Annotated in this window: 106 protein-coding genes, 4 tRNA genes and 1 pseudogene (1 of these 111 cut by a window edge); 61 read left to right on the top strand and 50 right to left on the bottom strand. The window is 70.3% G+C overall.

Annotation, left to right across the window (positions count from 1 at the left end; genetic code table 11):
• Positions 1-721: 721 nt before the first annotated feature.
• Positions 722-1,834: a LacI family DNA-binding transcriptional regulator gene (locus OO69_RS37900; protein ID WP_078622773.1), complete on the bottom strand. Its 1,113-nt coding sequence runs from the start codon at positions 1,832-1,834 to the stop codon at positions 722-724.
• Between the two features lie 473 nt (positions 1,835-2,307).
• Between OO69_RS37900 and hisC the strand changes: the two genes are divergently transcribed.
• The 6 genes from hisC (at position 2,308) to OO69_RS37930 (ending at position 13,033) form a co-directional block, all read left to right on the top strand.
• Entirely contained in the window at positions 2,308-3,387 is a 1,080-nt protein-coding gene (gene hisC / locus OO69_RS37905) for a histidinol-phosphate transaminase (protein ID WP_033285475.1), read from the top strand.
• Positions 3,388-3,645: 258 nt separating this feature from the next.
• Complete coding sequence (locus OO69_RS37910) at positions 3,646-5,154, top strand: cytochrome ubiquinol oxidase subunit I (protein WP_033285476.1); 1,509 nt, start codon at positions 3,646-3,648, stop codon at positions 5,152-5,154.
• A gap of 20 nt (positions 5,155-5,174) precedes the next feature.
• Complete coding sequence (gene cydB / locus OO69_RS37915) at positions 5,175-6,179, top strand: cytochrome d ubiquinol oxidase subunit II (protein WP_033285477.1); 1,005 nt, start codon at positions 5,175-5,177, stop codon at positions 6,177-6,179.
• An 83-nt stretch (positions 6,180-6,262) separates the two neighbouring features.
• A complete protein-coding gene (cydD, locus tag OO69_RS37920) occupies positions 6,263-9,757 on the top strand; it encodes a thiol reductant ABC exporter subunit CydD (protein ID WP_033285478.1) in 3,495 nt (1,164 codons plus the stop codon).
• Between the two features lie 61 nt (positions 9,758-9,818).
• The gene (locus tag OO69_RS37925) at positions 9,819-11,504 is read left to right on the top strand and encodes a GAF domain-containing sensor histidine kinase (RefSeq protein WP_033285479.1); all 1,686 of its coding nucleotides are present in this window, start codon (positions 9,819-9,821) and stop codon (positions 11,502-11,504) included.
• A 485-nt stretch (positions 11,505-11,989) separates the two neighbouring features.
• On the top strand, positions 11,990-13,033 hold the full coding sequence (locus OO69_RS37930) for a M23 family metallopeptidase (protein WP_033285480.1): 1,044 nt from the start codon (positions 11,990-11,992) through the stop codon (positions 13,031-13,033).
• Between the two features lie 37 nt (positions 13,034-13,070).
• Here OO69_RS37930 and OO69_RS37935 read toward each other — a convergent pair whose 3' ends face one another.
• The 8 genes from OO69_RS37935 to OO69_RS37970 form a co-directional block, all read right to left on the bottom strand.
• On the bottom strand, positions 13,071-13,958 hold the full coding sequence (locus OO69_RS37935; protein ID WP_199811106.1) for a Cof-type HAD-IIB family hydrolase: 888 nt from the start codon (positions 13,956-13,958) through the stop codon (positions 13,071-13,073).
• 98 nt (positions 13,959-14,056) lie between these two features.
• Positions 14,057-14,959, bottom strand: coding sequence for an LLM class flavin-dependent oxidoreductase (locus OO69_RS37940; RefSeq protein WP_033285482.1), 903 nt, complete (start codon positions 14,957-14,959; stop codon positions 14,057-14,059).
• Between the two features lie 42 nt (positions 14,960-15,001).
• On the bottom strand, positions 15,002-15,460 hold the full coding sequence (locus OO69_RS37945; RefSeq protein WP_234444636.1) for a hypothetical protein: 459 nt from the start codon (positions 15,458-15,460) through the stop codon (positions 15,002-15,004).
• A gap of 58 nt (positions 15,461-15,518) precedes the next feature.
• Positions 15,519-16,067 (bottom strand): RNA 2'-phosphotransferase, encoded by a 549-nt coding sequence (locus tag OO69_RS37950; RefSeq protein ID WP_033285484.1) that lies wholly within the window; start codon positions 16,065-16,067, stop codon positions 15,519-15,521.
• A gap of 122 nt (positions 16,068-16,189) precedes the next feature.
• On the bottom strand, positions 16,190-17,170 hold the full coding sequence (locus OO69_RS37955) for a MerR family transcriptional regulator (RefSeq protein WP_051801511.1): 981 nt from the start codon (positions 17,168-17,170) through the stop codon (positions 16,190-16,192).
• Positions 17,167-18,054 (bottom strand): metal-dependent hydrolase, encoded by an 888-nt coding sequence (locus OO69_RS37960; protein ID WP_033285485.1) that lies wholly within the window; start codon positions 18,052-18,054, stop codon positions 17,167-17,169. The genes OO69_RS37955 and OO69_RS37960 overlap by 4 nt, the downstream gene beginning before the upstream one ends.
• Positions 18,051-19,808: an SDR family oxidoreductase gene (locus tag OO69_RS37965; protein ID WP_033285486.1), complete on the bottom strand. Its 1,758-nt coding sequence runs from the start codon at positions 19,806-19,808 to the stop codon at positions 18,051-18,053. The genes OO69_RS37960 and OO69_RS37965 overlap by 4 nt, the downstream gene beginning before the upstream one ends.
• Entirely contained in the window at positions 19,805-20,647 is an 843-nt protein-coding gene (locus tag OO69_RS37970; RefSeq protein ID WP_033285487.1) for a M24 family metallopeptidase, read from the bottom strand. The genes OO69_RS37965 and OO69_RS37970 overlap by 4 nt, the downstream gene beginning before the upstream one ends.
• Before the next feature lie 246 nt (positions 20,648-20,893).
• On the opposite strand from OO69_RS37970, the gene OO69_RS37975 reads away from it, so the two are divergent.
• The 5 genes from OO69_RS37975 to OO69_RS37995 all read left to right on the top strand — a co-directional run bounded on the left by OO69_RS37975 (position 20,894) and on the right by OO69_RS37995 (position 24,731).
• A complete protein-coding gene (locus tag OO69_RS37975; protein ID WP_033285592.1) occupies positions 20,894-21,874 on the top strand; it encodes an ABC transporter ATP-binding protein in 981 nt (326 codons plus the stop codon).
• Positions 21,864-22,772, top strand: a complete 909-nt coding sequence (locus OO69_RS37980) for an ABC transporter permease subunit (protein WP_033285488.1) — start codon at positions 21,864-21,866, stop codon at positions 22,770-22,772. The genes OO69_RS37975 and OO69_RS37980 overlap by 11 nt, the downstream gene beginning before the upstream one ends.
• Positions 22,769-23,680: an ABC transporter ATP-binding protein gene (locus OO69_RS37985; protein WP_033285489.1), complete on the top strand. Its 912-nt coding sequence runs from the start codon at positions 22,769-22,771 to the stop codon at positions 23,678-23,680. Before OO69_RS37980 ends, OO69_RS37985 begins: the two co-directional genes overlap by 4 nt.
• 11 nt (positions 23,681-23,691) lie before the next feature.
• On the top strand, positions 23,692-24,411 hold the full coding sequence (locus OO69_RS37990; protein ID WP_033285490.1) for an ABC transporter permease: 720 nt from the start codon (positions 23,692-23,694) through the stop codon (positions 24,409-24,411).
• An 80-nt stretch (positions 24,412-24,491) separates the two neighbouring features.
• Positions 24,492-24,731, top strand: a complete 240-nt coding sequence (locus OO69_RS37995) for a hypothetical protein (protein ID WP_019055074.1) — start codon at positions 24,492-24,494, stop codon at positions 24,729-24,731.
• A gap of 112 nt (positions 24,732-24,843) precedes the next feature.
• Here the strand turns inward: OO69_RS37995 and OO69_RS38000 are convergent.
• From OO69_RS38000 to OO69_RS38045, 10 genes are all read right to left on the bottom strand, one after another.
• Positions 24,844-24,933 (bottom strand) — tRNA-Ser (locus tag OO69_RS38000).
• Between the two features lie 324 nt (positions 24,934-25,257).
• A complete protein-coding gene (locus tag OO69_RS38005; protein ID WP_033285491.1) occupies positions 25,258-26,061 on the bottom strand; it encodes an HAD family hydrolase in 804 nt (267 codons plus the stop codon).
• The gene (gene serS, locus OO69_RS38010; RefSeq protein WP_033285593.1) at positions 26,058-27,335 is read right to left on the bottom strand and encodes a serine--tRNA ligase; all 1,278 of its coding nucleotides are present in this window, start codon (positions 27,333-27,335) and stop codon (positions 26,058-26,060) included. Before serS ends, OO69_RS38005 begins: the two co-directional genes overlap by 4 nt.
• 562 nt (positions 27,336-27,897) lie before the next feature.
• Entirely contained in the window at positions 27,898-28,830 is a 933-nt protein-coding gene (gene pheA / locus OO69_RS38015; RefSeq protein ID WP_033285492.1) for a prephenate dehydratase, read from the bottom strand.
• A gap of 72 nt (positions 28,831-28,902) precedes the next feature.
• Positions 28,903-30,201: an iron uptake transporter deferrochelatase/peroxidase subunit gene (gene efeB, locus OO69_RS38020; protein ID WP_033285493.1), complete on the bottom strand. Its 1,299-nt coding sequence runs from the start codon at positions 30,199-30,201 to the stop codon at positions 28,903-28,905.
• Between the two features lie 8 nt (positions 30,202-30,209).
• Positions 30,210-32,261 carry a copper resistance CopC/CopD family protein gene (locus tag OO69_RS38025; RefSeq protein WP_033285494.1) on the bottom strand — a complete coding sequence of 684 codons (2,052 nt, stop codon included), beginning with the start codon at positions 32,259-32,261 and terminating at the stop codon, positions 30,210-30,212.
• Positions 32,262-32,276: 15 nt separating this feature from the next.
• Positions 32,277-32,723 (bottom strand): copper chaperone PCu(A)C, encoded by a 447-nt coding sequence (locus OO69_RS38030; protein WP_033285495.1) that lies wholly within the window; start codon positions 32,721-32,723, stop codon positions 32,277-32,279.
• Positions 32,720-33,370: an SCO family protein gene (locus OO69_RS38035; protein ID WP_033285496.1), complete on the bottom strand. Its 651-nt coding sequence runs from the start codon at positions 33,368-33,370 to the stop codon at positions 32,720-32,722. Before OO69_RS38035 ends, OO69_RS38030 begins: the two co-directional genes overlap by 4 nt.
• Before the next feature lie 93 nt (positions 33,371-33,463).
• The gene (locus OO69_RS38040) at positions 33,464-34,183 is read right to left on the bottom strand and encodes a YcnI family protein (RefSeq protein WP_033285497.1); all 720 of its coding nucleotides are present in this window, start codon (positions 34,181-34,183) and stop codon (positions 33,464-33,466) included.
• Positions 34,184-34,354: 171 nt separating this feature from the next.
• Positions 34,355-35,203 carry a hypothetical protein gene (locus tag OO69_RS38045; protein WP_033285498.1) on the bottom strand — a complete coding sequence of 283 codons (849 nt, stop codon included), beginning with the start codon at positions 35,201-35,203 and terminating at the stop codon, positions 34,355-34,357.
• A 236-nt stretch (positions 35,204-35,439) separates the two neighbouring features.
• Between OO69_RS38045 and OO69_RS38050 the strand changes: the two genes are divergently transcribed.
• Positions 35,440-35,886, top strand: a complete 447-nt coding sequence (locus tag OO69_RS38050) for an ATP-binding protein (RefSeq protein WP_019055063.1) — start codon at positions 35,440-35,442, stop codon at positions 35,884-35,886.
• A gap of 74 nt (positions 35,887-35,960) precedes the next feature.
• Positions 35,961-36,794 carry a triphosphoribosyl-dephospho-CoA synthase gene (locus OO69_RS38055; RefSeq protein WP_033285499.1) on the top strand — a complete coding sequence of 278 codons (834 nt, stop codon included), beginning with the start codon at positions 35,961-35,963 and terminating at the stop codon, positions 36,792-36,794.
• Positions 36,795-36,809: 15 nt separating this feature from the next.
• Here the strand turns inward: OO69_RS38055 and OO69_RS38060 are convergent, their stop codons facing one another.
• From OO69_RS38060 to OO69_RS38075, 4 genes are all read right to left on the bottom strand, one after another.
• Positions 36,810-38,060: an MFS transporter gene (locus OO69_RS38060; RefSeq protein WP_033285500.1), complete on the bottom strand. Its 1,251-nt coding sequence runs from the start codon at positions 38,058-38,060 to the stop codon at positions 36,810-36,812.
• Positions 38,061-38,128: 68 nt separating this feature from the next.
• On the bottom strand, positions 38,129-39,520 hold the full coding sequence (locus tag OO69_RS38065; RefSeq protein WP_033285501.1) for a PLP-dependent aminotransferase family protein: 1,392 nt from the start codon (positions 39,518-39,520) through the stop codon (positions 38,129-38,131).
• Positions 39,521-39,649: 129 nt separating this feature from the next.
• Positions 39,650-41,125: an aminopeptidase P family protein gene (locus OO69_RS38070; protein WP_033285502.1), complete on the bottom strand. Its 1,476-nt coding sequence runs from the start codon at positions 41,123-41,125 to the stop codon at positions 39,650-39,652.
• A gap of 93 nt (positions 41,126-41,218) precedes the next feature.
• Positions 41,219-42,763, bottom strand: a complete 1,545-nt coding sequence (locus OO69_RS38075) for a PP2C family protein-serine/threonine phosphatase (protein WP_078652746.1) — start codon at positions 42,761-42,763, stop codon at positions 41,219-41,221.
• A gap of 462 nt (positions 42,764-43,225) precedes the next feature.
• On the opposite strand from OO69_RS38075, the gene OO69_RS38080 reads away from it, so the two are divergent.
• Both OO69_RS38080 and OO69_RS38085 read left to right on the top strand, forming a co-directional pair.
• A complete protein-coding gene (locus OO69_RS38080; RefSeq protein ID WP_033285504.1) occupies positions 43,226-43,891 on the top strand; it encodes a bifunctional DNA primase/polymerase in 666 nt (221 codons plus the stop codon).
• Positions 43,892-43,986: 95 nt separating this feature from the next.
• Positions 43,987-44,556, top strand: a complete 570-nt coding sequence (locus tag OO69_RS38085; protein WP_033285505.1) for a hypothetical protein — start codon at positions 43,987-43,989, stop codon at positions 44,554-44,556.
• A gap of 244 nt (positions 44,557-44,800) precedes the next feature.
• On the opposite strand, the gene OO69_RS38090 is transcribed toward OO69_RS38085, so the two are convergent.
• The 3 genes from OO69_RS38090 to OO69_RS38100 all read right to left on the bottom strand — a co-directional run bounded on the left by OO69_RS38090 (position 44,801) and on the right by OO69_RS38100 (position 47,531).
• Positions 44,801-45,766 carry a DUF5926 family protein gene (locus OO69_RS38090; protein WP_033285506.1) on the bottom strand — a complete coding sequence of 322 codons (966 nt, stop codon included), beginning with the start codon at positions 45,764-45,766 and terminating at the stop codon, positions 44,801-44,803.
• A 149-nt stretch (positions 45,767-45,915) separates the two neighbouring features.
• Positions 45,916-46,467 carry an ATP-binding protein gene (locus tag OO69_RS38095; RefSeq protein ID WP_033285507.1) on the bottom strand — a complete coding sequence of 184 codons (552 nt, stop codon included), beginning with the start codon at positions 46,465-46,467 and terminating at the stop codon, positions 45,916-45,918.
• 233 nt (positions 46,468-46,700) lie between these two features.
• Positions 46,701-47,531: a glycerophosphodiester phosphodiesterase gene (locus OO69_RS38100; RefSeq protein WP_033285508.1), complete on the bottom strand. Its 831-nt coding sequence runs from the start codon at positions 47,529-47,531 to the stop codon at positions 46,701-46,703.
• A gap of 270 nt (positions 47,532-47,801) precedes the next feature.
• Here OO69_RS38100 and OO69_RS38105 point away from each other — a divergent pair, with 270 nt between their 5' ends.
• The 5 genes from OO69_RS38105 to OO69_RS38125 all read left to right on the top strand — a co-directional run bounded on the left by OO69_RS38105 (position 47,802) and on the right by OO69_RS38125 (position 52,207).
• On the top strand, positions 47,802-49,334 hold the full coding sequence (locus tag OO69_RS38105; RefSeq protein ID WP_033285509.1) for a S1C family serine protease: 1,533 nt from the start codon (positions 47,802-47,804) through the stop codon (positions 49,332-49,334).
• Between the two features lie 184 nt (positions 49,335-49,518).
• Complete coding sequence (locus OO69_RS38110; RefSeq protein ID WP_033285510.1) at positions 49,519-50,136, top strand: RNA polymerase sigma factor; 618 nt, start codon at positions 49,519-49,521, stop codon at positions 50,134-50,136.
• Positions 50,129-51,076 carry a CU044_5270 family protein gene (locus tag OO69_RS38115; protein ID WP_033285511.1) on the top strand — a complete coding sequence of 316 codons (948 nt, stop codon included), beginning with the start codon at positions 50,129-50,131 and terminating at the stop codon, positions 51,074-51,076. The genes OO69_RS38110 and OO69_RS38115 overlap by 8 nt, the downstream gene beginning before the upstream one ends.
• Positions 51,077-51,163: 87 nt before the next feature.
• Positions 51,164-52,027: a GNAT family N-acetyltransferase gene (locus OO69_RS38120; RefSeq protein WP_033285512.1), complete on the top strand. Its 864-nt coding sequence runs from the start codon at positions 51,164-51,166 to the stop codon at positions 52,025-52,027.
• Between the two features lie 93 nt (positions 52,028-52,120).
• A tRNA-Ser gene (locus OO69_RS38125) sits at positions 52,121-52,207 on the top strand.
• A 163-nt stretch (positions 52,208-52,370) separates the two neighbouring features.
• Here the strand turns inward: OO69_RS38125 and OO69_RS38130 are convergent.
• Positions 52,371-53,126, bottom strand: coding sequence for a GntR family transcriptional regulator (locus tag OO69_RS38130; protein ID WP_033285513.1), 756 nt, complete (start codon positions 53,124-53,126; stop codon positions 52,371-52,373).
• Between the two features lie 77 nt (positions 53,127-53,203).
• Here OO69_RS38130 and OO69_RS38135 point away from each other — a divergent pair, with 77 nt between their 5' ends.
• Both OO69_RS38135 and OO69_RS53225 read left to right on the top strand, forming a co-directional pair.
• Positions 53,204-53,482 carry a hypothetical protein gene (locus OO69_RS38135; protein ID WP_033285514.1) on the top strand — a complete coding sequence of 93 codons (279 nt, stop codon included), beginning with the start codon at positions 53,204-53,206 and terminating at the stop codon, positions 53,480-53,482.
• 587 nt (positions 53,483-54,069) lie between these two features.
• Positions 54,070-54,390: a hypothetical protein gene (locus tag OO69_RS53225; RefSeq protein WP_033285515.1), complete on the top strand. Its 321-nt coding sequence runs from the start codon at positions 54,070-54,072 to the stop codon at positions 54,388-54,390.
• A 456-nt stretch (positions 54,391-54,846) separates the two neighbouring features.
• Here the strand turns inward: OO69_RS53225 and OO69_RS53230 are convergent, their stop codons facing one another.
• The 3 genes and pseudogenes from OO69_RS53230 to OO69_RS51560 form a co-directional block, all read right to left on the bottom strand.
• A complete protein-coding gene (locus tag OO69_RS53230; protein WP_078652750.1) occupies positions 54,847-55,185 on the bottom strand; it encodes a tetratricopeptide repeat protein in 339 nt (112 codons plus the stop codon).
• Positions 55,186-55,234: 49 nt separating this feature from the next.
• Positions 55,235-57,151: pseudogene (locus OO69_RS49055) on the bottom strand (tetratricopeptide repeat protein); the annotation flags it as partial.
• Positions 57,152-57,240: 89 nt separating this feature from the next.
• Positions 57,241-57,609 carry a hypothetical protein gene (locus OO69_RS51560; protein WP_033285516.1) on the bottom strand — a complete coding sequence of 123 codons (369 nt, stop codon included), beginning with the start codon at positions 57,607-57,609 and terminating at the stop codon, positions 57,241-57,243.
• A gap of 444 nt (positions 57,610-58,053) precedes the next feature.
• On the opposite strand from OO69_RS51560, the gene OO69_RS54005 reads away from it, so the two are divergent.
• Positions 58,054-58,575 (top strand): DUF4236 domain-containing protein, encoded by a 522-nt coding sequence (locus OO69_RS54005; RefSeq protein ID WP_420707942.1) that lies wholly within the window; start codon positions 58,054-58,056, stop codon positions 58,573-58,575.
• 567 nt (positions 58,576-59,142) lie between these two features.
• Here the strand turns inward: OO69_RS54005 and OO69_RS52175 are convergent.
• Positions 59,143-60,294, bottom strand: coding sequence for a hypothetical protein (locus tag OO69_RS52175; RefSeq protein WP_158713472.1), 1,152 nt, complete (start codon positions 60,292-60,294; stop codon positions 59,143-59,145).
• Between the two features lie 557 nt (positions 60,295-60,851).
• Here OO69_RS52175 and OO69_RS38160 point away from each other — a divergent pair.
• Complete coding sequence (locus tag OO69_RS38160) at positions 60,852-61,646, top strand: GntR family transcriptional regulator (RefSeq protein ID WP_078652753.1); 795 nt, start codon at positions 60,852-60,854, stop codon at positions 61,644-61,646.
• Here the strand turns inward: OO69_RS38160 and OO69_RS38165 are convergent.
• Positions 61,630-62,673, bottom strand: coding sequence for an XRE family transcriptional regulator (locus OO69_RS38165; RefSeq protein WP_199811110.1), 1,044 nt, complete (start codon positions 62,671-62,673; stop codon positions 61,630-61,632). The two genes, OO69_RS38160 and OO69_RS38165, sit on opposite strands and share 17 nt — an antisense overlap.
• Positions 62,674-63,095: 422 nt before the next feature.
• Between OO69_RS38165 and OO69_RS38170 the strand changes: the two genes are divergently transcribed.
• The 12 genes from OO69_RS38170 to OO69_RS38215 all read left to right on the top strand — a co-directional run bounded on the left by OO69_RS38170 (position 63,096) and on the right by OO69_RS38215 (position 69,756).
• Entirely contained in the window at positions 63,096-63,449 is a 354-nt protein-coding gene (locus OO69_RS38170) for a hypothetical protein (RefSeq protein WP_033285517.1), read from the top strand.
• A gap of 14 nt (positions 63,450-63,463) precedes the next feature.
• Positions 63,464-64,807, top strand: a complete 1,344-nt coding sequence (locus tag OO69_RS38175) for an FtsK/SpoIIIE domain-containing protein (RefSeq protein ID WP_033285518.1) — start codon at positions 63,464-63,466, stop codon at positions 64,805-64,807.
• 81 nt (positions 64,808-64,888) lie between these two features.
• On the top strand, positions 64,889-65,092 hold the full coding sequence (locus tag OO69_RS38180; protein ID WP_033285519.1) for a hypothetical protein: 204 nt from the start codon (positions 64,889-64,891) through the stop codon (positions 65,090-65,092).
• The gene (locus tag OO69_RS38185; protein WP_033285520.1) at positions 65,092-65,781 is read left to right on the top strand and encodes a DUF2637 domain-containing protein; all 690 of its coding nucleotides are present in this window, start codon (positions 65,092-65,094) and stop codon (positions 65,779-65,781) included. The genes OO69_RS38180 and OO69_RS38185 overlap by 1 nt, the downstream gene beginning before the upstream one ends.
• Positions 65,782-65,802: 21 nt before the next feature.
• A complete protein-coding gene (locus OO69_RS38190) occupies positions 65,803-65,997 on the top strand; it encodes a hypothetical protein (RefSeq protein WP_033285521.1) in 195 nt (64 codons plus the stop codon).
• Between the two features lies 1 nt (position 65,998).
• Positions 65,999-66,190, top strand: coding sequence for a mobile element transfer protein (locus tag OO69_RS38195; RefSeq protein WP_033285522.1), 192 nt, complete (start codon positions 65,999-66,001; stop codon positions 66,188-66,190).
• Positions 66,191-66,203: 13 nt separating this feature from the next.
• A complete protein-coding gene (locus OO69_RS52645; RefSeq protein WP_199811107.1) occupies positions 66,204-66,359 on the top strand; it encodes a hypothetical protein in 156 nt (51 codons plus the stop codon).
• Positions 66,360-66,384: 25 nt separating this feature from the next.
• On the top strand, positions 66,385-66,711 hold the full coding sequence (locus OO69_RS38200) for a hypothetical protein (RefSeq protein WP_033285523.1): 327 nt from the start codon (positions 66,385-66,387) through the stop codon (positions 66,709-66,711).
• An 88-nt stretch (positions 66,712-66,799) separates the two neighbouring features.
• Entirely contained in the window at positions 66,800-67,000 is a 201-nt protein-coding gene (locus OO69_RS50795) for a hypothetical protein (RefSeq protein ID WP_078652755.1), read from the top strand.
• Complete coding sequence (gene repSA, locus OO69_RS38205; protein WP_033285524.1) at positions 66,993-68,366, top strand: replication initiator protein RepSA; 1,374 nt, start codon at positions 66,993-66,995, stop codon at positions 68,364-68,366. Before OO69_RS50795 ends, repSA begins: the two co-directional genes overlap by 8 nt.
• Positions 68,367-68,368: 2 nt before the next feature.
• Positions 68,369-68,578 (top strand): helix-turn-helix domain-containing protein, encoded by a 210-nt coding sequence (locus OO69_RS38210; RefSeq protein WP_033285525.1) that lies wholly within the window; start codon positions 68,369-68,371, stop codon positions 68,576-68,578.
• Positions 68,578-69,756, top strand: a complete 1,179-nt coding sequence (locus OO69_RS38215; RefSeq protein ID WP_033285526.1) for a tyrosine-type recombinase/integrase — start codon at positions 68,578-68,580, stop codon at positions 69,754-69,756. The genes OO69_RS38210 and OO69_RS38215 overlap by 1 nt, the downstream gene beginning before the upstream one ends.
• Positions 69,757-69,909: 153 nt before the next feature.
• On the opposite strand, the gene OO69_RS38220 is transcribed toward OO69_RS38215, so the two are convergent.
• On the bottom strand, positions 69,910-70,116 hold the full coding sequence (locus tag OO69_RS38220; protein ID WP_158713473.1) for an Imm32 family immunity protein: 207 nt from the start codon (positions 70,114-70,116) through the stop codon (positions 69,910-69,912).
• Between the two features lie 132 nt (positions 70,117-70,248).
• Positions 70,249-71,151: a bifunctional DNA primase/polymerase gene (locus tag OO69_RS38225; RefSeq protein ID WP_033285528.1), complete on the bottom strand. Its 903-nt coding sequence runs from the start codon at positions 71,149-71,151 to the stop codon at positions 70,249-70,251.
• A gap of 370 nt (positions 71,152-71,521) precedes the next feature.
• On the opposite strand from OO69_RS38225, the gene OO69_RS38230 reads away from it, so the two are divergent.
• From OO69_RS38230 to OO69_RS38265, 8 genes are all read left to right on the top strand, one after another.
• Positions 71,522-71,833, top strand: a complete 312-nt coding sequence (locus OO69_RS38230; protein ID WP_033285529.1) for a hypothetical protein — start codon at positions 71,522-71,524, stop codon at positions 71,831-71,833.
• A 270-nt stretch (positions 71,834-72,103) separates the two neighbouring features.
• The gene (locus tag OO69_RS38235; RefSeq protein WP_033285530.1) at positions 72,104-73,285 is read left to right on the top strand and encodes an acyl-CoA dehydrogenase family protein; all 1,182 of its coding nucleotides are present in this window, start codon (positions 72,104-72,106) and stop codon (positions 73,283-73,285) included.
• The gene (locus tag OO69_RS38240; RefSeq protein ID WP_078652756.1) at positions 73,282-74,241 is read left to right on the top strand and encodes a bifunctional MaoC family dehydratase N-terminal/OB-fold nucleic acid binding domain-containing protein; all 960 of its coding nucleotides are present in this window, start codon (positions 73,282-73,284) and stop codon (positions 74,239-74,241) included. Before OO69_RS38235 ends, OO69_RS38240 begins: the two co-directional genes overlap by 4 nt.
• 1 nt (position 74,242) lies before the next feature.
• The gene (locus OO69_RS38245; RefSeq protein ID WP_033285531.1) at positions 74,243-75,331 is read left to right on the top strand and encodes an acyl-CoA dehydrogenase family protein; all 1,089 of its coding nucleotides are present in this window, start codon (positions 74,243-74,245) and stop codon (positions 75,329-75,331) included.
• The gene (locus OO69_RS38250; protein ID WP_033285532.1) at positions 75,328-75,732 is read left to right on the top strand and encodes a MaoC family dehydratase; all 405 of its coding nucleotides are present in this window, start codon (positions 75,328-75,330) and stop codon (positions 75,730-75,732) included. Before OO69_RS38245 ends, OO69_RS38250 begins: the two co-directional genes overlap by 4 nt.
• Complete coding sequence (locus tag OO69_RS38255; RefSeq protein WP_033285533.1) at positions 75,729-76,907, top strand: lipid-transfer protein; 1,179 nt, start codon at positions 75,729-75,731, stop codon at positions 76,905-76,907. The genes OO69_RS38250 and OO69_RS38255 overlap by 4 nt, the downstream gene beginning before the upstream one ends.
• A 268-nt stretch (positions 76,908-77,175) precedes the next feature.
• The gene (locus OO69_RS53635; RefSeq protein ID WP_078652757.1) at positions 77,176-77,907 is read left to right on the top strand and encodes a SigE family RNA polymerase sigma factor; all 732 of its coding nucleotides are present in this window, start codon (positions 77,176-77,178) and stop codon (positions 77,905-77,907) included.
• A 115-nt stretch (positions 77,908-78,022) separates the two neighbouring features.
• The gene (locus OO69_RS38265) at positions 78,023-79,702 is read left to right on the top strand and encodes a long-chain fatty acid--CoA ligase (RefSeq protein WP_199811108.1); all 1,680 of its coding nucleotides are present in this window, start codon (positions 78,023-78,025) and stop codon (positions 79,700-79,702) included.
• 118 nt (positions 79,703-79,820) lie between these two features.
• Here the strand turns inward: OO69_RS38265 and OO69_RS38270 are convergent, their stop codons facing one another.
• A complete protein-coding gene (locus OO69_RS38270; protein ID WP_033285535.1) occupies positions 79,821-81,053 on the bottom strand; it encodes an MFS transporter in 1,233 nt (410 codons plus the stop codon).
• A 152-nt stretch (positions 81,054-81,205) separates the two neighbouring features.
• Here OO69_RS38270 and OO69_RS38275 point away from each other — a divergent pair, with 152 nt between their 5' ends.
• Positions 81,206-81,784 carry a TetR family transcriptional regulator gene (locus OO69_RS38275; protein WP_033285536.1) on the top strand — a complete coding sequence of 193 codons (579 nt, stop codon included), beginning with the start codon at positions 81,206-81,208 and terminating at the stop codon, positions 81,782-81,784.
• A 24-nt stretch (positions 81,785-81,808) separates the two neighbouring features.
• Here the strand turns inward: OO69_RS38275 and OO69_RS38280 are convergent, their stop codons facing one another.
• Positions 81,809-86,182 carry a PAS domain-containing protein gene (locus tag OO69_RS38280; protein ID WP_078652758.1) on the bottom strand — a complete coding sequence of 1,458 codons (4,374 nt, stop codon included), beginning with the start codon at positions 86,180-86,182 and terminating at the stop codon, positions 81,809-81,811.
• 211 nt (positions 86,183-86,393) lie between these two features.
• Positions 86,394-86,870 (bottom strand): SSI family serine proteinase inhibitor, encoded by a 477-nt coding sequence (locus tag OO69_RS38285; RefSeq protein WP_033285537.1) that lies wholly within the window; start codon positions 86,868-86,870, stop codon positions 86,394-86,396.
• 168 nt (positions 86,871-87,038) lie between these two features.
• Between OO69_RS38285 and OO69_RS38290 the strand changes: the two genes are divergently transcribed.
• From OO69_RS38290 to OO69_RS38300, 3 genes are all read left to right on the top strand, one after another.
• Positions 87,039-87,129 (top strand) — tRNA-Ser (locus OO69_RS38290).
• 195 nt (positions 87,130-87,324) lie between these two features.
• A tRNA-Arg gene (locus tag OO69_RS38295) sits at positions 87,325-87,397 on the top strand.
• Between the two features lie 262 nt (positions 87,398-87,659).
• Entirely contained in the window at positions 87,660-87,881 is a 222-nt protein-coding gene (locus tag OO69_RS38300) for a hypothetical protein (RefSeq protein WP_033285538.1), read from the top strand.
• A 413-nt stretch (positions 87,882-88,294) separates the two neighbouring features.
• On the opposite strand, the gene OO69_RS38305 is transcribed toward OO69_RS38300, so the two are convergent.
• Positions 88,295-88,732 (bottom strand): nuclear transport factor 2 family protein, encoded by a 438-nt coding sequence (locus OO69_RS38305; RefSeq protein ID WP_234444637.1) that lies wholly within the window; start codon positions 88,730-88,732, stop codon positions 88,295-88,297.
• On the bottom strand, positions 88,729-89,586 hold the full coding sequence (locus OO69_RS38310) for an NmrA family NAD(P)-binding protein (RefSeq protein WP_033285539.1): 858 nt from the start codon (positions 89,584-89,586) through the stop codon (positions 88,729-88,731). Before OO69_RS38310 ends, OO69_RS38305 begins: the two co-directional genes overlap by 4 nt.
• A 111-nt stretch (positions 89,587-89,697) precedes the next feature.
• Between OO69_RS38310 and OO69_RS38315 the strand changes: the two genes are divergently transcribed.
• A complete protein-coding gene (locus OO69_RS38315; RefSeq protein ID WP_033285540.1) occupies positions 89,698-90,642 on the top strand; it encodes an AraC family transcriptional regulator in 945 nt (314 codons plus the stop codon).
• Here the strand turns inward: OO69_RS38315 and OO69_RS38320 are convergent.
• A complete protein-coding gene (locus OO69_RS38320) occupies positions 90,623-91,438 on the bottom strand; it encodes a class I SAM-dependent methyltransferase (protein WP_051801515.1) in 816 nt (271 codons plus the stop codon). The genes OO69_RS38315 and OO69_RS38320 overlap by 20 nt on opposite strands.
• A gap of 9 nt (positions 91,439-91,447) precedes the next feature.
• On the opposite strand from OO69_RS38320, the gene OO69_RS38325 reads away from it, so the two are divergent.
• On the top strand, positions 91,448-92,389 hold the full coding sequence (locus OO69_RS38325; RefSeq protein ID WP_033285541.1) for a phosphotransferase family protein: 942 nt from the start codon (positions 91,448-91,450) through the stop codon (positions 92,387-92,389).
• Here OO69_RS38325 and OO69_RS38330 read toward each other — a convergent pair.
• Positions 92,373-92,885 (bottom strand): GtrA family protein, encoded by a 513-nt coding sequence (locus OO69_RS38330; RefSeq protein ID WP_051801517.1) that lies wholly within the window; start codon positions 92,883-92,885, stop codon positions 92,373-92,375. The genes OO69_RS38325 and OO69_RS38330 overlap by 17 nt on opposite strands.
• A 145-nt stretch (positions 92,886-93,030) precedes the next feature.
• On the bottom strand, positions 93,031-93,513 hold the full coding sequence (locus OO69_RS38335; RefSeq protein WP_033285542.1) for a MarR family winged helix-turn-helix transcriptional regulator: 483 nt from the start codon (positions 93,511-93,513) through the stop codon (positions 93,031-93,033).
• Between the two features lie 92 nt (positions 93,514-93,605).
• On the opposite strand from OO69_RS38335, the gene OO69_RS38340 reads away from it, so the two are divergent.
• From OO69_RS38340 to OO69_RS38385, 10 genes are all read left to right on the top strand, one after another.
• Positions 93,606-93,980: an HGxxPAAW family protein gene (locus OO69_RS38340; protein ID WP_033285543.1), complete on the top strand. Its 375-nt coding sequence runs from the start codon at positions 93,606-93,608 to the stop codon at positions 93,978-93,980.
• Between the two features lie 36 nt (positions 93,981-94,016).
• Entirely contained in the window at positions 94,017-94,907 is an 891-nt protein-coding gene (locus OO69_RS38345) for a DUF2797 domain-containing protein (protein ID WP_078652759.1), read from the top strand.
• A gap of 87 nt (positions 94,908-94,994) precedes the next feature.
• Positions 94,995-95,462: a hypothetical protein gene (locus tag OO69_RS38350; protein WP_033285603.1), complete on the top strand. Its 468-nt coding sequence runs from the start codon at positions 94,995-94,997 to the stop codon at positions 95,460-95,462.
• 13 nt (positions 95,463-95,475) lie between these two features.
• The gene (locus tag OO69_RS38355; RefSeq protein WP_234444638.1) at positions 95,476-96,438 is read left to right on the top strand and encodes an amidohydrolase family protein; all 963 of its coding nucleotides are present in this window, start codon (positions 95,476-95,478) and stop codon (positions 96,436-96,438) included.
• A 220-nt stretch (positions 96,439-96,658) separates the two neighbouring features.
• Positions 96,659-97,399, top strand: coding sequence for a response regulator transcription factor (locus OO69_RS38360; protein ID WP_033285546.1), 741 nt, complete (start codon positions 96,659-96,661; stop codon positions 97,397-97,399).
• Positions 97,396-99,027, top strand: coding sequence for a sensor histidine kinase (locus OO69_RS38365; protein WP_033285547.1), 1,632 nt, complete (start codon positions 97,396-97,398; stop codon positions 99,025-99,027). Before OO69_RS38360 ends, OO69_RS38365 begins: the two co-directional genes overlap by 4 nt.
• A 14-nt stretch (positions 99,028-99,041) precedes the next feature.
• A complete protein-coding gene (locus tag OO69_RS38370; protein WP_033285548.1) occupies positions 99,042-100,556 on the top strand; it encodes a bifunctional glycosyltransferase family 2/GtrA family protein in 1,515 nt (504 codons plus the stop codon).
• The gene (locus tag OO69_RS38375; protein ID WP_033285549.1) at positions 100,553-102,826 is read left to right on the top strand and encodes a glycosyltransferase family 39 protein; all 2,274 of its coding nucleotides are present in this window, start codon (positions 100,553-100,555) and stop codon (positions 102,824-102,826) included. Before OO69_RS38370 ends, OO69_RS38375 begins: the two co-directional genes overlap by 4 nt.
• A 107-nt stretch (positions 102,827-102,933) precedes the next feature.
• Complete coding sequence (locus OO69_RS38380) at positions 102,934-104,388, top strand: MFS transporter (RefSeq protein WP_033285550.1); 1,455 nt, start codon at positions 102,934-102,936, stop codon at positions 104,386-104,388.
• A 110-nt stretch (positions 104,389-104,498) separates the two neighbouring features.
• Positions 104,499-105,365: a TetR/AcrR family transcriptional regulator gene (locus tag OO69_RS38385; protein WP_078652760.1), complete on the top strand. Its 867-nt coding sequence runs from the start codon at positions 104,499-104,501 to the stop codon at positions 105,363-105,365.
• On the opposite strand, the gene OO69_RS38390 is transcribed toward OO69_RS38385, so the two are convergent.
• The 4 genes from OO69_RS38390 to OO69_RS38405 all read right to left on the bottom strand — a co-directional run bounded on the left by OO69_RS38390 (position 105,301) and on the right by OO69_RS38405 (position 109,778).
• Positions 105,301-105,768: a PPOX class F420-dependent oxidoreductase gene (locus OO69_RS38390; protein ID WP_033285551.1), complete on the bottom strand. Its 468-nt coding sequence runs from the start codon at positions 105,766-105,768 to the stop codon at positions 105,301-105,303. The two genes, OO69_RS38385 and OO69_RS38390, sit on opposite strands and share 65 nt — an antisense overlap.
• A gap of 28 nt (positions 105,769-105,796) precedes the next feature.
• Positions 105,797-106,618, bottom strand: a complete 822-nt coding sequence (locus OO69_RS38395; RefSeq protein ID WP_033285552.1) for a YceI family protein — start codon at positions 106,616-106,618, stop codon at positions 105,797-105,799.
• A 94-nt stretch (positions 106,619-106,712) separates the two neighbouring features.
• Positions 106,713-109,244 (bottom strand): MFS transporter, encoded by a 2,532-nt coding sequence (locus OO69_RS38400; RefSeq protein WP_078652761.1) that lies wholly within the window; start codon positions 109,242-109,244, stop codon positions 106,713-106,715.
• Positions 109,245-109,265: 21 nt separating this feature from the next.
• Positions 109,266-109,778: a MarR family winged helix-turn-helix transcriptional regulator gene (locus OO69_RS38405; protein WP_033285554.1), complete on the bottom strand. Its 513-nt coding sequence runs from the start codon at positions 109,776-109,778 to the stop codon at positions 109,266-109,268.
• Positions 109,779-109,986: 208 nt separating this feature from the next.
• Between OO69_RS38405 and OO69_RS38410 the strand changes: the two genes are divergently transcribed.
• Positions 109,987-110,190, top strand: coding sequence for a hypothetical protein (locus OO69_RS38410; protein WP_033285555.1), 204 nt, complete (start codon positions 109,987-109,989; stop codon positions 110,188-110,190).
• Positions 110,191-110,212: 22 nt separating this feature from the next.
• On the opposite strand, the gene OO69_RS38415 is transcribed toward OO69_RS38410, so the two are convergent.
• The 4 genes from OO69_RS38415 to OO69_RS38430 form a co-directional block, all read right to left on the bottom strand.
• Positions 110,213-110,656: a GNAT family N-acetyltransferase gene (locus tag OO69_RS38415; RefSeq protein WP_033285556.1), complete on the bottom strand. Its 444-nt coding sequence runs from the start codon at positions 110,654-110,656 to the stop codon at positions 110,213-110,215.
• Positions 110,657-110,989: 333 nt separating this feature from the next.
• Positions 110,990-111,640, bottom strand: a complete 651-nt coding sequence (locus tag OO69_RS38420; protein ID WP_033285557.1) for a hypothetical protein — start codon at positions 111,638-111,640, stop codon at positions 110,990-110,992.
• A gap of 56 nt (positions 111,641-111,696) precedes the next feature.
• Entirely contained in the window at positions 111,697-112,587 is an 891-nt protein-coding gene (locus OO69_RS38425; RefSeq protein WP_033285558.1) for an RNA polymerase sigma factor SigF, read from the bottom strand.
• A gap of 299 nt (positions 112,588-112,886) precedes the next feature.
• Positions 112,887-113,596 carry the 3' portion of an RNA polymerase sigma factor SigF gene (locus OO69_RS38430; protein WP_033285559.1) on the bottom strand. Its footprint extends 139 nt past the window's final position, so 710 of the gene's 849 nt are visible here — the last part of the coding sequence; its start codon lies off the right edge, out of view — the gene reads right to left on this strand; its stop codon occupies positions 112,887-112,889.

Consider the following 113,596-nt stretch of genomic DNA (forward strand, 5'->3'; position numbering starts at 1 on the left):
GGGTGGCTGAGGGCCCGCAGTGCGGTTGGTGGGTGGGGTCGGGGTCGTGGCGGTACGGCCAGCCCGCCGCCTCGGGGCCCTTCGGTCTGCTACCAGGGTGGGGCGGGGTTGGTGCCGGGTACGCGGCGGGCTGCGCCGTACCGCCACGACCCGCTCCCGTTGCGTTGGCGGCTGCGGGCTCGTGGGGGCTCTGGTGGGCCTCAACCGCCTGGCCTGTCGGCCTCGGGCCGCCACGGGCACTTGAGGGGGGCCTCTACGGCCGCGGGCCGCGGGGAGTCCCCGGTGCCGCTCCGGCCATCCTCGTGACGCCTGGCGGCATCGTCCCGGCCTTGCTCGGGGCACCCGGTGCGCGTACTCCGGGCGGTGCCTCGGGTGGACGGGGTGACGGGTGGGAGTCCCGGCCCCGTTCCGCTCGCACACGGCACCCGAGGGGAGTCTCGATGCCGGGCGCCCGGCGGCACTGAGCCCCACGGGGACCCGGAGCAAGTCCGGCTGCCGCTTCCGTACGACGACGGCACCCCCTGCGGAAGTCCGGGCACCGCCCCGACCGCCAACCAGGCTCCGAGCCCGCCTGGTACGGCGTCACCCCGCCACAGTGCCCGGAGCGGACCGGGACTACGGCCCCCGATGCAACCCCGGACACCCCCACCCCGCACCCCCGTCCGAGCCCACACCCACCCGGACGGCACCAACCCCACCCCCGGGCACCCCCTCCGGCCCCCTACTTCCCCTCAGGCGACCGAGGCGGACTCACCGTCGTCCTCGGCGGACGCCGCTGGGACGACGTCCGCACGATCAGTTCCGTCGGTATCACCTGCTCGATCGGCAGGTCGGATTCGACCCCCTCGATCGCGTCGATGAGGAGTTGCACCACCGCCGTACCGATCCGCCGCGGCTTCAGGGACAGCGTGGTGACCGGCGGCTCGGTGTTCGCGTACACCGTGGACTCGCTGCAGCACACGAGCAGCAGGTCCTCCGGCACCCGCATGCCGTAGCGACGCGCCGCCGCCAGCAGATCCGTGCCGTTGGGGTCGAACAGGCCGTAGACCGCGTCGGGCCGGTCGGGCCGGGCGAGCAAACGGTCGGCGGCGACGGCCCCCGCGCACGGATCGTGCGCCGGATACGACTCGTACACCGGATCCTGGCCCACCCGCTCGCACCAACGCAGGTATGCGGTGGTCGAGAGGTGTGTGTACGTGTCCGTGCTGGTCCCCGTGAGCAGGCCGATCCGGCGGGCGCCGGCGTCGGCCAGGTGGTCCAGGATGCCCAGGACCGCGGCCTCGTGATCGTTGTCGACCCAGGCGGTCACCGGGAGCGAGCCGGCCGGGCGGCCGTCGGAGACGACCGGTAAACCCTGCCGGACGAGCTCGCTGACCACCGGGTCCTGGTCGGACGGGTCGATGACGACCGTGCCGTCCAGGGCGACGTTCGACCACACGTCGTGGCGCGAGGTCGCGGGGAGGATCACGAGGGCGTAGCCGCGGGCGAGCGCGGCCGAGGTGGCGGCCCGCGCCATCTCGGCGAAGTACGCGAACTCGGTGAAGGTGAAAGGTTCATCCCCGTACGTCGTCACGGTCAGGCCGATGAGGCCCGACTTGCCGGTACGGAGTGTGCGAGCCGCCGCTGAGGGCCGATAGCCCAGCCGGTCGGCGACTTCGCGGACATGGCGTCGGGTGGCGTCCGGGAGCCGGCCCTTGCCGTTGAGGGCGTCGGAGACGGTCGTGATGGAGACTCCGGCCGCGGCGGCCACGTCTCTGATTCCCGCCCGGCCCGGCCGGCTTCCTCGACGAGAGGTTTCCGCGCGGCTCACCTGGTGCTTCCCTGCTGCTGTCATGGCGAGCCGATAGTAGGGCTCATGCGGTGGGGTAGTGCGGACGCATATGCACGCGTTGACAGGCACGTTTCTGCAAGGTCAAAAGCCGTCAACTGCCTTAGAAACAAAGTCAGTTAAACGATGCGATGGCATTACGTGACTTGTCGGCGCGCATGGGCCTGCCAAGACCCCCATGTTTCGAAGAGGTCTCAACTCACCTGCACGAGGGATGCGCGCCACGGCGCGAGCTACCGGCGCATAGATATATGTACAGCGCGCCCCCGGTTCGTGCGCCTTCGTGCGGTGTTGCCCCTGATGTGGATGTGACGCGTGGGGTGATGCCGACGGCGACCTGGCAGACCCCCCGAGGCTGCTCGCGGGGGCACCCCAGGTCGCTCGCCCGCGCCGGACCTGTACGCCTCGGCGGCTAATCCTCATAAGGTGAGCAGTATTGATAGCCGGTGGTGCCGGTGGTGGTCACAAGGAGGACTGCGGTGAGCGAGACGAGCCCGAAGCTGCGCGCCGAGCTGGAGGGTATCCCCACCTACAAGCCGGGCAAGCCCGCCTCGGCGGATGGTCCGGTGGCCTACAAGCTGTCCTCCAACGAGAACCCGTACCCCCCGCTCCCCGGCGTGATGGAGAGCGTCACCGCGGCCGCCCAGAACTTCAACCGGTACCCCGACATGGCGTGCACCGGCCTGATGAACGAGCTGGCGGAACGGTTCGGCGTCCCCGTCTCCCACCTGGCCACCGGCACCGGCTCGGTCGGCGTCGCCCAGCAGCTGATCCAGGCGACCGCCGGCCCCGGCGACGAGGTCATGTACGCCTGGCGCTCCTTCGAGGCGTACCCGATCATCACGCGCGTCAGCGGCGCCACGGCCGTGCAGGTCCCGCTGACCCCGGGCGACGTGCACGACCTGGACGCGATGGCCGACGCCGTCACCGACCGCACCCGGCTGATCTTCGTCTGCAACCCCAACAACCCCACCGGCACGGTCGTACGGCGGGCCGAGCTGGAGCGCTTCCTGGACCGCGTGCCCGGCGACGTGCTCGTCGTCCTGGACGAGGCGTACCGGGAGTTCATCCGCGACATGGACGTGCCGGACGGCGTGCAGCTCTACCGTGATCGGCCGAACGTCTGCGTCCTGCGCACCTTCTCCAAGGCCTACGGTCTCGCCGGGCTGCGGGTCGGTTTCGCGATCGCCCACGAGCCGGTGGCCGCGGCGCTGCGCAAGACGGCCGTGCCCTTCGGCGTGAGCCAGCTCGCGCAGGACGCGGCGATCGCCTCGCTGCGCGCCGAGGACGAACTGCTCGGCCGCGTCGGCTCGTTGGTCGGCGAGCGCACCCGCGTGGCCGACACACTGCGCGCCCAGGGCTGGACGGTCCCGGAGACCCAGGCCAACTTCGTGTGGCTACGGCTGGGGGAGCGCACCCTCGACTTCGCGGCGGCCTGCGAGCAACACGGCGTGGTGGTGAGGCCGTTCGCGGGCGAGGGCGTGCGGATCACGATCGGGGAGACCGAGGGGAACGACATCTTCCTGAAGGTGGCGGAGGGGTTCCGCAAGGAGCTCTAGCCGTCGCCGGCGGTGTCGTTGGTCACGGCCGCCGATGTGAGGGTTCGTAACGAGTGACGTCAGGGGGGTTGCCAACCGGTGACCCCCCTTCGTAATGGGCCTCCGAACGGGACCCCCCTTCCGCTGCCGAAAATCCGTACGTCATAATAGCTTGTGAATGTGAACGCGTTCACAAGCGTGTCCCGGTTCGTCCCATGATGTGTGCGACAAAAGGGGCAAACTGCCGCTGTACCACGGCGACGTAAGGAGACTGACGACGTGGAATTGGCTCTGGCGCCGGAGACACTGGCGCGATGGCAGTTCGGCATCACCACCGTCTACCACTTCCTGTTCATCCCTCTGACGATCTCGCTCGCCGCTCTCACGGCCGGGCTGCAGACCGCATGGGTGCGCACGGAGAAGGAGAAGTACCTCAGGGCCACCAAGTTCTGGGGCAAGCTCTTCCTGATCAACATCGCCATGGGCGTCGTCACGGGCATCGTCCAGGAGTTCCAGTTCGGCATGAACTGGTCCACCTACTCGCGGTTCGTCGGTGACATCTTCGGTGCCCCGCTCGCCTTCGAGGCGCTGATCGCGTTCTTCTTCGAGTCCACCTTCATCGGGCTGTGGATCTTCGGCTGGGACAAGCTGCCCAAGCGGATCCACCTGGCCTGCATCTGGATGGTCTCGATCGGCACGATCCTGTCGGCGTACTTCATCCTCGCGGCCAACTCGTGGATGCAGCACCCCGTCGGTTACCGGATCAACAAGGCCAAGGGCCGTGCCGAACTCACCGACTTCTGGCACGTGCTGACCCAGAACACCGCCCTCGCGCAGGCCTTCCACACGCTCTCCGCGTCCTTCCTGACCGGCGGCGCGTTCATGGTCGGCATCGCGGCCTTCCACCTGTTCCGCAAGAAGCACATCGCGGTGATGAAGAGCTCGCTGCGGCTGGGCCTGGTCACCGTCGCCATCGCCGGCCTGCTCACCGCCGTCAGCGGCGACACCCTCGGCAAGGTCATGTTCAAGCAGCAGCCCATGAAGATGGCCGCCGCCGAGGCGCTGTGGGACGGCCAGAACTCCGCGCCGTTCTCGATCTTCGCCTACGGCGACGTCAGCAAGGGCCACAACTCCGTCGAGCTGTCGATCCCCGGGATACTGTCCTTCCTCGCCGACGACGACTTCAACTCGTACGTCCCCGGCATCAACGACACCAACAAGGCCGAGCAGGCCAAGTACGGTCCCGGCGACTACCGGCCCATCATCCCCGTCACCTTCTGGGCGTTCCGCTGGATGATCGGCTTCGGCATGGCGTCCTTCGTCATCGGCCTGGCCGGACTCTGGCTGACCCGCAAGAAGTTCATGCTGGCCCAGCATCTGAGGGTCGGTGAGGACGAGGTGCCGAACGTGGTCCTCTTCAAGAACAAGGCCCTCGGCCCGAAACTCACCAAGCTCTACTGGCTCGTGTCGATCTGGACCCTCGGCTTCCCGCTGATCGCCAACTCCTGGGGCTGGATCTTCACCGAGATGGGCCGCCAGCCCTGGGTCGTCTACGGCCTCTTCCAGACCCGTGACGCGGTCTCCCCCAGCGTCTCCCAGGGCGAGGTCCTCACCTCGATGATCGTCTTCACCTCGCTCTACGCGATCCTCGCCGTCATCGAGGTCAAGCTGCTCGCGAAGTACGTCAAGGCCGGCCCGCCCGAACTCACCGAGGCCGACCTCAACCCGCCCACGAAGATCGGCGGCGACTCCCAGGACGCCGACAAGCCGATGGCCTTCTCCTACTAGGCCGAGGGAGCTGCACAGTCATGGAACTGCACGACGTCTGGTTCGTCCTCATCGCCGTCCTGTGGACCGGCTACTTCTTCCTGGAGGGCTTCGACTTCGGGGTCGGCATCCTCACCAAGCTGCTCGCCCGGAACCGCACCGAGAAGCGGGTGCTGATCAACACGATCGGCCCGGTCTGGGACGGCAACGAGGTCTGGCTCCTCTCGGCCGGCGGCGCGACCTTCGCCGCCTTCCCCGAGTGGTACGCCACCCTCTTCTCCGGCTTCTACCTCGCCCTGCTGATCATCCTGGTCTGCCTGATCGTCCGGGGCGTCGCCTTCGAGTACCGGGCGAAGCGGCCCGAGGAGAACTGGCAGCGCAACTGGGAGACCGCGATCTTCTGGACCTCGATTCTCCCCGCGTTCCTGTGGGGCGTGGCCTTCGGCAACATCGTCCGGGGCGTGAAGATCGACAAGAACTTCGAGTACGCCGGCAACTTCTGGGACCTGCTCAACCCGTACTCGATCCTCGGCGGGCTGGTCACGCTGACGCTCTTCACCTTCCACGGCGCGGTGTTCACGGCCCTCAAGACGGTCGGGGACATCCGGGCCCGGGCGCGGAAGCTGGCCCTTCAAGTCGGTCTCGTCACCGCCCTGTTGGCGCTGGCCTTCCTGATCTGGACCCAGGTCGACAGCGGTGACGGCAAGAGTCTGGTCGCGCTGATCGTGGCCGTCGTCGCACTCGTCGCGGCGCTGGGGGCGATCCAAGTCGGGCGTGAGGGCTGGTCGTTCGCGTTCTCCGGGGTCACCATCGTGGCGGCCGTCGCGATGCTCTTCCTGTCGCTCTTCCCGAACGTCATGCCGTCCTCGCTCAACCCGGACTGGAGTCTCACGGTCACCAACGCCTCGTCGAGCCCGTACACCCTGAAGATCATGACCTGGTGCGCGGGGATCGCCACGCCGATCGTGCTGCTCTACCAGAGCTGGACGTACTGGGTGTTCCGCAAGCGGATCGGCACGCAGCACATCGCCGAAGCCGCGCACTGAGTCCAAGCGTTGAGTCCAACGCAGGGCATGTTTCACGTGAAACATGCCCTGTTGGGACCCCTTGAGAAGAGGGTGTGTTTCACGTGAAACCGATCGACCCACGTCTGCTCCGCTACGCCCGCGCCACCCGCCTCTTCCTGATGGCGGTCGTCGGCCTGGGCGCTGTCGGCGCGTTGCTGGTCATCGCCCAGGCGATGCTCATCGCCGAGGTCGTGGTCGGTGCCTTCCAGCACCGGATGTCCGTCGGTGAACTCGGCACTCCCCTGCTGCTGTTGGCGGCGGTCGCCGCCGGTCGCGCCCTCGTCTCCTGGCTCACCGAACTCGCCGCCCACCGTGCCAGCGCCGCCGTGAAGTCGGAGCTACGGCGACGGCTGCTGGAGCGTTCCGTGGAGCTGGGCCCCAGCTGGCTGAGCGGGCAGCGGACCGGTTCGCTGGTCGCCCTCGCCACCCGAGGTGTCGACGCCCTCGACGACTACTTCTCGCGCTACCTCCCGCAGTTGGGCCTCGCGATCGTCGTCCCGGTCGCGGTGCTGGCCCGGATCGTCACCGAGGACTGGGTGTCGGCGACGATCATCGTCGGCACGCTGCCGCTCATCCCGCTCTTCATGGTGATGATCGGCTGGGCCACGCAGTCCCGGATGGACCGGCAGTGGCAGCTGCTGTCGCGGCTTTCCGGGCACTTCCTGGACGTGGTCGCCGGCCTGCCGACCCTGAAGGTGTTCGGCCGGGCCAAGGCACAGGCCGAGTCGATCCGCCGCATCACGGGCGAGTACCGCCAGGCGACCATGCGGACCCTGCGCATCGCCTTCGTCTCCTCCTTCGCCCTGGAACTCCTCGCCACCCTCTCCGTCGCCCTGGTCGCCGTGACGATCGGCATGCGCCTCGTCCACGGCGACATGGACCTCTACGTCGGTCTCGTCGTCCTCGTCCTGGCGCCCGAGGCGTACCTGCCCCTCCGCCAGGTCGGCGCGCAGTACCACGCGGCGGCGGAGGGCCTCGCCGCCGCCGAGGAGATCTTCGCGGTACTGGAGACACCGGTACCGGCCACGGGCACCGCAGAGGTGTCGTCGGACGCCCTGGCTTTCGAGGGCGTGACGGTCCGGTACCCCGGGCGGTCCGCGGACGCCGTGTCGGACGCGTCCTTCGCCGTGGACCCCGGAGAGACGGTCGCCCTCGTCGGCCCGAGCGGCTCGGGCAAGTCCACTTTGCTGAACGCCCTGTTGGGGTTCGTGCGGCCCACCGAGGGCCGGGTGCGCGTCGGGGGAGTCGATCTCGCCGACGTCGACCTGGAGCGGTGGCGGTCCCGGATCGCCTGGGTCCCGCAACGCCCGCAGCTCTACGCCGGGACGATCGCCGAGAACGTCCGGCTCGCCCGCCCCGACGCCGACGACACCGCCGTACGGCGGGCGTTGGCCGATGCCGGTGCCCTGGACTTCGTGGACGCGCTGCCCGAGGGCATCGGGAGTGTGCTCGGCGAGGACGGGGCCGGGCTGTCCGCCGGGCAGCGGCAGCGGCTCGCGCTCGCCCGGGCCTTCCTCGCCGACCGGCCCGTCCTGCTCCTCGACGAACCGACGGCCGCGTTGGACGGAGCGACCGAGGCCGAAGTGGTCGAGGCGGTACGGCGGTTGGCGGTCGGCCGGACCGTCCTGCTCGTGGTGCATCGGCCGGCCCTGCTGGCGGTGGCCGACCGGGTGGTGCGGGTTACGGAGGGTGTGACCGCGGTGCGGGCGGAAACCGGGTCGGTGACCCCCGAGACGCGGACTGCCCAGGAAATCAAGGTGAGTTCTGCCGCCCCCGACGAAACCGAGACCCGGCTCGCGCCGCACAAGGGTGGTGTCCTCGCCCGCGTCCGTGCCATGTCCGGTGCCCGGCGTGGGCGTCTCGTCCTGGCGCTGCTGCTCGGAAGTCTCGCGCTGGGCAGTGCCGTTGGGCTCATGGGCACCTCGGGGTGGCTGATCTCGCGGGCCTCGCAGCAGCCGCCCGTGCTCTATCTGATGGTGGCCGTGACGGCGACCCGGACCTTCGGGATCGGGCGAGCCGTGTTCCGGTACGCGGAGCGGCTCGTGTCGCACGACGCGGTGCTGCGCATGCTGGCCGACACCCGGGTCGCCGTCTACCGGCGCCTCGAACGGCTCGCGCCCGCCGGGCTGCGCGACACCCGCCGGGGCGATCTGCTGTCCCGGCTCGTCGCCGACGTGGACGCGCTCCAGGACTACTGGCTGCGCTGGCTGCTGCCCGCCGGGGTCGCGGTAGCCGTGTCCGCCACGACGGTCGGCTTCACGGCCTGGCTGCTGCCCGAGGCCGGTGCCGTCCTCGCGGTCGGCCTCGTCGCGGCCGGCGTCGGCGTCCCCCTCGTCACCGGCGCCGTGGCCCGCCGTGCCGAACGGCGACTGGCCCCCGCCCGCGGTGCGCTCGCCACCCGCGTGACCGAACTGCTCACCGGCACCGCCGAGTTGACGGTCGCCGGAGCCCTGCCCGCCCGTACGGCGGAGGCCAAGCGTGCCGATGGCGACCTCACCCGGATCGCCTCCCGCGCCGCCACCGCCACCGCCCTCGGCGACGGCCTCACCGCGCTGATCTCGGGCCTGACCTTCGCCGCCACCGCACTCGTCGCCGCCCAGGCCGTCGCGGCGGGACGGCTCAGCGGTGTGTTGACGGCGGTCGTCGTCCTCACCCCGCTCGCCGCCTTCGAGGCCGTCCTCGGACTGCCCCTCGCCGTGCAGTACCGGCAGCGGGTCCGCAAGAGCGCCGAGCGCGTATACGAGGTGCTGGACGCCCCCGATCCCGTACGGGAACCGGAGCAGCCTCGGCAGGCGCCTTCGACGCCCTTCCCGCTCATCGTCCAGGGACTGGCCGCCCGGCACACCGGGCAGGACCGGGACGCGCTTGCCGGGCTCGACCTGACGTTGGAGAAGGGGCGCCGGGTCGCCGTTGTCGGCACCTCCGGGTCCGGCAAGACGACGCTGGCGCAGGTGCTGCTGCGCTTCCTGGACGCGGACGCGGGTTCGTACACGCTGGCCGGTGTGGACGCGTACGCCCTGGACGGTGACGACGTACGACGGCTCGTCGGGCTGTGTGCGCAGGACGCGCACCTCTTCGACAGCTCGGTGCGCGAGAACCTGCTGCTCGCGAGGAAGGACGCGACCGAGGACGAACTGCGGGCCGCGCTGGAGCGGGCCCGGCTGCTCGACTGGGCCGACGGGCTGCCCGAGGGTCTCGACACGCTGGTCGGTGAGCACGGGGCGCGGCTGTCCGGAGGGCAGCGGCAGCGGCTGGCGCTCGCCCGTGCGCTGCTCGCCGACTTCCCGGTCCTCGTGCTCGACGAGCCCGCCGAACACCTGGACCTGGCGACCGCCGACGCGCTCACCGCCGATCTGCTGGCCGCCACGGAAGGCCGTACGACACTGCTCATCACGCACCGGCTCGCGGGTCTGGAGGACGTGGACGAGGTGATCGTGCTGGACGAGGGGCGGGTGGTGCAGCGGGGTCCGTTCGCCGGACTGGCGTCGGTGGAGGGGCCGTTGCGGGGGATGGCGGAGCGGGAGGCGGAGTCGGAGCTGTTGGTGGCGGCCGGGTAGGGGGTTCGGTGGCCGAGCCTCTCGACTTTCCGTGACAAAGGGGACTAATTAGGCTCGGAGTATGTCAGCCGCCGCGCGTTCCGGTCCCCCGTCGTCCGCCCCGGGACTGTCGGCCGAACTGGCCGCCCGCGTCCCGCAGTTGCTGGAGGCCATGCGGTCTGTGGGCAGCGGGCTCGAACTGCACTCCACGCTGGAGCGGATCTGCGAGGCGGCGGCCACGCTGACGGACGCCCGGTACGCGGGACTCGGTGTCGTCGACGAGGACGGCGACGCGCTCGCCGACTTCGTCTTCCACGGGGTCGACGCGGGGACCGCGCGGCGGATCGGGCGGTTTCCCGACGGGCACGCGGGCCTGCTCGGCGCGCTCATCCGGGAGTCGGAGCCGGTGCGGCTGGTGGATGTGACCGAGGATCCGCGGTCCTGGGGGTTCCCCGAGCACCATCCGCGGATGCGTGCCTTCCTCGGCGTTCCCATCCGCGTCTCGGGGGAGGTCTTCGGCAACCTCTATCTGGGCGAGAAGCGCGGCGGGGACCCCTTCAACGACTACGACGTCAGCATGGTCCGGGTGCTGGCGACCGAGGCCGGTATCGCCATCGGCAACGCCCGGCTGTACGAGGCCGCCAAGCAGCGTGAGCGATGGATCGACGGGTCGGTGGCCGTCACGACCGCCCTGCTGTCCGGCGGGGACGCCGAGGAGGCGCTGCAGGTCGTCGCGGAACGGGCCCGCCGGCTCTCCGGTTCGGCGGCGGGGATCGTGCTGCTGCCCGCGGTCGAGGGCGGCATGGAGATCGTCGCCGTGTCCTCGGAACAGCCGTCGGACCAACTCGGCAGGGTCGTCGCGCCGGACAGCGAGATCATCGCGCAACTCCTCGACGGGCGGCCGGTGTTCGTGGCGGACGCGGCCACCGATCCCCGTATGCTCAGCGCCCTCGCGCGTGCGTACGGGCCGATCATGGCGCTGCCCCTGCAGAGCGGCGGGCGTGTCCTGGGGGCCCTGGTCACGCCGCGCGCGCAGGGCGAGCGGCCGTTCACGGAGGCCGAGCGCACCCTCGCGATCCAGTTCGCCTCGCAGGCCGCGCTCGCGCTGATGATGGCCGAGGCGCAGCGCGACCGGGAGCGGCTCGCGGTGTTCGAGGACCGCGACCGGATCGCCCGTGACCTGCACGACCTGGTCATCCAACGGCTGTTCGCCACCGGGATGATGCTGGAGAGCGCCCAGCGCGGGTCGCTCGTCCCCGAGGTGCGGCACGGTGTGGCCAACGCCGTCGACGAACTCGACGTCACCATCCAGGAGATCCGCACCGCGATCTTCGCGCTCCAGCAGGGCCCCGCCGAGGCGCCCTCGGGGCTGCGCACGCGGGTGCTGCGGGAGATCAACATGGCGGCCGTGCCGCTCGGCTTCAAGCCCGGTCACCGTTTCGTCGGCGCGATCGACACGACGGTCGGCGACCCCACCGGCAAGAACCTCATCGCGGCTCTGCGCGAGGCCCTCTCCAACGCGTTCCGCCACGCGGAGGCCGCTCGCATCGAGGTCGTCGTCGACGCGACCGCGCCCCTGCCGGACGGCCGACCCGGCGTGCGGCTCACCGTCGCGGACGACGGCATCGGCATCCCCGCGGGCGGCCGCCGCAGCGGCCTGAAGAACCTCAAGCGCCGGGCCGAATCCCTGGGCGGCGACAGCTGGTACGGACCGGGCATCGGCGAGGACGGCGGCGGTACGACGGTGGTGTGGGAGGCGCCGCACTGAGCCCTGGCGGGGCCTTGTCCGGTGCGGCTTCCGCCGAGCCCCGGCCGGGATCGTGTCTGGCGTGACTCCCGCTGGCCCTGTCAGACACTCGTCCGGTGCGGCTTCTGCCGGGCCTTGCCGGGATTCTGTCCGCGGTGTCTCCCGCTGAGCTCTGTGAAGCACCCCTTCGGTGTGGCTTCGGCTGAGCTCTGCCGGGACTTTGTCCGCGGTGTCTCCCGCCGAGCCCGCCGGGACCTAGTCCGGCGTGACTCCCACCGAGCCTTGCCGGGATTCTGTCCGCCGTGACTCCCGCTGAGCTCTGTCAGACACCCGTCCGGTGTGACTCCCCCCCGAGCCCGGTCAGGCACCCGTCCAGTGTGGCTTCCGCCGAGTCCTGTCAGGCAGCTGCCCGCCGTGGCTCCCCCTGAGCCGTTCGCAGCAACGTGTCCCCCATGCGTACGACTTGAACAGGGCCCTCGCCCGCCGCGCGGGTCACGATCGCTGACATGCGCTCATCTCGCCGTCATCCGCTGCTCGTTCCGGTGCTGTTGTGCGCGCTCGCCGTTCTGGCGGCCCGTCCCGGTGACGACGACACCCGCACCGCCGCCGGTGCCAGCGCGGAGGTGGCGCGGCTGTACCAGGACGCGGCGGTCGCGGCGCAGCGGTACGAGGCGGGGCGGCAGGAGGCCGACGCGCAACGGGCCCGTGCCCAGCAGGTCGAGGGGCAACTGGACCGTGAACGGCGGGAGATCGCGCGGCTGCACGAGGACCTGGGGCGGATCGCCCGCGCCCAGTACCGCAGTGGCGGCGGTATCCCGATGGCCGCCCGGATCCTCCTCGCGGACAGCCCCGAGGATCTGATGCGCGATCAGCATGTCTTCTCCCAGGCGGATCTCGCCGTCGGCAACGCGATCGGCAGGAGCCACCGGGCCGAGGCACGGCTCGCCGGCGACGAGGCGAAGGCCGCGTCGGCCTGGCGGACGCTGGAGAAGCGGAACGCCGAACTCGCCGAGCTGAAACAGGGCATCCAGCGGAAACTCGACGAGGCACGCGGCCAGTTGCAGGGTCAGGCGGACGCCTCGGTCGCGGCGGGCAATTGCCGGGGCGCCGTCCGCCTCGACCAGCCGCCGAACCGGGTCACCGACCCGTGGGTCGCGCCGGTGGAGACCGTCGAACTGTCCGCGGGCTTCGGCAGCGGCGGCTCCCGCTGGGCGAACCGGCACACCGGCCAGGACTTCGCGGTGCTCATCGGCACGCCGGTGCGCGCGGCCGGAGCGGGCCGGGTGGTACGGGTGTCCTGCGGAGGCGCCTTCGGCATCGAGATCGTCATCGAGCACCCGGGCGGCTACTACACGCAGTACGCCCACCTCGCCGCCGTCACCGTCGACCAGGGGGACCGGGTGACCACCGGCCAGTGGATCGCCCAGTCCGGCACGACCGGCAACTCCACCGGCCCGCACCTGCACTTCGAGGTACGGGTCACCCCGGACATGGGATCGGCGGTCGACCCACTGCCCTGGCTGGCACAGCGGGGCGTACAGATCGGCTGAGCCTCCAAGTAAGGACCGTGCCCCAGGCCAACGGCTCTTACCGCCGTACCGCCAGCATCCGCTCGATCACGACCGCCACACCGTCCTCGTTGTTGTCGACGGTCCGCCCGGAGGCCGCGGCGAGCACGTCCGGGTGCGCGTTGCCCATCGCGTACGACTGTCCCGCCCAGGTGAGCATCTCGACGTCGTTCGGCATGTCTCCGAAGGCGACGACCTCCTCGGGTGCGATACCGCGTTCCGCACAGCACAGGGCGAGGGTGCTGGCCTTGGAGACGCCGGGCCCGCTGATCTCCAGCAGGGCGCTGGGGCTGGAGCGGGTGACGTTGGCGCGGTCGCCGAGGGCGAGGCGGGCGACGTTCAGGAAGACGTCCGGGTCCAGCTCGGGGTGGAACGCGAGGATCTTCAGCACCGGTTCGTCGGCCCCCGGGGCGTCCGGCGCGAGGAGTTTCTCGGCGGTGGCGAGGCTGTCCGGTATCTCCATGTGCAGCTTCGGATACGCCTGCTCCTGGTAGAAGCCGTATGTCAGCTCGATCGCGTACACCGTGCCCGGCGCGGCCTCGCGGACCAGGCGTACGGCGTCGAGGGCGTTCTCCCGGGCCAGTTCGCGGACCTTCACGAAGCGGTGGGCGCCGGGGCCGCCGTGCAGGTCGACCACGGCGGCGCCGTTGCCGCAGATCGCCAGGCCGTGGCCGTGGACGTGGTCGCTGACGACGTCCATCCAGCGGGCCGGCCGGCCGGTGACGAAGAAGACCTCGATACCCGCCTCCTCGGCCGCCGCAAGAGCCGCCACCGTGCGGGGGGACACCGACTTGTCGTCGCGCAGCAGAGTGCCGTCCAGGTCGGTGGCGATCAGCCGTGGCGGGACGGCGGAGGCCGGGGTCTCGGGCTGTCGAGTAGCTGAGGTCACCGGGCCATTCTCCCGCATATGCCCGCACGGCTGTGCGGGAGAGTGCACAGGTGAGTGGATACCGCCCCTACCAGGGCTGTTGCACTCCACGGTCCCGGCCAAACCGTGGTGCCGGCTCAGCGGAGCTGGGTCGGAGCCTCCATGGCGATCTGCTCGAAGACCTTCTCGTCCGCGGCGAAGTCGGAGTCCGGGATGGGCCAGTGGATCACGATGTCGGTGAAGCCCAGTTCCTGGTGCCGGCCCGCGAAATCGACGAAGGCGCCGAGGGACTCCAGCGGACGGCCGCGGTCCGGGGTGAAACCGGTGAGCAGGATCTTGTCGATCCCGGCCGCGTCCCGGCCGATCGCAGCGCAGGCGTCGGCCAGCCTGTCGACCTGCCCGCGAATGGCGTGAACCGACTGCTCAGGGGTGCCGTTCTCGAACAGCTTGGGGTCGCCGGTGGTCACCCACGCCTGGCCGTACCGGGCGGCGAGCTTCAGCCCACGAGGACCAGTGGCGGCCACCGCGAAGGGCAGCCGGGGCCGCTGCACACAGCCCGGGATGTTGCGCGCCTCGTGCGCCGAGTAGAAGTCCCCCTTGTACGACACGGAGTCCTCGGTGAGCAGCCGGTCCAGCAGCGGAACGAACTCCCCGAGCCGGTCGGCACGCTCACGCGGGGTCCACGGCTCCTGGCCGAGCGCGGTGGCGTCGAAGCCGGTGCCGCCCGCGCCGATGCCCAGGGTGACCCGCCCGTCGGAGACGTCGTCCAGCGAGATGAGTTCCTTGGCGAGGGTCACCGGGTGCCGGAAATTCGGCGAGGTGACGAGGGTGCCCAGCCGCATCCGCTCGGTCACGGCCGCGGCGGCGGTCAGCGTCGGTACGGCACCGAACCACGGGCCGTCCCGGAAGGTGCGCCAGGACAGGTGGTCGTAGGTGAAGCCGGTGTGGAAGCCGAGCTGCTCCGCGCGCTGCCAGGACTCGCGGCTCCCCTCGTTCCAGCGGCGGTACGGGAGGATCACGGTGCTCAGGCGCAGGCTCATGATTCCCAGGCTATGCGGCTGTCCGTGTTTCACGTGAAACCGTCACCGTATGCGGCTGTTCAGCCACGGCGTGAGGACGATCATCGAGATCCACTCCTTGTGCGTCCGGTCGCCGGGCAGCGGGACGACCAGGTTGCAACTGGGCGGGAAACGGCGGGACTTGACGTAGGCGCGGCCGTCGAAGACCGAGCGGAGGAAGGCGGGGACGTCGTCGCGGGCAATGTCGGGGCAGTCGATGCCCTCGACCGTGATCAGCGCGTCGTCCTCGGGATAGAGCCGCACGCTCACCCGGGGCAGTCCGCCGAACTCGGCGAAGGCCTCGTGCGGGAGCGAACCGTCCGGGTCGGTGGTGACGCCGAAGCCCGCGGAGGTGCGGCGGGAGGTCTGGTCGGCGCCGATGTCGTGGGTGACCTCGATCTCCCGCGCGTACTCGGACGCGATGTCGCGGAGGGCGGTGACGGCGGCCTCGGTGCTGTGGAAGTGGTCCATACCACTGATCATGCCGAGGGTGGTGCCGCCGAGGCCATACCGGGGGCGGTACGCCTCGGGTCGTACGGGGTCAGTGAGGCGCGGGGAACCGCAGATACCGCACGGGCACCGCCTCCGTGAGCCAGACCCCGTTCTCGCTGACCCGGAACACATGGCCGTCCTTGTGCATCGCGCCCGCGTCCACGGAGAGCACGACGGGCCGGCCGCGGCGGGCGCCCACACGGGTCGCCGTCTCCCGGTCGGCGGAGAGGTGTACGGCGTGGCGGTTCATGGGCCGCAGCCCCTCGGCCCGGATCGCGTCCAGGTTGCGGGCGACCGTGCCGTGGAAGAGGTACGGCGGCGGGGTGGCCGGAGGCAGTCCGAGGTCGACCTCGATGCTGTGGCCCTGGCTGGCGCGGATCCGGGTGCCCTCGATCGCGAAGCGGCGCTTGTCGTTCGTGGCCACCACCTGGTCGAGTTCCTCGCGGCTGAACCGGAATCCATGTGCGGCACAGGCGGCGATCAGCGTGTCGATCTCGACCCAGCCGGCCTCGTCGAGAGTGAGCCCGATCCGCTCGGGCTGGTGGCGCAGATGCTTGGAGAGGTACTTCGACACCTTCACGGTGCGTCTTTCATCCATCCGGTCAGCATGACGGGAGAGACGTGGATCACGCATTTTATTTTGTGGCCGATGTTTGATCCACAACCAACTGTAGTTATCCACAGGGGAATTGGCGTTTCTGTGGACAACTCCCTGTCATGTCACCCCTGTTCGTCAAGATCAGCTGGGGGCACACCCCTTGGCATGAGCGCATCCAACGCCCTTGCCCGCAGCTCCCGTTCGGCCGCCAACGCGATGAACTCGCCCGCCTTCTCCGCCCCAACCAACCCCTCCACGGCCCGCATTGTCGTCTCGGGCACCGCCACGGAACGTGACGAGGACACGGGCCGGGAAGACTCCGCCGCACCGAGGTGCCGGCGCAGCGACCGGTTGGCGAACAGCCGCATCGCGCGGGCGAGTTCGGCGTCCACGGTCTGCTGCGCGAGCGGGCGCAGTCGTCGTACGAGCGAGGCCGCCTCGGTCGCGTCGGCGTCGGTCGGGCGGTGCGATCCGTCGAGGTAGCGGGCGAAGACGTGCTCGGTGGTGAACTCCAGGAAACGGGAGGCGATGTGCTCCACCTGGAACCTCAACTCCCGCAGGTGGGAGGAGATCGCGGGCAGCGGCACCCCGGAGGCGTACAACTCGACGGCCACCGCCAGCTCTTGGGGACTCGGGACGAGGAAGGAGTCGGTGTCTCCGGGGACCGGCTCCAGTACGCCGAGTTCGACGGCCTCGGCGACGGCCGCGTCGTCCGGGCTGCCGCCGAAGCGCTGCTCCAGCTCGGCGCGCGAGATCCGGACGGCCTCCTCGTCCGTCCACGGCCCGTCGACCTCGGCGGCCAGCCCGAGCACCCCGCCCAGGCCCCGGCCCGCGTCCCAGGCGTCCAGCAACTCCTTGATGGACGCCAGGCCGTAGCCGCGGTCGAGGAGGTCCGCGATCTGCCGGAGCCGGGCGAGATGGACGTCGGCGTACACGTTGGCCCGGCCGCGCCGCTCGGGGCGGGGGAGCAGGCCGCGGTCCTGGTAGGCACGGATGGTGCGGACGGTGGCGCCGCTGAGATGCGCGAGGTCCTCGATGCGGTAGGCGGCCTCGCGGGAGCCGACCGCTCCCCTCGCCCCGTGTCCGCCCGCCCCGGACCTCACGCGGCCCCCGCCCGTGCCGCCGGCGAGCGCTTCAGGTACTCCACCGCCCGGTTCAACGACCCCTCCCGCGACGGATGGTAGGAGCGGCGCAGATAGCGGGGTACGGCCGCGCCGAGGGAGCGCCAGGTGGGCAACAGGCCTTTGCGTACGGCCCTGTTGTGTGCGGTGAGCGAGTAGCGGACGCGGCCGGCGAGCTGGGGGTCGTGGCGGATCAGGTAGGCCGTGCCCCAGGCCCACAGGGAGAGCATCACGGGGGCCGTCACCGCCATGCCGGCGACGCGGCGGGCGTAGCGGGGGAGGCCGCGGCCGCCGCAGTGCTGGAACATGTCGTAGGCGACCGCGCGGTGTTCGACCTCCTCGGCGCCGTGCCAGCGCAGCAGGTCGAGCATGATCGCGTCGGCGCCGGACCGGTCGAGGGCATCGGCGGCCAGGATCCAGTCGCCCAGCACCGCCGTGAACTGCTCGATCGCCGCGACGACCGCCAGCCGGAAGCGCAGCCACTCCCGCTCGGGCAACGGCGCGCCGAACGGCGGGCGTTCGCCGAGGAGCCGTTCGAAGAGGAAGTCGACGTGCCGGGTGAAGTCCGCCGTGTCGAGCCGCTGGGCCGCGAGATGGTCCAGCACGTGCGCGTGCTGGACGCTGTGGGTGGCCTCCTGGCCCATGAACCCCTTGACGTCCGCGAGGAGTTCGGGGTCCCTGACCAGCGGCAGGCCCTCCTTGAAGACCTTCACGAACCACCGCTCCCCCGCCGGTAGCAGCAGGTGCAGCACGTTGATGACGTGGGTGGCGGTCGGCTCGTCCGGTATCCAGTGCAGGGGTGTGCGCGACCAGTCGAAGGAGACCCGGCGCGGGGCGATCGCGTGCCGCTCGCTCTCGGAGGTCACAGCGGCGGCTCCAGGCGGGCCATCGCCCGCAACGCGCGCGGGGCGAACCGGGACATGAGGTGGGCGCCGCGCGCCTCCGGGGTGACGGGCACGACGGCCTCGTTGCGGACGACGGCCCGCAGGATCGCGTCGGCGACCTTCTCCGGCGGGTAGTTGCGCATCCCGTAGAGCCGCGCCGACTTCTTCTGGCGCCGTTTCTCCTCGGCGGCGTCGACCCCGGCGAAGTGCGCGGTCGAGGTGATGTTGGTGTTGACGAGGCCGGGGCATATCGCCGAGACGCCGATCCCCTGCCCGGAGAGTTCCGCGCGCAGGCACTCGCTGAGCATCAGCACGGCCGCCTTGGAGGTGCTGTACGCGGGGAGCGCCTTGGAGGGCTGGAAGGCCGCCGCCGACGCGGTGTTGACGATGTGGCCGCCCTGGCCGCGGTCGGCCATCTGTTTCCCGAAGAGGCGGCAGCCGTGGATCACGCCCCACAGGTTGACGTCGAGGACCTTCTTCCAGTCCTCCGGGGTGGTGTCGAAGAAGGAACCGGAGAGTCCGATTCCGGCGTTGTTCACGAGCACGTCCACCACGCCGTACTCGGCGGCGACCTTCGCGGCGAGCTTCTCCATGGCCTGCTCGTCGGAGACGTCGACCGTCTCCGCCCAGGCCTCGGGGGCGCCGATCAGCCGCGCCAACTCGGCGGTGCGGGCGGCACTTTCGGTGTCCCGGTCCACGGCCACCACGCGCGCGCCGGACTCGGCGAACGCGAACGCCGTGGCCCGCCCGATGCCGCTGCCCGCGCCCGTGACCAGCACGAGCTGGCCGCCGAACCGCTCCACGTACTTGCCGGTCGCCGGTGTCGGCCTGGGCCGCTCGCCCTCATGAGTGGTCACGAACTCCGTGATCCAGGACGCCAGTTGATCGGGCCTGGTGCGCGGGATCCAGTGCTTGGCGGGCAGCGTGTGGCGCACCGCCCCAGGCGCCCACAACTCCAGTTCGTCGTAGAGCTTCTCGGAGAGAAACGCGTCCCCCAGGGGTGTGATGAGCTGCACGGGCGCGTGCGCGTACGCGTCCGTGCGCGGCCTGCGCAGCCGGGCGCGGACGTTGTCGCGGTACAGCCAGGCGCCGTGGGCCGCGTCCGTGGGGAGCGACGAGGTCGGGTAGTCGCCGCGGGGGACCTTCTCGACGCGCTCCAGGATCTTCGGCCAGCGCCTGCCCAGGGGGCCGCGCCAGGCGAGTTCGGGCAGCACGGGCGTGTGCAGCAGGTACACGTACCAGGACTTGGCGCCCTGGCCGAGGAGTTGGCCGACGCGGCGCGGGGTGGGCCGGGTCAGGCGCTTGTTGATCCAGTGCCCGAAGTGGTCGAGGGACGGCCCGGACATCGATGTGAAGGAGGCGATCCGGCCCACCGTCTGCTCGACGGTGACGAACTCCCAGGACTGCACCGAGCCCCAGTCGTGCCCCACGAGGTGCACCGGCCGGTCCGGGCTGACCGCGTTCGCGACCGCCAGGAAGTCGTCCGTGAGCTTCTCCAGGGTGAACCCGCCCCGCAGCGGCTCCGGTGCCGTCGACCGGCCGTGGCCCCGGACGTCGTAGAGGACGACGTGGAAGCGGTCCGCGAGGCGGGACGCGACCTCGGACCACACCTCCTTGGTGTCGGGGTAGCCGTGCACCAGGACGACCGTGGGGCGCGAGGGGTCCCCCAACTCGGCCACGCACAGCTCGACTCCACCCGTCCGCACCCAGCGCTCGCGCGCACCCTCAAGCGTCACTTGTCCTCCGCCCAGCGCCGCACGTGCGGCAGATCGTCGTCGAGCCAGAAGGCGCTCTGTTCGGGGTCCCTGGAGTCGGTGACGACCAGGATCTCCTCGAACTTGGCGCCCGTGCCCCGGAATCCGAGATGCGGTTCGACCGCCCACAGGCCCGGGTGCGGGGGGTGGTCGGAGAAGCGGTACGGCGACCAGAGCGGGGACCAGCCGTCGCGGTGGCCGTGCAGCGCGTCGCTCGCCAGGCCCTTCAGGGACTGCGTGCCGAACCCGAACAGCCTGGGGGACCAAGGGCGTTCGGCGACCCGGTCGACCTTGTGCGCGATCACGCCGAAGGGGTACGCGCGGTGCCGGTTGGCGTAGCCCTGGCGGACCATGAGGCGGTCCACGTCCTCGTAGATCTCGCGCAGCGGGCGCCGCTCGCGCACCTCCCGCAGGAGCAGCTCGCGGTGCGCCTCCAGGTCGGCCATCAGCCTGGCCTGCACCGGGTTGGCGCCCAGGGAGCCCGAGTAGCCGATGTCGGCCGTGTAGCCCTTGTACACGGGGGCCATGTCCAGGATGAACGGCATCCCGGGCTCAAGACCGCGGCCCGTGGGGAAGAACTGCAGCGGCACCCGGAAGTTCGTGAACGCCGTGCGGTCGCCGAACCAGGCGAAGGGCAGATGGAACCAGTCGCTCACACCCCGAGCGCGCAGCCACGACCGCTGCATCCGCGCCGCGTCGCGCTCGCTCACCCCGGGCTCCAGCCGGGCCGCGACGGCCTCGGCGCACTCGTACGCCAGCCGCTGGACCTCCCTGAACCCCCGCAGTTCCGCGGAGAGTTCGCGTGTCACCGCCGTAGTCATGCCACCGCCCCACCTGTCCACACCGACTGCGGTACGTGCTCGTAACTTGACACTCGTGAATGTGACAGTTGTTAGAGGCTGCGTCAATAGGCGTGATCTCTACCTGTGGACAACCGCGAGGGCCGGTCGCGTAGCCCTCAAGTAGGGGCATCCCCTACGGACCCGTACGTCTGGAGTCTGACGTGAGTACAGCTCTGCGGGGTGACGACCGCAGTGGCCCGCGTCACTACCTTCGTAGACGTGACTGTGATCGCGACCGAAAGCCTGAGCAAGCGGTTCCCACGGGTGACCGCGCTTGACCGGCTCTCCGTGGACGTCGGACCCGGTGTGACGGGGCTCGTCGGTGCCAACGGAGCCGGCAAGTCCACCTTGATCAAGATCCTGCTGGGTCTGTCCCCCGCCTCCGAGGGCCGAGCCGAAGTGCTCGGCCTCGATGTCGCCACCAAGGGTGCCGACATCCGCGAGCGCGTCGGGTACATGCCGGAGCACGACTGTCTGCCGCCCGACGTCTCGGCCACCGAGTTCGTCGTCCACATGGCGCGCATGTCCGGCCTGCCGCCCACCGCGGCCCGAGAGCGCACCGCGGACACCCTGCGCCATGTCGGTCTGTACGAGGAGCGCTACCGCCCCATCGGCGGCTACTCGACGGGCATGAAGCAGCGCGTCAAGCTCGCGCAGGCCCTCGTCCACGACCCGCAGCTGGTCTTCCTGGACGAGCCGACCAACGGCCTCGACCCGGTCGGCCGCGACGAGATGCTCGGCCTCATCCGCCGCATCCACACGGACTTCGGCATCTCGGTGCTGGTGACCTCGCACCTGCTCGGCGAGCTGGAGCGCACCTGCGACCACGTGATCGTGGTCGACGGCGGCAAGCTCCTGCGGTCCAGCTCCACCACCGACTTCACCCAGATCACGACCACCCTGGCGATCGAGGTCACCGACACCGACGAGCACCCGGACGGCACCCGCGCGGTGCGCGACGCGCTCCACGCGCGCGGGGTGGACACGCACGACGGCAGCGGCCTCCCGGGCGCCGGCCACGTCCTCCTCCTGACGGCCACGGGCGAGGAGACGTACGACGTGGTCCGGGACGTGATCGCGGACCTCGGCCTGGGCCTGGTGCGCATGGAACAGCGCAGGCACCACATCTCCGAGGTCTTCACCGACGCCGACACGGGCACCGACCACGACGCAGAGCGGAAGGAGGCCGTAGGCCATGGCAATTGACCAGCCCCTGGTCCCCCAGCCGGGCGACCAGACCCGCATCCACAACATCGGCTACCGCCACTACGACGGCCCCCGCCTGGGCCGCGCGTACGCCCGCCGCTCCCTCTACTCGCAGTCCCTGCGCGGCTCGTACGGCCTCGGCCGTTCGGTGAAGTCCAAGGTGCTGCCGATGCTGCTGTTCGTGGTCATGTGCGTGCCCGCGGCCATCATGGTGGCCGTCGCGGTCGCCACGAAGGCCAAGGACCTGCCCGTCGACTACACGCGCTACGCGATCATCATGCAGGCCGTCATCGGCCTCTACGTAGCCTCGCAGGCACCCCAGTCGGTCTCGCGCGACCTGCGCTTCAAGACCGTGCCGCTGTACTTCTCGCGGCCGATCGAGACCGCCGACTACGTAAGGGCCAAGTTCGCGGCCCTGGCCTCGGCCATGCTCATCCTCACCGGGGCCCCGCTGATCGTGCTCTACGTAGGCGCCCTGCTGGCCAAGCTGGACTTCGCCGACCAGACCAAGGGCTTCGCCCAGGCACTCGTCTCCGTGACCCTCCTCTCACTGCTCTTCGCCGGCATCGGCCTGGTCATCGCCGCCGTCACCCCGCGCCGCGGCTTCGGCATCGCGGCCATCATCGCCGTACTGACCATCTCCTCCGGCGCGGTCTCCACCCTCCAGGCGATCGCCGACGCGCAGAACTCCACGGGCGCCATCCCCTGGATCGGCCTCTTCTCGCCCGTCACCCTCATCGACGGTCTCCAGTCGGCGTTCCTGGGCGCGAGTTCGGCGTCCCCCGGAGGCGTCGGTCCCAGCCACGCGCAAGGTGTGGTCTACGTCCTCGCCGTCCTGGGCCTCATCGCCGCGACCTACGGCCTCCTGATCCGCCGCTACCGGAAGGTGGGCCTGTGACCACGCTCTCCATCGACCACGTCTCCCGCTGGTTCGGCAACGTGGTCGCCGTCAACGACATCACCATGAACGTCGGCCCCGGCGTCACCGGACTCCTCGGCCCGAACGGCGCCGGCAAGTCCACCCTCATCAACATGATGGGCGGCTTCCTCGCCCCCTCCACCGGCACCGTCACCCTGGACGGCCAGCAGGTCTGGCGCAACGAACAGATCTACAAGCACATCGGCATCGTCCCCGAGCGTGAGGCGATGTACGACTTCCTTACGGGGCGCGAATTCGTCGTGGCCAACGCGGAGTTGCACGGTCTCGGCGCCAAAGCGGCCCAGAAGGCGCTGGCCACGGTCGAGATGGAGTACGCGCAGGACCGCAAGATCTCGACGTACTCCAAGGGCATGCGCCAGCGCGTGAAGATGGCGTCCGCCCTGGTCCACGACCCCTCGCTGCTCCTGCTCGACGAGCCCTTCAACGGCATGGACCCGCGCCAGCGCATGCAGCTCATGGACCTGCTGCGGCGGATGGGCGACGAGGGCCGCACGGTGCTGTTCTCGTCCCACATCCTCGAAGAGGTCGAGCAACTGGCCTGGCACATCGAGGTGGTGGTGGCCGGACGGCACGCGGCCAGCGGCGACTTCCGCAAGATCCGCCGCCTGATGACCGACCGCCCGCACCGCTACCTGGTCCGCTCCAGCGACGACCGCGCCCTCGCGGCCGCGCTGATCGCCGACCCGTCGACGTCCGGCATCGAGGTCGACCTGGCCGAAGGTGCGCTGCGCATCCAGGCCGTCGACTTCGGCCGGTTCACGGTCCTGCTGCCCCGGGTGGCCAAGGACCACGGCATCCGGCTGCTCACGGTCTCGCCGTCCGACGAGTCCCTCGAGTCCGTCTTCTCGTATCTCGTCGCGGCGTAGGAGGCCAAGAGATGTACGACCCCACAGTCGCCCGACTCACCTACCGGGCCCTGCTCGGCCGGCGCCGGGCCCTCATCCTGGGCGCCCTGCCCATGCTGCTGATCCTGATCTCCGTGGTGGTGCGTTCCCTCACCGGCGCCGACGACCAGACCGCGGTCGACGTCCTGGGCGGGCTCGGGCTCGCCACGATGGTGCCGATCATCGGTGTCATCGCGGGCACCGGCGCGATCGGTCCGGAGATCGACGACGGCTCGGTGGTGTACCTGCTGTCCAAGCCGCTGAAGCGGCCCACGATCATCTTCACCAAGCTGATCGTCGCGGTCGCCGTCACCATGGTGTTCTCGGCGGTCCCCATGCTGATCGCGGGCCTCATCCTCAACGGCAACGGCCAGCAGATCGCCGTCGCCTACACGGTGGCCGCCCTCGTCGCGTCCATCGCCTACGCGGCACTCTTCCTGCTGCTCGGCACGGTCTCCCGGCACGCGGTCGTCTTCGGACTCGTCTACGCCCTCGTCTGGGAAGCCCTGTTCGGCTCCCTGGTCGCCGGCGCCCGCACGCTCAGCGTCCAGCAGTGGTCCCTGGCCGTCGCCCACAAGGTGGCCGGCGGCGACCTGGTCACCTCGGACGTCGGACTGACCACGGCCACGGTGTTCCTCGTCGCGGTCACCGCCGGAGCCACCTGGTACGCCGGACAGAAGCTGCGCTCGCTGAAGCTCGCCGGCGAGGAATGACAGGTCCTGATCTTGACGGGGGCTTCATCTCTGTCCGGGCACACTGGACAAACGTGGACGCACGGCTGGGAGGAACGGGGATGGCCGGAGAGGCGACGTACGGCGGCGGACAGGCGGAGTCCGGCGACGGCTGGGACAAGCTGGTCCTGGACGACGACTTCATACGGTCCGCCGAGACGGCCGAGCCGTCGGCCCGGGCGCGGATGCTTGCGGCGCGCTGGCGTGCGGAGTCTCCGGAGCCGCAGCCTTGGCGTTCCGACGAGCCGCCTGCCGGGTGGTTCTTCAGTAAGGCTCGGCGGCGGAAGTGGCGGCGGCGGTAGGGGTTCTGGCCGGATGCGTAGTTCGTTGGCTGCGGGCGAGTGGGGGCTGGTCGCGCAGTTCCCCGCGCCCCTTGGGTGGGACCACGTACCCCGGGTCTTAGTACTCGACATCTGGCGGAGGATGCACGGATCGAACGTGCGCGGGCTTTCCAGCCCGACCAGGGCTTAGCAAGCCCGTGCCTTACCACTCGGCCAATCCTCCGGGAGGGCGGCCCACGCGATAATGAGTCGCGTGCTCGAAGCGGCCGCCCCGGGCAGCTCCCCGTGGTGGGCGACTCGACGGAGGGTAACTACTCCGGAGACCGCCGCGGGCTGCCCTGAAGGGAGTTGGACGTCCTGTCGTGCATCGACATCGTCCAGCTCCTCTCCCAGTCAGTGGCGCCGGCTGATCCGGCGTCGACACAACAACTGTGCCTGTAGGCCGAGTTGGACGCCACCGAATTAACGGGGCTCAGGCAGGCGCCCCAAAAGGGGCGCGGGGAACTGCGCGACCAGCCCCCACCGGACCCGCAGCCATACGACGACCTCAACCCAGCAGTCGCTCCAGCACCACCGCGATCCCGTCGTCCTCGTTCGACGACGTCACCTCGTCCGCCACCGCCCTGAGCTCCTCATGCGCGTTGGCCATCGCCACGCTGTGGGACGCCCAGGCGAACATCGCGATGTCGTTCGGCATGTCGCCGAAGGCGATCGTGTCGGCGGACTTCAGACCCAGGCGGCGTGCCGCGATGGACAGGCCCGTGGCCTTGGAGAGGCCGAGCGGGAGGAGTTCGACGATGCCCGCGCCGGCCATCGCGACCGAGACGAAGCCGCCCGCGGCCCTGCCGGCCGCCTCGGCGAGCTGGTCGTCCGTGAGCGTCGGGTGCTGGATGTAGATCTTGTTCAGCGGCGCGGCCCACAGCTCGGACACGTCCGAGAGGGGAGTCGACGGCAGCGAGCCCGTGACCGCGTACCCGTCGCCGACCAGCACCTCCCCGTCCAGGCCGTCCCGGCTCGCCGCCAAGTACAGCGGGCCGACCTCCGCCTCGATCTTGGCGAGTGCCACCCCGGCCAGTTGGCGGTCCAGGGTGACCGACGTCAGCAGGCGGTGCTCCCCGGCGTCGTAGACCTGCGCGCCCTGGCCGCAGACCGCGAGGCCGTCGTAGCCGAGGTCGTCGAGGATGTGCCGGGTCCAGGGGACCCCGCGGCCCGTCACCACGATGTGCGCGGCGCCGGCCTCCGCCGCCGCCGCGAGGGCGGCACGGGTGCGCGGCGAGACCGACTCGTCGGAGCGCAGGAGCGTTCCGTCGAGGTCGGTCGCGATCAGCCGGTAGGGGAAGCCGGCGGTCACTTGGCGACCGGCGTCAGGACCTCACGGCCGCCCAGGTACGGACGCAGCACCTCGGGCACGCGCACGGAACCGTCGGGCAGCTGGTGGTTCTCCAGGATCGCCACGATCGTGCGCGGTACGGCGCACAGCGTGCCGTTGAGCGTGGCCAGCGGCTGGACCTTCTTGCCGTCGCGCAGCCGCACGGACAGCCGGCGGGCCTGGAAGCTGTCGCAGTTGGAGGCCGAGGTCAGCTCGCGGTACTTGCCCTGGGTGGGGATCCACGCCTCGCAGTCGAACTTGCGGGACGCCGACGAACCCAGGTCGCCCGAGGCCACGTCGATGACCTGGAAGGGCAGTTCGAGGGCGGACAGCCACTGCTTCTCCCAGTCCAGGAGCCGCTGGTGCTCGTTCTCCGCGTCCTCGGGGAGGACGTACGAGAACATCTCGACCTTGTCGAACTGGTGCACGCGGAAGATGCCGCGCGTGTCCTTGCCGTACGTGCCGGCCTCGCGGCGGAAGCACGGGGAGAAGCCCGCGTAGCGCAGCGGCAGCTTCTCCGCGTCGAGGATCTCGTCCATGTGGTAGGCGGCGAGGGGGACCTCGGAGGTGCCGACCAGGTAGAAGTCGTCCTTCTCCAGGTGGTACACGTTCTCCGCGGCCTGGCCGAGGAAGCCCGTGCCCTCCATGGCGCGCGGGCGGACCAGCGCCGGGGTCAGCATCGGGATGAAGCCGGCCTCCGTGGCCTGGGCGATCGCCGCGTTGACGAGGGCGAGCTCAAGCAGCGCGCCGACGCCCGTGAGGTAGTAGAAGCGCGAGCCGGAGACCTTGGCGCCGCGCTCGACGTCGATGGCGCCCAGCGCCTCGCCGAGCTCCAGGTGGTCCTTGGGCTCGAAGCCCTCGGCGGCGAAGTCGCGGATCGTGCCGTGCGTCTCCAGGACGACGAAGTCCTCCTCGCCGCCCACGGGCACGTCGGGGTGCACGAGGTTGCCGAGCTGGAGCGCGAGGCGCTTGGTCTCCTCGTCCGCCTCGTGCTGCTCGGCGTCGGCCGCCTTGACGTCGGCGGCGAGCTGGCCCGTCTTCTTGAGCAGCTCGGCCTTCTCGTCGCCGGAGGCCTTGGGGATGAGCTTGCCGAGCGCCTTCTGCTCGGAGCGCAGCTCGTCGAAGCGGACGCCGGACGACCTGCGCCGCTCGTCGGCGGACAGGAGAGCGTCGACGAGCGCGACGTCCTCTCCACGGGCGCGCTGGGACGCGCGCACACGGTCGGGGTCCTCACGGAGCAGGCGAAGGTCAATCACGCGGAACAGGCTACCGGTGCCGGGTTCCGGCTCACGACTCAGCATTCTGAACTGCGGCTTACATCCAGTTATGCGGTAATTGCGCAGAGTGTTCCCGCATGTCGACGCGGGTCAATGAAAAGGCGTCCCGCTCCCTGGAACGGGGCAGGCGCGAGGCGGCCTGTTGACCCGAATCCCTTGTGGGAAACGGGACTTGAGGGCGCGGTTGTCCACAGGAATCCACATCCCGGAAGAGTTATCCACAGGGTGTGCGAAAGATCTGTGGACATCGGAAATGATCATTTCCAAAGCGTTTCGCGCGACGGGCAATTCCTGTCCCAAACGCACCTCCCACCCACTTTCGGGTGGAAATGCGTCGCTCCATAGGATTGCTCGAAGGAAACAGGTGGACGAAGAGTGACCTACGCCCCGGTGGACGAGCAGACGGCCTGTAGGGAGATTTGTCGACTGGATCGCACTTCGTTGTCGACTTGTCCCCAGGTCGAGAAGCGGACCTGTGGATAACTTCTGTGGATAACGAAGATACGCAGGTAGTACCGGGACGCTACACAGGTCCCACCGGTCAGAAACGGCCGTCCTGGCAGTGCGCGACCCAGTCGGCCGCGGCCAGGAAATCCTCGTCCGAGGTCGCCGGGAAGAGCGGCCGCACCCCGTCCACGCCGACGTCCGCGCGCGGGTACGAACCGAGGAAGCGCACCTGGAGACAGATCCGCTTGAGCCCGGCCAAGGCCTCGGCGACCCGGCGGTCGGAGATGTGTCCCTCGGCGTCGATGCAGAAGCAGTAGTTGCCGATGCCGGCTCCGGTCGGGCGGGACTGCAGCAGCATGAGGTTGATGCCCCGGGTGGCGAACTCGCCCAGCAGATCGCGCAGCCCGCCGGGGTGGTCGTCACGCTGCCAGATCACGACCGACGTCTTGTCCGCGCCGGTCGGGGCGGCCGGGCGGGCGGGCCTGCCCACCAGGACGAACCGGGTCTGCGCGTTCTCCGCGTCGTGGATCTCGGTCTCCAGCGCCTCGAGACCGTACCGGGCGGCCGCGAACTCACCGGCGAACGCGGCGTCGTAGCGGCCCTCCTGGACCAGCCGGGCGGCGTCCGCGTTCGAGGCCGCCGACTCCCACAGGGCGTCCGGGAGGTTCGCCTTCATCCAATTGCGGACCTGCGGCTGGGCGGCGGGGTGCGCGGAGACCGTCTTGATGTCGGAGAGCTTGGTGCCCGGCCTGACCAGCAGCGCGAAGGTGATCGACAGCAGCACCTCGCGGTAGATCATCAGCGGCGCGCCCGCGACCAACTCGTCCAGGGTGGTGGTGATGCCACCCTCGACGGAGTTCTCGATCGGCACGAACGCGGCCTCGGCCTCGCCGGTGCGCACCGCGTCCAGCGCGGACTGCACCGACACGTACGGGATCAGCTCCCGGGTGGCCGCCTCGGGAAGCGTCCGCAGGGCGACTTCGGTGAAGGTGCCCTCAGGGCCGAGATACGCGTAGCTGGCTGGCATGACCTCACCCTAATGGGCCTTGCGGAACGCGGTGTCCGCTTCCTGGCCCAGCCACCCGTGAGGGCGACGGCCTCACCCCTCCAGCAGCCGCTGCCCCACGTACTCGCCCTCCGCCGCCCCGCCCGGCACCGCGAACAGACCGCTCGCCTCGTGCCGGATGTACGTCGACAGGGCATCCCCGCGGTCGAGTTTCCGCTGCACGGTGACGAAGCCGCGCAACGGGTCCGCCTGCCAGCACACGAAGAGGAGCCCGGCGTCCGGAGTGCCGTCCGCGGCGATGCCGTCGTGGTAAGAGAAGGGGCGCCGCAGCATCGCCGCGCCCCCGTTCTGGTCGGGCCGCGCGATCCGGGCGTGCGCGTTGATGGGGACGACCAGGGCGCCCTTCGCGTCGGTCTTCTCCAGGTCCATCGCGGTCGTCTCGCCGCCCCCGGACAGCGCGGCCCCATTGGACTTGCGGCGCCCGATCACGTTCTCCTGGGCGCCGGTCGAGAGCTTCTCCCAGTCGTCGAGGAGCATGCGGATCCGGCGTACGACGGCGTAGGAGCCGTTCGCCATCCAGGCCGGGTCGGTCGAACCGGTCGCCGGCACGAAGATCCGCTTGTCGAAGTCGGACTCGGCCGGCTTGGGGTTGCGGGTGCCGTCGAGCTGGCCCATCAGGTTGCGGGCCGTCATCTTGTGGGCCGTGGCACCCGGCGTCCGGTTGAAGCCGTTCATCTGCCAGCGGACCTTGGCCGCGCTGCCCGCGTCCTTCTGGATCGTGCGCAGGGCGTGGAAGGCGACCAGCGCGTCATCGGCGCCGATCTGCACCCACAGGTCGCCGTTGCTGCGTGCCTTGTCGAGGTGGTCGGAGGAGAAGTCGGGGAGCGGGTCGAGGGAGACGGGCCGCTGCTTCTCCAGTCCCGTACGGGAGAAGAAGGAGTTGCCGAAGCCGAAGGTGATCGTCAGCGACGAGGGTCCCGCGTCCCGGGCGACATCCGTGTCGTCCTGTGCCGCCGCCTCGCCCGCCATCAGCCGCTGGGCGGTCGTCGACCAGCGGCGCAGCAGGGCCGCCGCCTCCTTGCGGCTGGCGCCCGCCGCCAGGTCGAAGGCGACGAGGTGGCCGCGCGCCTGGAGGCCCTCGGTGATGCCCGGCTGATGTTTCCCGTGAAACATTGCCATGACCTCGCCCAGCGAGGTCAGCGGTGTGGCCCCGGCGGGCGCGGACGCGTACCCCACGGCCCCGCCCGCCGCACCGAGCACGAGCCCGGTGGCACCGGCCGTACCGAGGAGCCGTCGGCGGGAAATGCCCTCCCTGGGGGAGGCGTTTTCGGAAACGGCCTCCCCGGGAGGTGCCTCTACGGTCCGGGCCTCGGGAATGGACTGGTCAGGCATGGCGTGGTTCAGCCGATCTGCGCGTTCTTGTCGACGGTCGTCTGGTCGATGTCGGAGGTCCGCACGGTCACCGAGATCTTCCAGTCGCCCGCCATGGGGATCTGGATTCCGTTCGCGGCCCAGTGCCCGGTGGTGATGCGGTCGGGCGTCACGGGCAGCGGGCCGATCTTCTTCGCGGCCAGGGTGAAGGCGACCTTCACCTCGGGGACGTCGAAGGCCCGGCCGTTGGGGCGCTGCACATAGACGTGCATCTCGTTGCCGCCCACGCGCGCGGGGTCGAGGTCGAGCCGTATGACGCCCTTGCCGTCCGTGCCTCCGGTGTCGAACGACATGTCCAGGGTCAGAGCACCGGCGGACGACGAAGAAGAGGACGAGGACGAGGACTTGGCCGCCTTGGCGTCCTCCTCCGTGCGGCCCGGTTCGGTGGCCGTCAGGGCCGTGGTGACGGCGAGGACGACGACGGCGACGGCGGCCTCGGCGAGCACGGACCGGCGCAGCCCGAAGCGGATCGGGTCGGCGTCCCGCAGTCGCTTCTGCCGGGTGGAGTCCACGGCGGCCTGCTGACGGGCGAGTTGGGCGGCGCGCTTGGAGTCGCCCGCATCCGAATCGGCGCCCTTGGCGGACGCGGCCACATCGGTCACATCGGAGTCGGCCTCGGCGGACGCGGTGGCGCTGGAGACACCGGCCTTGGTCGAGGTCGTAGCGCTGGAAGCACTGGCCGCGGCAGACGCCGTAGCGCTGGAGTCGGCAGTCGTCGTGGACGCGCTGGCGTGCGCCTTCTCCTTCTCCGGCGCGCGTTCCTCGACGGTTGTCGCGGTCGCCTCGGCCGTCTCCGCCAGCCGTGCCGTCCAGCGCCGCGAGATCGACGCGATGCCGACGAGCAGCGCCACGAGGCCGATCTTCACGAGCAGCAGCTGGCCGTAGCCGGTGTCGGTGAACGCCGACCAGGAGCCGAGCTGGCGCCAGGACTGGTAGACGCCGGTCGCGACGAGTGCGAGGACGCTGCCGAAGGCGATGCGCGAGAAGTTCTGTACGGCGGTCCGCCCGACCAGGTTGTCGGCGGGTGCCCGGTAGAGCGCGACGAGGAGGGCGGCGAGGCCGCCGAGCCAGATGGCGACGGCCAGCAGGTGGACGACGTCGACGGGCATCGCGATGCCCGGCTGCAGCCCGGTCGAGGCGTGCTCGGCCAGCGCCCAGCTCGCCGCGAGCCCGGCGGCCACCACACCGCCGCCGATCGAGAGGCCGAAGGTGAGGTCCCGCTTCTCCTCGTCCTCCCGCTTGTCGTACGCACCGAAGAGCACGGCGATGAACAGCGCGGCGGCGGCGAGGAGAAGGAGCCGGGAGACGAGGGCCGCGCCGGTCTTGGTCTGGAGAACCTGGCCGAGGAGGTTCAGGTCGAAGATGTCGCCGACCTTGCCGGTGGTCGAGTACGAGCCGCGCAGGAGCAGCAGCCAGAGCGTGGCAGCGGTCAGCGAGACCCAGCCGGAGACCACCAGCCGCTGCAGGGCGCGCACTCCGGCGCCGCGCTGCCAGCAGGCCAGGATGAAGGCGGCGCCGCCGACCATGACGATGAAGCCGGCGTACGACATGTAGCGCCCGAAGCCGTACAGCCCGCCGACGAGTCCGCCGCCGACGTCCTGCTCGGCCGACGCGGAGACGGTGGTCTTCGAGGGGGAGCCGATCGAGAAGGTGAAGGCGCCGCCGACGGGGTGGCTGTCGGCCGACACGACCTGCCAGGCCACCGTGTACGTGCCGTCGGGCAGTCCGCTGCGCACCTGGGTGGCGTAGGTCGTCCCGCTGATGTTGGACGGTTTGCCGACGTCGACGCGTTTGCCCTTCGGGTCGAGGACGCGCAGCGAGTCGTCGTTCGTCGAGACCTTCTCGGAGAAGGTGAGCGAGATCTGCGTCGGCGCCTTGTCGACCACCACCCCCGAACTGGGGTCGCTGCCGGTCAGCGCGGCGTGCGCGGAGGCGGTACCCGCCCCGGCGAAGAGCATGCCGGTGACGGCCAGGAGCAGCAGCACCAGATTGCGGACGCGGGGGGTGATGGTCGTCTTCAAGGTGGGGTCCCTCCCTCAGTGCCCGGTCGTGGGGTTGTACGTCGCCGACTTCACGGGCATCTCAACCGTGAGAGGGCCGGACTTGGCAAAGTGCAGCTTCACGGTCACGCTGTCGCCCTGCTTCAGCGTGTGCTTCAGCTTGTCGAACATCAGGTGGTTGCCCCCGCTCTTGAACACGAGTTGACCGTGTGCGGGCACATCGAGGGACTTCACCTCCTCCATCGCCTGGCCGACGGTCTCGTGCACGGAGACCGGGCCGAGGTCGCTGGTGACGGAGGTCAACTCGTCCTTGGCGCCGCCCTTGTTGGCGATGTCCAGGAAGCCCGCGGCCATGTCCGAGACCGGCTGGGGCATATAGGCGGAGCTGACGGAGAGCTGGGCCTTCGCGTCGTCCGAGCCGCCGCAGCCGGTGAGGACCAGCGCGCCGGTCAGCACCGCGACGGGCGCCGCGAACCGCCTCACGGATTCTCCCCCTTGATGATCTTCGGGAGGTCCTTGGTGTAGTCGTCGACGGTGGTGTCCTGGCCGTAGAGCAGATAGCCGCCGTTGGTCTTCGGGGAGAACGCGACGACCTGGGTGCCGTGGACGGAGACCAGCTTGCCGTTCTTGTCCTTCGAGGTCGGCTCGATGGAGATGCCGATGGAGCGGGCGCCGGCCTGGATGGTGGCGAAGTCGCCGGTCAGGCCGACGAACTGGGTGTCGATGCCCTTGAGCCACTTGCCGAGCTCGGAGGGGGTGTCGCGGGCCGGGTCGGTCGTCACGAACACGACCAGCAGCTTGTCCTGCTCGGCCTTGGGCAGCGCCTTCTTGGCGACGGCGATGTTGTTCATCGTCAGCGGGCAGATGTCGGGGCAGTGGGTGTAGCCGAAGTAGATCAGCGTCGGCCGGCCCTTGGACTCCGCCCGGAAGTCGTACTTCTTGCCGTGCGTGTCCGTGAGGACCAGGTCCGGCTTCTCGAACGGGGTGTCGAGCACGGTGGCGGCCTGGGTCGCGGTGTCCTCGGAGACCACGGAGACGGGGCTGGTGCCGTCGTCGCCGCTGCCGCAGGCGGAGAGCGTCAGGGTGGCGGCGGCGAGCAGAACGGCCGCCGCGAACGTCTTCTTGCGCATAGAGAAATGTCCCAGTTGTGAGAGCTCCGGCGCGCACCGGGGTCGTACGCAAGAGTCGCACGGACCCCTGTGCGCGCCATGAGCGGACGGGCCTCAGACGGTCGTACGCCGTCGGCCGGCGAGAACGCCGTACGCCACGCCCGCCGCGCCGACGGCGATGCCGACCACGCCGAGGACGCGGGCGGTGGTGTCGGAGGAGTCGGCGGACGACGAGGTGGAGTCGGCGGCGGTGGTCTCGGTCTTCTTGGAGGCGTCCTCGGCGGTCGCGCCGGAGGCAGAGGCGGAGGTCAGGGTGAGGGTGGGAGCCGGGTTCTCGGGCTCCTCCTCGCCGTCCTTCTGCACCTCGATCCAGCGCACGACCTGCTTGTCGGAGTACGTCTGGAGCGCCTTGAAGACGAGCTGGTCGGCGTCCGTGGGCAGCATGCCGACGGAGACCGGGAACTTCTGGAAGTAGCCGGGCTCGACGCCCTTGCCGGTCGCGGTCCAGGTGACCTTGGTGACGGCCTCGGTGATCGTCTCGCCGTGCATCTCGGCCGGCTTGGCCAGCTTCGACCTGGTGACCTTCACGGTCCAGCCGCTGATCGGCTCCGGCATCACGGAGGCCAGCGGGTGGTCGGTCGGGAAGTTCACCTCCAGCTTGGTGGTCGAGGCGTCGTCACGCTCGTTCGGGACCTTGAAGTCGACGACCGCGTAGCCGCCCTTGACGGCCGCGCCCTCCGGCTGCACGGAGACGTGCGCGAAGGCGGGGGAGGACAGCACGAGCACGGCCGAACCGGCGACACCGACGGCGGCGGCGATACGAGAAGCCTTCATGAAAGGAGCACTCCACTTCGAGTTCGAGTGAGTTCCGGTGGTGAAGAGGGGCGCGTGGTGTCCCAGGTGCACCGGGGTTTCCCGGCTGCAGAACACGGGCACGCGCGTGTGCCGCACGACGGCGGCCTCTCCACGCACAAGAAGGGAGTGCGGGTCGGTGGTCGCGTCGCGTCAGGCGGCGAGGGTGTGGGGGGCGGCGGCCGGCGGACCGCGCCGGATCACCGAGTGCTGGAGCGCGGTGGTGTGCGGCGCGGGCGGCGCGAACAGGGCGCTACGAAGCGGACGCGGGCCCGCCTCGGGCGCCCCCGGCAGCCCGGCCCGCAGGGCGCGCACCAGGGCGAGGGCCCCGCGCAGGGACCGTACGAGCGCCCCTTCGGCGACTCCGTGCGCCGACAGTTCCATCAGGCGCAGCAGCGCCAGGTCCCCGCGCCGCAGCAGCCAGCCCGCGGCGAGCGCCGCGAGGACGTGACCGAGCAGCATCGACAGGGACGGGAACAGCGACATCGAGGAGGCGGCGGAGGTGGACATGGCGTCCGCCGGGTGATGCATCGACCCCATGCCGCTCATCGCACTCATCGAGCCCGAGGCCGGCAGCAGGCGCGCGTCGGTGAGGATCTGGTGGGCCTGCGCCGGGCTGATCGCCGTGGCGGTGGTCCCGCACAGGAGATGCGCGGCGCGCGCGACGAGCGTGGCGTCGGAGGTCGAGAGAGAGGTCGAGAGGGAGTCGGCCGATGTGGTGGTGGCCGTCTGCCCGAGTCCGAACAGCGTGTGCAGCACGGTCTGTCCGACCGCGAGCGGCACCACGATCCCCGGCAGCGAGCGCGCGCGCCCGGCGAGCGGGGCCACGACGAGGAAGGTGGCGAGGAAGCCCGCGCCCAGGGTCCACAGCGGAACGGTGGCGCAGGAGGCGATCGCGTGACCGGCCGCGGCCAGCACGACACAGACCGCGGCGAACACCGCGGCCCTCAGGACCCGGAGTTCACCTCCGGAGCGCGCCGTACGTGGGTGGGGGGCAGTCATGGCGGGCTCATCATCGCACCGGCCTTATCGCCGCTATACGGCAGGTCCGCAACATCGGGGCCATAGTGTGTCGTAGGTCACAAAGATCACTCTCCGGCGTGAGCTACCTCCGGATACACCAATTACGTTTGGGACGCATCGCCCATATGGGCGGCATCACGTCAACTCCGTGCTTACACAGGGGCACTGGCGGCAATAGGTATCACTATGTCGAGCCGCGGCCGGGAGGCTGGAGCATGAGCATCTGGTGGTCACTCCATCTGAGGCGCGAGGCCGCGAGCGTGCCACTCGCCCGGCGACTGTTTCTCGGCACGATGGAGACCGCGGGCGTCGACCCGGACATCTCCTACGACCTCTCCGTCGCCCTGAGCGAGGCGTGCGCCAACGCCGTCGAGCACGGCGGCGACACCGCGCACGGCGCGCCGACGGAGGCGTACCGGGTCACCGCGTACCTCGACGGCGAGAAGTGTCGTATCGAAGTCGCGGACTCCGGCCCCGGTTTCGCCCGCACCCAGTCCGTCCGCCCGGCCCCGAGCGAGGCCGAGAACGGCCGCGGCCTGTGCCTCATCCAGGAACTCGCCGACCACGTCCACATCGGCAACAAGCCGGGCGTGGGCGGCGCGGTGGTGAGCTTCGACAAGATCCTGAAGTGGCGGAAGGACGCGCCGCTGATGGCGGTGTGAGGGCTCGTCCGGCGCCGGCGCCGCCCCGCGACAGCCCCTCCCCTTCGGCCTCCGCCTCCTCGTAAGGTACGACGATGCAGAGCCGCGAGGACGAGGCACTGGCGCGGGCCGCCGTGGACGCGCTCACCGGGCAACTGGCGCTGGCTCCCAAGCCGGGCCTGCCCGACCCGCGCGACCTGGCCGCCCGTACGACCCGCGTGGACCATCGCGCCCTGCGCTGGTCCGCCAAGGCGCTGGCACCCGGCCTCGCGGCGATGGCGGCGTCCGCCCGCCGCACTGGCGAGCCAACTCCCGTGCTCCGCGCGGAACTCGGCGCGATCGGCCGCTGCACGGAGCACTCCGTCGCGCTCGCGGGCGGCGGCCACCGGGGCGCCCTGTGGGCACTGGGCCTGCTGGTCGCGGCGGCCGCCCTGGACCCCCGTGCCGGAGCCGAGGACGTCGCCGCGACCGCGAAGCGCATCGCCGCCCACCCCGACCGACGCGCCCCGCGCAGACCCTCGCGCGGCTCGTCCATCTCGGCGAAGTACGGCGCGGCCGGTGCGCGGGGCGAGGCGAAGGCCGGATTCCCGCACGTACGGCGGGCGTTGGACACCCTCGCGGCGGTCCGTGCGGCCGGGGCTACGGAGACACAGGCTCGCCTCGACGCCCTGCTCACGGTGATGTCCACCCTCCAGGACACCGAACTCCTGCACACCGTCGGCCCGTTCGGCCTGCGGCACGTCCAGGCAGGGGCTCGCGGTGTCCTGGAAGCGGGCGGTACGGCGACGGCGGCGGGCGCGGCGGCCCTGACCGCCTTCGACACCGACCTGCACGCACGCGCGTGGAGCCCTCGCGGAAGCGCGGGGCTCCTGGCGGGCGCGCTGTTCCTGGACTCCTTACCGGTCAACTCACCAGCACTGGCCGCCTGATCGGACCGGTGCCGGTCAACTCGCCAGTGCGGACTGCCTGTTCACCGCGCCCGCCTCGCCATCGTCCGCCGCACGCCCCGCACCCGCCGCCCGCCGCGCCGCCGGCCCCATCGCGTACGACGCCACGACCGTCGCCCCGCCCAGCAGCAGCCAGCCCGGCGTCCCCCACTCCAGGAGGAGGGACGTGAGCACCAGGGGGCCCATCGTCCTGGCGACGGTGACGCCGGTGCCGAAGAAGCCCTGGTACTCGCCCACCCGGTCGGCCGGGGCCAGGTCGAAGGAGAGCTGCCAGGAACCCGCCGACTGCCCCATCTCGGCGGCCACTTGGAGCACCGCTCCGAGAACCAGCGCCCCTACGGCCACCCACGGCGACGCGCCCGCCGACAGTGCGAACACCGCGCAGGCCGCCAGCATGATCCAGCCGGACCGCCGCACCGCGCGCGTGGCCGACGCGAGCCCCGTGATCCCACGGGCCATGCGCACCTGGAAGACCATCACCGCCCCGGTGTTGAGCACGAACAGCGCGGACACCAGCCAGGTCGGCGCGTCCGTCCGCTCCGCGATCCACAGCGGCAGCCCGAGGCTGAGCAACGGCATCCGCAGCAGCAGCACGGTGTTGAGCAGCGTGACGACGACGTACGGCCGGTCCCGCAGCACTCCGAGCCCGCCCGCCTTCCGCACCTGGACGCCCCGCACCGACGGCAGCCGCACCAGCAGCCCCGCGCACACCAGGAAGCTCAGCGCGTCCAGCGCGAACACCCCGAGGTACGCCGACCGCGTCCCCGCCCGCAGCGCGAGCCCGCCGAGACCCGCGCCGACCGCGAGACCGGCGTTCAGCGTCGACTGGAGGTGGGCCAGCAGCCCGGTCCGCTCCCCGGCGGACACCAGCCCCGCCAGCAGCGCCTGCCGGGCCGCCGCGAGCCCCGACTGCGCCGAGGCGTAGGCACACGCGGCGATCACGAACGGCACGAATCCCCGGACGACGAGGAAGGACGCCACCGCGAGCCCCGTCGCCAGCGCCAGCAGCACCGCCGTACCCCGCGGCCCGCGCCGGTCGGCCAGCCGCCCCAGGGGCACCCCGACCAGCGAACCGACGGCCCACGCGAGGGTGAGCCCGAGGCCCACGCGCGCGGGGGCGAGCCCGACGACGTGGGTGAAGTACAGCGCCGAGGTCACGTAGTAGGCGCCGTCGCCGACCGAGTTGGTCAACTGGGCGAGTGCGAGGGTGCGTTGCGGGCCCGCGGGCGGGACGAGTGAGTTCGTCATGGGTACGACGTTAGAAGCTCGGTGGGCCTGTGGAGAGGCCCAATGGATGCTTCTTTTGTTGGTCCAATTCAGGACCCTTCCAGTACTCTTCCCAACGCGTCCAAGGCCTCCGGGTACACCCGCTCGCGAGGCGTCCCGTACCCGACCACCAGCCCCTGCGGCCGCCCCTCGTCCGAGCCCGCCGCATGCCAGTGCTCACCCAGCCGTCCCACCGCGAGCCCCTCCTTCTCGGCCCGCGCGAGCACCGCCTCCTCGTCGTCGACCTCCACCAGCGCGTGCAGCCCGGCCGCGATGCCGTAAACGTTTGCGTGCGCCCCCAGCCGGCCGAGGAGCTGGTCGCGGCGGCGCCGGTAGCGCAGTCGGCACGCGCGCACGTGACGGTCGTAGGCGTGGCTGTCGATCAGTTCGGCGAGTGCCAGCTGGCCGATGGTCTCGGTGTGGTGGTCGCTGTGCAGCTTGGCGTCGGCGACCGCGTCGACCAGGTGCGGCGGCAGCACCATCCAGCCGAGCCGCAGCGCGGGCCCGAGGGTCTTGGACGCGGTCCCCAGGTACACGACCTGGCCCGGCGCCATCCCCTGGAGCGCGCCCACGGGCTGCCGGTCGTAGCGGAACTCCCCGTCGTAGTCGTCCTCGACGATCAGGCCGCCACGCGCGCGTGCCCAGTCGGTCAGCGCCCGTCTGCGCTCCGGGTGCAGGGTCACGCCCGTCGGGTACTGGTGGGCCGGGGTCACCACCACGGCCGCCGCGTTCCCCAACTCCTCGGCGCGGGCGCCCCGTTCGTCGACCCGGACGGGCACCACGCGCCCTCCGTTGTGCCGGACCACCTCCCGGTGGAACGGCAGCCCCGGGTCCTCCATCGCGACCTCGGCGACACCCCGGCCCGCCGTCGCGTCCAGCACGCGCGTGAGGAGCGCGAGTCCCTGCACGTACCCGGACGTGATCACGATCCGCTCCGGGGGCGCGATCACCCCGCGCGCCCGCCCCAGGTACCCCGACAGCGCGGTGCGCAGTTCGACGCGACCGCGCGGATCGCCGTAGTCGTACGCCAAGGAGGGTGCCGTCGCGATCGCGCGGCGCAGCGAGCGCAGCCAGGCCGCCGCCGGGAACATGCCGACGTCGGGGCTCCCGGGCCGCAGGTCGTAACGGGGTACACGCGCGCGTGCCGCCGCGCCCGGTGCCTCCGCGTCGACGGAGGGCAGCCGCGCGACCTCGGTGCCGGAGCCCTGGCGCGCGGTCAGGTAGCCCTCGGCGACGAGCTGGTCGTAGGCCGCCTTCGCGGTGCCCCGGGATACGCCGAGTTCGGTCGCGAGGCGGCGGGTCGCCGGGAGGCGGGTCCCGGGGGACAGACGGCCGTCCCGTACGGCGTCGCGGAGCGCGCGTTCGAGGCCGACCCGGCGGCCTCCCTCGGAGTCGGGTTCCAGATGCAGGTCGACCCCGACGCCGGACCAGAAGTCGTTCACGAAAAAGCCCTCCCCCTAGGCGCGTTCATGAAAAATGCCCTCCCCTGGGCACACGATCGGCACACGAATGGCCGGGCACAGCAGGTGTGCCCGGCCATCAGTCTTGTATCAGGTGGCAGCCGTCAACTGTCAGCCCTTGAGGGACGCCATCCAGCCCTCGACCTCGGCCGAGGTGCGGGGCAGGCCGTCCGACAGGTTCCGGTTGCCGTCCTCGGTCACCAGGATGTCGTCCTCGATGCGGACGCCGATGCCGCGGTACTCCTCGGGGACGGTGAGGTCGTCCGCCTGGAAGTACAGGCCGGGCTCCACCGTGAGGACCATGCCGGGCTCCAGGGTGCCCTCGACGTACGTCTCGGTCCGCGCGGCGGCGCAGTCGTGGACGTCCATGCCGAGCATGTGACCCGTGCCGTGCAGCGTCCACCGGCGCTGGAGGCCCAGTTCCAGGACGCGCTCCACGGGACCCTCGACAAGACCCCACTCGACGATCTTCTCGGCCAGCACGCGCTGCGCCGCGTCGTGGAAGTCGCGGTACTTGCCGCCCGGCTGCACCGCCGCGATACCGGCCTCCTGGGCCTCGTACACGGCGTCGTAGACCTGCTTCTGGATCTCGGTGAAGCGGCCGTTGATGGGTAGCGTGCGGGTGATGTCGGCGGTGTACAGGGTGTGCGTCTCGACGCCGGCGTCCAGGAGGAGCAGGTCGCCGGAGCGGACCGGGCCGTCGTTGCGCACCCAGTGCAGGGTGGTGGCGTGCGGGCCCGCGGCGCAGATCGAGCCGTAGCCGACGTCGTTGCCCTCCACGCGCGCGCGGAGGAAGAACGTGCCCTCGATGTAGCGCTCGCTGGTGGCCTCGGCCTTGTCGAGCACGCGCACGACGTCCTCGAAACCGCGGACCGTCGAGTCGACGGCCTTCTGCAGCTCGGCGACCTCGAACTCGTCCTTGACCAGGCGCGCTTCGGAGAGGAAGACCCGCAGTTCCTCGTCGCGCTCGGCGGTGACCTTGTCGGTCAGCGCGGCCTCGATGCCGGCGTCGTAGCTGCGGACCACGCGGACGGGGCCGGTGGCCTCGCGCAGGGCGGCGGGCAGTTCGCGGACGTCGGAGGCGGGGATGCCGTAGAGCCGCTCGGCCTCGGTGAGGGAGTGGCGGCGGCCGACCCACAGCTCGCCCTGGCCGGAGAGCCAGAACTCGCCGTTCTCGCGGTCGGAGCGCGGCAGGAGGTAGATCGTCGCCTTGTGGCCCTCGGTGCTGGGCTCCAGGACGAGGACGCCGTCCTCGGTGAGGTTGCCCGTCAGGTACGCGTACTCGACCGACGCCCGGAAGGGGTACTCGGTGTCGTTCGAGCGGACCTTCAGGTTGCCCGCGGGGATCACCAGGCGCTCGCCCGGGAAGCGCGCGGAGAGCGCGGCACGGCGGCGGGCGGTGTGCTCCACCTGCTCGACCGGCTGCAGATCGTGCAGCTCGGTGTCGGCCCAGCCGGACTTCATGCTGTCTGCGAGCTCGTCGGACACGCCCGGGTACAGACCGTTCTTCCGCTTCTTGATGGGCTCTTCAGGCTCCTCAGACTCAGTCTCCGGGGTCTCCGGGGTGAGCTCGTCGGCCACGGTCATCCTCCTAGATACGGCACTGGACCCCGTCCATCGTACGGTCGTACGGAAGGGGGCCCAGGGCCGTATGGCCTGTTACACATGGCTGTCCGGCGACTACTCGAAGCGAGCCGCCAGGAGGACGACGTCCTCGTCGCTGTCGGCCGTGTCGAGGCCGTCCGGCAGGACCGTCCGCAGGACGTGGTCGGCGATCGCGGCCGGGTCCTCGCGCAGCGCCTTGGGGACGCTCGCGGCCGCCGCGTGCAGGCGGGCGAAGGCGCGGTCCATGGGGTCGCCGGTGCGGTGCAGCAGCCCGTCCGTGTAGAGCAGCACCGTCTCGCCGGCCTCCGCCTCCAGTTCCACGCTCGGCGCCTCCCAGCAGGCCAGCATGCCGAGCGGCGCGGACACGGAGGTCTCCACGAACTCCGTGCGCCGCTCGCCGACCAGGAGGGGCGGGCTGTGTCCGGCGCCGGCCAGGGTGATCTTGCGCAGCGCGGGCTCGCAGTAGGCGAACAGGGCGGTGGCCGAGCGGGCGGGCTCGGTGAGCCTGAGGAGCAGTTCGAGGTCGGACAGGACCGCGACCGGGTCCTCGCCCTCCATCACCGCGTACGCCCGCAGGGACGCGCGCAGCCGGCCCATCGCGGCGATCGCGCTCGGCCCGGAGCCGGTCACCGAACCGACCGCGAGGCCGAGCGCGGCATCGGGCAGCGGCAGCGCGTCGTACCAGTCGCCGCCGCCGCGCGGACCCGTGCGGTGCAGCGCGGCGAGCTGCACACCGGCCACGCGGGGGAGCCGGGACGGCAGCAGCTCCTCGGCGATGGTCGTCATGCACGCGCGCGTGCGCTCGACTTCGAGGACGCGGGCCAGGTGCTCGGTGGCGTACCGGGCGTACAGGCCGACGAGGTGGCGCTGCCGCTCGACCGGCTCGGCGGGCTCGTCGTAGAGCCACACGGCGGCGCCGAGCCGCCCGGCCGCGTCGGTCGCCAGGGGGAGCGCGTAACTGGCCGCGTAGCCCAGGCGTACGGCGACCTCGCGGTGGCGCGGGTCGAGGGCGTCCTCGGCGAACAGGTCGGGGTGGACGATCTCGCCACCCTCACCCCCTGGAGCGCCGTCGAGGATCTGGCCATAGGACATCGACCCGCGCGGGACCGTCTCGATGTGCCCGAGGTCGGAGCGGGCGAGGCCGAGGCCGATGGTGGTGACGGGGCCCAGGCCGTCGCCGGGTTCCAGGACGACGAGGCCGCGGCGGGCGCCCACCAGGGCGGCTCCGGCGCGCAGCAGCTCCTGGAGTGCTTCGTCGAGTGCGTCCGTGCGTGCCAGCCGCTCCGTGAGTTCATGGAGGGTCGTGAGATCGGACACCCAGCCCGCGAGCCGGTCCTGGAGCAGGGCACCTGGCGCGTTCGGTGCGGTTTCTGGCGTGTTCTGCGTGTTCGAGGAGGGGCCCGGCGGGGTATCGGTGGCGGCAGGCGCGGGCGCGACAGTGTGTGCGGGCGAGGGAACCGTTGAATCGATTCCAGCCACTTTCGAAGGGTGCGGGGCGTTCATGGCGTCCGGCTTTCCGACCGGTGCGTATTGCTCAAAAGCATCGCAAACCCCCATGTCATTCTGCGCCGCTGGCAGTGTCTCCACATGTACACGCACTCGTGAGGGGATGTCCAGCATTGTCCTGCCGGGATTCCTGGTGTCCATGGGTTTACGGGTGCTATTTCGCTCTCCCCTTGCGGATTGGCAAAGTTGGCTTAAAACTGCATCAGGGGACGGTCCATTGCGGTCGACTGGGTTTGCTCGACGGAGCGTCACAGCGGTCGTGATGGGTACGTACTCGGAGAAGGCCAGGGGTGGCTGGGGGCCACCCGGAACCTGGTGAAGGACCCGGGCGTCTTAACCACCGACGATCGTGCCCCATCCTCCCGTGGCGGAGGCGGAGAGAACTACGCGGGACGGCAAAACGCCAGACTTCGCCACCCCCAATCGCCACGCCCATGCTTTTCAAGCACGCACGGGTTCCCCTTGCCGAAGGCAGGGGTGTGATGCGCCAACAGGTACGCACAGTGAAGTGATCGACACATGGTGTGATGTGGTCCTCGGTGTTGCCAGCGGTGCAACGGAAAGGAACGAGCGCTCATGCGCGAGATCCTCGGAAAGCGACGCAGGCTCCTGTCCAGGCGAGACAGCAGGAGGTCTGAGATGCTCAGCGCGGCCCTGACCTTCGCGACAGAATGGCAATGGCCCGTACTCCCGGGCGTGGCACCGGACCCTCAGGGCCGGGCCCGTTGCGGCTGTCCGGACCCCGACTGCACGGTCCCCGGCGCACACCCCTTCGATCCCGGCCTCCTCGCGGCCACCACCGACGCCCGGATGGTGCGCTGGTGGTGGGGCAACCGGCCCGCCGCCCCGATCGTCCTCGCCACCGGCGACAAGGCTCCCTGCGCGGTCAGCCTGCCCGCACCCGCGGCCTCCCGGGCCCTCGCCGCGCTCGACCGCCAGGGCATGCGCCTGGGCCCGGTCGTCGCCGCGCCGACCCGCTGGTCGCTGCTCGTCAAGCCGTACTCCCTGGAGCAGCTGGGCGAGCTGCTGTACGCCAAGGACCACGTCCCCGGCTCGCTCCGCTTCCACGGCGAGGGCGGCTACCTCGCCCTGCCCCCCTCCGAGACCGGCCAGGGCCAGATCCGCTGGGAGCGCGCACCACTGCCCGGCTCGTCCTCGCCCTGGGTACCCGACGTCGAGGCCGTGGTGGACGCCGTGGTCGAGGCCCTCACTCGTACGGGTGTGAGCGCGCCCGAGTTGTAGGGGTGTCGGGCGTGCGCGGGACATGGCGCCCGTAGTTGGTCGTTATCTTCCGCTGTATGCGCCGTCATTCCGGGGGACGACCCCCAGACCCCCGAATGGTTCGTCTGCTCGCCCTCGCGGGCGTCGCGGTGTGCGCGGTCGCGCTGCCGCTGGCCGTGGCGTCCGCGGGACCCGTACGCGACGAGGGTCACGCGGTCGTACGGTCCCTCTCCCTCGGTTCCTCGGACGACTCCTCCGGCGCCTCTGGCAGCGACGCCAAGGCGCCCTCCGTCGCGCCCTCGCCCGCCCGCTCCCCGCTGACGCTCGGCCTGGGTCTGGCGACGGCGGCGCGCTGCGGACCCGAGCTCTCCTCCCCCGACGGCATCGAGGCGCAGACCTGTGTCATGACGCAGGGTGAGGACACCTGGGCGCGCACCTACTACCGGAACGCCACCGGCGACGACCTGGACGCGGTGCTGAGCCTCATGGGTCCGGCGGACCGCACCGTGCAGATGCACTGCGCCGTGGCGGCCGAGGACGAGCCCGCGCTGTGCGAGACACCCCGGGAGCGGACACGGGGCGAGCTGGCGGCCTACACGGCCGTGGCGGAGTTCGCGGGGCGGAACGGGAGCGGGCCGCTGTTGCTGCGCTCGGGGAGCAACTCCTCGGCGCCTACGGCGAGTTGACGGACGACATCGTTCCGTACACGCGACCCGGGCATGAAAAGACCCGGTTGCTGGCGACGGGGGATGCACCAGCAACCGGGCTACTCGAACGGTAACAAGAGATCGGCGGTTCGCAAATTCGATCTCGGCTATTCGGACACCGACTTCCCTTTCACAACGGGGAGTTGTGACAGGAGTCACCGGAGTGAACAGGCCTGTTGCGACTGAACGGCCGTTCAGTCGAACCCCTGCTCCCTTCCGGGTGTCAGCTCAGCGTGACCTGCCGGTTGGTGAGGCCGCCCCGCGCGCGGCGCTCGTCCGCGGTGAGCGGGGCCTCCGTGGCCAGCGCGGCGGTGAGGCGCTCGGCGAACTCGGCGGCCGGCTTCTCGATGTCGTCCGCGCCCATACCGCTCGGCAGGTCCCAGACCGGCACGGTCAGCCCGTGAGCACGGAAGGACCCCACGAGACGGGTGCCCTCACCGAGACCGGAGCGGCCCGCCGCGTGCAGCCGGGCGAGTCCGTCCAGAAGCTGCTCCTCCGGGTACGGCATGACCCAGCGCAGATGGTTCTTGTCCGGGGTCTCGCACCAGTACGCGGCGTCCACGCCCTGGAGCTTCACGGTCGGGATGGCGGCGGCGTTGGCGCGCTCCAGGGAGGCGGTCACCTCCGGCGCCGCGTTCTCCGCCTCCGGGACCCAGAACTCGAAGCCCGGGTGCACAACTGGCTCGAACGTGCCTTCCGGGTCGAGCAGATCCTGCAGTCGCGGACCCTCGGCGGGGGCGCGGCGGGCCTGCACCGGGGTGCCCGGCTCGGCGGCCAGCGCGCGCTGGAGGGTGTCGGCGAGGTCGCGGCTGATGTCGCCGGAGGCCGTGTCGTTCTGCAGGCCGAGCAGCACCGAGCCGTCGTCCCGGCGCAGGGCCGGCCAGGCCATCGGCAGCACCGTGGCGAGCGTGACCGACGGGACTCCTTCGGGGAGACCGCCCTTCAGGGGCAGCGCGACCGTGGCCGCGGGCACCAGCTCGCGCAGCGCCACCCAGTCGCCCTCGCCGGGCAGCCCCTCGAAGGGGCGCTGCACCAGCTCGGTCACCGCGTGCGCGGCGGCCCGGCCGTGGCAGGCCTTGTAGCGGCGGCCGCTGCCGCAGGGGCAGGGCTCGCGGGCACCGACGACCGCGACCTCTCCGTCGCTGAGCTGCGGCCGCCTGGCCGTGGTCTGGGGGCGCTTCTTGGCCATCGTGGGTGTCTCCCGGTTACGGCTCGTCTCGTACGGGCGGGAGCCTAGCCGTTCACGCCATGACCGACGGGAGCCTGTGGACAACCCGGCGGGTGTGGACGGCGGCCTGTGGACGGCGCGGGCGACGTGGACGGGTACGGGCCGACCGCTCAGTCCAGGTCGTCGAACGCGTCCGCGAACTCCAGCCGGGGGATCGCCGACACCGTAGGAGCCGTGACGCGCGTAGCGAAGTCGTCGCGTCGGTGCCCGGCGTCCGGATCATGGACGTCGTCCTGCACGACGACCCATACGGTGACCTCGCCCCGGGTGTCGTCCCGGACACCCCAGTCGTCGGCCAGGGCGGTGATGATGTTCAGCCCGCGTCCGCCGTGGGCCGTCACCGACGGGGTGGCCGGGGCCGGGCGGGTCGGGCCGCCGCCGTCCGTCACCTCGACCGTGAGCCGGCCGCCCGTGTCCACGCGCCAGGCGCACCGGACGTCGCCGTCACCGGCCAGGGCGTCGCCCAGGGGCCTGCCGTGCTTGCACGCGTTGCTCAGAAGTTCGGAGAGGATCAGTACGGCATCGTCGATGACCGTTTCCGACACACCGCCCGTGCGCAGCTGGTCGCGCATGCGATGTCTTGCTTCCCCCACGCCCGCAGGGCCATGGGACACGGCCATGCTCGACGACGTGGGCACCTCCTGTGCCACCACCAACGCCACCCCCGAGACCTCCTTCGCCCCACGCCACGGTGTGGATGCCCCATTGGCCTGAACCGGAAACCGGCCAATCCACGTTCAGTGACGCATTCGCAACGATCGAACACGGACCGAACGCGCCGGTGCACTCCCTGTAATCGAGTGGCTTGTTTTCGACGGTGTGGCCGGGTTCGGAGGATGGTGCAGGTGGGGTGGCCGGGTCAAGGGGTGTTTGGCGGTCTTTATGAGGTTGTTTGCTACCCGCGGCCGAGCTGGCTCAGAACGGCCCCCGGCCGGTTGGTGATGATGGCGTCAATGCCCAGGTCAACGCAGAGATCGACGTCCTCGGGCTCGTTGACCGTCCACACGTGCACCTGGTGACCGGCGTTTTTCAGCCGCTCGATATACGCAGGGTGATTACGCACGATCCGGATCGAGGGGCCTGCGATCCGGACACCGGCCGGAAGTCGACCGTCCCGCAGGCGGGGCGAGAGGAACTGCAGCAGGTACACCGTCGGCAGCGTCGGGGAGGCCGCTCGCACCCGGTGCAGCGAGCGCGCCGAGAAGCTCATGACCCGTACCGGGGAGTCGGCGGCGGAGGCCGGGGCGTCCAGGCCGAAGCGCTTCAGGAGGACCAGCAGCCGTTCCTCGACCTGGCCCGCCCAGCGCGTCGGATGCTTCGTCTCGATGGCCAGCTCCACCCGCCGGCCCGCGTCCGCGACGAGTTCGAGCAGTCGCTCCAGGGTGAGCACGGAGGTGTCCTCGCGGTCTTCCGGGAGGTGTTCCCAGTCGGGCTCCTCGTCCCGCGTCGTCCGGGAGTCGCGGCCCTTCCAGGACCCGAAGTCGAGAGTGGCCAGGTCGGCGAGCTCCAGTGCCGAGACCGCCCCGCGCCCGTTCGACGTGCGGTTGACGCGGCGGTCGTGGACGCAGACGAGATGGCCGTCGGCGGTCAGCCGTACATCGCATTCGAGGGCGTCCGCACCGTCCTCGATCGCCTTCTTGTAGGCGGCGAGAGTGTGCTCGGGGGCCTCCTCGGAGGCTCCGCGGTGGGCGACGACTTGGATCCGGTGCTGCCGTGCGAGGGTCACCGCGTCATGGTGCCACCGCGACGGGGAAGGCGTGGAACCGAAGGGTCGTGGACGGCTCGTAGGAGCTATGCCGCTTTAGCCCGACAGGTCCCTTATAAAGGTTCGCCATGAACGCACAGGCACCGCTTATGGTGCTCTGACGGCCGGTGGGAAAAGCTGACGGCATACAAAAGCACATGCACAGCTGTTTCGCGCCGGACCGATCGACAAGCGTGAAGAGTGTGACCGCATGCTTCCGAGAACAACAGCCGTGGACCGAGGAGAAGAGCTGTGAGCACCGAGAACGAGGGCACTGAGGTACCCCCGGCCCCGTCTGCACCTCCTGTGCCGGTGGAATCTCCCGCAGCTTCCCCGCAGGCGGCCGCGGCCGAGGGGGGCGCGCCCACCACGCAGCTCCCGCCGGTGCCTCCGGGCGCCCCGCAGGACACGCCGTACGCGGGCCCCGCTCCGGCGTACGCCGGAGCGCCCCAGCAGGGCACGGGATCCGCTCCCGACGCCGCCTGGCCGCCCCCGCCGCCCGCCACCCCGTCGTACGCCGACAGCGGCGCGGGCGCGGGCGCGTACGGCGGCGAGGGCGTCGGCGGATACGGGGGCGACGGCTACGGAGGGGACGGCGCCGGAGCCGGTGGCGGCTGGGGCACGCCGTACCAGCAGCAGCCCGCGCCGAAGAAGCCCGGTGGCGGACGCGGCGGCCTGATCGCCGCCGTGCTGATCGCCGCGCTGGTCGCCGGCGGCCTGGGCGGTGGCCTCGGCTACACCCTGGCCAAGGACCACGACGACAACAGCAACTCCACCACCGTCTCCGCCGACACCGGCAGCAGCGCCTCCGTGAAGCGCGACCCGGGCACCATCGCGGGCGTCGCCGCCAAGTCCCTGCCCAGCACGGTCACCATCGAGGCCGAGAGCACCAGCGGCGAGGGCGGCACGGGCACGGGCTTCGTGTTCGACACCCAGGGCCACATCGTCACCAACAACCACGTCGTCGCCGACGCGGTCGACGGCGGCAAGCTCACGGCGACCTTCCCGGACGGCAAGAAGTACAACGCCGAGATCGTCGGCCACGCCCAGGGCTACGACGTCGCGGTCATCAAGCTCAAGAACGCCCCCAGCAACCTCAAGCCGCTCGCCCTCGGCGACTCGGACAAGGTGGCCGTCGGCGACGAGACGATCGCCATCGGCGCCCCCTTCGGCCTGTCGAACACGGTGACCACGGGCATCATCAGCGCCAAGAACCGCCCGGTGGCCTCCAGCGACGGCAGCTCCACCAGCAAGGCGTCGTACATGAGCGCCCTGCAGACCGACGCCTCGATCAACCCCGGCAACTCGGGCGGCCCGCTGCTCGACGCGCAGGGCTCGGTCATCGGCATCAACTCCGCGATCCAGTCGACCAGCAGCGGCGGCCTCGGGTCCACCAGCCAGTCCGGTTCGATCGGCCTGGGCTTCGCCATCCCGATCAACCAGGCGAAGTACGTGGCCCAGCAGCTGATCAAGACCGGCAAGCCTGTGTACGCCAAGATCGGCGCCTCCGTCTCCCTGGAGGACAGCACCGCCGGCGCGACGATCACCGCCGAGGGCGTCAGCGGCGCCTCCTCGGTGGAGGCGGGCGGCCCCGCGGCCAAGGCGGGCCTCAAGGCCGGTGACGTCATCACCAAGCTCGACGACTCGGTGATCGACAGCGGCCCGACCCTCATCGGCGAGATCTGGACCCACAAGCCGGGCGACAAGGTCAAGATCACGTACAAGCGCGGTGGTACGGAGCACACGACCGACCTGACCCTCGGGTCGAGGGTCGGCGACAGCTGATGCGGCTGCCGTAGCGCCAGAAGATCAACCGGCGGGCCGGGCGAGGACTTTCCTCGCCCGGCCCGATCGTTTTGTGCCCTCCACGCGTGCGTGCACCACGAGGGAACCGGATTCCTCCCTGCGGCGAAGTACGGGTGAAAGCCCAGTCTTCATCAGCGTGTTCGCATGGACGAGAGGAGCCCCGATGACCGTCGGACCAGGCGTCAGGGTGGGGCAGGACAGTGACGCCTCGGTGATCGAACGGTCGTGGGACGAGCCCGAGGCATTCGCCGTGCTCTTCGACCGCCACGCCGACTCGGTGCACCGTTACGCGGCGCGCAGGCTCGGTACGGAGGTCGCCGAGGACCTGATGGCGGAGACGTTCACCACCGCGTTCCAGCAGCGCTTCCGGTACAACACGGAACTGGCCGACGCCCGCCCGTGGTTGTTCGGCATCGCGACCAACCTCGTAGGCCGGCACCGGCGCGCCGAGGCCCGACGGCTGAAGGCGATCGGCCGGCTGCCGTCGGCCGCCCGCGCCGACGGTTCGCAGGACCCGGTCGCCGACCGCGTGGCCGCGAAGGTCAGCGCACAGGCCGTACGGGGCGAACTGGCCCTGGCGATGGCCCGGTTGCCCGCCCGGCACCGGGACGTGCTGCTGCTGGTCGCGTGGGCCGACCTCGGCTACGAGGAGGTCGCCCGCGCCCTGGAGGTACCGGTGGGGACGGTCCGGTCACGGCTGCACAGGGCCCGCAGAAAACTTCGCGACGCATTGGGCGGATCCGACCCGACAGCCTTCCGAGAGGAATCCGACGATGAGTGAACCGAGGAACGAACTCCAGCTCCTGAGGGAGTGGGACGCGGACACGCCCCCGCTCACGGACCCCGCACGCGCGCGTGCCCTCTTCCGCCTCCACCAGGCGATGCTCACGCCCACCACCCTCGCCCCCGCGACCGTACGGCGCCGTCCGGTGCTGCGGATGGCGGTGGCGGGCGTCGCGGCAGCGGCGATCACCACGACCGTGCTGGTCGCCAACGAGTCCTCCCCGCGCACCGAGCCGGTGAGCGCGGCCACCGTGCTGCACGGCGCGGCGGCCGAGGAACGCCGCCTGGAGAAGCCGATCGCCCCGCGCGACGACCAGTTCATCTACACCAAGGAGATCGTCAAGGAGACCCCGGCCAAGGGCGGCCGGACCCGGACGTACGTCGACGAGAGCTGGAACTCGGTCGACGGCTCCAAGAAGTCCTACGTCAGCGAGTTGGGCCGCAAGCAGTGGGTCCCGGTGTTCGTTCCGGGCCAGGGCACCTGGCCGCCGACCAAGTGGACCGAGCTCGAACAACTGCCCACCGATCCGCGCAAGTTGGTGATCACCTTGCGGGACATGGGCGGAAAGCCGGACTACAGCAAGCCGATGAGGGCCGCCGACTGGCCGATGACCCAGGTCTTCGTCTCCGGCCTGCTCCGCGCCCCGGTCCTGCCGAAGGGGCTGCGCGCCGCGGCCTACGAGGCGCTGGCCACCGTCCCCGGCATCAAGGTCCTGCCCCACCAGAAGGACGCCGACGGCCGCGTGGGCATCGGCATCCAGTACGTGGGCCCCGCCGGGACCCCCTGGGCGAAGGGCGGCCCGGTCCTGGTCTTCGACCCGAAGACGTACCGGTACCTCGGCATGCACGATCGGCGCACGGTGGGCGGGACGAGGTACGAGCAGTGGACGTACATCGCCGCGAGCGCCGTGGTGGACCGGGTGATGCAGCGGCCGTAGAGGCGTGCGGAGGGGGCGCCTGCCGGGCGGCGCCCCCTGTTCCGGGGAACCACGGACGTGGGCCAGTGCCGCGCGAAATCATGAACCATGCGATCGGACGACTGGCACCTCACCGAAGACCTGGACGACTTCCTCGCCGGAGGCGGGGAGTTCCTGCGCTCGCGCCCCGCGCCGCACACCACGGCGTTGACGACGATGGAGAGACTGCGCACGCACGGTTCGGCCGAATACGGCGGCGGGGTCCCCCTGTTCGGCCGACTGGAGCGAGCGGGCGAGGTCGACGCCACCTTCTACCGCCTCCCCTCCCGCGGCCTGGCACCCACCTCCCTCACCCCCGGGCAGGCCGACACCCTCGCCGCCCGCCTGGTGGACCTCGGGCACGCCGTTCCCTACGTCACCGCCGACGAGGAGACCGCCACCGTGTTCGCGCAGGCATGGCAGCGGCGCACGGGCGCCACATCGAAACTCCGCGTCCGGCTCCACCTGTACCGACTCGGCACCCTCACGCCTCCGGAGCCGTTCCCGGAGGGCCGCGCCCGGGTCGCGGGCGAGGAGGACCATGCCCAAGTCGTCCACTGGTGCCACGAGTTCGCCGCCGCCGTGGACGAGATCCTCCCCGCCTCCTGGGCGGACACCCGCTTCGCGGACAAGCACTTCACGTTCTGGGAGACCCCGGACGGCACCCCGGTCTCCATCGCCGGCTCGACCGCGAAGATCGGCGGGATGGTCCGCGTGGACCCCGTCTACACCCCACCCCACCTCCGCGGCCACGGCTACGCCGCCGCGGTGACGACCGAGGTGACCAGAGCCGCGCTGGCCACGGGCGCCAAGGAGGTCGTCCTCTTCACGGACCCGGGCAACCCGACCAGCAACGCCCTCTACCGACGCCTCGGGTATGTCCGCATCACCGACTGGGCCGTGTACGACTTCTCGGGCGCGGCACCGGAGTAGCCCCGCCCGCCCGGCGAACCCGGACCACGGACCCCGCACGACCCCCGGGCCCGGTACGCTGTACCCGCTCCGTCCCTGGTGGGCGCGTGCGCAGGTGGGTTGCCCGAGCGGCCTAAGGGAACGGTCTTGAAAACCGTCGTGGCAGCGATGTCACCGTGGGTTCAAATCCCACACCCACCGCAGGTGAACGGCCCCTGACCAGGCAATACGGTCGGGGGCCGTTGCCATGTCCGCTACCCGCTCGGCACCGCCGTTCCCCGTGTTTCCCCGCTCGATCGGGCACGGAAGGGGCACGCCTCGGGCACGGCATTCCAAGATCCAGCAGGCGGTCACCGACCGCCCACTAACGGTTGATCGGAATCTCGTAGACGATCTCGCAGTGAGCAACGGGCACCACGATGTCGGCGGTCTCCACGGGACGGCCTTCGTCGCTGTAGTACGTCCTCCGGATGTGCGTGAGGAGTGCGGCCTTCTGAATCCCGAGAAGTGACGCCTCCTCGGCCGTGGCCTGTCGCGGCTCTGGTTGCTCCACGGCATGGCTGACGGTGACTCCGATCGCAGCCATGCGGTTGACCACGCCCGTTCCCGCGTGAGGCCCGCCTTCGGGGAGTACGACGAGAGTGCCGGCGGTGAGGTCGTACGGCTCCCAACTCGTCGACAGTTGCACTGGCCTGCCGTCCGCGAGGAACTCGTACGTCGTCCGGACGCACAGATCGCCTTCGGCGACGCCGAGCCGGGCTGCGATCTCCGCGGGCGCCGGCACCTTGGCGTCGGTCCGGCTCTCCCAGTCGCCCTGCCTGCCCAGCGCCTTCATGTCCGCGCGGAACGGCGACTCCTGGGGCTGCTCGCGCGCCGATGAACGAACCATCCGCACCCGCCGCCGGGGTTCAGCGACGTACGTGCCTGATCCCGCGCGGCCCTCCAGCACGCCTTGGGAGATCAGCAGCTCCTGAGCCCGGCGCACCACGTTCTCGCCCACGCCGCACTCCTGGCCGATCTGGGAGCGAGAGGGGAGACGGTCCCCCGGCTCCCACACATGCTCCGCGATCCGCCGCCGGAGTTCGTCGGCGATGCGGAGATAAGGCGGCTGCTCAGGCATATGGAAAATCTAGTCCACTAGCTCTAATCTAGTTAACTAGCTTCACTCAAGGTGATCGCTGGTGACGGAGGCTGCCTGTGCCCGCTTCGGGAGTTAGCGCGGCGGCCCTCGCCGCCCGGCTGTCCGCCATCGGGCTCCCCGCGCGCCTGGAGGAGCACGCCTTGCACACGTCGGTCGAAGCGGAGGTGCCGGAATCGCTCTCCGCCGAGTCATGGCGGGAGGTCCTGGAAGTGGTGGCCGAGGCCGATCGGTTCGGGCTCCTCGCCACCAGCTTGAACGCCCGCACCTTATGGGCGGTCGTACGAAAAACGGTCCCCAAGACGGGCGATGTCGGGGGACCGAGCCATCAGCGATAGGAGCTGATTCAGCGTGTTCAACCGTATCCGCCGTGCCGTCTCCCACACCAGGGCGCGGTACTTCACCAAGGGCAGGCACCGCCGCCCCTTAACGCCCTCTCCGCCGCCCATTGCTCTGGCCCTGTCCGCGCCCACGGACGAGCCAACAGTCCTCTTGAGGCGGGGACTTGACTGCGCGAGTCATCGCTACTCGCTCGCGGGCGAGGATGTCGCGTTCGTCCGCCCGTACGTGCTGGATTTGGAAGGGCGCGTGCGACGGCACCGGGCGGTTGCCGTTGCTTCCCCTCTGCTGGCCGATGCGTGGTCGGCTTCCCTGGCGGTCCGCTGATGCCCTCTCGACGGCACACCCATAGCCCGGACGCCACGGCTGCGCCCTACCGCTCGACCTCCTGCCGCATCCGCACGCACCACGCTTGCGCTGAGTCCTCTCCGGCTTCGGCACCGGTCGACCTGCCCGTGATCTACGAGGCCTGCGACTGCCCGTGCCACTCGGCGTCCGGCCAGGCCGGGCCTGCGGCGGTGGCGCAATGAGCGACTGGGCGCCAGGCGGCATCCGATATCGAGATCACCGAGAGGCAGAAGCAGGGATGACGGAACAGAACGAACTGAGGCTTCTCCCCTGGGTAGGGCCGGAGGGTAAGCCGTGCTACCTGAGCACTAACGACCAGGACGGCTACATCTCCCGCATGGCGGACCACATCGAGGCGGTGCAACTCGGAATGGCATCGGAGCTGTTGGAGCATGCACCTCAAGTACTCGATGACCGGACCGCGGATCGGGGACAACTGAGCCTTCTCGCAGCCCAGTTGGCCGGAGCCCTGCGAGACGTGCTGCGTGTCGCGACGAGCCGCGGGCGCCAGACAGCGACATCTGAATGCCCTGAGGGGGAACCGCTGTTCGACTCTTGACAGTGGCTTCTGGACGGTAGCCATGCGTTGGGAAGAAGGGAGCTTCGGACACGGTTCCGGGCTCCCTTCCTGCCTGAGCCGACGAAAGTCAGCCACGAGGGCGAGCGCGTCGACGGACCAGGCGCGCGTGTGTCTCGCTGCACCACCGACGGCCTCAGCCACGTTGCACAGGTTGTGCCGTTGGCCAGAGCAAGCTCCGCAGGCTGAACCGGACCATGCTGCACTCACACTTGCAAGATCCTCAACTTGAGAAGCTGCGGGCATTCGAGGCCAGTTCGGGCGCTGACCAGGGTGAACAGTCGGGCTGCCGCTCTGTCGGACTCGGCGGCTTTCACCGTGGTTCCCGCCGTTCCCCGCTCGATCTGGTGCACTTGTGGTGCGGCCGTAGTGAGTGGCTGCGGCCGCAACCTTCTGATCCATAGCTCTGTAGAGATCGGTCAGAGAGGGGCATACCGGTTACTCGGGAGCGACTGAAGGGGATTGAAGGTCGGAGACGGTTGCTGGGGTTGCTGTATCCGGTTGCTGTACAGCTGCCGCCGCATCACGGGCGTGGGCGAGGTTGTGGCGGGCGGTGAGGGTGTTGGGGTGGTCGTCGCCCAGGATGCGCTCGTAGTCGGCCAGGACCCGCTCGCGCAGGTTTAGGGCGTCCTGGACGCGGCCGGCATCGCTGTAGGAGATGGCCAGGTTGTGGCGGGCGGTGAGGGTGTTGGGGTGGTCGTCGCCCAGGATGCGCTCGTAGTCGGCCAGGACCCGCTCGCGCAGGTCGAGGGCGTCCTGGACGGACGCGGCCGGCATCGCTGTAGGAGATGGCCAGGTTGTTGCGGGCGTCGAGTGTGTCGGGGTGGTCGTCGCCCAGGATGCGCTCCCGGTCGGCCAGGACCCGCTCGCACAGGTTGAGGGCGTCCTGGACGCGGCCGGTATTGCTGTAGGAGGCGGCCAGGTTGTGGCGGGCGTCGAGTGTGTCGGGGTGGTCGTCGCCCAGGATGCGCTCGTAGTCGGCCAGGACCCGCTCGCACAGGTCGAGGGCGTCCTGGACGCGGCCGGCATTGCTGTAGGAGGCGGCGAGGTTGTTGCGGGCGGTGAGGGTGTTGGGGTGGTCGTTGCCCAGGATGCGCTCCCGGTCGGCCAGGACCCGCTCGCGCAGGTCGAGGGCGTCCTGGACGCGGCCGGCATCGCTGTAGGAGATGGCCAGGTTGTGGCGGGCGGTGAGGGTGTTGGGGTGGTCGTCGCCCAGGATGCGCTCCCGGTCGGCCAGGACCCGCTCGCGCAGGTTGAGGGCGTCCTGGACGCGGCCGGCATCGCCGTAGGAGACGGCGAGGTTGTTGCGGGCGGAGAGGGTGTCGGGGTGGTCGGGGCCGTGGATGTCGTTGCTGTGGCGAGCGGTTCTCTCGTCGTATGCGATGGCCTGCTGGTAGAGCCCCGCATCCGTGAGGCTGTCGCTGACCTGGTAGATGCACGGGTGGGTTTGGGGCTGCCACAGGGCCGGGCGGGTGAGCTCGTCGAGATGGACCGTGTTGGCGCGCAGGGCGGCGGCCAGTTCCCGTTGCTCGTGGTCGTGGCGGGGCCACAGGCTCAAGATCGCGTCGGCTGCGGTACGGGCCGTGGCCGGGAGCAGGCCGGACGGGATGGTTTCCCGCACCGCGCGGGCGGTCAGGGCGTGCAGACGGATGGGGGCGGTGGCGGTGTCCTGGGTGATCAGGGCATAGGTGCGCAGGCATTCCAGCGCACTGCGCACCTCGTCTTCGGTGACGTCCGGGTGGTGGCGGCGCAGCCGGCGGCGCTGTGGTGGGCGTGCGGTGCGCAGATAGCCGAGGGCTGCGGGAGTGGTCCATGCGGTGGCGGGGTGGCCGAGGGGGTCCATGAGGGAGGCAACCTGCAGCAGGGGGCGGGCCAGATGGGTGGTGTCGGCCTGCTCGACCGCGTCCAGGGAGATCAGCAGCGAGGCGGTGACGGGTCGTCCGTAGCCCTCGGTGTCGGCGCTGGGCGGGAGCAGATCACCCAGCCGACCGCTGGCGTCGCGCAGCAGGCTGAGGTAGTCGGGCATCGTGCGCCGGGTGTTGATGAGGTAGGCGGCAGCGTGGCCGAGAGCGAGAGGCAGATCACCGAGTTCGTCTGCCAGCTCGCCCGCCAGGCCGGGGTCGTGGAGGTGGCCGTGTCCGGCGTCGGTGAGCCGGCGGCGCAGATAGGCGCCCGCCTCGTCCCGCGTGTAGAGGCCGAGCCGGATCAGGGTCCGGCCCTGGCCGGAGAGCTGGGCATCCTCGCGCCGGGTGGTGGCCAGGACCCAGCCGTTACCCGCACCGCTGTCCGGCCACCATCCCTCAAGGAGGGCGGGGTCGGTGAGGTCGTCGAGGACCACCAGCCAGCGTTGCCGTGTCGCCGCCAGCCACTGCATGAACAGCCGTGCCGCCGCGCCTTCGTCCTCCGGCTCGGCTCCGGAAAGATGTAGTTGCCCGGCTGCTTCCGCGTACGCGGTGATGATCTGGTCCGGGCTGGTGGCTCTCACCCACACCAGTACGTCCAGACCGGCACCCGTGGTGTGCTCCTGGTCGCGCAGCTGCCGTGCCAGGGACGCCGCCAGCTGGCTCTTGCCCACGCCGCCCGCCCCGGACAGCACCACGTCACGGCCCTCACGCCGCGCCTCACCAGCCTGGTCCCATACCGCCGTACGCGGCTGAAACGCCGCGGCGAGCCGCGGCACATTCCCCACCCACACCGGCCACTGCACCAACGGGCCCGGCACCGGCGGCGGATACACGTGCATGTCCCCCGCCACCTGCGTGACATCACCCTGCGTCCGCGCCTGCTGACCCGTGCGCCGCCGCCCCGAACGCTCAACCACCGCCGGCCCCCTCAGGCCCGGTCCCCGCCGACCTGGTCGACGTCACCGCCGCCACGCCCCTTCTGACGGATGCTCTCCCGCATCGGACGACGCCCGGCCCTGCCGGCCGCACCGTCGCTTCCCGCGGTCTGCCTGATGTTCCCCTTCGCGCGTGCCGACTGCCGCACTATGCGCTCCGCCCCACCGCCGGCGGGTGCGCTGGCCTGGGAGGCCCACCAGCCCAGCGCGGCCAGCACCCCGGCCGCAACCACACCACCGACCGGGCCGATCACCTCCCACGGGTCATGCCCACCCGAAGACAGCACTGCCCACGGCACAGCCACGACAAAGAACGCCGCCACCGAGGCCACCACCGCCACCACCCACCGCAGCACCGCCATACCCCACCCCCGTCCGAACCGGTCAACACACCTGAAACCACCCATGGTTGCACCTACCACGCCACCGGAACCCACCCACCGGGAAATTGACGACCGGACCATGCGCAGCCGTTGATCAGCCGTCCAGACACGCAAGCAGCGACAGGGCTGACCAGCAACACGCTTTCCAACTGTGGTGGTGTCCCTTGGGGCTCCGTGCAAGGGCGTTCATCTGGGTTCATGGGCGGTCCGGCTCGCTGTTCCACCGGTCTTGTGGTCTCGTCTGAACGGTAGTGAACCGGACTGAATGAGACGGAAACTGAGACGGGCGGGTGCGGCGTCGGTCGAGCGGCATGTGCTCGTGGTGGGCAGTACTCGCCAGGTCACGACTTGGTAATACCCTCATGGATCCCTAACACGGGTGTCACGATTTGTTCACTCATCTACGGATCAACGGGGGGTGCCATGGCTAGGCGAAGAGGCGTGAGCACATCGATCAATCTGGGGGGCGGTGTCCGGGTCCGGCTCGGCACCAAGTCTTCAAGTGTCAGCATGGGTGGCAAGAACGGCCGAGTGACCTTGAACAGCAAGGGTCGGAGAACAACGACGCTTCGAGCCGGCGGGGTGTCCGTGACGTCGGCGAGTACGTCCGTCAAGCGGAAGCAGAAGCAGGGCGCCACATCGCCACGCCCTGCGGCGTCAGCAACTCGTTCGGCGAGACTCGGTCCTCTGGTAGCACCGCGGCGGTCTATCGCGAACGGCTGGGTGGCCTGCGATGAGAGAGCGATCGTCGTGCATCGGGCAGGCCAGGACGACGTTCGGATCCCTGTTGTTCAAGTCACACAGGTGTGGCTAGAGGGGAAGAACCTTGCCCTGAAGGCGCAGGGCCATGACCCGCTGTATCTGCAACTGACGACACTTCTCACTTCGTGGGATATGCGCTTCGTGAACGCGGTGGCCAAGGCAGCTGGCTTGCGCCCGAGTTGAAATACGGGACGCCAGTACATCGTCGGGTTGCCTGGGACATCAGCTTGGGAAGCCGCAGTCTTCTGGGCGCTATTACCGTACTGACCTGCGGTGGAACTGGGCTCCGGCCCATGGCGGTCTGTGGTCAACTCCCCGTTGATCCCCGTGAGTCCCCGCAGGTTCTGGCACGCGAATGGCACGCCTGTTGTCCTCGTCGTCCCCGAACTGCCGGGCCCTGGACCTTGGACGTCTGAGCCTCAGCCGACGAACGTCAACCACGATGGTGGGTCGTCGAACGATCAGGCGCGCGTGTCAGAGCAACCACCACTGGGCCTCAGCCACGCTGCCCGATAATGTCCGTGAGAGCAAGCCGCACCGCCAGAGGCGGGATGGTGGGCCGTCGGGCGATGACTTCTTCGTCCCGAAGTAACTTGGGTGAGGACGGTGCCTTGGGCTGCTGTGCCCCTCAACTCGGTCCGAAAGGAAACGGCCGGTCAGAACGTTACAGATAGCGGGCTGGGTCAGCCCAGCCCACGGGTAGCCCATTGCCGCGGTATCAGCGCCCGTCCGACGGGGAATACCCGGTTATCATCCCCCCAACAGCGTTACCAGCGCACCTGTAATAGCACCCGAAATTGCACCACCTGCTGTAGCGAAAGAAATTAGGCGATTGTCCAGGCGTGATTCTACCTGGTTGCTGACACTCTCCAGTCGTGAAAGGTCGATAGACTCGATCACCTTTACTTCGTCCGAGTAGTCCATCTCAAAAATTGGCATAGAGGATCCCTCGGAGACTTCGTCTGAGAAATCGTTCTTGAGCTCGCTCCACCTACGCATCATGACTTCGATTCCAGTCATGCATACCCATGTCTGGGCAGAAAGGGATCGGACCTCTCTACGCCACCCACGGTTACCCCAGCGCATTTTGATCCGTTTGCGAATTGGGGCCGCAGATGCTTCAACGTGGGCAGAGTAGTGCGACAGCAGGTGGGAAGCTCGCCCCCATGCCTCAGCTTCTAGGTCGATGATCCGCCGCCCCAAATTCTTTTGTCGGGCGAAAATAAGTGACGTGCGCCCGAAAGTGTAGAAGAGATCAAAAAGAACGCCTTCTGGCTCATCACTTACGGGGGCTGTGATGTTTACTGTGGTCCGGTCTACGCTCTCGACCTTGCAGTCATTTGCGTCTTCCAATTGCCTCACGATGAGATCAGAGTGCATGAAGACATTCGTGCACGCGGGAGAGCACGCCTGATTGAACGCCCCAAGTCCGATTGCTTCGCAAGCTTGCTCAAGCACCTGCATCACAATTTGCCCACCCGACTGCGGGATGCTCGTCGCCTCGTGGCGCCAGAGCACCATAACGACGACGCCATCCCAGGCGATCCAATAAGTATCCGTCGGGATATCGTCCGCGTGATGATGTTTCGGTTGGTTCTTTATCGGCACCACGATCTTAAATAGAAGTGGGCGATCAAGCTGCACGGCCCGCAGAGCGTCGGAGCCGTGCATAACTGCATTCGAATTAGAGTTTTCAGAATTCGGATAGACAGCGAGATGGCTACAGAAATCTGTGTTCAACCTTGGCTGCTTGACCCACTGCACTCTCGGATCGTCCTGGAGGGCTCCTTTCAGATCGTTAGCGTATTCGTCGAATTCCTTCTTTTCTGGAGAGAGGAGGAAAATAGTTCCAATCCGGCAGAGGAAGGTGTCGCTATTTTCCGGCGCATTAGGATTCGTCATTGATTTACCCAACCCTTGTAAGTCAGAAGAGTGCAAGCACTGGGGAGATCATAGAGCGAGGTGACGTCTGGAGTTGGCTGTTTCTGGCGGGTAACTTGAGCGTGAGGTCGGTGTAGCGACTTTGGCCGGGAGCTGCTTTGGCGCGAGTGATCATGGCTCCGTAACCTTCCGGTGCATCGGGCAGTCTGTGGACCGGCCTGTTAAAGCACGACGTTGGGGCCATGATCACTCGCGCCAAAGCAGCTCCGTAAAGCCGCGGAGCTGACCGCCCCAGCAACGGCATGCCCCATCTTTGGCATCAGGCGACTGATTGCCATGAGCGCGGCCCGGGCGCCGGCCGGGCTGGAGCGGGGCGGAGACAGGAGCGCAGGCCCGGCCGGGGGTCGGGCCGCGCGCGGGGAGCGGAGCGAGCCGCCTTGATGAAGTAGGGAAAGTTCTACCGCGCTCTGATTGATCGTCTTGGATGTTCGAGACCTACTCACGTCAGTAGGCACGCCGCTACGCTTGCGTAGCTGCACCCAACGAACACCCAACGACGGCAGGAGAGTGCTCACCGGATGGGACCCAAGTCCGAGCGGGTCTACCGCACGATTCGCGAGTGGATCGCTACGGGCAAGTACTCGCCAGGTTCCAAGCTCCCGTCCGAGCGCACCCTGTCGGAAGAGCTGGAGATCGGCCGTACGGCTCTGCGTCAGGTGTTGGCAAAGCTCGTTGCTGAGGGCGTCGTTGAGGTGCACGGCCGTAGCTCCTACCGGGTGCCCGACCGGTCAGTGACCATTGAAGCGCCGGCGGATGTCGAGCCGTGGCAGATCCACGGTGAGCGGACGTTGTACGACAACCGATGGGTGAAGCTGAGCCTCGTCGACGTGGAACCGCCCGGCGTAGAGCGCTTTGAGCACCACCTCGTCAAGCTTCACCACGTGGCCATTGCCGCGGTCCTCGACGAACAGGACCGGGTGCTCATGATGTGGCGGTACCGCTTCGTCCCTGACTCGTTCGGCTGGGAACTGCCCGGTGGCATCGTCGACGAGGGGGAGGAACCCCTTCAGACCGCCTTGCGTGAGGTCGAGGAAGAGACGGGCTGGCGTCCGAACTCCCTTGAGCACGTGGTCACTTATCAGCCCATGGTCGGCATGGTCGACTCGCCGCACGAGATCTTCGTCGGTCAGGGAGCGAAGCTCGTCGGTGAACCGACCGATCTGGAGGAAGCCGGGCACATTGCCTGGGTGCCTCTGTCCGATGTTCCTGGGCTGATGGCTCGCGGTGAGTTGATGGGCTCGGGCACCCTCGTCGGCCTCCTTCATGTGCTCGCTTCACGGGGTGCCAGCACCTCGCCTACAACTGCTGTGTGAGCTGCTCGATCCGCCGTCTGTGACGCACTGATTTGGTCCGGCTCGCGATCAACTTTGCGTTCCGCAGGTGCTCTTGCGCCTGGTCGTACTCGCCGCGCGCCAAGTGGGCCTGGGCCAGATCGCAGCGCAGTCCGGCCGTTGCCCTGATGAACGTGGGATCAGTCGTATCCAGAGCGGTGTACAGGCTGTCCACTGCCTCGGGGTCGCCGATCAGGGCGAGAGCGTTTCCGCGCCACCTGGTGAGGTGGCCCTCATTGAGGAAGATGCTCAGCATGTCCGGATCTCGGGCTTGCTCCCCGGCGGGCAAGTGCCGAGCCGCATGTTCAAGTGCCCGCTGACAGTCGTCCTGGAGTCCAGCTCGGGCGCAGATTTCCGCCTCGGCCGCGTACAGCCAAGCTGTGAGCCGCGGAGACTTCGCCTTCCCACCAAGACGCTGGGCATCTCGGACCAGCTGTACCGCAGTCTCGGGACGCCCGGCGTCGCAGAGCACGAATGCCTGCTCGGCGGTGGCGTGCGCGAGATACATGGGCTCGTCGGCCTCTTGCGCAGCGCGCTTGCCCAACTCGTAGTGGCGCCAGGCTCGTTCGACGGCTCCGACATCCAGAGCCTGCCAGGCTGCCAACGTTGCCGCGCCGGCCAGAGCCAGAGCGACCGGGCGACGAGTCTCCGGGAGGACTGCGAAGGTGAGGGCTTCTTCCAACCGCGTCAGGTGGCCAGTCATCTGGTCGACCAGACTGGCGGCGCCCATCTGCCGATCGATGGTCCGGAGCAGCTCGGTTTGGTCCATGAACGTCTTGACCATGGTCAGGCTGACGTTCCGTGCCTCATCGATCCGAGATATCAGCTCGTCGTACCCGTCGGCCGCCGCGAACGCCGACGGTGACTTTGGCCGGCCCGTCAGTTCGTCATCTGTGATCCCCAGCAGGGCACGGAGAATCTTGGCGTAGCGGCTGGAGATCGTACGCCGCTCGTTCTCCCATTCCGAGACGTACACCCGCAAACTCGCCGTGGAGGCGACAGTGAGCATGTGCTGACGCGCATGCCCCTCGATCTCCCGCACAAGACGTTCTTGCGACCATTCCCGCGCCGTCCTTGCTGCCTTGAGTCCACTCATCGCGTACTGCCGCTCCGGGTAGGGGTGTTGACCGTAACAGCAGCATGCCTCACATCGGCGCAGGTCGGCAGGGGTTAACCAGCCTGCTGTTAACCCCTGTTGTCTACCGGCTTGTTGATGAGCGCGCTTTCCTAGAACTGTCGCAGTCAGGCGAGTTGAAGCGCCGGACCAGCAACGATGCTTGACATCTGGTGCGCACCAGATGCAACCTACTGGTGCGCACCAGTAGGAAGCGTGAACACTCCGCGGCTTTGCTGCGGCATCCATCGACATTCGGGAGCGGCGACCAACCGCCAAGCAAGTACGTCGCTCCCGCCCCTGAAGGGACTCCCATAATGCGTCAGATTCCCGTCGACACGTCCGCCGCGACTGTGATGGTTGCCAAGACTCCGCAGCCCAAGGTCAAGGACCGCCGAACCGGTGAGATCGCCGTGGACAAGGACGGCGTCACGCTGATGACCGTGGAGGTCATGTTCTCCACGCCGGACGAGGTAGAGATCCTCAAGCTCGCCGTGCCGCAGCCCGGCGTCTCCGAGGAGCTGACCATGGGCACCCCGGTGGCCTTGACCGGCCTCGTCGCCTCGGCGTGGGAGAACGAGTTCAACGGCCAGAAGCGGCACGGCATCGCCTTCCGCGCCGTGGCCGTGACCTCGCTCGTCGCTGCGGCTTCGCAGGCTGAGGCTGCCTGATCACGACCTGGTTCATGGTCGCTCTGGTGCTGGTCGTCGCTGCCGCAGGTCTCCTGCGGTGGCGGCGCCCCGCCTGGTACTGGCTGACCTTCGGGGTCACCCTCGCCACCCTGCGGGTCCTGCTCCGCTACGCCTCCGTCATGGACGCTTGCGGCCTCACGGTCCCGCCCTCCCGCTGGCGCCTGGCCCTGGCCCGAATCGCCAACCGGCCCGTGCCCGAATCCCGTCCACCGCGCATCCTTCGACTGCGCCCGACCCGCACCGGCCTGGTGCTGCGGCTGAAGCTCCGTCCCGGACAGGACGCCTTCGACGTCGCGGCGGCCTCCGACCGGCTGCGCCACTCCTTCGGCCTGTACGGCGTCACCTCGCGTGAGTTGCGCTCGGGGGTCGTCGAGGTGCGGATGACGGGCTACGACGTCCTCAAGCGGGTGCAGATGCCTGCCCGGACCGAGACGCGCCCGATGCGGGTCCCGGTCGCCCTGCGCGAGGACGGCGCGGTGCACTACCGCGACTACCGGGCCGTACCGCACGGGCTCACCTTGGGCGCCACGGAGTCCGGGAAGTCCGTCTATCAGCGCAACTTGGTCGCCGGGCTGGCCCCGCTGGATGTCGCCTTGGTGGGCATCGACTGCAAGCAGGGAGTCGAACTCTTCCCGCTGGCACGCCGGTTCTCCGCGCTCGCCGACAACCCGGACACCGCCCTCAACCTGCTGGAAGCGCTCGTCACGCACATGGAGGGCGTCTATCAGCTGATCCGGGCCAACCAGCGGATCACCGTCGACGTGCCGGACGCGGAGATCGCCGCCGACATCTGGGACTTGCCCGCCGATGTGCGCCCGGTGCCGGTCGTGGTCCTGGTCGACGAGGTGGCCGAACTCGCCCTGTTCGCCACCAAGGACGAGGAGAAGCGGCGCGACCGGATCATCACCGCCCTTGTCCGCCTGGCCCAACTCGGCCGTGCCGCCGGCATCTACCTGGAGATCTGCGGGCAGCGCTTCGGCTCCGAACTCGGCAAGGGCATCACGATGCTCCGCGCCCAGCTCACCGGCCGCACCGCACACCGCGTCAACGACGAAGCCTCCGCCAACATGGCCTTCGGGGACATCTCCCCGGACGCAGTCCTCGCCGCCATCCAGATCCCCACCGACACCCCCGGCATCGCCGTCACCGGTGACTCTTCCGGCGGCTGGGCCCGTATCCGCGCCCCGCACACCTCGCTGCGTGAGGCCGTGAACATCTGCAACAGGAACGCCGAGCGCACCCCGGACCTGCCCGCCCTGGCGGCTTTCCGCCCCGCGGTCGCCCCGTTGCCCTCGGCCCGGGTGCCGCTGTCCAAGACAGCCCCCGCCACTGCCTGAGCCTCTCTCGCTCCCCGGTCGGCGCGACCGCATCGCGCCGGGTCCCTACCCGCCCCATGCCTGCTGAAGGGAGAGCACGTCATGTGCCCCGACTGCGAGGACTTCGCCCGCACCGTGCTCCTGCTGGGTCAACTCGCCCTCTACGCCGACGAGTTCGGCGCTGACCATGACTTCGTCGAATCGGTGGCCCCGTCCCTCGCCGCGTCATTGCCTGAGCCGCTGCTCGGTACTTTCCCGCCCGACTACGACCCCACCGACGGCACCGACCACCCCGGCGGCTGGTGATGGCCCGCCCCGCGTTCCGCGTGGACGCCGTCCTCGTCCAAGCCGTCATCGCCGGGGCCCTGTCCTTCGCCCACCTGCACGACCTCGCCGCCGCTGCCGGGCAAGACGGCTGGAAAGCGTGGGCCTACCCGATCAGCGTTGATCTGCTCCTCGTCGCCTCTTGGCGGCGGCTGCGCTCGAACGGCCCGTCCCGGCTGGCCTGGTGCTGGTTCCTGATTGCGCTGGTGGCTTCCCTCGGGGCCAACGTCTCCACCGCCGGACTCCTCGACCTCCACCACGTACCGGCCTGGCTGAGCATCCTCGTCGCCGCCTGGCCTGCCCTGGCCTTCATGGGCGGCACGCTCCTCGCCCATTCCACTGGCGACCACCCGGCGCCCGAAGTGCCGGCCACCCCAGTTGAACCCGAGCCGGTCGCCTCGCCCGAGCCGGAATCCATCCCGGCCGCGCTGGACGAGACCAAGGACACCCCCGCACCCCCGCCTGCCGAACCCGTCCCAGCGGCGAAACCGGCCACGGCTGCGCCTGCTGCCCTAGCTGTGCCAGTCCCGGCCGCGCTGGTCGACCACGCCCGCAAGGTCGCCGCCGACCACCGTGCCCGGACCGGATCGCCGATCGACACCGACACCCTGCGCGCCCGACTCGGCGTCCCGCCCCAACTCGCGCACGCCATCGCCGCCCAGCTCGCCTGAACCCGGAAGGAAGCACAACCGATGACTCGTGACCCCGCTGATCTGACAGTGGCCGACTACCTCGGCGGTGCCCGCGAGATGACTGCCGCCGATCGGCCCTACCTGGCCCACCTGCTCGCCGAGGAAGCCGCCCGGCGCACCGCCGACCCGGCCACTGCCGCTGGTATCCGCGCCAGCTTCCCCGACCCGGTGACCACCCGAACGGAGAGCGACTGACATGCCTGCCCGCGACCACTTCCACTCCGTTATGCGCATCGGACCCGTGCAGATCGGCACCCACCGCGACCGTAACGGCCACACCAAGCATGCCGCGGTGTGCACCAACGACAGCTGCGGCTGGTCCTCCGACTACACGAGCCAGAGTGCCGCTCAGCTCGCCGCCCGCACCCACCGCTGCCGCATCGGCTAGGAGGCCACCACCCATGGACGTCCCCCTCTGGTTCGCCCTCGCCGTCGTCGGCTATCTCGGCTGCAAGCTCTTCCGCCCGCCGCTCTGGCTGGTCCTGGTGCTGCTCCTGGGCGGCTACCTCATCGCAGACAGCATCCTCGCCCCGGTCATCGCCATCGTCGTCAAGTAACCCGCCCTAGAAGGGAGTTCCGCCGATGTTCCACCCGAAGATCCCGACCATGCCTCAGCCGACCGGGCTCGTCACCCCGCTCGCCGTCGTCGAGCCGAGCGCCGTCATTCCTCAGCAGGTCATTACCCCCGCGCCGTTCGCCCCGGTCCCGGCTGTGGTGTCCGCCCGGCCGACCGTCCAGCTCACCCCCGGCGCCGTCGTCGCCCTGGTCGGCGGTGGCGCGGCCGTGGTCCTGGTCGTTGGCGCGGTTCTGGTCTCGATGCTCCTCGCGGTCGCCGTCACCGGCGCCTCGGTCGCCATCTGCGCCCTGGTCGTCCGCTCGCTCATCACCAGCGAAGCCAAGCGGCACTGACCGGCTCCCGGGCGGCCTCAACCGCCAAGCATCCGCCGCCCGGGAGCCCTGCCCCTGCCGAACCCGAAGACCCGGAGGAACCACCAGCATGACGCACGACCACACTCCGTCGCCCCGGATATGCCCCAATTGCGACGGCTTCGCATCCACCGCCATCACCCTCGGGGGCCGCAACGCCCGCGGTCACCTGCGCACGATCACCGCGCACTGCCCGGCCTGCCAGGGCACTGGCACCACCTACCACAGCACTCGTCGCACCCGCAGCAACCGGGAGGGCGCCCGTGCCTGACCTGCTGCGCGACCCGGTCACCCTCGGCGACCTGCTGAGGGTGGCTTCGGCCGACGACTACGACCGCTGGCACGAACAGATCCGCCGCACCGGCGGCTGCGCCGACCCCATCCACCTCACCGGCTGGACGATCACCAAGGACAGGACGACCGGTGAAACCCTGCACCACTACTCCACCGATACCGAGCCCGGCCGACGGCTCCGCCTCGCATGCGGCAACCGCCGCGCCTCCCGCTGCCCCTCCTGCGCCTGGACCTATGCGGGTGACACCTACCACCTCATCCGCGCCGGACTCGCAGGAGACGACCGCCGCGACATCCCCGCCACCGTCCGCGATCACCCCCGCGTCTTCGCCACCCTCACCGCCCCTTCCTTCGGCGCCGTCCACAACCGTCCCGACACCGGGCGCTGCCGCTGCGGCACCCTCCACCTGGCCAACGACCCTGCACTCGGCAACGCCCTCGACCCGGCCACCTACGACTACGAGAGCGCCGTCCTCTTCAACAATCACGCCGGACAGCTCTGGCAGCGCTTTACCAACCGCCTGCGCCGAGAGATCGCCGCCCGCGCCGGCATGTCGCAGCGCGAACTGAAGGAAGCCGCCCGCGTCTCCTACGGCAAGGTGGCCGAGTTCCAGAAGCGCGGCGCCCTGCACTTCCACGCCGTCATCCGTGTCGACGGACCGGAAGGACCGGACACCCCACCCCCGGCCTGGGCCACCGTGCAGTTGCTCGACGACGCGATCCGGGCTGCCACCTCGCACTCCTACACATCGGTCTCCGTCCCGGCCGCCGAGGATGAGCCCGCCCGTACCTTCCGCTGGGGCACCCAGCTCGACATCCGCCCCGTGAAGGCGTTCGGCGACGGCTCCGACATCACCGAGCAGGCGGTTGCCTCCTACGTCGCCAAGTACGCCACCAAAGCCGCTGAGAACACCGGCACCCTCGATCGCCGTATCGGCGAACTCTCCGAACTCGACCGCCACGACCTCCCCGAGCACACCCGCCGTCTCATCGAGGCCTGCAAGCGGCTCGATCCGCTCTACCCCGACCGCCGCCTCTGGGCCTGGGCGCACATGCTCGGCTTCCGCGGCCACTTCTCCTCCAAGTCCCGCCGCTACTCCACCACCCTCGGTGAACTCCGCCAGGTACGCGCAGACTTCCGTGCAGCCCAGGAACACGCAGCCCTCGGCCTCGACGACCGCGAGCCGGACACTGTCCTCGTCCTCGCCGACTGGCAGTACGGCGGCCACGGCCACACCCCGGGCGAATCCGCTCTCGCCGCCACCATCGCCCGTGACCTCCAGCACAACCGCGAAACCGCCCGCGAGGCACTCGCAGCGCTGGCTGACGAGGGGGAGTGGTGACGATGGAACGACTCCTCACCGTCGACCAGGTCGCCGAGCAACTCGGCACCGGTGTCCGCTTTCCTCGCCGTCTCATCGAGGAGCGCCGCATCACCTTCGTCAAGGTCGGTCGACACGTCCGCATCCCTGAGAGCGCTGTGGAGGACTTCGTGAGCGCGAACACCGTGGAGCCGATCGTCCTGCGGCCCACCGGTTTCAGGAGGGCTGCCTGATGGCGGGCAAGCGCAAGTCCCGTCGGAACTTCGGCCGCGTCCGCAAGCTGCCGTCCGGCCGGTTCCAAGCTCGCTACCCGGGTCCTGACGGTCTGCTGCGTCCGGCGGACCGGACCTTCGCGACCGCGACCGACGCTGACCGCTGGCTCATGCGGAAGCGCATCGAGATCGAAGAGGGGCGCTGGCTCGATCCGGCCGAGGGGCAGACGACCGTACGCGACTGGTCGGCTCGTTGGCTCGCCGCCGTCTCTCCCCAGCTGAAGCACAAGACGCAGGCGACGTACCGGTCCCTGATCAACTCGCTGATTGTTCCGGCACTCGGTGATCAGGAGCTGTCCAACCTCCGGCCGATCACGGTTGCCGAGTGGGTCGGTGGCATGAGGACCAAAGGGCTCAGCGCGTCCCGGATCAGGCAGGCATACCGGGTCCTGTCGCAGATCATGCGGTCGGCCGTCGACAACGACATGATCCCCCAGACACCGTGCCGGGGCGTGAAGTTGCCGAGGATGCCACAGACCGAACCGCACATCCTGACTCCGCTCGAAGCCTCGCGGATGGTCCGGAGCGCGGCCAAGCCGCATGACCTGCTGATCGCCCTCCTCGCATACGCAGGCCTGCGGGTCGGTGAAGCGTTCGCCCTGAGGCGGGGGGACATCGACGTCTCCGGCGGCCTGGTGATGGTTGACGAGAACCTGGCGGAGGCCAACGGCGCCTTGGTCTTCGACACCCCCAAGTCCCATCAGAAGCGGGTCCTGAGGATCGGTTCCTCGCTGGCGAAGCGACTCGGCCGGCACCTGGAGACACTGCCCGGCGGGGAAGACGCGCTTCTCTTCGTGACGCCAGGCGGTAAGCCTCTGCGCTACAACCAGTGGCGCAAGGCGTACTTCGACCCTGCGGTTGCGGCGGCCGGACTGACCGACGTGACCCCGCACGATCTCCGGGCCTCACACGGAACATGGGTCGCCGACCAGTACGGTGTGATGACCGCCGCTCACCGGCTCGGCCACTCGAACGCGAGCGTCACCACGAGGCACTACGCCCGGCCGGTCGCCGGTCGCGACGATCAGGTCGCGGAAGCGGCTGACTCCTGGCTCGACGGGCATGACGACGACCAAGGGGCACGTAGCGGGCACGAAGACGATGACGACGGCTCAGCAGGCGTGCTAATACCCGTCTGACCTGCATGGGAGGCCCTGGCGCCCTTGATCGCCAAAAGGTCTTGAAAACCGTCGTGGCAGCGATGTCACCGTGGGTTCAAATCCCACACCCACCGCAGACGGACGAGCGGCCCCCGACCGGGTACATCGGTCGGGGGCCGCTCGTGGTCGGTCCTACAGGTCCTCGTCGCGCGCCAGGATCAGGCTGATCGAGCCCTCTTCGAGGTTGATGCCGCCCTCCAGGTGCTCGTGGTAGCCGTTCCGGAGCTCTGGATCGGCGAGACCCACGAGCCGCTCGGCCAGGTCCAGCAGCCCAGCGGCGTTGCCCGCAACGGTGATTTCGGTGGCTGAGCCGTACACCCTGATCCGAGGTTCATCCATGCCGTCACGCTACAGAGGGCCTCGAACTCCCACCTCAACCCGCCACTGTACGAACGACCTTGACGCCCTGTGGGCCGCGCCTGCTCGGCTCCACCCAGGTCGACGCCGGCCGGCACGGAAACACCCCCGCCCTCAAGGCCGATGCCCCGTCATCCGAGCCGCCGACGCGATCGTCGCCCGCGCTTCCCGTTCCGTCAGCCCCGTGCCCAGGGCCGCCTCGACCAGGGGTTCGACCAGCGCGGGCCCGATGTCGTTCTCGTAGGCGCGGCAGGCCGCCCAGAAGAGGCGGGTGTTGCGTTGGCCTTCGTGGGCGGCGAGGACGAACTGGACCAGGCCCTGGCCGTGTTGGCCGGTCGAGGTGGGGGTGGGGTGGTTCGTGCGGGGTGGGGGGAGGAGCAGGCGCAGGAGGGACGGCGGGCAGGGCGCGGGGGCCAGGTGGGCGGTGGCCGGGGCGGCGCCGTAGAGGCCGTGGTCCGTGCGGGAACCCGGGCCCACCAGGTAGCCGCCGGCGCCGCGGATGTCGATGCCGGGGGCGAGCCGGCCCGCGGAGTTGGGGACGACCACGTCGGGCGGGCCGGTGAGCCAGAGGTGGCGGCCGCCGCTGGGGGTCAGGACGACGACGGTCTCGGGGATCGTGAACAGGTGGCGGAGGGCCAGTTCGCGCAGGGCGGACGAGGAGTCCGTGCCGGACTTGGTGTCGAGGTCGATGCCGATCAGGTGGTGTGGGGGCAGTCCGCACGCGATGCCGTAGCCGGTGGCCCAGGGCGCGGCGGCGAACAGTTCGCGGATACGCGCCGGGTCGGTCGAGGCGTCGTACACCCCGTGGCCGAGGCGGCCGCATTCGCCGTGGCAGCGCGGGCTCACGGGGTCCGACGTGCCCGCTTCGCCCGCCGGGGGCAGCGGGTCGTCGCGGTGCGGTGAGCGCAGGGCCGGGAGTTTGGTGCGGGACAGGGGGATCACGGCCAGTCCGCGTTCGGCGGCTGACAGGGCGTGTGCGAGGGCCAGCGTCGTGGCCTGCCGGTCGGTGGTGGCCATGCCTCCATGTTCGTACGAGTGTTCGAAAAAGGGAAGAGGGGGAGGCGGCGACTCGCCGGGCCGGGCGGATTGGCCGGAAATCTGGCGGAACGCTTCGCCCCTTGGGGCGCCTGGGGGTGGAGTGTCCGTACTGCCCCGAACTGCGGCTTGAAGGTAGGTGAAGGGGTTTATCGACTTGTCATCACGCTTCAGGGGGAATAACCGCTTCCGATCTGGTTCGCCGGGGATTCGGTGGGCAACTCTGGTTCCGCGACGTCGTGCACAACACCGAGGCGGTTGGCCAACTGCCTTGGCGGAAGCAGTACTTGAAGCCGTAGTTCATGTGCGTTCGGCTACGGAGCCGGTACGCACCCTGTTCTGGAGGAACAACATGGCAAGCATCCGTACCGCCCGCGTCATCGCCGCCGTCTCCGCCCTCCCGCTGGCAGCCGCCCTCTTCACCGGCGTCGCGGCGGCGGACAACGGCGCCATCGCGGGCAACGGATCGAACGCGGGTGTGGCGACCGTCAGCGGCAGCGGGGTCGGGCACGACAACAAGGGCAACTCGTCCACCACACAGCAGCAGGCGGTCGGCTCGGGGGCCTCGAACCAGAGCAACACCGCCCAGGTCAACGGATCCGCGTTCACCGCCATCAACCAGGGAAACTCGAACGTCGCCGTCAACTTCGCCAACTTCTGGTAGCCGCGCCCCACTTCCGCGTGGGGATGCGCGGGGGTGTGTGAGGTGTGCTCTCTGGGGTCGTAACGCGTCTGCGCGGTGGTGCTTCGGCACCGCCGCGCAGGCGTTTTTCGTGCTCCACGCGTGCGTGCCCGCCGGTGGGTCCCTGGTGGGGCGCCTGTAGGGGAACGACCTTGACAGTGCACGGCATCTGACGGACAGTCAGAAACCCTCGTCCGTACGACCAGGACAGCTACGACTACGACGACTACGACGCCCCGGAGGTCCGCCGTCGTGCACCTCGCCCCCACCGAACGCCAGCGGCGGTTGCGCGCCGAACTCCGTGCGTACTTCGCCGCGTTGATGCCGGACGGACCACCCCGCGCGGACGACCCCCAGGGGCAGCGGGCTCTCCTGCGCCGCATCGGAGGCGACGGCTGGCTCGGGCTCGGCTGGCCGGTCGAGTACGGCGGTCGGGGGCGGGGCGCGGACGAGCAGTTCGTGTTCTTCGACGAGGCCTACCGCGCGGGCGCGCCCGTGTCGATGGTCACCCTGAACACCGTCGGACCGACCCTCATGAAGTACGGCAGCGAGGAACAGAAGGCCGCGCTCCTGCCGGGCATCCTGCGCGGGGAACTCGTCTTCGCGATCGGCTACAGCGAACCCTCGGCCGGCACGGACCTCGCGTCCCTGCGCACGCGCGCGGTACGCGACGAGCGGGGCTGGCTGATCGACGGGCAGAAGATCTTCACCTCCAACGCCCACAACGCCGACTGGATCTGGCTCGCCTGCCGCACCGAACCCGAGGCGCCCAAGCACCGCGGCATCTCCATCGTCCTCGTCCCGACCGACGCCCCCGGCTTCTCGTGGACCCCGATCGAGACGGTCGGCGGGCAGCGGACGACGGCCACGTACTACGACGGGGTCCGCGTCCCGGCGGGCAACCTCGTCGGCGCGGAGAACGAGGGCTGGTCCCTCATCACCAACCAGCTCAACCACGAGCGGGTCGCCCTCGCCGCGACCGGAATGCAGGCCGAGGAGTTCTACGCCGCCGTGCTCACCGCCGCCCGCACGCCCGATCCGGTGACGGGGCGGCGCCGGGTTGACGAGCCGTGGGTGCGGTCCCAGCTGGCCGAGGCACATGCCCGGCTGGCGGCAACGCGCCTGCTCAACTGGCGTTTGGTGGGCGATGTCGGGGCGGGCCGGCTGGCGCCCGGCGACGCGAGCGGCGTGAAAGTCGTGGGAACCGAATCGACGGTGGCGGTGTACCGAATATGTCAGCACATCGCCGGGGCGGACGGACCGGCGGGACTGGCAGGGCTGGTGCGTTCGGGCTCGCCGGGCGCGTTCGGGGACGGCGAGCTGGAGCGGTTGAACAGGGCGGCACAGATCAACACGTTCGGGGGCGGGGTGAGCGAGGTGCAGCGGGAGATCGTCGCGACGATGCGGCTCGGGATGACGAGGGGGCGGAGGTGAGCACAGTGGTGGTCGACGAGCTGGGGGCGCGGCTCAAGACGTACGAGGGGCGCCCGGCCGCCGTCGCGGGCAGGGGCAAGGACCCTGTCAACGAGCCGATGATCAGGCACTGGTGCGAGGCGATGGGCGACACCAGTCCCGCGTACACGGGCCCGGACGCGGTCGCCCCGCCCACCATGCTCCAGGCATGGACGATGGGCGGCCTCTCCGGCCACACAGGACGCGCGGGCGCCTACGACGAGCTGTTCGACCTCCTCGACGCGGCGGGCTGCACCTCGGTGGTCGCCACGGACTGCGAGCAGGAGTATCTACGGCCCCTGCGGCCGGGCGACGAGGTCACGTTCGACGCGGTGATCGAGTCGGTGTCGGACCGCAAGACGACGAAGCTGGGCACGGGGTACTTCGTCACGACACGCATGGACGTCCGGGTGGGACCGGACCTCGTCGGCACCCACCGCTTCCGCATCCTCAAGTACGCCCCCGCCCGCCGGAAGGAGGAGGGTAAACGGGAGGAGAAGGGGGCTCGTTCGCGGCGGCCCCGGCCCGTCGTCAACCGGGACAACGCCGGATTCTGGGAGGGCGTGGAGCGCCATCAACTCCTCATCCAGCGCTGCACGAGCTGCGGGACCCTGCGCCACCCCTGGCTGCCGGGCTGCAACGCCTGTGGAGGCCTGGACTGGGACACGGTCGAGGCGAGCGGCGAGGGCACGGTCTACTCGTACGTGGTGATGCACCACCCGCCCTTCCCCGCCTTCGATCCGCCGTACGCGGTCGGACTGATCGAACTCGCCGAGGGCGTGCGGATCGTGAGCAACGTGGTGGGGCTGCCGTTCGACAAGGTCCGCATCGGGCTGCCGGTACGGCTCGAATTCCGGCGGTACGACGACGGTGCGGACGCTCCGTTGGTGCTCCCCGTCTTCCGGGCTCAGGAAGGCCGAGAGGGCGGGGTGGGCTGACATGGACTTCACGCCCACGGAGGAGCAGGCGGCGGCCCGTGATCTGGCCGCCCGGATCTTCGGCGACCTCGCGACACCCGAGCGGCTCACGGCGGCCGGGACGGACAGCGATCCCGAGCTGTGGAAGGCCCTGTGCGCGGCCGGACTGGTCGGCGCCGTCGAGGAGTTGGGCCTGCTCGGCCTCGTACTGCTCCTGGAGGAACAGGGTCGGACGACGGCCCAGGTGCCCTTCGCGTCGACCTGCGTGTACGGGCTGCTGGCGGTGGCGGCCCACGGTTCGCCCGAGCAGCGGGAGCGGTTGTTGCCGGGGATCGGGGACGGGTCGGTGGTGGTGTGCGGGGCGTTTCCGGCGCAGGGGGGTGTACGGGCCTCCGCGCAGGGCGAGTTGAGCGGGGTGGTTCCTGTCGTCCCCTGGCTGCGTGATGCCACGCATGTTCTGGTCGCCGACGACCGGCGCGAGTTGTGGCTGACCCCGGTCACGGATGCCGTGCGCGTCGAGGCGGTCGAGCTGACGGCACCTTGGTCGGCGGGGCGACTGACGCTGGACGGGGCATCGGCGGAATGGCTCGGGGCGGCGGGAGTTCACCTCGGCGCCCAGGGCGAGGAGCCCCTGTCCCGTCCCCCAACTCCCTCCCCCTACACCGACGTCCTGGCCACCGCCCGTACCGCCTTCGCCGGGTTGCAGGCCGGGGTGGGTGCCGGTTCGCTCGCTCGGGCCGTGTCGCATGTGAACACCCGGGAGCAGTTCGGGCGTCCGCTGGCGACGCGGCAGGGGGTTCAACTCCGGGCGGCGGACGCGCACATGGACATCGAGGCGATACGCGTGACGGCGTACGAGGCGGCCTGGCGACGGGACGCGGGGCTGCCGTACGCCACGCACGCGCTGACCGCCGCCTGGTGGGCGTCCGAGGCGGGCCAGCGTGTCGTGCACACGGGGCAGCACCTGCACGGCGGGGCGGGAGCGGACCTGGACCATCCGGTGCACCGGCACTTCCTCTGGGGCCGGCAGTTGGACGCGTATCTGGGCGGCGGGGCTGAAGTGCTGCAAGAACTGGGGGAGTTGATCGTGAGCGAGGAGGTGCGGCCATGAGGCCAGGTGAGGAGTTGCCGCCGCTGGAGATCGAGATCACCCGGACCCTGATCGTCGCCGGTGCCGTTGCCTCCCGGGACTACCAGGACGTGCACCACGACGCGGAGGCGGCACGGCAGAAGGGCTCCCCCGACATCTTCATGAACATCCTGACGACGAACGGACTGGTCGGCCGCTACATCACGGACCACTTCGGACCGGGAGCGGTTCTCCGCAAGGTGGCCATACGGCTCGGTGCGCCCAACTACCCGGGGGACACGATGGTGTTGACGGGGCGGATAGAGGAGACGGACGGCGACACCGCGACCGTGCGCGTGCTCGGGGCGAACGGCATAGGCAGGCATGTGACCGGCACGGTGACGGTGACCGTACCGACCGTGTCGAAGGAGGACGGGACATGAGCACCCGTACCCGCGACACCCTCGGTGGGCAGGCGGCGATCGTCGGGATCGGGGCGACGGAGTTCTCCAAGGACTCGGGGCGCAGTGAGCTGCGGCTGGCGGTGGAGGCGGTGCGGGCCGCGTTGGACGACGCGGGGCTGACGCCGGCGGACGTGGACGGGATGGTCACGTTCACGATGGACACCAACCCGGAGATCACCGTGGCCCAGGCCTGCGGGATCGGTGAGCTGTCCTTCTTCTCCCGGGTCCACTACGGCGGTGGCGCGGCCTGCGCGACCGTGCAGCAGGCGGCGCTGGCGGTGGCGGCGGGGATCGCGGAGGTGGTGGTCTGCTACCGCGCCTTCAACGAGAGGTCGGGGCGCAGATTCGGCTCGGGGGTGACGCACCGGGAGCCGTCGGCGGAGGGCGCGGCGCTCGGCTGGGCGCTGCCGTTCGGGCTGCTCACGCCGGCGTCGTGGGTGGCGATGGCGGCGCAGCGGTATCTGCACACGTACGGCCTCACCCCGGAGGTGTTCGGGCAGGTGGCGGTGGTGGACCGCAAGTACGCGGCGACGAACCCGGCGGCGTACTTCCACGGCAGACCGATCACGCTCGCCGAGCACGCGGCGTCGCGGTGGATCGTGGAGCCGCTGCGGTTGCTGGACTGCTGCCAGGAGACGGACGGGGCCCAGGCGATCGTCGTCACGTCGGTGGAGCGGGCCCGCGACCTGCCGCGTCCGCCCGCCGTCATCGCCGCGGCGGCGCAGGGGGCCGGGCGGGCGCAGGAGCAGATGACCAGTTTCTACCGCGACGATCTGACCGGACTGCCGGAGATGGGTGTGGTCGCGCGGCAGTTGTGGCGGACGGCGGGGCTGGGTCCCCAGGACCTGGACGTGGCGATCTTGTACGACCACTTCACGCCGTTCGTGCTGATGCAGTTGGAGGAGTTCGGGTTCTGCGGGAAGGGGGAGGCGGTGGACTTCGTGGCCGAGGAACGGCTGCCGATCAACACCCATGGGGGACAGCTGGGGGAGGCGTATCTGCACGGGATGAACGGGATCGCAGAGGGCGTCCGCCAGGTGCGGGGCACTGCCGTGAACCAGATACCGGGTGCCGGGCGGGTCCTGGTGACGGCGGGGACGGGGGTGCCGACATCGGGGCTGGTGCTCACGGGCTTCGCGGAGCCTGCGACCTAGGCCGCCTTCGCGGCAGCGTCTGCCGACCTCGCGCCTCCGGAAACCCCGGCCATCGTCACGACCCCAGCCGTCACAACGGGCCGCCCCCACCACCCCCACCGCCCGTACTTCGGACGGGTGAGCCCCCAGGGGTAAACCCGCAGTACATGTCGGCCGCTCGTCCACCTTCAGGAGGTGGAGCCAGCCCCACCCCTACAACCTGAGGCGGAGTCCGCTTCGGGACCTGCGGCCGATCCGCAGGAGTGGGGGTCACTCATAGCGTGGAGCCATGACCACAGCAGTCTGCACCAGCGCGTCGAACGCCGCCGCACGGGCCGCCGCCGGAGCCGCCACCAGGCCTGCCACCCGGCCCGCACCCAGGCCGGCCGCACGGCCTGCCGCGCGGACAGTCACCCGGCCCGCCGCGCGGGCCACGCAGACCCAGGCTCAACCCCCATCCCAACCTCAGTCCCATACCGGGACCCAGACCCAGGACCCTGCCCCGGCTCGGGCCCAGGCGCTCACGTACCCCTCGTTCTCGTCGTACATGAGGGCCAGGCAGCCCGTGCTGCTGCGCACCGCGCGGTCGCTGACCGCGAACGCATGTGACGCCGAGGACCTGTTGCAGACCGCGCTGACCAAGACGTATGTCGCCTGGGAGCGGATCGAGGACCACCGCGCGCTGGACGGTTATGTCCGCCGCGCGCTGCTGAACACGCGGACCTCGCAGTGGCGCAAGCGCAAGGTCGACGAGTTCGCGTGCGACGAGCTGCCCGAGCCGGAGGCGGTCGGCGGCGCGGAGGACCCGGCCGAGCAGCAGGCGCTGCACGACGCGATGTGGCGGGCGATCGCGAAGCTGCCGGAGCGGCAGCGGGCGATGGTCGTCCTCAGGTACTACGAGGACCTCAGCGAGGTCCAGACGGCCGAGGTGCTCGGGGTGTCCGTGGGCACGGTGAAGTCGGCGGTGTCGCGGGCGCTCGGCAAGCTGCGCGAGGACCCGGAGCTGGTTCTCGCCCGCTAGAGGCCGGCCATGGAACCGCCCGCGTGGCAAGGTGACGTGATCGATCACCCGCCCCTAGTGACATACCGTGCGGTATGTGAGCAGAATCAGCGCATCCCTTACTACCGCGTAGGCAATGTCGCCCCGGGAGGACGCCGTGCTGAGCACCATGCAGGACGTACCGCTGCTGATCTCCAGGATCCTGACCCACGGGTCGACGGTCCACGGAACATCGCAGGTGATCAGCTGGACCGGTGAGGGAGAGCCGCAGCGCCGTTCCTTCGCGGAGGTCGGTGCCCGCTCGGCCCAGCTGGCGCACGCGCTGCGCGAGGACCTGGGCGTGGTGGACGGCGAGCGCACGGCCACGCTGATGTGGAACAACGCCGAACACGTCGAGGCCTACTTCGCGATCCCCGCCATGGGCGCGGTGCTCCACACCCTCAACCTCCGCCTTCCTCCAGGCCAGTTGGAGTGGATCGTCAACCACGCGGCGGACCGGGTGGTGATCGTCAACGGTTCGCTGATCCCGCTGCTCGCGCCCCTGCTGCCCGAGCTGCCGACGGTCGAGCACATCGTCGTCTCCGGCCCCGGCGACCGCACGCCCCTCGACGGCGCCCACGCGCGCGTGCACGAGTACGAGGACCTCATCGCCGGCAAGCCGACCACGTACGACTGGCCCGAGCTGGACGAACGCGAGGCCGCCGCGATGTGTTACACCTCCGGCACGACGGGCGACCCCAAGGGGGTCATCTTCAGCCACCGTTCGATCTACCTGCACTCCATGCAGGTCAACATGACCCAGTCGATGGGACTCACCGACCAGGACACCTCTCTCGTCGTCGTGCCCCAATTCCACGTCAACGCATGGGGGTTGCCGCACGCCACCTTCATGACCGGCGTGAACATGCTGATGCCGGACCGCTTCCTGCAGCCCGCCCCGCTCGCCGAGATGATCGAGAGCCAGCGCCCCACGCACGCGGCCGCCGTCCCCACCATCTGGCAGGGCCTGCTCGCCGAACTGACCGCCAAGCCCCGCGATGTCTCGTCCCTCACCCAGGTCACCATCGGCGGTTCGGCCTGCCCGCCCGCGCTCATGGCGGCCTTCGACAAGCTGGGCATGCGGGTCTGCCACGCCTGGGGCATGACGGAGACGTCCCCGCTCGGCACGGTCTCGCGCCCGCCGGCCGAGGCGGTCGGTACGGACCGGGAGTTCGAGTACCGGCTGACGCAGGGCCGCTTCCCGGCGAGCGTCGAGGCCCGCCTCTCCGGTCCCGGCGGCGAACGGCTCCCCTGGGACGGCGAGTCCGCGGGCGAGCTGGAGGTACGCGGCCCGTGGATCGCCGGCGCGTACTACAACGGCCCGGACGCCGAACCCCTGCGCCCCGCCGACAAGTTCAGCGAGGACGGCTGGCTCAAGACGGGTGACGTAGGCACGATCTCGCCCGACGGTTTCCTCACCCTCACCGACCGCGCCAAGGACGTCATCAAGTCCGGCGGCGAGTGGATCTCCTCCGTCGACCTGGAGAACGCCCTGATGTCCCACCCGGACGTCACCGAGGCCGCCGTGGTCGCCGTACCGGACGAGAAGTGGGGCGAACGCCCGCTCGCCACAGTCGTGTTGAAGGAGGGCTCCACCGCCGACTTCGAGTCCCTGCGCGCCTTCCTCGCCTCCGACATCTGCAAGATCGCCAAGTGGCAGCTCCCGGAACGCTGGACGATCATCGAGTCCGTCCCGAAGACGAGCGTCGGCAAGTTCGACAAGAAGGTGCTGCGCAAGCGGTACGCCGCCGGTGACCTGGACGTCACCAAGCTCTGACGCGCACCCGCGATGACGGGTCTTCGAACTGGAGCGGTGCCGCTTCCGTTCGTCCCCGTCGGAGCGCACCCTCCCCGCGGAAGTGTGACACTTTCCCATCGAGTGTCACACTTTCGCGCTATACCCCCCCCGGCGCCGAGCGCCCCACGCACCGCCGCACAGCTGTCGCACCCCACCCGATCACCAGCCACACCCCCGCCACCACACACACCCCGCCCCAGCCCCAGTGGCTGAACGCCGGCCCCGCGAGCGACGAGGCGAGCGCGCCGCCCGTGAAGCCGGCGACGACGTACGCCGTGTTGGCGGTCGCCGGGGTGGAGGTGGTGGTGAGGGCGAGGGTCTGGTTGGCGACGTGGGAGGCGACCAGGGCCGCGTGGATCGCGATCGCGGCGACGAACAGGGCCCACAGGACGTGCCCGCCGAGCCAGAACAGCGGCACGGACACCGCCGCGAGCACATACGCGGACCGTACGACCTTCCCCGCGCCGAACCGGTCGACGAACCCGCCCGCGAGCGGAGCCACCGCGCTGGCCGCCAGCCCGAAGAGCCCGAACAGCCCGGCGGTCGCGGTCGAGAAGCCGTAGGAACCGCTCGTCGTGCCCGTCAGGAGGAGGGCGAGCGTCGTCCAGAGGGCGCTCCACGCACCGAACATCCCCGCCTGCCGCAGGCACGCGCGCCACAGGTCGGGCGAGCTGCGGACCAGGCCGGGCAGGGCGGCGAGGCCGGCGAACAGCGGGCCGGAGCCGCGGCGCTTCTCGGACGGGAGGACGTACGCGGTGGCGAGGCCGAGGAGAAGAGTGAGTCCCGCCGAGCCGATGAACACGACCCGCCAGCCGTAGGCCTGGCCGACCAGGCTGCCCACCACGCGCGCCGCCACGATGCCGGTGAACAGGCCCGCTATGACCGCCGCGACATGGCGGGCGCGGTGGTGGGCGGGGGCGCGTTCGGCGACCAGCGGTACGAGGAGTTGCGGTACGACGGTTGCCGCCGCCGCGACGAACACGGCGACCGCGAGGGCGGCCGTGCCGGGGGCCGCCGCGCCGACGAGCAGGGCCGCCGTCGTGGCCACGGAGAGCGCGGCGACCAGGGGGCGCCGGTTCACGCGGTCGCCGAGCGGGGCGAAGAAGAGGAGGCCGGTGGCGTAGCCGAACTGCGCGACCGACGCGATCCACGCCACGGCGGACGGGGTCGAGCCGAAGTCGTGCGCGATGAGGGGGAGCAGCGGGCCCGCGAGATAGATGTTCGCGGCCGTCACGGCGGTACAGACGGCGATGAGGACGAGGAAGAGGCGGTCGGCGGCCGTGGGGACCGGCCTCGCGACCGACGTCTGCGCGATGGTTGCCGAGGACATGAGCGGTGGCACTCCTTCAGGCCCAGGAATTCACATGCGGGCGGGCTCTAACAACTAACTGGTTGGTTGGCAGCTGGAACAGCATGCGGCGCCCCGTAATTCCCTGTCAACCAAATAGTTGGTTACCGCCGCCCCCCGAGTACCCTGGCCCCATGGGAGTCAGAGACCCCGAGGCCACCAAGGCCCGGATCTTCGAGGCGGCGGTCGCCGAGTTCGCGCGGCACGGCATCGCGGGCGCGCGCATCGACCGCATCGCGTCCGAGGCGAAGGCCAACAAGCAGCTGATCTACGCCTACTTCGGCAACAAGGCGGAACTGTTCACGCAGGTCCTCGGCAGGTCCATGCTCGACCTGGCCGTCCAGCTCCCCGTCGACCCCGACGACATCGAGGGCTGGATCGACCGGCTCATGGACTACCACGCGGCCCACCCCGAAGTCCTGCGCCTCCTCTTCTGGGAGGGCCTGGAGTACGGCACCGCCGAACTGCCCGACGAGGCCGAGCGCCAGCAGCACTACGCGTTCAAGGTCGCCGCGCTCCAGGACGGCCAGGACCGGGGTGTCGTGAGCGACGTGATCCCGGCCCGCGACCTCCTCTTCCTGTTGGTCGCGATGGCCAACTGGGGTGTCGTCGTACCGCAGATGCGCCGCGTCCTGGTGGGCGCGGACGACACCGACCGGGATCGGCTCCGCGAGTCGATCAAGGAGGCGGCACGGCGACTGGTCGCCAAGTAGCCGCCCCCACCGGTCAGTTGAGGGCTAGTTGGTCCCGATCCGCGCCAACAGGTCGACGATCCGCGACTGGACCTCCGTACTCGTCGACCGCTCGGCGAGGAAGAGCACCGTCTCACCCGACGCCAGCCGAGGCAGATCCGCCTGGTCCACCGCGGCCGTGTACACGACGAGCGGGGTGCGGTTGAGCTGCCCGTTCGCGCGCAGCCAGTCGACGATCCCGGCCCGCCGCTTGTGCACCTGCAACAGGTCCATGACCACCAGATTCGGCCGCAGCTGCCCCGCCAACGTCACCGCGTCGGCATCGCTCGCGGCCCGGGCCACCTGCATCCCGCGCCGCTCCAGCGTCGCCGTCAGCGCCAGCGCGATCTCCGCGTGCTCCTCGATCAGCAGCACCCGCGGCGGATGCTGCTCACTGTCCCGCGGCGCGAGCGCCTTCAGCAGAACGGCGGGATCGGCACCGTAGGCCGCCTCACGCGTGGCCTGCCCCAGCCCGGCCGTGACCAGCACCGGCACCTCGGCGGCCACCGCCGCCTGCCGCAACGACTGGAGTGCGGTCCGCGTGATCGGCCCGGTCAACGGGTCCACGAACAGCGCCGCCGGGAACGCGGCGATCTGCGCGTCGACCTCCTCGCGCGAATGCACGATGACGGGCCGGTACCCGCGGTCGCTCAGCGCCTGCGTCGTCGTCACGTCCGGCGCGGGCCACACGAGCAGCCGACGCGGATTGTCGAGCGGCTCGGGCGGCAACTCGTCGTCGAGCGGCTGCGGCCTGGGCGTATCCGCGATCTCAACGGCACCGCCCGGCCCGTCCAACGGCTCCGGCCCCTCGGCCGCGTTCTCGTCCGGTGCCCCTATGGCGTACGACCGTCCGGCGCCCTCGGTCATCTGCGCGAGCCGGGACTGCCCGGCCATGGAGGGCTGAGCCCGCTCACTCTGCTCGGCCACCCCGGCGGCGGTTTCGGGCCGAGTCCCCAACTTCCGTCGCCGACCGCCCGATTGATGCGGCGGAGGCGTAGGCGTGGCGACGGGCACCTGCACCTGAGCGGCCTGCCGCGTGAACGGCACCCCCTGCCCCAACGTCCGCACACTGATCGCCCGCCCCTGAGTGGAGTTGGGGTCAATGGGCGCGGCGGCTTCAGCGGGAAGCGGCTGAGCGGCACGCGCCTGCGCGGGTACGGGAGTCCCAGGTGCGGGCGTGTTCGGCTGCGGGTTCGGGGCCGCGTTCGGCGCTACGGCGGTCTCGGCGCCGTTCGCCGCTACGGGTGCCGGAGCCGCGGCGGGCAGCGCCTGCGGCGGCACCGGCTCACCGGACTGCCCCTGAACGGGGGCGACTTGACCGGGAATGCCGTGCGGGGAGACGGGTTGCCCCTGGTTCCCCTGAGCCGGAAGCCCTTGCGCGGGCACGGCCTGACCAGGAATCCCCTGCGGCGGAATCGGCTGACCGGGGGCTGCCTGCCCCGGGATCCCCTGAGGCGAGACAGGCTGGCCGGGATGCCCCTGCCCCTGGATCCCCTGCGGCGCAACCGGCTGCCCGGGGTTCCCCTGAGCCGGAATCCCCTGCCCGGGAACCGCCTCGGCCGGCAACGGCTGCCCCACCGGAGCCTGCCCCGGGCCGGGAAGCCCCTGCGCGGGGGCAAGCTGCACAGCGGCACCGGGCTGCCCAACTCCCGCCTGCGCCAAACCCTGTTGCTGCCCGGCACCGACCCGAGCCGGAACCCCCTGCCCGGCCGTCCCCTGCGCCGGAACCACCGCACCGGGTTGCCCCTGCCCCTGCACCTCGACACCGGCCTGAACCGGGGCCCCGGCCTGCACGGGCACCGACTCCCCACCCTGCGCCTGCTGTTGAGGCTGCGGCTGAGCAACAGCCCGACGCCGCCGCCCAGTTGGCGCGCTCGCGGGATGAGGCTGAGGCGGAGTGTGATCGTCACCCTGATCGACCGGAACGGCATCGTGCCGCCCGTCATCACCGGGATGCCCACCAGGAACACCCCCGGGAACCTGCCCGGGCGCAACCGGAACCCCCGGAGCCTGCGCAACTCCCGGCGCCTGCGCGGCCGTAGCCGCAGAAACGTCCGGCGTCCGATCGGCCTCGGCCGGCGGCAACGCGAACACGGTCCGCGCCCCCGCCTCCTGCGCGGCGGCCCGCTCGGCCGCGGCAGCCAGGGCCCGCCGCCGACGCCCGGTCGGCTGCCCGTCCTCGCCACCGGAGTTGTCAGCACCACCGGAGTCATCGGCGGAGCCGCCCGCGGGCAACGCGGCGGCCGGCAACGCCTGCCGCTCACCACCCACAGGCACACCGCGAGGCGACACGGTGCCACCCAGCCCCGTACCCGAGGCCGCGGTCCCGGCGGCATGCTCCGCCGCCGTCATCACAGCGCCCTCGGAGACACCCCCGGACACACCTTCAGAGTCGTCCCCGGCCGCACCCTCGGCCGCCCGCCCACGCCGCCGCCCGGTACCGCTGGACGCCCCGTCACCGCCGGCCTCCGCAGCGGCCGACTCATCGCCCGCCCGCCTCCTGCGCCGCCCGGTAGGCACCGCGGCTTCACCACCGGAGCCACCGGAGCCGCCGGAGCCACCAGCACCACCCGTGTCATCGGCCCCCGGCACCTCGCTCTCCAGGAACGCGTCCACGGAGGACCGCCGGGCCCGCCGCCGCCCGTTGCTGCCCGACGCGGGCTCGGCCAGGGCGAGTTCGGCGCCGCCACCGGTAGCGGCCGGAGCCGCGACGGCACCGGCCCCGCCCCCGATGGGCACCTCCAGCACATACGCGCTGCCGCTCATCCCGGGTACGTCATGCGTCTGCAGCACCCCACCGTGCGCCCGCACGATCCCCCGCACGATCGGCTCGTGCACCGGGTCTCCCCCGGCGTACGGCCCGCGCACCTCGATCCGTACGACCTCACCGCGCTGCGCCGCCGCCACGACGACCGTGTTGTCCATGTAACCGCCCGCCGACACAGGCGAGTTGCCGGTCGCGTCGACCCCCGCGACATCCGCGACGAGATGCGCGAGCGCGGTCGCGAGGAGCACCGGGTCGACCTCGGCCTCGATGGGCGGCGCGTGCACGGCGAACTGCACCCGCCCGGGCCCGATCAGTTCTACGGCCCCGTCGACACCGGCCGCGACCACCGCGTCCAGCATCACCTTCGTACGGTTGAGCTCCCCGTCGCCGGTCTCCAGCCGCTGGTACCCGAGCACGTTGTCGATGAGCTGCGTGATGCGCGAGTACCCGGCCGACAGATGATGGAGAACCTGATTCGCCTCGGGCCACAACTGCCCCGCGTCATCGGCGGCCAACGCGGCCAGTTCGCGGCGCAGTTCGTCGAGAGGTCCGCGCAACGACCGTCCGAGCAGCGTGAGAAGTTGCTCGTGCCGTCCGGCCAGCTCCTCGAACCGGTCCTTCTCCCGCTCCCCGAGCGCGGCGTACCGCTCCTCGTTCGCGGCGAGTTCCTCCTCGTGCCGTTCCTGAAGCTCTTCCAGCTCGGTGATGTGCTTCTGGCGCAGCGAGGTCAGCTCGGAGGCGTGCTCCTCGTCGAGCCGCTCCAGCTCGTCCCGGTGCAGCTTGTCGGCGGCGTCCTTCTCCTCGGCGAGCGAGTCGTAGGGCCTCCGGTCGGTGAACGTCATCACGGCGCCGACGAGTTGATCGCCGTCGCGCACGGGCGCGGTGGTGAGGTCGACGGAGACCCGGTCCCCGTTCTTCGCGAACAGCACCTGCCCGCGCACCCGGTGCTTGCGCCCGGACCGCAGGGTGTCGGCGAGCGGCGACTCCGCGTACGGGAAGGGCGACCCGTCCGCCCGCGAGTGCAGGACGAGGGTGTGCAGTTCCTTGCCGCCCAGGTCGCTGGCGCGGTACCCGAGGATCTGCGCGGCGGCCGGATTGACGAGCACGACCCGCCCGTCCGTGTCCGTTCCTACGACGCCCTCGGCGGCCGCGCGCAGGATCATCTCGGTCTGCCGCTGCGAACGGGCCAGCTCGGCCTCGGTGTCCACGGTCCCGGAGAGGTCGCGCACGACGAGCATCAGGAGCTCGTCGGAGGTGTAGCCGTAGCCGTCGTAGGCCTGCTGGCCGTCTTCGAGGTTGGCGCTGGTGACCTCGACGGGGAACTCGGAGCCGTCGGTGCGGCGGGCGGTCATGCGGGTGGGCTTGGTCCGGCCGCGGGGGTCCATCGAGTCGGGGCGGCGCATGGAACCCGGGATGAGCCGGGAGTCGAACTCCGGCAGCAGGTCCAGCAGTCCGCGCCCGACGAGCGCGGTGCCCGGCGCCTCGAAGGCCTCCAGCGCGATGGTGTTCGCGTTGACGACGGTCCCGTTGGCGTTGACCAGGACCAACGCGTCCGGGAGCGCGTCGAGTATGGCTGCGAGGCGAGCAGCGCCTCGGGATGGCCTGCTGCTCACGAGACGCTTCCTCCCTGTTACCGCACCTTGCCGACCGCGGAGGCCATCTTGCCAACCTGCCCGCGACGTGTCACGCGAGGGAGTCTAAGGGCAGTCCTTGTGCTCGCGGAGTGAGATGAGAGGGAGGTCGCACGGTGAAGTGACGTAGAACGTGTGACCGAGCGCTAACCGGCCACCGTTCCCCGGTGTCTTCAGCGGCCTCCGCCTGTCCCTAGCGGCGGGCGCCGAGGTCGGGCAGCAGCGGGACCATCGCGTTCCAGCGGGAGATCTCGCAGCCGTTGCCGCGGTCGTACGTCGCGTCGACCGGGCGGCCGGCCCAGGTGCCGGTGACATGGGCGGTGGCGGGGCCGCCGTAGATCATCGTGCACATGCTGTCCGGGGGCACCGGGGCGAAGGGGTCCTTCCCCCACTGGGTGTTGCGGCCGACGGCCTCGCAGGCGCCGGTCACGTCCGGGTGGGTGCCGCCGCCGGGGTGGCAGTACAGGTCGTGCGTGCCGTCGGCCGCGGTGCCCGTGTGCCGGACGGTGACGGTGAGGTGGTCGCCGCCGGAGCGGTCCTCGTCGCGGACGGGCGGTGGCGCGAGGGTGCGGAGGGTGCCGGGGGACGCGGTGGCGGGCACGGCGGCCAGCGAGCCGACGGTGGCGGCGGACGCGGCGGCGATCACGAGGAGACGGTTGACCTGCAACATGACCTGACTAACGCCCGCAGCCCCCGGATGTTGCGGACACGGCGGCCGGCATCAACGGCTTTGCCCTGCGGGCCGCCTGCCTAGTACCGTGGGAGGCGATTGGTGACACCGCGCTCGTCTGTGTCATCATCTGCACGCACCTTCCGCGCTCGCGCGGGTGGTTGTGCTGGAGGCGTCGCCTAGTCCGGTCTATGGCGCCGCACTGCTAATGCGGTTTGGGACGCAAATCCCATCGAGGGTTCAAATCCCTCCGCCTCCGCACCTCGTCGAAGCCCCGGTCCGAGCGACCGGGGCTTCGGTCGTTCCCGGAACCCCTCCGCAAGGCCGTTTTCGCAGCTCACAAGGGGTATGGCTAACGGATTTCACATGGCGGCGGCAGTCATGTAATGTTCTTCCTGTCGCCGCGAGCGGGCCGGAAGGGCCGGGAACGACGAAGGAAAACAAGAGAAAACAAGCACTCGTAGCTTAACGGATAGAGCATCTGACTACGGATCAGAAGGTTGCAGGTTCGAATCCTGCCGAGTGCACATCTGACGAGAGGCCCCGGAGCGATCCGGGGCTTCTCGCGTGTGTCCCTCGTGCTGTCCCTGGCGCGTATGCCCCGGCGTCCGTTGTTTCGAAGGCCGGTGGCGGATTCTGGTGGTTCCGGTGCGGGTCCGGGAAGGGCCAGGTCAGGGGCGTGAGGGGTACGTCCGGGGCCTCGAAGTGGTTCCCGAGTGCCCGATCTGTGATGAACAAGCGATGTGGACGGCCTCAGCGAGTGGCGTGTCTAGGCCCATACTGGAGTCAATGACAAAGCCAGCTGCACCGAAGCGCTATTTGCCCACCAGTCCCTTCAAGGCCCCGGCCGCGGCGGCACCCAAGCAGTTCGCCGTGGGCGACCAGGTCACACACGACATGTACGGCCTCGGCCGGGTCATCGGCATCGAGGACGGAATCGCGGTGCTCGTCGACTTCGGGTCGGTCCAGGAGCGCATCCTGAGCCCGTACTCCAAGATGAGCAAGCTGTAGGACCGCTGTGCCCGGTTCACGGCACACCAGGTCCTAGCGGCCTGTAACGAACGGGAGACCTCTCATCGAACTGACCTCGCTGTTCTCCGCCCCGGAAGGGGCGTCCCGCCAGTCCAGCGCGGGATCGCCCCCTCCGGCGACGAACCCCTTCCAGGCCCCGGACTTCGGGGAGGACGAGACGCTGCTGCTCGACGACGGGCAAGCATCCTTCTCGGACATGGACGAGGTTTTCCGCAGGGCGGGCTAGTCAAGGCGGGCCGGGCTTCCACGGCCACGACGGGCCGGTTCTCCCCGGCCATGGCGGGCCAGGTTTCCACGGCCGGGTCCGGCGAAGCCCCGTCAGTCGGCAGCGAGCCATGTGCCTCGCTTTCCGCTGCCTTCTTCCGCTTCCGCCCGCTTTCTGCGGCGGTCTTTCAGCGACCCTCGGCGGGCCACCCCGTGGCCCGGAACACGGCGACGGGGTCCAGATAGTCGCGCCAGTGCGTCACCTTCCGGTCCTTGACGATGAGCACGGAGACGAAGTGGTTGTCGTAGACCCGCCCGGTGCGGACAGCCCGTCCGTGCACCGCGTACTCGAGGACGACCACGGACGTCCGTGGGTCCCGGTGGACGGCCAGTCCGTCCGCGCTGTGCAGCAGCATGACCTCGCCGTAGCCGCGATACAGGTCCGCCACCGCCCCGCGTCCCTCGACCCGGCGCGGGTAGCCGGGCACGGACACGACGTACTCGACGACCACGTCCTCGGCCAGCAGCCCGAAGAAGTCATCGCCGTCGACGAGCCCCGCGAGCCCTTCCCGGACGATCCGGAAGAACGGGTCGAGCGCCGCGAACTCGCCCATGTCCTCGGTCACTTCACCACCGCCGGGGATGCCCAGGCACCGGCGTCGCGCCGCGCGAAGTCGGCGAAGGCGGTCGGCGCCCGGCCGGTGACCTTCTCGATGTCGTCGTTGGGCCTGGAACCGTTCCCGGAGACGATCGCCCCGGTCAGCCAGCGCAGCATCACCGCGTAGTCGGCGGGGACGACCCCGGCCGCGACCGCACCCCCGATCCACACCTCCGGGTCGATGTCCTGATGCCGGACGGGCCGGCCGCTCACGGCGGCGATGGCGTCGGCCACCTCGGCGACGGTGAGCGCCTGCGGTCCGGTCGGCGCGTACCGAGCCCCGTGATGGCCCTCGGGGTCGAGGAGCGTCTCCACCGCGACGGCGGCGATGTCGCCCGCGTCGACGAAGGCTTCCCTACGGCCGCCGGTCGGCACCGTGATCACACCGTCGACGACCGGCAGGTGCGCGTCGCTGAAGTTCTGCATCACCCACGCGGGCCGCAGGATCGCGTGCGTGAGGGTGTCCCGGGCGGCGAGATCCTCCTCCACGGCCCTGATGTCGACGTCCGGGGGCGCCAGTTGGCCGCCGTAGGTGCTCAGGTAGGTGACGTGACGTACCCCCGCGGCCACGGCGAGGTCGAGGAACGCGGCCACCTGGTCGGCGTAGGAGATCCGCAGGACGGGGGTGACGAGGTAGAGGCGGTCGACGCCGTCGAGGGCGGCGGGGTGGGTGGCCGGGGCGTCCCAGTCGAAGAGGACGTCGGCGCCGTGGCGGGCGGCGGTGCGGGCGGGCAGTCCTCGTTCGGGGAGCTGCCGGGCCATGAGGGAGCCGGTGCGGCCGGTGCCGCCGAGGACGAGGGCGGTGGGGGGTGATCCAGTCATGACTCCATCGTGGGAGGGGGACGGGAGCGGATCAATGCGTGAATCGCTTGATTCGTTACGTCAGACGCTCGAAGAGGTCCTTGTCGGGGCCGCCCGACGGATACTGATCGGGTGGACATACTGCACGACCGCCTCGCGCGGGCCCGCGCCTCCGGTGCCGTTTTCGCGCGGACGGTGGCCGAACCGCCGTGGGGACTGCGGCTGGCCGGGTCGATCCAGCTGGCCGTGCACACCGTCGTACGGGGGCGGGGCTGGCTGTGGCTGGACGACCCCGGTGGTGCGGTGGAACTCGTCCCGGGTGAGGTGACGCTCGTGCGCGGCGGCCCCGATCACCACATCGGGCACGAGCCGGGCGCGGAGTGCCTGGAGCCGGAGGAGTTCCGGAACAGGCATGCGCGGGACGGGAGTTCGGAGGATCCGCGGGCGACGGTGTTCCTGTGCGGTGCGTACCGGTTCTCGGGGGACATCGGTGCCGGGCTGTTGGAGGCGCTGCCGCAGGTGCTGACGCTGTCGGCGGCGGTGGGGGATCCGTTGCGGGACGTGATCGGGCTGCTCTCCCACGAGTTGGCGACTCCGGCGCCGGGCGAACCGGGCGGGCCCACGGTCCTGGACCGGCTCCTGGACGTCCTCCTGGTGCTCGCCATCCGCAACGACTTCCGGCGCAGCCCCAACGCGCCCCGCTGGTACCGGGCTTGTGCGGATCCCCGCCTGAACGCGGCGCTCCAGGCCGTCCACGAGAACGCCGGCCACCCCTGGACGGTGCCCGAACTCGCCGCGATCAGCGGCCTGTCGAGGGCGGCCTTCGCCCGCACCTTCCGTGACGCCCTCGGCCAGACCCCGATGCAGTACCTCACCGACTGGCGGATGGCCCTGGCCCGCGACCACCTCCGCACCGGCGACCTCACCCTCACGGCCATCGCCCACGCCGTCGGTTACACCTCGCCGTACGCCTTCGCGGCGGCCTTCACCCGCAACCACGGGGAGCCGCCGGGGAGTTGGCGCCAACGGGAGTCGCACCCGGGGAAGGACGCCACCCTCAGGGGTTCGCACGGATGAGGACCAGGGACCCTTCGTAGACGTCCGCGTCCCGCAGCGCCCCGTACCGGGAGTCCCAACTCCCGTCCTCCAAGGCGGCCTTGATGCTGCCGACGTACTGCCCCCGCGTCTCCTCCGCCACAAAACTCCAGGCCGAACAGGCCTGAACCGCACCGGGATCGAGAAAACTCTCCGGCCGCCCGAAGTAGGCCTCGTTGAAACCGTCCGTGCAGTCGGAGGGGATGGGTACGGGGGTGACGGTGACGGTCCCTCCGAGGGCGTCGGCGATCCCCTCGACGGACGGATAGCGCCGGGCCTCGGTGTCCAGCACCAGGGGCGCGTACTCGTACAGCCAGAACTCCCGTACCAGCGCCGGATCGCAGGTCAGCACGGCGACAGGTCCCCGGGCCACCCGCCGCATCTCCCGCAGCCCGGCGGCGGGATCGCTCCACTGATGCACGCTGAAGGTGGTCATCGCCGCATCGAACACCCCATCACCGAACGGCAGTTGCTCGGCCACCGCGTCAACTGCCCTGACCAGCCCCGGCCCCCGCTGCTCCCGCATCGCCCGCGACGGCTCGACGGCGGTGACCCGCAACTGCCCCGGTTCGTACGACCCGGCCCCCGCCCCCACGTTCACCACCATCTCCACGCCGTCCCCGAGCGCCTGATGAACAACCCGCGCGATCCGCGGATCCGGCCGCCGATAACTGCTGTACCCCGCGCCGATGGTGCCGTAGTCGACGTCACCGGCACTGCCGTCGGGGTCGTCGGGGTCGTCGGGGTCGTTGCGGTTGTTGGGGAGCGTTTCGTCCACACTTCCATCATGGTCACCCACCGCCAAGATCACACCGCCCACTGGACGCGGTACTTCGCCGGGCGCGGTCACGGACAGGTCCAGCCGCTCGCCGCGGGTGTCGAGGGTGCCGTCTACCGGCTCGGGGACGGGGCCGTCGGGAAGGTGTGGAGCGGTCGGCGGCCGGGCGGGGTGGAGCTGATGCGGCGGGTGTACGCGGACATCGCCGGGCACTCGGCGTCGTTGGCCTTCGCCACGCCGGAGATCCTCGGCGTCGAGGAGCATGAGGGCGTACTGGTCACCTACGAACGGGAGTTGGGCGGTGTCCCACTGCGGGCCGACTCGGCGGTCGTGGCGCCGGGACCGGAGTTGGCCGCGCGGGAGACCGATGCCCTGCTGACGGTGGTGCGCGGGCTGGCCGCCGTGCCCGGTACCGAGGCCATGCGGCGGCTCACCGTGCAGGGTGATGATCGGGCCCTCTGGGAGGGGCACTCCCGGTTTCCCGACGCGCTCGCCGACCTCGTCCGGCGTGCCGTTCGGCGGCATGGGGGTCTGCTCGCCGCTTGGGTTCCCGGCCTCCCCGGCATCGTGCGCGAGACCGTGGAATCCCTGCGGGCGCTTCCCGACGGTGGGCCGGTCTGTGTCGTGCACGGGGACCTCGTGCCGCCCAACGTCCACGTCGATGACAGCGGCGCCCCTGTGGCCGTACTCGACTTCGGGTTCTTCACGACCGCCGGGGATCCGGCCTTCGAGGCCGCCGTGGCAGCAGCCGTATGGGACATGTACGGGCCGTACGCGGAGCGGCATACCGTCACGCTCACCCGGTTGTTCGCCGAGGAGTTCCGGTACTCGCCCGGCACGCTCGTCCTTTATCAGCGGGCGTACGCGCTGGCGACCTACGACCTGTTCTCGTCGGACGGTGGGGACGGGCATTTCCGTTGGTGCGTGGGGGTGCTTACGCGGCCGCGCTGAACGCGGAGGGGCCCACCGGGATCGTGATGGTGGTGGTGCGCGGGGCGCGGTCCGCGAAGACGAACAGGCGCAGGACCAGGAAGCGGCCGATGCCCGCGAGGCCGGAGGCGCTGAGGTAGACGATCTGCTCGGTGAGCATGCCCGGGGAGGGCTGGACGGTGTGGAGGATCAGGATCGCCGCGGACGTCGCCGCGTAGGCCGCCGTGGCCGAACCCGCCGACTGCCAGTGCTCGCGCCAGCCCGGGCGGCGGCCGGTGCCGAAGGTGAACAGGGCGTGCAGCTCGGTGCAGAGGATCGTCGAGGCGATCGTGATCAGGGCGTTCGCCGCCGCCCACGGCATCAGCGCGGCCAGCATCGGTACCGCCGCGCTGGACAGCACCCCGACCCCGCCGCCGCACACCACGAACCTCACGAAGGACGCGAACGGGCCCGGGGCGGCGGCCGCGGGGGTCGTCCCGGTCGCGGTTCCCGGCTTCGGCGAGAGCAGCGACTTCATGGGATTTCCCTCCGTACGACGGCCGTTGGGCCTCTGCCGGATCTCTGTCACCGGCTGAGGTCAACGATGCCGTCGTACGGGTCCGGGCACGATGAAGCGGTCTCCCGGACCGTTGGTGTAGCGGGCTGTACCAAGGGGGTCGGGTTTACCCCCTGTCCCGCGCCCGGAGTTCCTCGATGTAGTCCTGCGCCAGCGTCGACGTCCGCGTGAACCAGTCGTTCAGTACGGCGATCTCGGCGGGGGAGTAGTCGGCGAACTGGGCGTTGAGGCGGTCGTAGTAGGGGCCGTAGAGGGCGACGACCCGGGTCACCGCGTCCGGTACCGAGGCCACGCGGACGCGGCGGCGGTCGGTCGGGTCGGGGACGCGGGTGATGAAACCGGCGCGCTCCAGGCGGTTGAGGATGCCGGTCACCGCGCCGGTCGTGACGTGGGCGTGTTCGGCGAGGTCGCCGGCCGTGAGGAGGTTCTCGCCGGCCTTGAGGACGCAGCCGAAACAGAGGAGATCGGTGACGTTCAGGCCCAGCCGCTCGGCCATCTCGTGCTGGCCGAGCTGGGCGGTGGCGATGAGGGAGTCCATCGCGTCCAGCGCCTGGGCCGGGGTGGCGGTCGGGCGAGGCTTGGCTTGCATCGTTATTGCCTTAGCTTGTGAGAGGTTTCTACTCTAAACTTCTTAGGTGGTGAGAGACTTGCTGTCCGTCTGGGCTCCGAGGGAGGCCGCACATGAGCGCACATCAGTATGACGAGGGGCATACGGTCGCGGGCTGGACCGGATTCGGTATCGCGACCGTCGGGTCGACCGTCGCGGGGGTGGGGGTGTGCACGGTGTCGGCCCTGCTGATCGGCGCCGGGCTGGGGATCGTCGTGGTGAGCGTGCTGGTCACCTGGGCGCTCCATCTCACCGGGTGGGGCAAGCCGCCCGGGCGGCGGGACCGGGAGCAGTGGGGGATGCGGGTGCGGGACCCGTCGGCGCGGGCGGGGCATGCGGGGTGTGTCGGGTGCCGGTTGGCCGGGCGGGGGCGGGGGCGGGGGCGGGTGGTCGAGGAGTACGCCGTCGTGCCGCGCGAGTCCGCTCGGGCCGGTGAAACCGCAGGCTGACGCCGATGTCAGTGCCGCCGTCTAGTCTCGTGAGCGATGGCACGGACATGGAAGTGCTCGGGGCTGCGGTGGGCGGCGGACGGTCCCGAGCTGAAGTGGGACGGCGGGCGCGGGAGCCCGTTGCCCCGGGGGAAGCGGGTGGCCTTCGAGGTCGCGGAAGGGGGCGGGCGGACATGTGTGGGGGCGCGGGGGCACGCCTGTCCGGTGCGGGCGGCGGTGCCGGAGCGGAGTACGGGGGCGCGGTGCGAGGAGTGCGCGCGGCTGGACCGGGCGCACTCGGTGGCCGCCGACACCATCGCGGACGACCCGCGGCCGTACCACGTATACCTGGCCTGGTTCGGCCCCGGCCTGCTCAAGGTCGGCATCACCGCCGAAGAGCGGGGCTCCGCGCGGCTGCTTGAACAGGGCGCCGTCTGCTTCAGCTGGCTGGGCCTCGGCCCGCTGATGGCGGCGCGGCGTTCAGAGGAGTTGCTGCGCGCCGCGCTGCGGGTCCCGGACCGGATCCCCTACGCCGAGAAGCGCGCCGTCCGTTCCGCGCTGCCGACGTCGGCTGAGGAGCGGGCCGCCGAGATCGCCGACCTGCACGTCCGCGCCCTCGCGCTGCGCGAATGGCCGGAGTCGCTCCACCGCGAGCCATACCGCCCCGTGGACCACGTCGACGCCTTCGGCCTCACGGGACTCCCGGCCCCCGTCGGCGAGGTGAGCGGGTTGGTCGCGGGCGGGGTGGTCAGCGGGGAGGTCGTCGCGGCGGCGGGGCCGGACATCCACCTCGCGACCGGGCGGGGCGTGGTCGTGCTGGACACCCGGCTGATGACGGGGTGGGAGTTGATCCCCGCGGGTTCCTCCGGAGGTGACACGGGTGGATTCACCGTGCCGGTACGGGAGTTCAGGCGGGAGGTGCCGGGGGTGCAGGAGGGGTTGTTCTGATGCCGGTTCCGGCGGCGTGGCCGAGGTGACTGCCGTCATCGGACAGGGAGACGGCGGGGAAGGGGCAGGGAGGTAGTCGGTATGGAAGTGCCCGTCACCGTCCAGTGGGTCCGGACCTCCTGGACGAAGCGGTCCCGTGGCGGTGAGGCCGCCGCCCGGAGGAACGCGGTGCCGGTCGGGTTCGCCTTGCCGGACGACGCGCCGCCGCTCGCCCATGTCGTCGAGATCCGTGAGTGGGAGGACTTCTCACCGTGCGACAGCCGGGCGGAGCTGAGGCACGTCAGCACCGAACTCCGCCGGGTGGACGGCCGGTTGCGGGTGTTCCCCCGCGTGATGCACGAGCTGCCGCCCAGACCGCGCAGACCTCCGGCGGTGCGGCTCGTGCCGGGGCAGTGGGTCCGGTGGCAGCTCAACTACCGCTTCAGCAGCGCGGCCGGTGTGCGGGACTGGTCGTACTGGCTGGACACATTCAACATCGCCTATGGGCCGGTGACCGCCGACGTGTTCCTGGGGACACCCGACTTCCGTGTGGATGAGCAGGGCCCGGTTCGATAGGGAGGATCAAGACATGGATGCCGAAGCAGCGGAAGTACCAGGAGCAGCGGAAGTACCAGGAGCACCGGAAGCCGCCGGAGTGACCGAAGCCGCCGGAGCGGCCGAAGCGCTCGAAGTCCAGGCCTTCTGGCGGCGGCTGGGCCTCCCCGGGCTGATCGACGTGCACACGCACTTCATGCCCGAGCGGGTGCTCCGCAAGGTCTGGAGTTACTTCGACGCCCTCGGGCCCGCGACCGGCGGAGCCCTGGAGTGGCCGATCACCTACCGGAGGGAGGAGGCGGAACGGGTCGCGCTGATAAGGGAGTTCGGGGTACGCGCTTTCACCGCCATGCTCTATCCGCACAAGCCCGGGATGGCCGAGTGGCTGAACGGCTGGGCCGTCGACTTCGCCGCCCGCACCCCCGACTGTCTGCACACCTCGACTCTCTTCCCCGAGCCGGGAGTCGAGGGCTATGTCCAGCAGGCCCTCGACGCCGGGGCCCGCGTGTTCAAGGCGCACGTACAGGTCGGGGCGTACGACCCCGCCGACGAACTCCTCGATCCCGCTTGGGGGTTGCTCGCCGAGAGCGGGACGCCCGTGGTGATCCACTGCGGGTCGGGGCCCGCGCCCGGCAAGCACACCGGGCCCGAGCCGGTCGGGCGGGTGCTGGCCCGGCACCCCCGGCTGCGGCTGGTGATCGCGCACATGGGGATGCCGGAGTACGAGGACTTCCTGGACCTGGCCGAGCGGTACGGGGAAGTGCGGCTGGACACGACGATGTCGTTCACGGACTTCAGCGAACGCCTCGCGCCCTTCCCGCCGCACGCGCTCCCCCGCCTCGCCGCCCTCGGCGACCGCGTCCTGCTGGGCAGCGACTTCCCGAACATCCCCTATCCCTATCTGCACCAACTGCGCGCCCTGGAGTGCCTGGACCTCGGCGACGACTGGCTGCGCGCGGTCTGCCACGACAACGGGGCGCGGCTGTTCGCACGGTGAGGACGAGCTGAGAGTCCCGCAGGTACGGGTGATGCGTGGAGAACGTGCAGATACCGGGGAGAGAGGGGCGGGTCCGGGCGCGATGCACGGCTCCATGACCCCTGGATGAGCGCTGGGCAAGCGCTTCCAAGGTGTTCCCTGAGTGATGCCTGTGAGTTTCTCAGGAAAATCACAGACTCTAGAAAGCGTGCTCTTAGAGGACCCCGACAAGGTGTCCACTATGACCACGACCTCGCCCCAGGGGCGCACCGAACTGCTGAGGCCGGACGGGAGCCCCGTCCGAGTGCTTGTGGTGGACGACGAGCTGTCGATCACCGAGCTGCTGTCCATGGCCCTCCGATACGAGGGCTGGCAGATCCGCAGCGCGGGTGACGGGACCGGCGCGATCCAGACCGCGCGCGAGTTCCGGCCCGACGCAGTCGTCCTCGACATGATGCTGCCGGACATGGACGGCCTGACCGTTCTCGGGCGGATGCGCAGAGAGCTGCCGGACGTCCCGGTGCTGTTCCTGACGGCGAAGGACGCCGTCGAGGACCGTATCGCCGGGCTCACCGCCGGCGGCGACGACTACGTCACCAAGCCCTTCAGCCTCGAAGAGGTCGTCGCCCGGCTGCGCGGACTGATCCGCCGCTCCGGTGCCGCCGACCGCCGTTCGGACTCCGTGCTGATCGTGGGTGACCTCACCCTCGACGAGGACAGCCACGAGGTGTCGCGGGCCGGGGAGGGCATCCACCTCACCGCGACCGAGTTCGAGCTGTTGCGCTTCCTCATGCGTAATCCCCGGCGTGTACTCAGCAAGGCGCAGATCCTCGACCGTGTGTGGTCGTACGACTTCGGTGGGCAGGCCAATGTGGTCGAGCTCTACATCTCGTACCTCCGGCGCAAGATCGACGCCGGTCGTGAGCCGATGATCCACACCCGGCGCGGTGCCGGTTACCTGATCAAGCCCGCGGCCTCATGAGCGGGCGACGACGGCCGCGTGCGCAGAAGAAACGAGCGGGTAAGCCGCGCACCCTGCGGACCCGGCTCGTCGTCGCGTCCGTGACGCTGATCGCGGTGGTGTGCGCGGTGATCGGTACGGTGACGACGTTCGCGCTGCGGTCGCATCTGTACGAGCAGTTGAACGGCCAGCTGAACGAGTCCGCCTCGCGTGCGTCCGGTTCGTTCGGGCCGCCCGGCGGCGCCCAGCAGCTCAAGGGCGGTCTCGGCGCGCCCGGCGGGCAGAAGGGGCAGGTGCAGGCGCAGCAGACCAAGCTCGACGACTTCGTCAAGGGGCCGCAGCCCCAGGGCACCATCGTGGCCAAGGTCGTGAACGGCTCCATCACCGATGCCCGCCGAGGTGAGAAGTCGGCGAGCACCTATCAGATGACCGCGAAGACGCTCACCAAGGCCCAGCTCGCCGCTCTCGGTTCCGTCCCCCAGGACAACAAGCAGCACACCGTGGAGATCCCGGGAGTCGGCGACTTCCGCGTCGAGTACAAGAGCGGGGACAGCGGCAGCTACTACGTCGCCGTTCCGACCTCCACGGTCGACAACACCATCAACACCCTCATCCTCGTCGAACTCAGCGTCACCGCCGCCGGCCTGGTGGCGGCGGGCATCGCCGGCTACGTCCTCGTCGGCGTGGCCACCCGCCCCCTGCGCCGCGTCGCCTCCACCGCCACCCGCGTCTCCGAACTCCCCCTCCACACCGGCGAAGTCACCCTCAACGAACGGGTCCCCGAGTCCGAGACCGACCCGCACACCGAGGTCGGCCAGGTCGGTGCCGCGCTCAACCGGATGCTGGACCACGTCCACGGCGCCCTGCACGCAAGGCAGCAGAGCGAGATGCGGGTACGGCAGTTCGTGGCCGACGCCAGTCATGAGCTGCGGACGCCCCTCGCGTCGATCCGCGGTTACGCCGAACTGACGCGCCGCGGGCGCGAACAGACCGGCCCGGACACCAAGCACGCCCTCGGCCGCATCGAGTCCGAGGCGGGCCGTATGACCCTCCTCGTAGAAGACTTGCTGCTCCTTGCCCGGCTCGACGCGGGCAGACCGCTGCAGTTCGACCAGACCGACCTCATCCCGCTCGTCGTGGACACCATCAGCGACTCGCGCGCGGCCGGCATGGACCACAACTGGCGGCTCGACCTGCCCGACGAACCGGCCCTCGTGTCGGCGGACGCGGCCCGTATCCAGCAGGTGCTCATCAACCTGCTGGGCAACGCCCGCAAGCACACACCACCCGGTACGACGATCACGGCACGGGTGCAGAGACGCGGCCCGTGGATGTGCGTGGACGTGGAGGACAACGGCCAGGGCATCCCGCCCGATTTGCTGCCGCATGTCTTCGAGCGGTTCGCGCGCGGCGACTCGGCCCGTTCCCGCTCCACGGGATCGACGGGTCTGGGCCTCGCCATCGTGCAGGCGGTCGCGACCGCACACGGCGGCGCGGTCACCGTGGACAGCGTTCCCGGACGCACGGTGTTCACCGTCCATCTGCCCGCGCTCGCACCGGCCGTGCCCGCGCCCGCCCCCGAAACGAATTGGCAATCGCACTCACAGGCACAGCACAGTGCCACCACATGGGTGCAACAGGGCGCTTGAGGAGAGTCGGTTCCATGCGAACCGACACTTCTCCCGGCACCCTGCCGGCGCGGGAGCACCTCCCGGCCGGAGACGCCGGTACGCCTGTCCTGGACGTAGTGATCCCCGTCTACAACGAGGAGAAGGACCTCCAGCCATGCGTGCTCAGACTGCACGAGCACCTCAAGCGCACGTTCCCGTACGCGTTCCGCATCACCATCGCGGACAACGCGTCGATCGACACCACCCCCCAGGTGGCCGCGCGGCTGGAGTCGGAGATCCCGGAGGTCAAGTCCTTCCGGCTGGAGCAGAAGGGGCGCGGTCGAGCACTGCGCACCGTCTGGTCCGCCTCGGACGCCCCGATCCTCGCCTACATGGACGTCGACCTCTCCACCGACCTCAACGCGCTGCTCCCCCTGGTGGCGCCGCTGATCTCGGGTCACTCCGACCTGGCGATCGGATCCCGGCTGGCCCGCTCGTCGCGTGTCGTGCGTGGCGCCAAGCGCGAGTTCATCAGCCGGACCTACAACCTGATCCTGCGCGGCTCGCTGCAGGCCCGCTTCTCGGACGCCCAGTGCGGATTCAAGGCGATCCGGCGTGATGTGGCCCAGGCGCTGCTGCCGCTCGTCGAGGACACCGGCTGGTTCTTCGACACCGAGATGCTGGTGCTGGCCGAGCGTGCCGGACTCCGTATCCACGAGGTGCCGGTCGACTGGGTCGACGACCCGAACTCGACCGTCCACATCGTCAAGACGGCGACCGAGGACTTGAAGGGAGTGTGGCGCGTGGGCAAGGCCCTGGCCTCCGGTTCGCTGCCGCTCGACCGCGTCACGCGGCCCTTCGGCGACGACCCGCGCGACCGCGACATCCAGGACGTGCCCAAGGGGCTGGCCCGCCAGCTCGTCGGGTTCTGCGTGGTCGGAGGTCTCTCCACCCTCTTCTACCTGGTCCTCTACAGCCTCTTCCGGCAGTTCGGCGGCTCCCAGGTCGCCAACGCGCTCGCGCTGCTGGTCTCGGCGGTCGCCAACACCGCCGCCAACCGCCGGCTGACCTTCGGGGTCCGCGGCCGGGGCGGCGCCGTCCGCCACCAGGCGCAGGGCCTCGTCGTCTTCGCCATCGGCCTCGCGCTGACCAGTGGTTCGCTCGCCGCGCTGAACGCGGCCAGCAGCGACCCCGCGCACTCCACCGAACTCGCGGTCCTGGTGGCCGCCAACCTCGCCGCGACCGTCCTGCGCTTCCTGCTCTTCCGCGCCTGGGTCTTCCCGGACCGCGACGACAGCACCGAGGAGGAGACGGCCGCAGCCCTCAACTCCCCTTCGTCGCCGACCTATTCGACGACGCCGCAGCACCCGCAGAACCCGCAGTACCCCGGTTCGTACGCCGCCCCGCTGCCCCAGCGCCAGCCGCTGCCCCAGCAGAGCGAGTACGACACCGCCCCGCACACCACCCAGTTCCGCGCCGGTGAAGCCGCGGACGGCACCTGGAGGGACGCGACCATGCAGTTGCAGCCGGTGCGTCCCCACGACACCGATCCGAGGGACCCCCGATGACCACCGACACCGATCAGACGACCTACCCGGGAGGAGGCAGCCCCTCTTCCTGGGGGCCGACTACCGGTGACAGCGACACCGGCAGAGATACGGCCGCAGGCGAGCCGGTCGTCGTGGAGTCGCACACGCCGGCCCCCGGCGCCGGTGAGCCGAAGCAGCCGCTCGGCCGCCGGCTGTGGCGCGGCCGGCCCGAGGACCCGCGCTGGGCGCGCCCCGCGTTCTGGGGCATGCTGCTGGCGACGGCGCTGCTCTACCTCTACAACCTGAGCGCGTCCGGCTACTCCAACTCCTTCTACTCGGCGGCGGTCCAGGCCGGCAGCAAGAGCTGGAAGGCGTTCCTGTTCGGCTCGCTGGACGCGGGCAACGCGATCACCGTCGACAAGCCCTCGGCGTTCCTGTGGCCGATGGAGATCTCGGTCCGCATCTTCGGCCTCAACTCCTGGGCGATCCTGGTCCCCGAGGTCCTCATGGGCGTCGGCACGGTCGCGGTCGTCTACGCGGCGGTACGCCGTCGGCACAGCCCGCAGGCCGGTCTGATCGCGGGCGCCGTGCTGGCGCTCACCCCGGTCGCCGCGCTGATGTTCCGCTTCAACAACCCTGACGCGGCACTGGCGTTGCTCATGGCGACGGCCTGCTACCTCGTCGTCCGGGCCCTGGAGGACGGCCGCACCAAGTGGCTGGTCTGGGCCGGAGTCGCGATCGGCTTCGCGTTCCTCTCCAAGACCCTCCAGGCCTTCCTGATCCTCCCGCCGCTGGCCATCGTCTACGCGGTCTGCGCACCGGTGAGCGTGAAGAAGAGGTTCGCCCAACTGGGCCTGGCCACCGGCGCGTTGGTTGTCGCGGCCGGCTGGTGGGTGGCGCTCGTCGAGCTGTGGCCGGCGTCCTCGCGCCCCTACATCGGCGGCTCGCAGAACAACAGCTTCCTTGAACTGACCTTCGGCTACAACGGGTTCGGCCGCCTCAGCGGCGACGAGACCGGCAGCGTCGGCGGCGGAGGCGGCGGCACCGGCACCGGCATGTGGGGTGCCACCGGCTGGAACCGCATGTTCAACGACGAGATCGGCAGCCAGATCTCCTGGCTGCTGCCCACAGCGCTGATCCTCCTCGTCGCGGGCCTGGTGGCCACGCGCAAGCTGGGCCGCACGTCGGTCAGGCGCAGTTCGATGCTCGTGTGGGGCGGCTCGCTGGTCACGACCCTGGTCGTCTTCAGCTACATGGCCGGCATCTTCCACCAGTACTACACGATCGCGCTGGCCCCCTACATCGCGGCCGTGATCGGCATCGGCGCGGGTTCCCTCTGGGAGAAGCGCGGCGAGATCTGGGCGTCGATCACCCTTGCCGCGGCGGTAGTTGCCGCCGGCGTGTGGGGCTACGTCCTCCTCAACCGCACCTCCGACTACCTGCCCTGGCTGAAGTGGCTGGTCCTCCTCGGCTCCCTCGCCGGTGCGCTCGGCCTCATCTTCGTCGCGAAGATCGGCCGCCAACTCGCCCTCGCGGCAGTCGGCTTGAGCATCGTGGCGGGCCTCGCGGGCCCGGCGGCGTACACCATGTCGACGGTCAACTCGGCCCACACCGGCTCGATTCCTACGGCCGGTCCGGCCGGCGCGAGCATGATGGGCGGCGGTCCGGGTGGCGGCGGCGGTCGCGGCGGCTTCGGCGGCGGCAACCGCACCGGCGGCACGGGCACCATGCCCGGCCAGCAGGGCGGCGGCACCACCCAGAACCAGGGCGGCGGCTTCCCCGGCGGCGGCACGGGCACGATGCCCGGCGGTGGCACGGGCACAGCTCCTGGCGGCGGCACCGGCACCACCCCCGGTGGCGGCGGCACCACGCAGAACCAGGGCGGAGGCTTCGGCGGCCAGATGGGCGGCGACGGCGGCATGGGCGGCGGCGGTGGCGTCGGCGGCCTGCTGAACGGCGCGACGGTCACCTCGGCGGCCAAGAAGCTCCTCCAGACGGACGCGAGCAAGTACACCTGGGTCGCCGCGTCCATCGGCTCCCAGAACGCCGCGAGCTACCAACTCGCCACCGGAGACCCGGTGATGGCGATCGGCGGCTTCAACGGCACCGACCCGTCGCCGACGCTGGCCCAGTTCAAGAAGTACGTGGCGGACGGCAAGATCCACTACTTCATCTCGGGCGGCACGGGCATGGGCGGCAGCAGCACGGGCAGCTCCTCGCAGATCTCCTCGTGGGTCGAGAAGAACTACAAGAAGGTGACGGTCGGTTCGGCCACCTTCTACGACCTGACCCAGAAGACGAGCAGCTGACACCCGGCTGACGGTTCTCCACTGAGCAGGGGCGGTGACCACACGGTCGCCGCCCCTGCTCATATCTCCGTTGTACGCCGTATGGGAACTGTTCTACGGTGTACAGCATGTCGACCTCCTACCCGAAGCGCTGGATCGTCCTCGGCGTCATCTGCCTCGCCCAGCTCACCGTGCTGCTCGACAACACCGTCCTGAACGTCGCGATCCCCTCGCTCACCCGCGAACTGGGCGCCGGTACCGCCGACATCCAGTGGATGATCAACGCGTACTCGCTGGTGCAGTCGGGGTTGCTCCTGACGGCGGGCAGCGCGGCCGACCGTTACGGCCGCAAGAAGATGCTGATCGCGGGACTGGTGCTGTTCGGCGTGGGTTCGCTGGTCGCCGGACTCGCCCAGTCCACAGGCCAGTTGATCGCCGCGAGGGCCGGCATGGGCGTGGGCGGGGCGCTGCTCATCACGACCACCCTCGCCGTGGTGATGCAGATCTTCAGCCCCGAGGAACAGCCGCGGGCCATCGGCATCTGGGCCGCGGTCAACGCGCTCGGTTTCGCGACGGGCCCGCTCCTCGGCGGCTTCATGCTGAACCACTTCTGGTGGGGCGCGATCTTCCTGATCAACATCCCGGTCGCGGCACTGGCGTTGGCAGCGGCGGTCGTCCTCGTCCCCGAGTCGAAGAACCCACGCGGCGACCGCCCCGACCTCCTCGGCGCCCTGCTCTCCACCATCGGCATGGCCGCGCTGGTCTACGCGATCATCTCCGGGCCCGCGCACGGGTGGACGTCGGGCCGGGTGCTGTTGATCGCGGCGGTGGCTGTTGCCGTCCTCGCCGCCTTCGCGTACTGGGAGAACCGCGTCCCGTACCCGATGCTCGACCTGGACTTCTTCCGCGACCGCCGCTTCACGGGCGCGGTGACGGGCGTCGTCCTGATCACCTTCGGCATGGCCGGCTCCCTCTTCCTCCTCACCCAGCACCTCCAATTCGTCCTCGGCTACGGCCCGTTGGAGGCGGGTGTCCGTACGGCGCCGCTCGCGCTGGTGATCGTCGCGCTCAACTTCTCGGGGCTGGCGGCGAGGTGGACGAAGCGGCTGGGGATGCCGGTTTCCATCGGGCTGGGCATGGTGTTGATGTCGGCGGGGCTGGTGTCGATCGCGTCGCTCGCGTCCGGCGGGTATGCGGGGACCTTGGTGGGGCTGGTGTTGATCGGGGCGGGGGCGGCGATCGCCAATCCGGCGATGGCTCACGCGATCATGAGTGCGATTCCGCCGGAGAAGGCGGGGGTCGGGGCGGGGGTCAACGGCACGTTGGGGGAGTTCGGGAACGGGTTGGGGGTCGCGGTGTTGGGGGCGGTGCTGAGTTCTCGGTTCGCGGCGGTGTCCCTGCCGGTCGGGTTGGCGGCGGCGTCCTCGGCGGAGGAGCGGCAGAAGGTGACGGATTCCTTCTCTGCCGGGCTGGAGGTCAGTCAATTGGTGGGGGCGGTCGCTGTTTTGGCCGGGGGGTTGCTTGCCGCGGCGTTGTTGTGGCGGGCGGAGCGGGCAGACTCGGGGGTGGTGGTCGCCCAGTAGCTCGGGTGGCGGGGCGCGTTGGCGGCTGCGGGCGCGTTGTGGCTGGTCGCGCAGTTCCCCGCGCCCCTGATTACAGTGATCCGGGATCTGGATCTTGAGGAAGGTGCGTCATGGCCAAGACATCGCCGTCGTCGGGGCGTTCCGCGCGCACCAGTGTCTGGCTCGAGACGAAGACGCGCCGGAGCGGGCGCGGCGGCGGGGGACAACCGGGCCTCGATCGCACCCGCATCACCGAGGTAACCGTGCGGCTGCTGGACGCCGAAGGCCTGGCCAAGTTTTCCATGCGGCGGCTCGCGGCCGAGCTGAACGTGACCGCGATGTCCGTCTACTGGTACGTGGACTCCAAGGACGACCTCCTCGAACTCGCCCTGGATGCCGTCTTCGGCGAGTTGCGGCTGCCCGACGCGGGGGCCGAGGGCGAGGACTGGCGGGACCAACTCCGCGCCCTGGCAACGGAGTACAGGGTCCTGCTGGTCCGACACCCCTGGCTGTCGCCGCTCGTCGGCACCTTCCTCAACATCGGCCCGAACTACCTCGCGTTCTCCCGCGTCGTCCAGCGCGTGGTCCGGCGCACCGGGCTGCCGGACCACGGGCTGACGGGGGCGATCGTGTCGGTCTTCCAGTTCGTGTACGGCTACGGCACGATCGAGGGCCACTTCTTCGCCCAGGTCGCCGACACCGGCATGACCCCCGACGACTACTTCCGCCAGGCCATGACCACGGTGACCGAGGCCCCGACGGCCGCCGAGGTCCTGGAGGAGTCCAGGCAACTCATGGCGGCCCGGGGCGGCGACACGGTCGAGGAGATGATGGACCGGGACTTCACCTTCGCCCTGGACCTGCTGGTGGCGGGCATCGAGGCGATGGTGAAGCGGGACGGCGCACCACCTCAGCCCCCGACGACCCGCACGCTCAGCTCTCGGCCAGCCGCGCCGGGAAGCCCCCCGTCGCCACCGGACCCCACCGCTCCGGAGTGACCCGCACGATCGACTTCCCCTGCTTCACCATCGCCGCCCGGTACTCGTCCCAGTCCGGATGCTCCCCGGAGATGTTCCGGAAGTACTCGACGAGGGGTTCCACGGACTCCGGCGAGTCGATGACCTCGGCCGTGCCGTCGATCTGGACCCACGGCCCGTTCCACTCGTCGCTCAGGATGATCAGGCTGACCCGCGGATCCCGCTTCGCGTTGCGGGTCTTGGCGCGCTCGGGGTAGGTCGAGACGACGATCCGCCCCGAGTCGTCGACCCCGCAGGTCAGCGGCGAACCCTGCGGGCTGCCGTCCGCCCGCCGGGTCAGCAGGATCGCCCGGTGCCGGGGCCGTACGAAGTCCAGCAGCTCGTCCAGGGACACGGAGGTGTTGCTCGCGATGTTCGAAGCCATACGGCCAGCCTAGGCGCAGCTCACCCCGTCACGCCTGCGGCAGCGACTCCCCCTGCACCGCCTGGACGTCCAGCTCCACCCTGAGCGTCGTACCGATCGCCGCGATCCCCGCCTGGACGACCTGGTTGTAGTTCATCGCGAAGTCCTCGCGGTGGAGTTCCGTGGTCGCCCGGAACGCCGCCCGTGTGCCGCCCCAGGGGTCGGCTCCGGTGCCGAGGTAGGCGAGGTCGAGGTCGACCGGTCGTACGACACCGTGGAGGGTCAGCTCGCCGGAGACCGTCCAGCGGTCCGAACCGGCCGGGGTCAGACCCGTCGAGGAGTAGGTGATCTCCGGGAAGCGGGCCACGTCCAGGAAGTCCGCCGAGCGCAGGTGCTCGTCGCGCATGCCGTTGCCGGTGTCGATGGACGCGGCCGAAATGACCGCCTCCACCCGGGACTTGGCGATGTCGTCCGGCGCGATCTCGACCGTGGCGGCGAAGTCGGTGAAACGGCCCCGCACGCTGGAGATGCCCAGGTGCTGCGCGACCGCGCCGACCGTGGAGTGCGCGGGGTCGACCGTCCACGGCCCGGGCGGCGGCAGCTCCGTACCGCCCTGCCGCGCCAGCGTCACCGTGCCGACCTCGGCCCGCCCGCTCGCGGTGACGATCGCGGTGGCGGCGGCGGGCGCGTACCCGACGGCCGTCACGATCACGGTGTACGGCCCCGGCGCCATCGGATTCGGATCCCGTACGACCCCCTCCGCGTCCGCCTCGGCCCGCAGCACCTGCGCCCCGGTCATGTCGGTCACCGTGACGACCGCGTGCGACACGGCCCATCCGTCGCGGGTACGGATCTTCGCGGTCAGTCCCATGTCCCTCTAACTCCTTGCCGTACAGCCCTACAAAGGGGTCCGGCCCGCGCAACGCGCCTCCGCTCGGGACGCGTTGCGCGGGCCGGGGTGTCAACTACTCGCCGGGGTGGGCGAGTTCGATGTCGTGGCCGTCGGCTCCGCGGCCGTTCACCGTGAGGGCGGTCGCGACCGGCGGGTAGCCCGTCGCGATCACCGTGTACTCGCCGCCGCTCAGGTCGGTGAAGGCGTACGCCCCGTCCGAACCGGTCGTGGCGGTGCCGACCACGTTGCCCGCCGCGTCCACGAGGGTCACGCGGGCGTCGGCCAGCGGGCCGTGCGGGGCGCGGACGACGCCCTGGACCTGGGCGCCGGAGTCGAGGTCGATCTCGACCCGGGTGACCCCGGTGCCGCCGACCTCGACGGGCAGCGCGCGCGGCCGGTACCCGGCGGCGTTCACCGCGACGGTCACGGCCCCCGGCACCAGCTCGGCGAACGCGAACTCGCCCTGCTCACCGGTGATTCCGCTGGAGAGGAGGTCGCCGCGCACGTCCGTCACGATGACCATCGCGTCCTTGACGGGCAGCCCCGTCTCGGCCGCCCGCACGAGCCCGTTCAGGCCGCTGGTACCGCTCAACAGCACGTCGTACGACACCGGTTCGGCGCCGTTGACGACGACCGTGGACGCCTGCGGCTGGAAGCCGTCGGCGGAGGCGATCAGGACGTACGAGCCGACGCTCGGCGCGGCCAGCGCGTAGGAGCCGTCCGCCTGCGTGACCGAGCGGCCCAACTGGCGTCCCGCGAGGGAGATCAGGGTGACGGCGGACTGCGGGACGGGCGCGCTCTCGGCGCCCCGGACGAAGCCGCGGACCGGAATCCCAGCGGACACGGGATCTGACATGGGGTCGGATGCGGTCACGGGTGCGGTCTCCTCCCCCACCACCGTTGACACGGCGGCGAGTTGCTCGGTTCCTTCAGTGGCCCAGCTGGGCGTCTTCTGCTCGGCGGGTTCGGGGAACTCGGCCGCGTCCAGCACGCCCACGGCCTCCTCGGCGGCCTGTGCCAGCCCGCCGGAGGTCCGCAGCGGGACCTCCTTGATGAACATCACGACGATGAAGGCGATCAGCGCGAAGGGGGCCGCGTAGAGGAAGACGTCGGCGATTCCGTGGCCGTAGGCGCTCTCCAGCCAGGTGCGGACCGTGCTCGGCAGGGCGTCCATGTCGGGGAGCGCGCTGCTGCCGACGGCCTTGGCGGCGGCGGCCTGCGACTGCGGGTCCAGGGAGGCGACGGTGTCCTTGGCGTAGTGCGTGATCCGGCCGGACATGACCGAACCGAGCACGCCGACGCCGACCGCGCCACCGAGCGAGCGGAAGAAGCTCACCGTGGAGGAGGCGGCGCCGAGGTCCTTCGGGGTGACCTGGTTCTGCGTGGAGAGGACCAGGTTCTGCATCATCGTGCCGACGCCGATGCCCAACATGGCCATGTAGATGGACAGTTCCCAGTACGGGGTGTCGTAGCGCATCAGGCCGAGCAGGCCGAGGCCCGCGGTGAGGAAGAGACCGCCGGCGACCAGCCAGCCCTTCCAGCGGCCGGTCTTGGTGATGAAGCGGCCGGACACCATCGACGCGACGAACAGCCCGCCGATCATCGGGATCGTCATGACCCCGGACATCGTCGGCGACTTGTCGCGGGCCAGCTGGAAGTACTGGGAGAAGAAGACCGTGCCCGAGTACATGCCGACACCGACGAACAGCGAGGCCAGCGAGGCGAGCGAGACGGTGCGGTTGCGGAACAGGCGCAGCGGGATGATCGGCTCGCTCGCCCGCGTCTCGGTGAACACGAACAGCAGCGCCAGCACCAGGGTGCCGCCCACCATCGTGTACGTCTGCCACGACAGCCAGTCGTACTTGTCGTCGGCGAAGGTCACCCAGACCAGCAGCAGCGAGGCGGCCGCGGTGATGAAGAAGGCGCCGGTCCAGTCGACCTTGACCTTCCGCTTGGCGACCGGGAGGTTCAGCGTCTTCTGCAGGACGATCAGCGCGATCAGCGCGAAGGGGATCCCGACGAAGAGGCAGTAGCGCCAGCCGAGCCACGAGGTGTCGGTGATCACGCCGCCGAGCAGCGGACCGCCGACGGTCGCGACCGCGAAGGTGGCACCGGTGTAGCCGGAGTACCGGCCGCGCTCGCGCGGGGCGATCATCGCGGCCATCACGACCTGGACGAGGGCGGAGAGACCGCCGGCGCCGAGGCCCTGGATGACACGGGCGCCGATCAGCATCGCCGGGTTCTGCGCGAGGCCGGCGACGACCGAGCCGATGATGTAGATGACCAGGGATATCTGGACCAGGGCCTTCTTGCTGACCAGGTCGGCCATCTTGCCCCACAGCGGCACCGAGGCCGTCATGGAGAGCAGGGCAGCGGTGACGACCCAGGTGTAGGCCTCCTGGCCGCCGCCCAGACTGCCGATGATGGTCGGCAGGGCGTTGGTGACGATCGTCGACGAGATGATCGCGGCGAACAGGCCGAGCAGCAGCCCGGAGAGCGCCTCCATGATCTGCCGGTGTGTCATCGGAGCGCCGTCGGGGGCCGCGGGGGAGGCCCCTCCGTGCTTGGCGTGAGCCCGCACACCGGCTGGTGTGGTCGTTGCCATGGGCTTCCTTTTCTTCCGTGCTTATGCGGGTGTACGGGTGGTGTGTTCGAGTTCGTGGTGGGGGGAGTGGGGGGTGTCGGCGGCTACCGGAGGAGGCGCGGCGGTACGGCAGTCGCCGAAGCTCGCCCGCAGCCGGGCCATCAGCTGGATCAGCTGCCCGACCTCCTCGTCGTTCCAGTCGCTCAGCCGGTCGGCGAGCAACTGCGCGGTCCGCCGGGAGAGTTCGTCCACCTGGGCCCGGCCGCGGGGGGTGAGGCGCAGGATGCGGGAGCGCTTGTCGGCGGGGTCGGGGGACCGTTCGATCCAGCCCCGGTCGACGACGTGCGCGACATGGCGGCTGGTCACGGACATGTCGACGGAGAGCAGCTCCGCGAGCTTGCTCATCCGCATGTCGCCGTACCGGTCGAGCAGGGTCAGCACGGCCGCGGAGCCGCCGGGACAGTCGGACGGCATGATCCGCCCCAACTCCCTGCGTACGGCACCGAAGGCACTGAACTGACGCATCAGCTCCTCGTACTGCGTCCGCTCGGCCATCACACCTCCCCTGCTCGTTCCATGTTCGTTGCTTGGGGCAACCATAAGAGACTAAGAGAGGTTGGTTGCTACAGGCAAATAAAACGGGCGAGTGTGGCATAAAAAGTTGGCAAAGGCAAGCATTGTGGTAGGTAAATCCGCAGGTGGGAATGGACGTCCGAGGCCCCGCACTTGGGTGTCACCCGGGGATTCGCTAGTGTCTCGGCCCATGGCAAACACCCAGGGCCCCGAGGGCAACTACGACCCCGCCGGCAGCACCCAGATGTTCCGTGCCTTCGTCGACGAGACCCCACAGGGCGGCCGGCCCCAGGCCGCGCCCACCGCCTCGGCCGGACCCCGCGTCGGCCTGATCGTCGGCGTCGTCGTCGCCGTGCTGGTCGTGGCGGCGGTGGCCTACCTGGCCTTCATGTAACCGCTTCGCTCGACGTGGGGGTCTACCGGTCCGGTTCCATGGGGAACCGGTAGACCGTCGACTCCCGGACCCGGAAGCCGAGTCGTTCGTACAGCCGGTTCGCCGCGGCGCGGTCCGGCCGCGAGGTCAGATCGACGGTCCGCGCCCCGGCCTCCCGGGCGATCCCCAGCGCCTGCTCGATGAGCAGCGCGGCGATCCCCCGCCCCCGGGCGGCGCTGTCGACGACGACGTCCTCGACGCGCCCGCGCAGCCCCGACGGCACGGGAGACATCACCAGCGTGAGAGTGCCGACGATCGCGCCCTCGACGCGCGCGACCAGCACGGTGTTCGTCGCGCACGAGACCATCCGCTCGACGGCGGCCCGGTCGAGGGTCTCGGCCGTGGCGGACAACTGAGGCAGCAACCGCCCGAACGCGTCCACGAGTTCACCGGTCGCCTCGCGCGCGATCTCCACCTGAACGTCCATGCCGCGGAGCCTATCGACCGCGCTGCCGCCAGGTGACCGGGACATCCCGCGTCTCGATGGGCGCCCCGGCGTCACCGTGCCCTCGGCTCGCGCGACCAGTACGGTGTTCGTCGCGCACGAGATGCTCCGCTGTAGGAGCCGCGATCTGACGTCAGTCCGCTGCGGCGCCGTCGTGGCTGGTCGCGCAGTTCCCCGCGCCCCTTTGGGGCGCCCGTGCCACCTAGGCCGTGTCCGCAAAGTCCCGCCTGCCCCGCGACGCCCGGCACGCCGAGAGCACGCACCGGACGCCGCGGGGCCCGCCCTTCGGGCGCGACGGGACTTCGTGGACACGGCCTAGTGCCACTCCACCGACACGTCCCGCGTCTCGATGTGCATCCCCAACGGCACGCGCCAGGCGTCGACGCACACGGTCCAGGTGTGGTCCTCGCGCGCGTGGGCCGGGATCGGCACGGGAAGCCGCTCGGTCGACCCGATCGTCGCCCAGTCGATCCCCAGGGCCCCGATGATGTGCGTCCCGAACGCCACGGTGCCCGAACGCACCGCCGTACCCCCGGAGTTGCGGAAGCTCAGGGTGACGTCCTCGCACCAGCGGTGGTCGGTGGCCTTGCGTGCGGGGTCGCCCCAGGTGAGGGCCGCGGGGGTGGCGGGAGCCGTCGTAGGAACGGCAGTCGGGGTCGGGGACGGCGAAGGCGCGCTGCTACGGCCGGACTTGGCGCCCGTGGGTGGAGAGGGAGCCGGGGCGGGTGCTGAAGTCGCCTCGCCGGGCGGTGACTTGCTGCCCTCGGGTGGCGTCGGGGTGTCCAGCGGCACCAGTGTGACGCTTCCGGTCGGGCGGGCCGCCGTGGCGGAGGGTGGGCGGGGTGGGCCGATCGCCACGTAGCCGTCGCCGGTGTCTCCGCACGCGGTCAGTGTCGCGCAGAGGACGGCCGCCGACGCGCCCAACAGGGCGCCTCGGCGGCCGGCTGTCCATGTCGAACGGGGCATCGCGCCATGGTGGCTGACACTCCGTCAAATAGGAACCCTCGGGACCCTCTTGGGGGTCAGTCCGAGATCAGGCCCTCGCGGAGGGTCGAGAGGGTGCGCGTGAGGAGCCGGGAGACGTGCATCTGGGAGATGCCGACCTCCTCGCCGATCTGCGACTGGGTCATGTTGGCGAAGAAGCGCAGCATGATGATCCGGCGCTCGCGGGGCGGGAGTTTGGCGAGCAGCGGCTTGAGCGACTCGCGGTACTCCACGCCTTCCAGGGCCGTGTCCTCGTAGCCGAGGCGGTCCGCCAGCGAGCCCTCGCCGCCGTCGTCCTCGGGGGCCGGGGAGTCGAGCGAGGAGGCCGTGTACGCGTTGCCCACCGCGAGGCCGTCGACGACGTCCTCCTCGGACACGCCCAGGACCACGGCGAGTTCCGGGACGGTGGGCGACCGGTCCAGCTTCTGGGAGAGCTCGTCGCTGGCCTTCGTGAGGGCCAGCCGCAGCTCCTGAAGGCGACGCGGGACACGCACCGACCACGAGGTGTCGCGGAAGAAGCGCTTGATCTCGCCCACGACCGTCGGCATCGCGAACGTCGGGAACTCCACCCCGCGTTCGCAGTCGAAGCGGTCGATCGCCTTGATCAGGCCGATCGTGCCGACCTGGACGATGTCCTCCATCGGCTCGTTGCGGGAGCGGAAACGCGCGGCGGCGTAACGCACCAGCGGGAGGTTGAGCTCGATGAGGGTGTCCCTGACGTAACCGCGCTCGGGGCTGTTCTCGTCGAGTGCGGCGAGCCGCAGGAAGAGGGAGCGGGACAGGGTGCGGGTGTCGATGGCTCCCGTGGTCGGGAGGGCCGGGGCCGGTACGGCGGGTACGGCCTCGAGGACCGTAACGGCGTCGAGTGCGGGCTCAGCGTCGCTCTTGGTGAGCGTGAGCACCTTCGAGCTGCCCTGGTCTGCGGACATGCCACCCCCTTTGGGTCGCGGGACGGTCGCGGCGATCGCCCCCGTCTGGGGAGCGGTGCCTTCACCTGAATACCGGAGCCGGGGCCACGGCAAACGCGCTTCCCGCAGAATGTCACATGTCGGCAACACGCTGTAGTGACATGTCGACATGTCTGTCACGAATCAGCCCTGGAAACAGGGGGTCTGACGGCTTTTCAGCACAGAACTGTCGGGAAAGGGCCCCATGAGCGATTCGTTCGTACCGGTGACAGTTCGCTCGGGCTTTCGAGTGATCCCCGATGTGGCTTTCTGTGCGGCCGCTATGCCTCGATGCGGTTCGCGGAGCGCAGCCGCTGGAAGCTGCGCGCGAGGAGCCGGGAGACGTGCATCTGGGAGACGCCGAGCTCGGCGCTGATCTGCGACTGGGTGAGGTTGCTGTAGTAGCGCAGCAGCAGGATCCGCTGTTCCCGCTCGGGGAGTTGGACGAGGAGGTGGCGGACGAGGTCGCGGTGTTCCACGCCGTCCAGGGCCGGGTCCTCGTAGCCGAGCCGGTCGAGCAGGCCGGGCAGTCCGTCGCCCTCCTGGGCGGCCTCCAGGGAGGTCGCGTGGTACGACCGTCCGGCCTCGATGCAGGACAGCACCTCGTCCTCGCCGATGCGCAGCCGCTCGGCGATCTCGCCGGTGGTCGGGGTGCGCCCGAAGGCGGTCGTCAGGTCCTCGGTCGCCGCGTTCACCTGGACCCACAACTCGTGGAGCCGGCGCGGGACATGGACCGTACGGACGTTGTCGCGGAAGTACCGCTTGATCTCGCCGATGACGGTCGGCATCGCGAACGTCGGGAACTGCACGCCCCGGTCCGGGTCGAAGCGGTCGATGGCGTTGATCAGACCGATGGTGCCGACCTGGACGACGTCCTCCATCGGCTCGTTGCGGGAGCGGAAGCGGGCGGCGGCGTAGCGCACGAGCGGGAGGTTCGCCTCGATGAGCGCCCCGCGCACGCGGTTGTGCTCCGGCGTGCCCGGCTGGAGCC

This window comes from Streptomyces sp. NRRL F-525, assembly GCF_000716605.1.
Classification (GTDB): domain Bacteria; phylum Actinomycetota; class Actinomycetes; order Streptomycetales; family Streptomycetaceae; genus Streptomyces.

Bases quoted from the DNA above. Each gene is read 5' to 3' on its own strand.
- pheA (WP_033285492.1), bottom strand. From the start codon at position 28,830: ATGCCAGCCAGCTACGCGTATCTCGGCCCTGAGGGCACCTTCACCGAA.
- OO69_RS53635 (WP_078652757.1), top strand. From the start codon at position 77,176: ATGACCACAGCAGTCTGCACCAGCGCGTCGAACGCCGCCGCACGGGCC.
- OO69_RS38245 (WP_033285531.1), top strand. From the start codon at position 74,243: ATGGACTTCACGCCCACGGAGGAGCAGGCGGCGGCCCGTGATCTGGCC.
- OO69_RS38230 (WP_033285529.1), top strand. From the start codon at position 71,522: ATGGCAAGCATCCGTACCGCCCGCGTCATCGCCGCCGTCTCCGCCCTC.
- OO69_RS37945 (WP_234444636.1), bottom strand. From the start codon at position 15,460: ATGATCAGTGGTATGGACCACTTCCACAGCACCGAGGCCGCCGTCACC.
- OO69_RS38130 (WP_033285513.1), bottom strand. From the start codon at position 53,126: ATGCCTGAGCAGCCGCCTTATCTCCGCATCGCCGACGAACTCCGGCGG.
- OO69_RS38210 (WP_033285525.1), top strand. From the start codon at position 68,369: ATGGAACGACTCCTCACCGTCGACCAGGTCGCCGAGCAACTCGGCACC.
- OO69_RS38380 (WP_033285550.1), top strand. From the start codon at position 102,934: ATGTCGACCTCCTACCCGAAGCGCTGGATCGTCCTCGGCGTCATCTGC.
- OO69_RS38285 (WP_033285537.1), bottom strand. From the start codon at position 86,870: ATGTTGCAGGTCAACCGTCTCCTCGTGATCGCCGCCGCGTCCGCCGCC.
- OO69_RS38035 (WP_033285496.1), bottom strand. From the start codon at position 33,370: ATGCGCAAGAAGACGTTCGCGGCGGCCGTTCTGCTCGCCGCCGCCACC.
- OO69_RS38370 (WP_033285548.1), top strand. From the start codon at position 99,042: ATGCGAACCGACACTTCTCCCGGCACCCTGCCGGCGCGGGAGCACCTC.
- OO69_RS38255 (WP_033285533.1), top strand. From the start codon at position 75,729: ATGAGCACCCGTACCCGCGACACCCTCGGTGGGCAGGCGGCGATCGTC.
- OO69_RS53225 (WP_033285515.1), top strand. From the start codon at position 54,070: ATGACGGAACAGAACGAACTGAGGCTTCTCCCCTGGGTAGGGCCGGAG.
- OO69_RS52645 (WP_199811107.1), top strand. From the start codon at position 66,204: ATGGACGTCCCCCTCTGGTTCGCCCTCGCCGTCGTCGGCTATCTCGGC.
- OO69_RS37940 (WP_033285482.1), bottom strand. From the start codon at position 14,959: ATGAGCCTGCGCCTGAGCACCGTGATCCTCCCGTACCGCCGCTGGAAC.
- OO69_RS37990 (WP_033285490.1), top strand. From the start codon at position 23,692: ATGTACGACCCCACAGTCGCCCGACTCACCTACCGGGCCCTGCTCGGC.
- OO69_RS38410 (WP_033285555.1), top strand. From the start codon at position 109,987: ATGGCAAACACCCAGGGCCCCGAGGGCAACTACGACCCCGCCGGCAGC.
- OO69_RS38420 (WP_033285557.1), bottom strand. From the start codon at position 111,640: ATGCCCCGTTCGACATGGACAGCCGGCCGCCGAGGCGCCCTGTTGGGC.
- OO69_RS38110 (WP_033285510.1), top strand. From the start codon at position 49,519: ATGACCGTCGGACCAGGCGTCAGGGTGGGGCAGGACAGTGACGCCTCG.
- OO69_RS38390 (WP_033285551.1), bottom strand. From the start codon at position 105,768: ATGGCTTCGAACATCGCGAGCAACACCTCCGTGTCCCTGGACGAGCTG.
- OO69_RS37980 (WP_033285488.1), top strand. From the start codon at position 21,864: ATGGCAATTGACCAGCCCCTGGTCCCCCAGCCGGGCGACCAGACCCGC.
- OO69_RS38225 (WP_033285528.1), bottom strand. From the start codon at position 71,151: ATGGCCACCACCGACCGGCAGGCCACGACGCTGGCCCTCGCACACGCC.
- OO69_RS50795 (WP_078652755.1), top strand. From the start codon at position 66,800: ATGACGCACGACCACACTCCGTCGCCCCGGATATGCCCCAATTGCGAC.
- OO69_RS38340 (WP_033285543.1), top strand. From the start codon at position 93,606: ATGAGCGCACATCAGTATGACGAGGGGCATACGGTCGCGGGCTGGACC.
- OO69_RS38310 (WP_033285539.1), bottom strand. From the start codon at position 89,586: ATGACTGGATCACCCCCCACCGCCCTCGTCCTCGGCGGCACCGGCCGC.
- OO69_RS38160 (WP_078652753.1), top strand. From the start codon at position 60,852: ATGGGACCCAAGTCCGAGCGGGTCTACCGCACGATTCGCGAGTGGATC.
- OO69_RS38405 (WP_033285554.1), bottom strand. From the start codon at position 109,778: ATGGCCGAGCGGACGCAGTACGAGGAGCTGATGCGTCAGTTCAGTGCC.
- OO69_RS38330 (WP_051801517.1), bottom strand. From the start codon at position 92,885: ATGAAGTCGCTGCTCTCGCCGAAGCCGGGAACCGCGACCGGGACGACC.
- OO69_RS38325 (WP_033285541.1), top strand. From the start codon at position 91,448: ATGGTCACCCACCGCCAAGATCACACCGCCCACTGGACGCGGTACTTC.
- OO69_RS38190 (WP_033285521.1), top strand. From the start codon at position 65,803: ATGACTCGTGACCCCGCTGATCTGACAGTGGCCGACTACCTCGGCGGT.
- OO69_RS38300 (WP_033285538.1), top strand. From the start codon at position 87,660: ATGACAAAGCCAGCTGCACCGAAGCGCTATTTGCCCACCAGTCCCTTC.
- OO69_RS38070 (WP_033285502.1), bottom strand. From the start codon at position 41,125: ATGACCGTGGCCGACGAGCTCACCCCGGAGACCCCGGAGACTGAGTCT.
- OO69_RS38050 (WP_019055063.1), top strand. From the start codon at position 35,440: ATGAGCATCTGGTGGTCACTCCATCTGAGGCGCGAGGCCGCGAGCGTG.
- OO69_RS38085 (WP_033285505.1), top strand. From the start codon at position 43,987: ATGGTTCGTCTGCTCGCCCTCGCGGGCGTCGCGGTGTGCGCGGTCGCG.
- OO69_RS37925 (WP_033285479.1), top strand. From the start codon at position 9,819: ATGTCAGCCGCCGCGCGTTCCGGTCCCCCGTCGTCCGCCCCGGGACTG.
- OO69_RS38385 (WP_078652760.1), top strand. From the start codon at position 104,499: ATGGCCAAGACATCGCCGTCGTCGGGGCGTTCCGCGCGCACCAGTGTC.
- OO69_RS38180 (WP_033285519.1), top strand. From the start codon at position 64,889: ATGTGCCCCGACTGCGAGGACTTCGCCCGCACCGTGCTCCTGCTGGGT.
- OO69_RS51560 (WP_033285516.1), bottom strand. From the start codon at position 57,609: ATGGCGGTGCTGCGGTGGGTGGTGGCGGTGGTGGCCTCGGTGGCGGCG.
- OO69_RS37900 (WP_078622773.1), bottom strand. From the start codon at position 1,834: ATGACAGCAGCAGGGAAGCACCAGGTGAGCCGCGCGGAAACCTCTCGT.
- OO69_RS38270 (WP_033285535.1), bottom strand. From the start codon at position 81,053: ATGTCCTCGGCAACCATCGCGCAGACGTCGGTCGCGAGGCCGGTCCCC.
- OO69_RS38360 (WP_033285546.1), top strand. From the start codon at position 96,659: ATGACCACGACCTCGCCCCAGGGGCGCACCGAACTGCTGAGGCCGGAC.
- OO69_RS37950 (WP_033285484.1), bottom strand. From the start codon at position 16,067: ATGGATGAAAGACGCACCGTGAAGGTGTCGAAGTACCTCTCCAAGCAT.
- efeB (WP_033285493.1), bottom strand. From the start codon at position 30,201: ATGCCTGACCAGTCCATTCCCGAGGCCCGGACCGTAGAGGCACCTCCC.
- OO69_RS38195 (WP_033285522.1), top strand. From the start codon at position 65,999: ATGCCTGCCCGCGACCACTTCCACTCCGTTATGCGCATCGGACCCGTG.
- OO69_RS38275 (WP_033285536.1), top strand. From the start codon at position 81,206: ATGGGAGTCAGAGACCCCGAGGCCACCAAGGCCCGGATCTTCGAGGCG.
- OO69_RS38395 (WP_033285552.1), bottom strand. From the start codon at position 106,618: ATGGGACTGACCGCGAAGATCCGTACCCGCGACGGATGGGCCGTGTCG.
- OO69_RS37995 (WP_019055074.1), top strand. From the start codon at position 24,492: ATGGCCGGAGAGGCGACGTACGGCGGCGGACAGGCGGAGTCCGGCGAC.
- OO69_RS38365 (WP_033285547.1), top strand. From the start codon at position 97,396: ATGAGCGGGCGACGACGGCCGCGTGCGCAGAAGAAACGAGCGGGTAAG.
- cydB (WP_033285477.1), top strand. From the start codon at position 5,175: ATGGAACTGCACGACGTCTGGTTCGTCCTCATCGCCGTCCTGTGGACC.
- OO69_RS38215 (WP_033285526.1), top strand. From the start codon at position 68,578: ATGGCGGGCAAGCGCAAGTCCCGTCGGAACTTCGGCCGCGTCCGCAAG.
- OO69_RS38175 (WP_033285518.1), top strand. From the start codon at position 63,464: ATGGTCGCTCTGGTGCTGGTCGTCGCTGCCGCAGGTCTCCTGCGGTGG.
- OO69_RS38040 (WP_033285497.1), bottom strand. From the start codon at position 34,183: ATGAAGGCTTCTCGTATCGCCGCCGCCGTCGGTGTCGCCGGTTCGGCC.
- OO69_RS38115 (WP_033285511.1), top strand. From the start codon at position 50,129: ATGAGTGAACCGAGGAACGAACTCCAGCTCCTGAGGGAGTGGGACGCG.
- OO69_RS38425 (WP_033285558.1), bottom strand. From the start codon at position 112,587: ATGTCCGCAGACCAGGGCAGCTCGAAGGTGCTCACGCTCACCAAGAGC.
- OO69_RS38120 (WP_033285512.1), top strand. From the start codon at position 51,164: ATGCGATCGGACGACTGGCACCTCACCGAAGACCTGGACGACTTCCTC.
- OO69_RS38400 (WP_078652761.1), bottom strand. From the start codon at position 109,244: ATGGCAACGACCACACCAGCCGGTGTGCGGGCTCACGCCAAGCACGGA.
- OO69_RS38055 (WP_033285499.1), top strand. From the start codon at position 35,961: ATGCAGAGCCGCGAGGACGAGGCACTGGCGCGGGCCGCCGTGGACGCG.
- OO69_RS38170 (WP_033285517.1), top strand. From the start codon at position 63,096: ATGCGTCAGATTCCCGTCGACACGTCCGCCGCGACTGTGATGGTTGCC.
- OO69_RS38080 (WP_033285504.1), top strand. From the start codon at position 43,226: ATGCGCGAGATCCTCGGAAAGCGACGCAGGCTCCTGTCCAGGCGAGAC.
- OO69_RS37970 (WP_033285487.1), bottom strand. From the start codon at position 20,647: ATGACTACGGCGGTGACACGCGAACTCTCCGCGGAACTGCGGGGGTTC.
- OO69_RS38045 (WP_033285498.1), bottom strand. From the start codon at position 35,203: ATGACTGCCCCCCACCCACGTACGGCGCGCTCCGGAGGTGAACTCCGG.
- OO69_RS38355 (WP_234444638.1), top strand. From the start codon at position 95,476: ATGGATGCCGAAGCAGCGGAAGTACCAGGAGCAGCGGAAGTACCAGGA.
- OO69_RS37930 (WP_033285480.1), top strand. From the start codon at position 11,990: ATGCGCTCATCTCGCCGTCATCCGCTGCTCGTTCCGGTGCTGTTGTGC.
- OO69_RS38165 (WP_199811110.1), bottom strand. From the start codon at position 62,673: ATGCTCACTGTCGCCTCCACGGCGAGTTTGCGGGTGTACGTCTCGGAA.
- OO69_RS54005 (WP_420707942.1), top strand. From the start codon at position 58,054: ATGGCTAGGCGAAGAGGCGTGAGCACATCGATCAATCTGGGGGGCGGT.
- OO69_RS38265 (WP_199811108.1), top strand. From the start codon at position 78,023: ATGTCGCCCCGGGAGGACGCCGTGCTGAGCACCATGCAGGACGTACCG.
- OO69_RS38075 (WP_078652746.1), bottom strand. From the start codon at position 42,763: ATGCTGGACATCCCCTCACGAGTGCGTGTACATGTGGAGACACTGCCA.
- OO69_RS52175 (WP_158713472.1), bottom strand. From the start codon at position 60,294: ATGACGAATCCTAATGCGCCGGAAAATAGCGACACCTTCCTCTGCCGG.
- OO69_RS38060 (WP_033285500.1), bottom strand. From the start codon at position 38,060: ATGACGAACTCACTCGTCCCGCCCGCGGGCCCGCAACGCACCCTCGCA.
- OO69_RS53230 (WP_078652750.1), bottom strand. From the start codon at position 55,185: ATGCCGGCCGCGTCCGTCCAGGACGCCCTCGACCTGCGCGAGCGGGTC.
- OO69_RS38415 (WP_033285556.1), bottom strand. From the start codon at position 110,656: ATGGACGTTCAGGTGGAGATCGCGCGCGAGGCGACCGGTGAACTCGTG.
- OO69_RS38200 (WP_033285523.1), top strand. From the start codon at position 66,385: ATGTTCCACCCGAAGATCCCGACCATGCCTCAGCCGACCGGGCTCGTC.
- OO69_RS38185 (WP_033285520.1), top strand. From the start codon at position 65,092: ATGGCCCGCCCCGCGTTCCGCGTGGACGCCGTCCTCGTCCAAGCCGTC.
- OO69_RS38375 (WP_033285549.1), top strand. From the start codon at position 100,553: ATGACCACCGACACCGATCAGACGACCTACCCGGGAGGAGGCAGCCCC.
- OO69_RS38250 (WP_033285532.1), top strand. From the start codon at position 75,328: ATGAGGCCAGGTGAGGAGTTGCCGCCGCTGGAGATCGAGATCACCCGG.
- OO69_RS38345 (WP_078652759.1), top strand. From the start codon at position 94,017: ATGGCACGGACATGGAAGTGCTCGGGGCTGCGGTGGGCGGCGGACGGT.
- OO69_RS38335 (WP_033285542.1), bottom strand. From the start codon at position 93,513: ATGCAAGCCAAGCCTCGCCCGACCGCCACCCCGGCCCAGGCGCTGGAC.
- OO69_RS38220 (WP_158713473.1), bottom strand. From the start codon at position 70,116: ATGGATGAACCTCGGATCAGGGTGTACGGCTCAGCCACCGAAATCACC.
- OO69_RS38090 (WP_033285506.1), bottom strand. From the start codon at position 45,766: ATGGCCAAGAAGCGCCCCCAGACCACGGCCAGGCGGCCGCAGCTCAGC.
- OO69_RS37935 (WP_199811106.1), bottom strand. From the start codon at position 13,958: ATGCGGGAGAATGGCCCGGTGACCTCAGCTACTCGACAGCCCGAGACC.